Annotated in this window: 106 protein-coding genes, 1 tRNA gene and 1 rRNA gene (1 of these 108 running past the window's edge); 50 read left to right on the forward strand and 58 right to left on the reverse strand. The window is 70.6% G+C overall.

All coding sequences use genetic code 11. The features are described 5' to 3' along the window. The 3 genes in view from ACFYWS_RS08750 to ACFYWS_RS08760 are tightly spaced (at most 33 nt apart) and all read left to right on the forward strand, a layout consistent with a single transcriptional unit that may run on beyond the window. Positions 1-175: the 3' portion of a sensor histidine kinase gene (locus ACFYWS_RS08750; RefSeq protein ID WP_389271826.1), read on the forward strand. The gene continues 1079 nt to the left of window position 1, outside the view; 175 of the gene's 1254 nt are visible here — the last part of the coding sequence; its start codon lies beyond the left edge, outside the window; the stop codon is at positions 173-175. Then, positions 172-810 carry a response regulator gene (locus ACFYWS_RS08755; protein ID WP_389271390.1) on the forward strand — a complete coding sequence of 213 codons (639 nt, stop codon included), beginning with the start codon at positions 172-174 and terminating at the stop codon, positions 808-810. Before ACFYWS_RS08750 ends, ACFYWS_RS08755 begins: the two co-directional genes overlap by 4 nt. 33 nt (positions 811-843) lie before the next feature. After that, a complete protein-coding gene (locus ACFYWS_RS08760) occupies positions 844-1344 on the forward strand; it encodes a hypothetical protein (RefSeq protein WP_389271393.1) in 501 nt (166 codons plus the stop codon). A 29-nt stretch (positions 1345-1373) separates the two neighbouring features. Here the strand turns inward: ACFYWS_RS08760 and ACFYWS_RS08765 are convergent, their stop codons facing one another. After that, complete coding sequence (locus ACFYWS_RS08765) at positions 1374-2072, reverse strand: pentapeptide repeat-containing protein (RefSeq protein ID WP_389271396.1); 699 nt, start codon at positions 2070-2072, stop codon at positions 1374-1376. Positions 2073-2218: 146 nt separating this feature from the next. On the opposite strand from ACFYWS_RS08765, the gene ACFYWS_RS08770 reads away from it, so the two are divergent. Beyond that, the gene (locus ACFYWS_RS08770; RefSeq protein WP_389271399.1) at positions 2219-3403 is read left to right on the forward strand and encodes an NAD(P)-binding protein; all 1185 of its coding nucleotides are present in this window, start codon (positions 2219-2221) and stop codon (positions 3401-3403) included. A gap of 50 nt (positions 3404-3453) precedes the next feature. Further along, entirely contained in the window at positions 3454-4461 is a 1008-nt protein-coding gene (locus ACFYWS_RS08775; protein ID WP_389271402.1) for a zinc-binding dehydrogenase, read from the forward strand. 7 nt (positions 4462-4468) lie between these two features. Here ACFYWS_RS08775 and ACFYWS_RS08780 read toward each other — a convergent pair whose 3' ends face one another. Genes ACFYWS_RS08780 through ACFYWS_RS08795 form a run of 4 tightly spaced genes read right to left on the reverse strand, consistent with a single transcriptional unit; the run spans position 4469 to position 7638 of the window. Next, positions 4469-5395, reverse strand: a complete 927-nt coding sequence (locus ACFYWS_RS08780; protein ID WP_389271405.1) for a GNAT family N-acetyltransferase — start codon at positions 5393-5395, stop codon at positions 4469-4471. 38 nt (positions 5396-5433) lie between these two features. Beyond that, complete coding sequence (locus tag ACFYWS_RS08785) at positions 5434-5910, reverse strand: GNAT family N-acetyltransferase (protein ID WP_389271408.1); 477 nt, start codon at positions 5908-5910, stop codon at positions 5434-5436. A gap of 47 nt (positions 5911-5957) precedes the next feature. After that, the gene (locus ACFYWS_RS08790) at positions 5958-6845 is read right to left on the reverse strand and encodes an aminoglycoside phosphotransferase family protein (RefSeq protein ID WP_389271411.1); all 888 of its coding nucleotides are present in this window, start codon (positions 6843-6845) and stop codon (positions 5958-5960) included. A gap of 28 nt (positions 6846-6873) precedes the next feature. After that, positions 6874-7638: a DsbA family protein gene (locus ACFYWS_RS08795; RefSeq protein WP_389271414.1), complete on the reverse strand. Its 765-nt coding sequence runs from the start codon at positions 7636-7638 to the stop codon at positions 6874-6876. 117 nt (positions 7639-7755) lie between these two features. On the opposite strand from ACFYWS_RS08795, the gene ACFYWS_RS08800 reads away from it, so the two are divergent. Continuing rightward, positions 7756-9153, forward strand: coding sequence for an NAD(P)/FAD-dependent oxidoreductase (locus ACFYWS_RS08800; protein ID WP_389271417.1), 1398 nt, complete (start codon positions 7756-7758; stop codon positions 9151-9153). A 53-nt stretch (positions 9154-9206) separates the two neighbouring features. On the opposite strand, the gene ACFYWS_RS08805 is transcribed toward ACFYWS_RS08800, so the two are convergent. After that, positions 9207-9280: transfer RNA gene (locus ACFYWS_RS08805), tRNA-Thr, on the reverse strand. A 225-nt stretch (positions 9281-9505) separates the two neighbouring features. Between ACFYWS_RS08805 and ACFYWS_RS08810 the strand changes: the two genes are divergently transcribed. From ACFYWS_RS08810 to ACFYWS_RS08820, 3 genes are all read left to right on the forward strand, one after another. Beyond that, complete coding sequence (locus ACFYWS_RS08810) at positions 9506-10642, forward strand: ABC transporter ATP-binding protein (protein ID WP_389271420.1); 1137 nt, start codon at positions 9506-9508, stop codon at positions 10640-10642. 199 nt (positions 10643-10841) lie between these two features. After that, positions 10842-11300, forward strand: coding sequence for a hypothetical protein (locus ACFYWS_RS08815; RefSeq protein ID WP_389271423.1), 459 nt, complete (start codon positions 10842-10844; stop codon positions 11298-11300). A 98-nt stretch (positions 11301-11398) separates the two neighbouring features. Then, positions 11399-12154 (forward strand): NDP-sugar synthase, encoded by a 756-nt coding sequence (locus ACFYWS_RS08820; RefSeq protein WP_389271426.1) that lies wholly within the window; start codon positions 11399-11401, stop codon positions 12152-12154. Positions 12155-12235: 81 nt separating this feature from the next. On the opposite strand, the gene ACFYWS_RS08825 is transcribed toward ACFYWS_RS08820, so the two are convergent. The 11 genes from ACFYWS_RS08825 to ACFYWS_RS08875 form a co-directional block, all read right to left on the reverse strand. Then, complete coding sequence (locus tag ACFYWS_RS08825; protein ID WP_389271829.1) at positions 12236-13888, reverse strand: DoxX family protein; 1653 nt, start codon at positions 13886-13888, stop codon at positions 12236-12238. A 262-nt stretch (positions 13889-14150) separates the two neighbouring features. Continuing rightward, complete coding sequence (rlmB, locus tag ACFYWS_RS08830; RefSeq protein ID WP_389271429.1) at positions 14151-15101, reverse strand: 23S rRNA (guanosine(2251)-2'-O)-methyltransferase RlmB; 951 nt, start codon at positions 15099-15101, stop codon at positions 14151-14153. A gap of 95 nt (positions 15102-15196) precedes the next feature. After that, a complete protein-coding gene (gene cysS, locus ACFYWS_RS08835) occupies positions 15197-16594 on the reverse strand; it encodes a cysteine--tRNA ligase (RefSeq protein ID WP_389271432.1) in 1398 nt (465 codons plus the stop codon). Positions 16595-16749: 155 nt separating this feature from the next. Beyond that, positions 16750-17154, reverse strand: a complete 405-nt coding sequence (locus ACFYWS_RS08840) for a PPOX class F420-dependent oxidoreductase (protein WP_389271435.1) — start codon at positions 17152-17154, stop codon at positions 16750-16752. Between the two features lie 4 nt (positions 17155-17158). After that, positions 17159-18445 carry an MFS transporter gene (locus ACFYWS_RS08845; protein ID WP_389271438.1) on the reverse strand — a complete coding sequence of 429 codons (1287 nt, stop codon included), beginning with the start codon at positions 18443-18445 and terminating at the stop codon, positions 17159-17161. A 122-nt stretch (positions 18446-18567) separates the two neighbouring features. Further along, complete coding sequence (locus tag ACFYWS_RS08850) at positions 18568-20286, reverse strand: ABC transporter permease subunit (RefSeq protein ID WP_389271441.1); 1719 nt, start codon at positions 20284-20286, stop codon at positions 18568-18570. Further along, a complete protein-coding gene (locus tag ACFYWS_RS08855) occupies positions 20286-21749 on the reverse strand; it encodes an ABC transporter substrate-binding protein (protein WP_389271444.1) in 1464 nt (487 codons plus the stop codon). The genes ACFYWS_RS08850 and ACFYWS_RS08855 overlap by 1 nt, the downstream gene beginning before the upstream one ends. Next, positions 21749-22312, reverse strand: a complete 564-nt coding sequence (locus tag ACFYWS_RS08860; RefSeq protein ID WP_389271447.1) for a GNAT family N-acetyltransferase — start codon at positions 22310-22312, stop codon at positions 21749-21751. The genes ACFYWS_RS08855 and ACFYWS_RS08860 overlap by 1 nt, the downstream gene beginning before the upstream one ends. A gap of 146 nt (positions 22313-22458) precedes the next feature. Beyond that, positions 22459-22956 (reverse strand): 2-C-methyl-D-erythritol 2,4-cyclodiphosphate synthase, encoded by a 498-nt coding sequence (gene ispF, locus ACFYWS_RS08865; protein ID WP_389271450.1) that lies wholly within the window; start codon positions 22954-22956, stop codon positions 22459-22461. Further along, positions 22946-23707: a 2-C-methyl-D-erythritol 4-phosphate cytidylyltransferase gene (ispD, locus tag ACFYWS_RS08870; RefSeq protein WP_389271453.1), complete on the reverse strand. Its 762-nt coding sequence runs from the start codon at positions 23705-23707 to the stop codon at positions 22946-22948. Before ispD ends, ispF begins: the two co-directional genes overlap by 11 nt. Positions 23708-23998: 291 nt before the next feature. Further along, on the reverse strand, positions 23999-24481 hold the full coding sequence (locus tag ACFYWS_RS08875; RefSeq protein WP_266712542.1) for a CarD family transcriptional regulator: 483 nt from the start codon (positions 24479-24481) through the stop codon (positions 23999-24001). 619 nt (positions 24482-25100) lie between these two features. Here ACFYWS_RS08875 and ACFYWS_RS08880 point away from each other — a divergent pair. Beyond that, positions 25101-25748: a DUF461 domain-containing protein gene (locus tag ACFYWS_RS08880; RefSeq protein ID WP_389271457.1), complete on the forward strand. Its 648-nt coding sequence runs from the start codon at positions 25101-25103 to the stop codon at positions 25746-25748. 78 nt (positions 25749-25826) lie between these two features. Here the strand turns inward: ACFYWS_RS08880 and ACFYWS_RS08885 are convergent, their stop codons facing one another. Then, complete coding sequence (locus ACFYWS_RS08885; protein WP_306321454.1) at positions 25827-26507, reverse strand: response regulator transcription factor; 681 nt, start codon at positions 26505-26507, stop codon at positions 25827-25829. Then, on the reverse strand, positions 26504-27805 hold the full coding sequence (locus ACFYWS_RS08890; RefSeq protein ID WP_389271461.1) for a sensor histidine kinase: 1302 nt from the start codon (positions 27803-27805) through the stop codon (positions 26504-26506). Before ACFYWS_RS08890 ends, ACFYWS_RS08885 begins: the two co-directional genes overlap by 4 nt. 196 nt (positions 27806-28001) lie before the next feature. On the opposite strand from ACFYWS_RS08890, the gene phoU reads away from it, so the two are divergent. After that, the gene (gene phoU / locus ACFYWS_RS08895; RefSeq protein WP_389271464.1) at positions 28002-28682 is read left to right on the forward strand and encodes a phosphate signaling complex protein PhoU; all 681 of its coding nucleotides are present in this window, start codon (positions 28002-28004) and stop codon (positions 28680-28682) included. 93 nt (positions 28683-28775) lie between these two features. Here phoU and ACFYWS_RS08900 read toward each other — a convergent pair whose 3' ends face one another. The 3 genes from ACFYWS_RS08900 to ACFYWS_RS08910 all read right to left on the reverse strand — a co-directional run bounded on the left by ACFYWS_RS08900 (position 28776) and on the right by ACFYWS_RS08910 (position 30181). Then, a complete protein-coding gene (locus ACFYWS_RS08900) occupies positions 28776-28937 on the reverse strand; it encodes a hypothetical protein (RefSeq protein ID WP_389271467.1) in 162 nt (53 codons plus the stop codon). A 91-nt stretch (positions 28938-29028) separates the two neighbouring features. Beyond that, positions 29029-29334, reverse strand: coding sequence for a hypothetical protein (locus ACFYWS_RS08905; RefSeq protein ID WP_389271470.1), 306 nt, complete (start codon positions 29332-29334; stop codon positions 29029-29031). Between the two features lie 85 nt (positions 29335-29419). Further along, on the reverse strand, positions 29420-30181 hold the full coding sequence (locus tag ACFYWS_RS08910) for a phosphoglyceromutase (protein ID WP_389271473.1): 762 nt from the start codon (positions 30179-30181) through the stop codon (positions 29420-29422). Between the two features lie 135 nt (positions 30182-30316). Between ACFYWS_RS08910 and ACFYWS_RS08915 the strand changes: the two genes are divergently transcribed. The 3 genes from ACFYWS_RS08915 (at position 30317) to ACFYWS_RS08925 (ending at position 32148) form a co-directional block, all read left to right on the forward strand. Further along, complete coding sequence (locus tag ACFYWS_RS08915) at positions 30317-31579, forward strand: MDR family MFS transporter (protein WP_389271476.1); 1263 nt, start codon at positions 30317-30319, stop codon at positions 31577-31579. A 30-nt stretch (positions 31580-31609) separates the two neighbouring features. Beyond that, positions 31610-31888, forward strand: coding sequence for a hypothetical protein (locus ACFYWS_RS08920; RefSeq protein ID WP_389271479.1), 279 nt, complete (start codon positions 31610-31612; stop codon positions 31886-31888). Between the two features lie 68 nt (positions 31889-31956). After that, a complete protein-coding gene (locus ACFYWS_RS08925; RefSeq protein ID WP_351337851.1) occupies positions 31957-32148 on the forward strand; it encodes a hypothetical protein in 192 nt (63 codons plus the stop codon). A gap of 13 nt (positions 32149-32161) precedes the next feature. Here ACFYWS_RS08925 and ACFYWS_RS08930 read toward each other — a convergent pair whose 3' ends face one another. Together ACFYWS_RS08930 and mshA are read right to left on the reverse strand one after the other, a co-directional pair. Further along, the gene (locus ACFYWS_RS08930; protein ID WP_326019396.1) at positions 32162-32662 is read right to left on the reverse strand and encodes a YbjN domain-containing protein; all 501 of its coding nucleotides are present in this window, start codon (positions 32660-32662) and stop codon (positions 32162-32164) included. Continuing rightward, a complete protein-coding gene (gene mshA / locus ACFYWS_RS08935) occupies positions 32655-33998 on the reverse strand; it encodes a D-inositol-3-phosphate glycosyltransferase (RefSeq protein WP_389271483.1) in 1344 nt (447 codons plus the stop codon). The genes ACFYWS_RS08930 and mshA overlap by 8 nt, the downstream gene beginning before the upstream one ends. 168 nt (positions 33999-34166) lie before the next feature. On the opposite strand from mshA, the gene ACFYWS_RS08940 reads away from it, so the two are divergent. The 3 genes from ACFYWS_RS08940 to ACFYWS_RS08950 all read left to right on the forward strand — a co-directional run bounded on the left by ACFYWS_RS08940 (position 34167) and on the right by ACFYWS_RS08950 (position 37923). Then, a complete protein-coding gene (locus tag ACFYWS_RS08940; protein WP_389271486.1) occupies positions 34167-34976 on the forward strand; it encodes a class I SAM-dependent methyltransferase in 810 nt (269 codons plus the stop codon). Positions 34977-35148: 172 nt separating this feature from the next. Further along, positions 35149-36210: an NlpC/P60 family protein gene (locus ACFYWS_RS08945; protein WP_389271489.1), complete on the forward strand. Its 1062-nt coding sequence runs from the start codon at positions 35149-35151 to the stop codon at positions 36208-36210. Positions 36211-36522: 312 nt separating this feature from the next. Beyond that, positions 36523-37923: a PP2C family protein-serine/threonine phosphatase gene (locus tag ACFYWS_RS08950; protein ID WP_389271492.1), complete on the forward strand. Its 1401-nt coding sequence runs from the start codon at positions 36523-36525 to the stop codon at positions 37921-37923. An 18-nt stretch (positions 37924-37941) separates the two neighbouring features. Here ACFYWS_RS08950 and ACFYWS_RS08955 read toward each other — a convergent pair whose 3' ends face one another. From ACFYWS_RS08955 to ACFYWS_RS08995, 9 genes are all read right to left on the reverse strand, one after another. Further along, positions 37942-38286, reverse strand: coding sequence for a DUF2516 family protein (locus ACFYWS_RS08955; protein ID WP_389271495.1), 345 nt, complete (start codon positions 38284-38286; stop codon positions 37942-37944). 91 nt (positions 38287-38377) lie between these two features. Further along, positions 38378-38992 (reverse strand): hypothetical protein, encoded by a 615-nt coding sequence (locus tag ACFYWS_RS08960; RefSeq protein ID WP_389271498.1) that lies wholly within the window; start codon positions 38990-38992, stop codon positions 38378-38380. A gap of 22 nt (positions 38993-39014) precedes the next feature. Next, entirely contained in the window at positions 39015-39416 is a 402-nt protein-coding gene (locus ACFYWS_RS08965) for a helix-turn-helix domain-containing protein (protein WP_389271501.1), read from the reverse strand. Positions 39417-39501: 85 nt separating this feature from the next. After that, entirely contained in the window at positions 39502-40134 is a 633-nt protein-coding gene (locus tag ACFYWS_RS08970; protein WP_389271504.1) for a TetR/AcrR family transcriptional regulator, read from the reverse strand. Between the two features lie 24 nt (positions 40135-40158). After that, a complete protein-coding gene (locus ACFYWS_RS08975) occupies positions 40159-41097 on the reverse strand; it encodes an ATP/GTP-binding protein (protein WP_389271507.1) in 939 nt (312 codons plus the stop codon). A 57-nt stretch (positions 41098-41154) separates the two neighbouring features. Continuing rightward, positions 41155-42084 carry a phosphotransferase gene (locus tag ACFYWS_RS08980; protein WP_389271510.1) on the reverse strand — a complete coding sequence of 310 codons (930 nt, stop codon included), beginning with the start codon at positions 42082-42084 and terminating at the stop codon, positions 41155-41157. Between the two features lie 233 nt (positions 42085-42317). Continuing rightward, positions 42318-43196, reverse strand: coding sequence for a winged helix-turn-helix domain-containing protein (locus tag ACFYWS_RS08985; RefSeq protein WP_389271513.1), 879 nt, complete (start codon positions 43194-43196; stop codon positions 42318-42320). Between the two features lie 98 nt (positions 43197-43294). Then, complete coding sequence (locus ACFYWS_RS08990) at positions 43295-44140, reverse strand: HAD family hydrolase (RefSeq protein WP_389271517.1); 846 nt, start codon at positions 44138-44140, stop codon at positions 43295-43297. Next, positions 44089-44976, reverse strand: a complete 888-nt coding sequence (locus ACFYWS_RS08995) for a GntR family transcriptional regulator (protein WP_389271833.1) — start codon at positions 44974-44976, stop codon at positions 44089-44091. Before ACFYWS_RS08995 ends, ACFYWS_RS08990 begins: the two co-directional genes overlap by 52 nt. Positions 44977-45197: 221 nt before the next feature. On the opposite strand from ACFYWS_RS08995, the gene ACFYWS_RS09000 reads away from it, so the two are divergent. Continuing rightward, entirely contained in the window at positions 45198-45389 is a 192-nt protein-coding gene (locus ACFYWS_RS09000; RefSeq protein ID WP_389271520.1) for a hypothetical protein, read from the forward strand. 12 nt (positions 45390-45401) lie between these two features. On the opposite strand, the gene ACFYWS_RS09005 is transcribed toward ACFYWS_RS09000, so the two are convergent. Further along, positions 45402-46355: a winged helix-turn-helix domain-containing protein gene (locus ACFYWS_RS09005; RefSeq protein ID WP_389271523.1), complete on the reverse strand. Its 954-nt coding sequence runs from the start codon at positions 46353-46355 to the stop codon at positions 45402-45404. Between the two features lie 165 nt (positions 46356-46520). Between ACFYWS_RS09005 and ACFYWS_RS09010 the strand changes: the two genes are divergently transcribed. Continuing rightward, complete coding sequence (locus tag ACFYWS_RS09010; protein ID WP_389271526.1) at positions 46521-46706, forward strand: hypothetical protein; 186 nt, start codon at positions 46521-46523, stop codon at positions 46704-46706. A 69-nt stretch (positions 46707-46775) separates the two neighbouring features. On the opposite strand, the gene ACFYWS_RS09015 is transcribed toward ACFYWS_RS09010, so the two are convergent. Beyond that, positions 46776-48068: a GNAT family N-acetyltransferase gene (locus tag ACFYWS_RS09015; protein ID WP_389271529.1), complete on the reverse strand. Its 1293-nt coding sequence runs from the start codon at positions 48066-48068 to the stop codon at positions 46776-46778. A gap of 164 nt (positions 48069-48232) precedes the next feature. Beyond that, complete coding sequence (locus tag ACFYWS_RS09020; RefSeq protein WP_389271836.1) at positions 48233-48775, reverse strand: ABC transporter substrate-binding protein; 543 nt, start codon at positions 48773-48775, stop codon at positions 48233-48235. A gap of 262 nt (positions 48776-49037) precedes the next feature. On the opposite strand from ACFYWS_RS09020, the gene dtd reads away from it, so the two are divergent. Further along, complete coding sequence (dtd, locus tag ACFYWS_RS09025; protein WP_389271532.1) at positions 49038-49463, forward strand: D-aminoacyl-tRNA deacylase; 426 nt, start codon at positions 49038-49040, stop codon at positions 49461-49463. Positions 49464-49477: 14 nt separating this feature from the next. Here dtd and ACFYWS_RS09030 read toward each other — a convergent pair whose 3' ends face one another. The 11 genes from ACFYWS_RS09030 to ACFYWS_RS09080 form a co-directional block, all read right to left on the reverse strand. Then, positions 49478-50458: a YgfZ/GcvT domain-containing protein gene (locus ACFYWS_RS09030; protein ID WP_389271535.1), complete on the reverse strand. Its 981-nt coding sequence runs from the start codon at positions 50456-50458 to the stop codon at positions 49478-49480. Positions 50459-50492: 34 nt separating this feature from the next. Continuing rightward, positions 50493-50939: a Fur family transcriptional regulator gene (locus ACFYWS_RS09035; RefSeq protein WP_389271538.1), complete on the reverse strand. Its 447-nt coding sequence runs from the start codon at positions 50937-50939 to the stop codon at positions 50493-50495. Positions 50940-51001: 62 nt separating this feature from the next. Beyond that, a complete protein-coding gene (locus ACFYWS_RS09040) occupies positions 51002-51574 on the reverse strand; it encodes an FABP family protein (RefSeq protein WP_389271541.1) in 573 nt (190 codons plus the stop codon). A gap of 268 nt (positions 51575-51842) precedes the next feature. Beyond that, a complete protein-coding gene (locus tag ACFYWS_RS09045) occupies positions 51843-52103 on the reverse strand; it encodes a DUF3099 domain-containing protein (RefSeq protein ID WP_389271544.1) in 261 nt (86 codons plus the stop codon). A gap of 123 nt (positions 52104-52226) precedes the next feature. Further along, positions 52227-52514: a DUF1416 domain-containing protein gene (locus ACFYWS_RS09050; RefSeq protein ID WP_266712503.1), complete on the reverse strand. Its 288-nt coding sequence runs from the start codon at positions 52512-52514 to the stop codon at positions 52227-52229. A 44-nt stretch (positions 52515-52558) separates the two neighbouring features. After that, the gene (locus ACFYWS_RS09055) at positions 52559-53404 is read right to left on the reverse strand and encodes a sulfurtransferase (RefSeq protein ID WP_389271548.1); all 846 of its coding nucleotides are present in this window, start codon (positions 53402-53404) and stop codon (positions 52559-52561) included. 154 nt (positions 53405-53558) lie between these two features. After that, positions 53559-53639, reverse strand: coding sequence for a putative leader peptide (locus ACFYWS_RS09060; RefSeq protein WP_350962106.1), 81 nt, complete (start codon positions 53637-53639; stop codon positions 53559-53561). A gap of 212 nt (positions 53640-53851) precedes the next feature. Further along, positions 53852-54583 carry a DUF2993 domain-containing protein gene (locus ACFYWS_RS09065; protein WP_389271551.1) on the reverse strand — a complete coding sequence of 244 codons (732 nt, stop codon included), beginning with the start codon at positions 54581-54583 and terminating at the stop codon, positions 53852-53854. Positions 54584-54698: 115 nt separating this feature from the next. Next, positions 54699-55700, reverse strand: coding sequence for a hypothetical protein (locus ACFYWS_RS09070; RefSeq protein WP_389271554.1), 1002 nt, complete (start codon positions 55698-55700; stop codon positions 54699-54701). Then, a complete protein-coding gene (locus tag ACFYWS_RS09075; RefSeq protein WP_389271557.1) occupies positions 55636-55890 on the reverse strand; it encodes a MoaD/ThiS family protein in 255 nt (84 codons plus the stop codon). Before ACFYWS_RS09075 ends, ACFYWS_RS09070 begins: the two co-directional genes overlap by 65 nt. 49 nt (positions 55891-55939) lie before the next feature. Continuing rightward, a complete protein-coding gene (locus ACFYWS_RS09080; RefSeq protein ID WP_389271560.1) occupies positions 55940-56767 on the reverse strand; it encodes an alpha/beta hydrolase in 828 nt (275 codons plus the stop codon). A gap of 247 nt (positions 56768-57014) precedes the next feature. Here ACFYWS_RS09080 and ACFYWS_RS09085 point away from each other — a divergent pair, with 247 nt between their 5' ends. From ACFYWS_RS09085 to ACFYWS_RS09105, 5 genes are all read left to right on the forward strand, one after another. Continuing rightward, positions 57015-57872 (forward strand): response regulator transcription factor, encoded by an 858-nt coding sequence (locus ACFYWS_RS09085; protein ID WP_389271563.1) that lies wholly within the window; start codon positions 57015-57017, stop codon positions 57870-57872. A gap of 53 nt (positions 57873-57925) precedes the next feature. Then, positions 57926-58948 (forward strand): LacI family DNA-binding transcriptional regulator, encoded by a 1023-nt coding sequence (locus ACFYWS_RS09090; RefSeq protein ID WP_389271566.1) that lies wholly within the window; start codon positions 57926-57928, stop codon positions 58946-58948. Between the two features lie 136 nt (positions 58949-59084). Next, entirely contained in the window at positions 59085-60071 is a 987-nt protein-coding gene (locus ACFYWS_RS09095) for a S1C family serine protease (RefSeq protein WP_389271569.1), read from the forward strand. Positions 60072-60148: 77 nt separating this feature from the next. Then, the gene (locus ACFYWS_RS09100; protein ID WP_389271572.1) at positions 60149-60880 is read left to right on the forward strand and encodes a response regulator transcription factor; all 732 of its coding nucleotides are present in this window, start codon (positions 60149-60151) and stop codon (positions 60878-60880) included. Continuing rightward, on the forward strand, positions 60877-62301 hold the full coding sequence (locus ACFYWS_RS09105; RefSeq protein WP_389271575.1) for an ATP-binding protein: 1425 nt from the start codon (positions 60877-60879) through the stop codon (positions 62299-62301). The genes ACFYWS_RS09100 and ACFYWS_RS09105 overlap by 4 nt, the downstream gene beginning before the upstream one ends. Before the next feature lie 16 nt (positions 62302-62317). On the opposite strand, the gene ACFYWS_RS09110 is transcribed toward ACFYWS_RS09105, so the two are convergent. Together ACFYWS_RS09110 and ACFYWS_RS09115 are read right to left on the reverse strand one after the other, a co-directional pair. Further along, entirely contained in the window at positions 62318-63478 is a 1161-nt protein-coding gene (locus ACFYWS_RS09110) for a DUF2993 domain-containing protein (protein ID WP_389271579.1), read from the reverse strand. A gap of 105 nt (positions 63479-63583) precedes the next feature. Beyond that, positions 63584-65392 (reverse strand): bifunctional metallophosphatase/5'-nucleotidase, encoded by a 1809-nt coding sequence (locus ACFYWS_RS09115; protein WP_389271582.1) that lies wholly within the window; start codon positions 65390-65392, stop codon positions 63584-63586. A gap of 212 nt (positions 65393-65604) precedes the next feature. On the opposite strand from ACFYWS_RS09115, the gene mshD reads away from it, so the two are divergent. From mshD to pstB, 12 genes are all read left to right on the forward strand, one after another. After that, positions 65605-66546 carry a mycothiol synthase gene (gene mshD, locus ACFYWS_RS09120; protein ID WP_389271585.1) on the forward strand — a complete coding sequence of 314 codons (942 nt, stop codon included), beginning with the start codon at positions 65605-65607 and terminating at the stop codon, positions 66544-66546. Positions 66547-66652: 106 nt separating this feature from the next. After that, the gene (locus ACFYWS_RS09125) at positions 66653-67063 is read left to right on the forward strand and encodes a GntR family transcriptional regulator (protein WP_389271588.1); all 411 of its coding nucleotides are present in this window, start codon (positions 66653-66655) and stop codon (positions 67061-67063) included. Continuing rightward, positions 67060-67956 (forward strand): ABC transporter ATP-binding protein, encoded by an 897-nt coding sequence (locus tag ACFYWS_RS09130; protein ID WP_389271591.1) that lies wholly within the window; start codon positions 67060-67062, stop codon positions 67954-67956. Before ACFYWS_RS09125 ends, ACFYWS_RS09130 begins: the two co-directional genes overlap by 4 nt. Continuing rightward, entirely contained in the window at positions 67953-68951 is a 999-nt protein-coding gene (locus ACFYWS_RS09135) for a hypothetical protein (protein ID WP_389271594.1), read from the forward strand. The genes ACFYWS_RS09130 and ACFYWS_RS09135 overlap by 4 nt, the downstream gene beginning before the upstream one ends. Further along, positions 68948-69889: a hypothetical protein gene (locus ACFYWS_RS09140; RefSeq protein WP_389271597.1), complete on the forward strand. Its 942-nt coding sequence runs from the start codon at positions 68948-68950 to the stop codon at positions 69887-69889. The genes ACFYWS_RS09135 and ACFYWS_RS09140 overlap by 4 nt, the downstream gene beginning before the upstream one ends. A gap of 119 nt (positions 69890-70008) precedes the next feature. Continuing rightward, entirely contained in the window at positions 70009-72432 is a 2424-nt protein-coding gene (locus ACFYWS_RS09145; RefSeq protein ID WP_389271600.1) for an RNA degradosome polyphosphate kinase, read from the forward strand. Continuing rightward, positions 72413-73498 carry a CHAD domain-containing protein gene (locus tag ACFYWS_RS09150; RefSeq protein ID WP_389271603.1) on the forward strand — a complete coding sequence of 362 codons (1086 nt, stop codon included), beginning with the start codon at positions 72413-72415 and terminating at the stop codon, positions 73496-73498. The genes ACFYWS_RS09145 and ACFYWS_RS09150 overlap by 20 nt, the downstream gene beginning before the upstream one ends. Continuing rightward, a complete protein-coding gene (locus ACFYWS_RS09155) occupies positions 73495-73944 on the forward strand; it encodes an NUDIX hydrolase (RefSeq protein ID WP_389271606.1) in 450 nt (149 codons plus the stop codon). The genes ACFYWS_RS09150 and ACFYWS_RS09155 overlap by 4 nt, the downstream gene beginning before the upstream one ends. A 226-nt stretch (positions 73945-74170) precedes the next feature. Beyond that, the gene (pstS, locus tag ACFYWS_RS09160; protein WP_389271609.1) at positions 74171-75295 is read left to right on the forward strand and encodes a phosphate ABC transporter substrate-binding protein PstS; all 1125 of its coding nucleotides are present in this window, start codon (positions 74171-74173) and stop codon (positions 75293-75295) included. A gap of 127 nt (positions 75296-75422) precedes the next feature. Further along, positions 75423-76433 (forward strand): phosphate ABC transporter permease subunit PstC, encoded by a 1011-nt coding sequence (gene pstC, locus ACFYWS_RS09165; protein WP_389271612.1) that lies wholly within the window; start codon positions 75423-75425, stop codon positions 76431-76433. After that, positions 76430-77521 carry a phosphate ABC transporter permease PstA gene (gene pstA / locus ACFYWS_RS09170; protein WP_389271615.1) on the forward strand — a complete coding sequence of 364 codons (1092 nt, stop codon included), beginning with the start codon at positions 76430-76432 and terminating at the stop codon, positions 77519-77521. Before pstC ends, pstA begins: the two co-directional genes overlap by 4 nt. A 46-nt stretch (positions 77522-77567) precedes the next feature. Beyond that, a complete protein-coding gene (gene pstB / locus ACFYWS_RS09175) occupies positions 77568-78344 on the forward strand; it encodes a phosphate ABC transporter ATP-binding protein PstB (RefSeq protein ID WP_389271618.1) in 777 nt (258 codons plus the stop codon). 163 nt (positions 78345-78507) lie between these two features. Here pstB and ACFYWS_RS09180 read toward each other — a convergent pair whose 3' ends face one another. Further along, positions 78508-79506 (reverse strand): anion permease, encoded by a 999-nt coding sequence (locus ACFYWS_RS09180; RefSeq protein ID WP_389271621.1) that lies wholly within the window; start codon positions 79504-79506, stop codon positions 78508-78510. Positions 79507-79513: 7 nt separating this feature from the next. Next, positions 79514-80134 carry a DUF47 domain-containing protein gene (locus ACFYWS_RS09185; protein ID WP_389271624.1) on the reverse strand — a complete coding sequence of 207 codons (621 nt, stop codon included), beginning with the start codon at positions 80132-80134 and terminating at the stop codon, positions 79514-79516. 207 nt (positions 80135-80341) lie between these two features. Between ACFYWS_RS09185 and ACFYWS_RS09190 the strand changes: the two genes are divergently transcribed. Beyond that, entirely contained in the window at positions 80342-80701 is a 360-nt protein-coding gene (locus tag ACFYWS_RS09190) for a metal-sensitive transcriptional regulator (RefSeq protein ID WP_389271628.1), read from the forward strand. Between the two features lie 75 nt (positions 80702-80776). Here ACFYWS_RS09190 and ACFYWS_RS09195 read toward each other — a convergent pair whose 3' ends face one another. Together ACFYWS_RS09195 and ACFYWS_RS09200 are read right to left on the reverse strand one after the other, a co-directional pair. Beyond that, positions 80777-80965: a hypothetical protein gene (locus ACFYWS_RS09195; RefSeq protein WP_389271631.1), complete on the reverse strand. Its 189-nt coding sequence runs from the start codon at positions 80963-80965 to the stop codon at positions 80777-80779. 173 nt (positions 80966-81138) lie between these two features. Then, entirely contained in the window at positions 81139-81987 is an 849-nt protein-coding gene (locus tag ACFYWS_RS09200) for a hypothetical protein (protein ID WP_389271839.1), read from the reverse strand. 353 nt (positions 81988-82340) lie between these two features. Between ACFYWS_RS09200 and ACFYWS_RS09205 the strand changes: the two genes are divergently transcribed. Further along, positions 82341-83942, forward strand: coding sequence for an FAD-binding oxidoreductase (locus tag ACFYWS_RS09205; RefSeq protein WP_389271634.1), 1602 nt, complete (start codon positions 82341-82343; stop codon positions 83940-83942). 25 nt (positions 83943-83967) lie between these two features. On the opposite strand, the gene ACFYWS_RS09210 is transcribed toward ACFYWS_RS09205, so the two are convergent. Together ACFYWS_RS09210 and ACFYWS_RS09215 are read right to left on the reverse strand one after the other, a co-directional pair. Next, positions 83968-84693: a phosphatase PAP2 family protein gene (locus ACFYWS_RS09210; RefSeq protein ID WP_389271637.1), complete on the reverse strand. Its 726-nt coding sequence runs from the start codon at positions 84691-84693 to the stop codon at positions 83968-83970. Between the two features lie 206 nt (positions 84694-84899). After that, positions 84900-85910 carry an NlpC/P60 family protein gene (locus tag ACFYWS_RS09215; protein ID WP_389271842.1) on the reverse strand — a complete coding sequence of 337 codons (1011 nt, stop codon included), beginning with the start codon at positions 85908-85910 and terminating at the stop codon, positions 84900-84902. 345 nt (positions 85911-86255) lie between these two features. On the opposite strand from ACFYWS_RS09215, the gene ACFYWS_RS09220 reads away from it, so the two are divergent. The 6 genes from ACFYWS_RS09220 (at position 86256) to ACFYWS_RS09245 (ending at position 93504) form a co-directional block, all read left to right on the forward strand. Beyond that, positions 86256-86564: a hypothetical protein gene (locus ACFYWS_RS09220; protein WP_326019448.1), complete on the forward strand. Its 309-nt coding sequence runs from the start codon at positions 86256-86258 to the stop codon at positions 86562-86564. Positions 86565-86682: 118 nt separating this feature from the next. After that, positions 86683-87483 (forward strand): hypothetical protein, encoded by an 801-nt coding sequence (locus ACFYWS_RS09225; protein WP_389271640.1) that lies wholly within the window; start codon positions 86683-86685, stop codon positions 87481-87483. Further along, a complete protein-coding gene (locus ACFYWS_RS09230) occupies positions 87473-88852 on the forward strand; it encodes a hypothetical protein (RefSeq protein ID WP_389271643.1) in 1380 nt (459 codons plus the stop codon). Before ACFYWS_RS09225 ends, ACFYWS_RS09230 begins: the two co-directional genes overlap by 11 nt. Further along, on the forward strand, positions 88849-90408 hold the full coding sequence (locus ACFYWS_RS09235; RefSeq protein WP_389271646.1) for an SCO6880 family protein: 1560 nt from the start codon (positions 88849-88851) through the stop codon (positions 90406-90408). Before ACFYWS_RS09230 ends, ACFYWS_RS09235 begins: the two co-directional genes overlap by 4 nt. A 66-nt stretch (positions 90409-90474) precedes the next feature. After that, on the forward strand, positions 90475-91887 hold the full coding sequence (locus tag ACFYWS_RS09240; RefSeq protein WP_389271649.1) for an ATP-binding protein: 1413 nt from the start codon (positions 90475-90477) through the stop codon (positions 91885-91887). An 18-nt stretch (positions 91888-91905) separates the two neighbouring features. Continuing rightward, entirely contained in the window at positions 91906-93504 is a 1599-nt protein-coding gene (locus tag ACFYWS_RS09245; RefSeq protein ID WP_389271652.1) for a type IV secretory system conjugative DNA transfer family protein, read from the forward strand. Between the two features lie 22 nt (positions 93505-93526). On the opposite strand, the gene ACFYWS_RS09250 is transcribed toward ACFYWS_RS09245, so the two are convergent. Further along, positions 93527-94174: a TetR/AcrR family transcriptional regulator gene (locus tag ACFYWS_RS09250; RefSeq protein WP_389271655.1), complete on the reverse strand. Its 648-nt coding sequence runs from the start codon at positions 94172-94174 to the stop codon at positions 93527-93529. Between the two features lie 161 nt (positions 94175-94335). Here ACFYWS_RS09250 and ACFYWS_RS09255 point away from each other — a divergent pair, with 161 nt between their 5' ends. Beyond that, positions 94336-94932: an NADPH-dependent FMN reductase gene (locus tag ACFYWS_RS09255; RefSeq protein ID WP_389271658.1), complete on the forward strand. Its 597-nt coding sequence runs from the start codon at positions 94336-94338 to the stop codon at positions 94930-94932. Here ACFYWS_RS09255 and ACFYWS_RS09260 read toward each other — a convergent pair. Further along, on the reverse strand, positions 94929-95486 hold the full coding sequence (locus tag ACFYWS_RS09260) for a GNAT family N-acetyltransferase (RefSeq protein ID WP_389271661.1): 558 nt from the start codon (positions 95484-95486) through the stop codon (positions 94929-94931). The genes ACFYWS_RS09255 and ACFYWS_RS09260 overlap by 4 nt on opposite strands. A 105-nt stretch (positions 95487-95591) precedes the next feature. On the opposite strand from ACFYWS_RS09260, the gene ACFYWS_RS09265 reads away from it, so the two are divergent. Genes ACFYWS_RS09265 through ACFYWS_RS09280 form a run of 4 tightly spaced genes read left to right on the forward strand, consistent with a single transcriptional unit; the run spans position 95592 to position 99286 of the window. Further along, positions 95592-96545, forward strand: coding sequence for an ATP-binding cassette domain-containing protein (locus tag ACFYWS_RS09265; protein WP_389271664.1), 954 nt, complete (start codon positions 95592-95594; stop codon positions 96543-96545). Then, the gene (locus ACFYWS_RS09270; protein ID WP_389271667.1) at positions 96542-97339 is read left to right on the forward strand and encodes an ABC transporter permease; all 798 of its coding nucleotides are present in this window, start codon (positions 96542-96544) and stop codon (positions 97337-97339) included. Before ACFYWS_RS09265 ends, ACFYWS_RS09270 begins: the two co-directional genes overlap by 4 nt. A gap of 13 nt (positions 97340-97352) precedes the next feature. Next, on the forward strand, positions 97353-98606 hold the full coding sequence (locus tag ACFYWS_RS09275) for a sensor histidine kinase (protein WP_389271670.1): 1254 nt from the start codon (positions 97353-97355) through the stop codon (positions 98604-98606). Then, positions 98603-99286 carry a response regulator gene (locus ACFYWS_RS09280; RefSeq protein WP_389271673.1) on the forward strand — a complete coding sequence of 228 codons (684 nt, stop codon included), beginning with the start codon at positions 98603-98605 and terminating at the stop codon, positions 99284-99286. Before ACFYWS_RS09275 ends, ACFYWS_RS09280 begins: the two co-directional genes overlap by 4 nt. 60 nt (positions 99287-99346) lie before the next feature. Here the strand turns inward: ACFYWS_RS09280 and rrf are convergent. Further along, positions 99347-99463, reverse strand: a 5S ribosomal RNA gene (gene rrf / locus ACFYWS_RS09285). Positions 99464-99623 lie beyond the last annotated feature (160 nt).

A 99623-nucleotide genomic window follows, 5' to 3' on the forward strand; every position in this document is an offset into this window, starting at 1 on the left:
ATCGGCGCCGGGGGAGGGAGCGGTGGTCTCCGCCGCGATTCCGTTGACGCCTGCGACGGGGTCGACGTCACGGGGCTCCGCCCCGGACCCCGCTGCTCAATCGCCGCAGGGGCTTGATGTGGTCACCCGCCCCCAGGCCCACCGGCGCTTGAACGACGGAACGGAGTCGCCATGACCCAGCCCGTCCGCATCCTCCTCTGCGACGACCACGTCGTCGTTCGTGCCGGGTTGCTCGCGCTGCTCGACAGCACCGCGGACATCGAGGTCGTCGGTGAGGCCGGGACCGGGGAGGAGGCGATCGCGCTCGCCGCGAAGCTGCGGCCCGACGTCGTCCTCATGGACCTCCAGCTGGGCGAGGGCATGGACGGCGTGGAGACGACCCGCCGCCTCACCGCACCCCCGGAAGCCGGGCGGAGCCCCCACGTCCTCGTGCTGACCACGTACGACACCGACGCCGACATCACCCGCGCCATCGAGGCGGGCGCGACGGGCTATCTGCTCAAGGCGGAGCGGCCCGAGGAGCTGTTCGCCGCGATCCACGCGGCCGCCGAGGGCCGCACCGCCCTCTCCGCCCCGGTGGCCAGCCGCGTCATGGCCAATATGCGCAAGCCGCGGCCCACCCTCACCGACCGCGAGCGCGACATCCTCGCCCAGCTGGCGCACGGCCTCGGCAACCGGGAGATCGCCAAGGCCCTGTTCATCAGCGAGGCCACGGTCAAGACCCACCTGGGCCGGATCTACGACAAGCTCGGCGTGGACACCCGGTCCGGCGCCGTCGCGGTGGCGAAGGAGCAGCGGCTGCTCCCGTGAGGACCGGTCCCGCGCCCGTGACACCATCTCTACGTGCTCGACATCGGTTACGCCCTCTCCCGCCGCTTCCCGGACCCGCCGCAGATGGACTACCGGCGCGCGGACGTCCACGCGCTGCGCCACGACCTGTTCTGCGGCGACGTGTACCTGGCCGACACCAAGGCCGACCGGGAGCTGTCCACAGCCTGGGGATGGGTGCCGGTGCTCGACTTCGCGTGGGCGCTGTGCGACATCGTCGAGCAGCTGGACAAGGACCCGCGCGGCAGCCGCTCCGCCACTCCCCAGTACGCCGAGCTGGACTTCACCGAGTCGAGCGACTGCATGATCTTCGAGCGCCGCTTCGGCTGGGTCGACGTGGCGGCCGACTGGATGCCGACCGAGGAGCCTGCGCTGACCTTCTCCCACTCCGCGCTGCGCCGCGAGGCCCGGGACTTCCTGCACGATCTGCTCGCCGACCTCACGGACATGCACGAGGACCTGGCCGACAACCCGGCCCTGTGGGATCTTCAGGCCCGCTTCCCCCGCCTCCCGTAGTCGACCCGTAACCGGGCCCCCGCCCCCTCCTACTCCACCCGCACCCCCAGCTCCGCCGCGAACACCCCGGCCAGATCCATGAGTTGGGCCGGTGAGATCACCGCGCCGCCCAGCCGGTCCACACCCCGCGCGATCCCCAGCTCCGCCGCGCCCCGCAGGTCCACGTCCGTCAGGGTCGCCGCCGAGAAGTCGACGCCCTTCAGCACACAGCCCGCGAACTCCACCCGCTCAAGGCGCGCGCCCCCGAAGTCCGGCTCCACCAGCACACATCCGTCGAACACGACGTCCTTGAGGCGCGCCTTCCGCAGGTTCAGGTAGTCGATCTTCCCGCCCCTGATCACCACCCGCTCCAGCACTGCCCCGTGCAGCTGCACCCCGCCGAGCCGGGCGTCCACCACTTCCACGTCCCGCAGCGTCGCCTCCGCCAGGTTCGTGCCCACGCCCCGCACGTCGCTCAGCACGGAGTCGATGAATCTGGCCCGCGCGAGGCCCGCCTCGTCGAGCGCGCACGCCGCCAGCGCGCAGTCCATGAACCGCGCCCCGACCCCCTCCTGCCCGGCGAAGTCGACGCCACGGAACTCCACCCCGTCGTAGTCCCCGTCGGGTTCGAGGCCGCGCCCCTCCCACGGCTCCAACGGAGGCAGCCGCACCTGCGGCCGCTTCGCCTTCTTCACCTTCGCCGGGCCCTGTCCCGCGGCCCGCCCCGCACCACCACGCCTGTCGCTCATGACCCCATGCTGCCCGGCCCCACTGACAATCCCCGCCCACCCCCAAGTGACCTGCGCAAACGGCGCGATGTCACATCCGCGCCCGCCCCGCACGTCGTATCCGTGAAGGCCGTCCGTACGCCCGGATCACGCAGTCAGGAGCACCCATGCGTCACCCCACCCCCGCCCTCACCGTCATCGGCGGAGGTCTCGCCGGGCTGACCGCCGCGATCACCGCGGCGGAGGCGGGCGCCCGCGTCACCCTGCACGAAGCGCACCACACCCTCGGCGGCCGGGCCCGCACCGCCGAAGGCCCCCACCTCACCCACGAAGGCCCGCACGCCCTCTACAACGGCGGCCCGCACTGGACCTGGCTGCTCCGGCGCGAACTGCTCGGACCGCTCGCCCCGATCCCGCCGCTCGAAGGCGCCCGGCTGCGCTTCCACCGCGACGGCGCGCTGCGCCGCACCCCGCCCGCCGCCCTGCTCCGCCTCCTGCGCCACCGCCCCGAACGCGCCCCAGTGGACGAGGACTTCACCACCTGGGCCACCCGCGTCGCGGGCCCGGACGCCGCCCGCGCCGCCGCCCACTACACGGCCGTCGCCCTGTTCCACCACGACCCCGGATCGTTCTCGGCCCGCTTCGTCCAGGAGCGCCTGCGCCGCACCGCCAAGGTGCCGCCCGAGGCCCACTACCCGGTCGGCGGCTGGTCCTCGGTCATCGACCGGATGGCGTCCCGCGCGTGGAACCTCGGCGTACGCATGGAGACCCTGAGCCGGATCGACACCGTGCCCACCGACACCCCCGTCATCGTCGCCACCTCGCTCGACGCGGCCCGCCGACTCCTCAAGGACCCCTCCCTGACCTGGGACAGCGGCCGTACGACGCTGATCGACCTGGCCGTCAGGACCCGGCGCGGCGACGCCTTCGCGGTGTCGGGCCTCGACTTCCCGGCCTGGATCGAACGGTTCACCGCACAGGACAAGTCCCTCGCCCCGCACGGCGAGAGCCTGATCCAGGGCCAGGTCCCGGTCTCCCCCGACGAGTCCAAGGCGGACGGCTCCGCGCGCGCCGAAGGACTGCTCGACCTCGCGTTCCCCGGCTGGCGCGAGCGCACGACCTGGCGCCGCGACGCCCTCGCCCAGGGGCGCACAGGAGCGCTCGACCGCCCCGGCACGACCTGGCGCGACCGCCCCTCGATCGACCGCGGCGAGGGCGTCTACCTGGCGGGCGACATGGTGGCGGCGCCCGGCGTGCTCTCCGAGGTCTCCTTCACCAGCGCCATCGAGGCGACGACCCTGGCGCTGCGGCGGCCCGCCCTCACCCGCGGCCTTGACCTCAACAGCGCTTGAGGTCGAAGACTGGCGCGCAGGTCATCGCATACCGCCCACCAGGAGCTGTCATGCACGCCATCGGCCTGCACGCCTTCGGCCCCGCCGAGAACCTCACGTACGAGAAGACCGAGGACCCCGAGCCGGGTCCCGGGCAGGTGCGGATCGCGGTCGAGGCCGCGGGCGTGCACCTGCTGGACACCGCCATCCGCACCGGCGTACAGGGTCCGCTGCCCGCCCTCCCCGAGCTGCCCACCGTCCCCGGCCGCGAGGTCGCGGGCACCGTCGAGTCGCTCGGCCGGGACACCGACCCCGCCTGGCTCGGCAAGAAGGTCGTCGCCCACCTCGGCATGGTCCCCGGCGGCTACGCCGAGCTCGCCGTCACGGACGCGGACCGCCTCCACGAACTCCCGGCGACCCTGGACCCGGCGGGCGCCGTCGCCATGATCGGCACGGGCCGCACGGCGCTCGGCATCCTGAACTTCACCACCGTCACCCCCGACACCGTCGCCCTCGTCCCCGCCGCCGCTGGCGGCATCGGCACGCTCCTCGTGCAGTACGTGAAGCACGCGGGCGGCACCGTGATCGGCCTGGCGGGCGGCCCGGCGAAGACAGCCGCGGTCGAAAAGAACGGCGCCGATCTCGCCCTCGACTACAACGACCCCGACTGGCCCGACGCGGCACGCGCGTTCCTCGGCGGCCGGGACGCCACCGTCCTCTTCGACGGAGTCGGCGGCCCGACGACCGCGCGCGCCCTCGACCTCCTGGGCCCCGGCGGGCACCACCTCATCTTCGGCTGGTCCGCCCAGGGCATCGGTTCCGACGAGGGCCCGCACCTCCTCGACGACGCCGAACTCGCCCGCCGCGGCCTCACTCAGGAACAGGTCCTCGGCCCTCCGATGATGCGCAAGGCCGGCGGCGACAACCCCCTGCGCACCCTCGAACTCGCCGCGCTCGACCACGCGGCCCGCGGCGTCCTCACCCCCGCCGTCCACCGCTTCCCGCTCGCCGACGCGGCCGCCGCACACCATGCCCTGGAGACGCGCGGCACGACGGGCAAGGTGGTCCTGGAGCCGTGAGCCGGGCCTATGAGGTGGGGCGCAGCCGCTTCTCGAACCAATGGTGCGCGTACGGCTCGTCGTTGAAGGCCGCGACCTCCTCGAACCCGTACGCGCGATACAGCCCGATGGCCTCGCTCAGCGCCTTGTTGGTGTCCAGGCGCAGCAGTTCGGCGCCGTGCCGGGCGGCCCGCGCCTCCAGCTCCGCCAGGAAGCGGCGGGCGAGACCGAGGCCCCTGACCCGCGGCGCCACCCACATGCGCTTCACCTCGGCCGCGCCTCCCGGCGGAAGCTTGAGACCGGCACAGCCGACGGGCTCCCCGTGCAGTCGCGCCACGACGAACTGCCCATGCGGCGGCCGGAGTTCACCAGCGTCGGGCAGCAGGCTCCGCGCCGGATCGAAGCCCGTGTCGAACCGCTCCTGGAGCTCGGCGAAGTAGCCGCGCAGGCACAGCTCCGCGTCGGGGTGGTCCGGGGCGACCTCGTCCAGCGTGACCGTGCCGGCCGTGAGCAGCCGGTCCACCTCCGCCATGGCGGCGACCAGGCGCCCGCGCTGGGCCGGGCTCAGCGGGGCGAGCAGCGAGCCCGCGGCCTCGTCGCTGCGCCGGTCGAGCACGGCCCACTCGCCGCGCCCCCGCTCCGTGAGCCGCACGGTACGCACCCGCCGGTCCCGCTCCAGCGGCTCCACCACCACGAGCCCGTCCGCCTCCAGGGCGCGCAGCAACCGGCTGACGTACCCAGAGTCGAGCCCGAGCCGCTCCCGCAACTTCCGTACATCGAGCGGCGCTTCGGCCTCGCCGATCTCCCAGAGCAGCCGTGCCTGCCCGTAGGCCCGCTCGGTGCCGTGGAACCGCTCCTGGAGCACGCCGACGCGCTCGCTGACGACGCGATTGAACCGCCGTACCTGCGCGACGTCTCCGACGCCGCCGCCGTCCTCACCCTCACTCTCACGCATTCTCTGACCGTAGTCAGGTAATGCATCCTCGCGCCACCCTAGGAGGCACCCACCGCCTTCAGCGCCTCATCCGTCAGCCGGTACACCGTCCACTCGTCCTGCGGCCGCGCGCCCATCGCCTCGTAGAAATCGATCGACGGGGTGTTCCAGTTCAGCACCGACCACTCCAGGCGCTCGTAGCCCCGCTCCACACAGACCCGCGCCAGCTCCGTGAGCAGCGCCTTGCCGTGGCCACCACCGCGCGCCGATGGGCGTACGTACAGGTCCTCCAGGTAGATGCCGTGCACACCGCGCCACGTAGAGAAATTCAGGAACCACAGCGCGAAACCGACCGGCTCCCCGGTCTCCGCGTCCTCCGCGATGTGCGCGTACGCCGCCGGGCGCTCGCCGAACAGCGCCTCACGCAGTTGCTCCTCGCTCGCCCGCGCCTCGTGCAGCGCCTTCTCGTAGTCGGCGAGCTCGCGGACCATGGCGTGGATGACGGGGACGTCGGCGGAGGTGGCGGTACGAATCATGGCGGCAGACTAATGCGCGCCACTGACAGACAGCCGCCCCGGGCTTCCTAACTCCCCAGAGGCGCGCGCAGCCGGCGCGCGATCTCCAGGTCCACCGCGCCGAGTTCCCGCCCGTCCTCGATGTCCCACAGCGCGTTCTGCAGCACCCGGCCGAGCGTCCACGCCCGCGCCCGCTCCCGGTCGAGCCCGAGGGCCCCGCTCATCGCGTCGAACCGCCACATCGTCTCCTGCGGCTCGTAGCGGTTGTTCAGCGCGGGCCACAGGTCGAACCCGGGGTCGCCCGCCAGCGGCTTCGGGTCGATCGCGAGCCACGGTTCACGCCCGGCCGCGAGGACGTTGTCGAAGTGCAGGTCCCAGTGCAGCAGCCGGTCCCCGGCCTCGTCCGCGACCTCCCGCACCGCGGCCGCGCAGTCGGCGAGCAGCGCGCGCTCGGCGGGGTCCGCCACCCGGCGCAGCGCGTCCGGGGCGTCCGCGAGCATCCGCGCGGCGATGCCGGAGAGCCGCCGCATGCCCTCCGGGGCAGGCCCCGCCGTCAGTCGCGCGAGCAGCTCGGCGATCACCAGAACCGCCGTGCGCGAGTCCTCCACAGCGCTCAACATCCGGGCGGAGTCGAGCCGTTCGAGCAGCATCGTGCCCGTCCCGTCGTCGTACGCGAGCAGCCGCACGGCACCGTCGCCGTCCCACACCCGCAGCGCGACCGGCTCCCCCTCGGTCTCCTCGTCGAGCACCTGGAACTTGAGGGCCGCCGGCCGCCCGCCACCCACCACGGGCACGACGAGCGCGGCCACCCCGTGCATCAGCGGCCCGTCGACCGTCAACTCCCAGCGCTCCAGGAACTCCTCCACGCGCGCGGGCAGCGCCGCGACGAACGCGCGGCCCGCCTCCCCCGCGTACGCGCGCTGCGACTCCACCAGGCCTACGGGAACATCGATCACGCGGCCGACCCTAAAGCCGCGGCCAACGTCAGTCGACGGGAACGCCCGCGTCCTTGAGCACCTTCTCGAAGGCGTCCTCGTCGTACATCGCCTTCTCCGGTGTCACCTTGTCGCCGTCCACGTAGACCGTGGGCGTGCCCTCGATGCCGTCGGCGCGGAACTTCTTCATCGCCGCGTTCACGAAGTCCTGGTACTTCATGTCCTTCACGGCCCCGTCGAACGCGGAGGAGCGCAGCCCGTCGACCGTGTTGGCGATCTTCAGCAGAAAGTCGCTCGTGTACGCGTCCGTGGTCTCGTCGGCGGGCTGGTTCGCGAAGACGGCGGAGTGGTAGACGGGGAACTTCCCGGCCTCGACGGAGGCACGCAGCGCGTTGGCGCCCTTCACCGAGCCGCGGCCGCCCAGATTCTCGTCGAGGAACGAGGCGATGACGTACTCGACCTTCACGTCACCGTCGGCCACAGGGCCTGTCAGCGCCTCGGCGCCGCCCTGCTCGAACTTCTTGCAGTACGGGCAGCGCGGGTCCTCGTACACCTTGACCGTGTGCGGGGCCTTCGCGTCGCCCACGACGATCACGTCGTCGCCGTCCATGCGCGCGTCGAGGCGTGCCAGGTCGTCGGCGTCCTCGGCCGGCTTCACGGAGGGGGTGGCCGGGGCGGACACGGATGCCGAGGTGGTCTCGCCGCCGTCACCGCCGCCACCCTCACCACAGGCCGTCGCCGCCGCCCCGAGCAGGACGACCGCCACCGCCACGGCCCGCAGCCGCCGCCCCGAACCCTTCGCTCCCACGTTCACGATCCGGCTCCCACTCACCGTGCGCTCGTCCAGCGATCGCCCCACAGGCGACATATGCCACGAAACCATCACCTCCCCCCTCCCGCATTCCGTCGCCGCCCAGTAACGTCCCGCGCCATGAGCAATGGCACGATCAACGGCGGCATATCGTTCTGGTACGCGGACGACGGCATCCCCCTCACCCGCGACCCCCTGCCCGGCGACGCGAACACCGACGTCGTCATCGTCGGCGGCGGCTACACGGGCCTGTGGACGGCGTACTACCTGAAGAAGGCCGCCCCCTTCCTGCGGATCACGGTCCTGGAACAGAAGTTCTGCGGCTACGGAGCATCGGGCCGCAACGGCGGCTGGCTCTACAACGGCATCGCGGGCCGCGACCGCTATGCCGAACTCCACGGCCACGACGCCGCGGTCCGCCTCCAGCAGGCCATGAACGAGACCGTCACCGAGGTCATCGACGTGGCCCGCACCGAGTCCATCGACGCGGACATCCACCACGGCGGCGTACTCGAAGTCGCCTACACCCCCGCCCAGTTGGCGCGCCTCAAGTCCTTCCACGAAACAGAACTCACCTACGGTGAGAAGGACCGCACCCTGCACGGCGCCCGCGAGACCGCCGACCGCGTCCGCGTCGCGGGCGCCGTCGGCTCGACCTGGACCCCGCACGGCGCCCGCCTGCACCCGGTGAAGCTCCTCAAGGGCCTGGCAGCGGCGGTCGAAGCCCTCGGCGTCACGATCCACGAGTCGACCCCCGTCACGGAGATCAAGCCCAAGCACGCCATCACGCCCTACGGCACCGTCCGCGCCCCGTACATCCTGCGCTGCACGGAAGGCTTCACCGCCTCCCTCAAGGGCCAGCGCCGCACCTGGCTCCCCATGAACTCCTCCATGATCGCCACGGAGCCGTTGTCGGCGTCGCAATGGGAGTCGATCGGCTGGGAGGGCCGCGAAACCCTCGGCGACATGGCCCACGCCTACATGTACGCCCAGCGCACGGCGGACGACCGCATCGCACTCGGCGGCCGCGGCGTCCCCTACCGCTACGCCTCCCGCACCGACAACGACGGCCGCACCCAGCCCAAGACCATCGAGGCGCTGTACGAGATCCTGACCCGCTTCTTCCCCCAGCTCAGCGGCGTCCGGGTCGACCACGCCTGGTCCGGCGTCCTCGGCGTCCCCCGCGACTGGTGCGCCACCGTCACCCTGGACCGCTCGACGGGCCTCGGCTGGGCCGGCGGCTACGTAGGCTCCGGCGTGGCCACGACGAACCTGGCCGCCCGCACCCTCCGCGACCTCGTCCAACAGGACTCCGGCCAGTCGGGCCCCACCGACCTCACCACCCTCCCCTGGGCCAACCACAAGGTCCGCAAATGGGAGCCGGAACCCTTCCGCTGGCTCGGCGTCCACGGCATGTACGCCACGTACTACGCCGCGGACCGCCGCGAACTGACCACGCACGCGGCGGACTCGTCCCGCCTGGCGAAGTTCGCGGACCGCATCGCCGGCCGCCACTGACCGAACCACACAACAAAAAGCCCAGGTCACACACGGTGACCTGGGCCTTGCCGAGCCCCCTGTCGGATTCGAACCGACGACCTACGCATTACAAGTGCGTTGCTCTGGCCATCTGAGCTAAGGAGGCAGCCCGAGCAGTGTAACCAACCTCGGCCGTGCACCCATCGAAAATTTCCTCGAAGGTCACGTGCTCCCGGGTACTGACAAACCCACTGCCCGCCGCTTAAAGTCCGAGCAGTTCACTCGCGTGGACTACACCAGTGCTACACCGCCGTGGCACCGCCATGGCGGCTCACCTTCTTTACAACGGATCGTCCGGCACGTTCCTGCCGGTGAAGGGGGCTTCACAGCCATGGCTTCTGTCACGTTCGACAAGGCGACCCGTGTGTATCCCGGGTCCACCAAGCCCGCGGTCGACGGCCTGGACATCGAGATCGAGGACGGCGAGTTCCTCGTCCTCGTCGGCCCGTCCGGCTGCGGCAAGTCGACCTCCCTGCGGATGCTCGCGGGTCTCGAGGACGTCAACGGCGGTGCGATCCGCATCGGCGAGCGCGAGGTCACGCACCTGCCACCGAAGGACCGGGACATCGCCATGGTGTTCCAGAACTACGCGCTCTACCCGCACATGTCCGTCGCCGACAACATGGGCTTCGCCCTGAAGATCGCCGGTGTGAACAAGGCGGAGATCCGCACGAAGGTCGAAGAGGCCGCGAAGATCCTCGACCTCACCGAGTACCTGGACCGCAAGCCGAAGGCCCTCTCCGGTGGTCAGCGCCAGCGTGTGGCGATGGGCCGCGCGATCGTGCGTGAGCCGCAGGTGTTCCTCATGGACGAGCCGCTGTCGAACCTCGACGCCAAGCTCCGCGTCAGCACCCGTACGCAGATCGCGTCGCTCCAGCGCCGCCTCGGCATCACCACCGTCTACGTCACCCACGACCAGGTCGAGGCCATGACGATGGGCGACCGTGTGGCGGTCCTCAAGGACGGTCTGCTGCAGCAGGTCGACACCCCGCGCAACATGTACGACCGCCCGGCCAACCTCTTCGTCGCCGGCTTCATCGGCTCCCCGGCCATGAACCTGGTCGAGGTCCCGATCACCGACGGCGGCGTGAAGTTCGGCAACTCGGTCGTCCCGGTCAGCCGCGAGGCGCTGAAGGCCGCCTCCGACAAGGGTGACCGCACGGTCCACGTCGGCGTCCGCCCCGAGCACTTCGACATCGTCGAGACGAACGGCGAGGCCGTGAAGTCCCTCGCCAAGGACGTCTCGGACGCCCCGGCCGGCCTCGCCGTCTCCGTGAACGTGGTCGAGGAGCTCGGCGCCGACGGCTACGTCTACGGCTCCGCCGAGGTCGGCGGCGAGCACAAGGACCTGGTCGTCCGCGTGAACGGCCGCCAGGTTCCCGAGAAGGGCGCCCAGCTGCACGTCGTGCCGCGCGCCGGTGAGAGCCACGTGTTCTCGTCCTCCACGGGCGAGCGCCTCTCCGACTGACGCCGCACAACCGACCACGAGGGCCCCGCACTTCGGTGCGGGGCCCTCGCGCGTTCACTCACCATTGTCGACAAATACCCCGGCAACCCGGGCATTTGGCCCTGCTTCGTCAACACGTATGCAACAAAACCCCTTTGTTCGTCCCTCATCAGAGTGACCAAATGTCGCCAAATCATCACCGAGCGCTACGCTCACTCGCGTGACGCACTCTGCCAACTACACCCAGAAGTCGCGCCGAGCTCGGGGCCGGGGCCCCGCCCGCCGCGCCGCCCGTACGCTCGCCTTCGTCCTGCCGGTGATGCTGGTGCTCTCCGGGACGCTCGCGGTCACCCGAGTCGACTGGTCCGGGAACTCCTCGGATTCGGTTCTCACGGCCTCCTCACAGGACGTCTCCAAGCGCGCCAAGTCGCGCGCGCCCCAGGACGTGCTGCGCGACCGCCTCCTCCTCGAACTCCAGGAGGAGAACCCCGGTGTTGCACTCAGCCACCTTCAGCAGGAGATCGACAGCCGACCCTCGCTCGCCCGGCACTGCATGGCGATCGCGAAGGCCCTCGGTCGCGCCGCCGTGGAGACCTACGGGCCCGCACGCGCGCAGTCGTTCGCCCGCCCCGTCTGTGACACCTCGTTCGCCTCGGGTGTGGCCGGCTTCCGGGCCTGAGCACCGGACCGGCCCCGAGCCGCGAACCGGTCCCGAGCCGCGCTCGACCGCCGAGCCGCTGGCGTCCACGCGGGTCGTGCGCACGTACAGTTCCGGTCATGACGACCGCTGAACCGTCCGCGCACGGCCCGCATCTGTACCCCCACCGCCCCACCCAGGCCGTGATCCTGGCGGGCGGTCAGGGCTCGCGGCTGCGCCCGTACACCGACGACCGTCCCAAGCCGATGGTGGAGATCCCCGGCACGGGCACGCCGATCATCGGCCATCAGCTGAACTGGCTCGCCGAGGAGGGCGTCACCGACGCCGTCGTCTCCTGCGGTCATCTCGCCGAGGTGCTCCAGGAGTGGCTCGACCAGGCGGAGTTGCCGCTGCGGGTCACGACCGTCGTCGAGAAGGAGCCGCTCGGCCGCGGCGGCGGCCTGAAGTTCGCCGCCGCGCATCTGCCCCACCAGGAAAAGCCCTGGTACGCCACGAACGGCGACATCTGGACGCGGTTCTCGCTGCGCGAGATGGCCGACTTCCACCATGAGCGGGAGGCGACCGCGACCCTCGCGCTGGCCCGCCCGCGCATCCCGTGGGGCGCCGTGGAGACGGACGCGTTCGGCCACATCACCGACTTCATCGAGGCGCCGCCGTCCCCGTATCTGATCAACGCGGGCGTGTACGTCTTCTCCGCCGGGTTCGCCTCGCTGCTGCCGGACCTCGGGGACCACGAGCGCGCCACGTTCCCGCGCCTGGCGCGCGGCAAGCGGCTGGCCGGCTTCCAGCTCCCGCAGGGCGCGTACTGGCGGGCGATCGACACGGCGAAGGACCTCACGGAGGCTGCGAAGGAACTTGCCGCACAGGGCCGTTGAGCGACCTGTTCCTTCCCGTACGCCGATGGGCCCCGCACGTGGATCGTGCGGGGCCCATCGGCGTACGGGAAGAAGAGCGCGTCACTCGCCCAGCAGTCCGCCCACCAGGCCCGGCTTCTGGCTGTCCTGGCCGCCGGACGAGGTACCGCCCGAGCTCGGCGAGCCGCCCGTGCTCTCCGGCGGCTGCTGTTGCTGCGGCGCCGACTCCTGGGGCGGGGCCTGGCCCGCGGTGGTGCCCTGGGTCGGCGTCGTCGTGGTGCCGCTCGTGGCGCCCGTGTCCGTGCCCGCGGTCGCGCCGGCGGAGGTGGGAGACCCGGACGGGCTCGCCGTGGTGCCCTGCGTCGGGGCGTTCGATGACGAGGCCGAGGGGCTCCTGGTGTGCTGGCGCTGCGGGGCGCTGCTGCCGGGCTCGGAGGGGAGCGGGGAGCCGGGCACCTCGTTGCGGGGCGCGTCGCCGGGGCCCGGGGCGGTGACCCGGTCGGCGTCGCGGACGGCGCCGCCGAGCACCGAGCCGATGAGCAGCGTGCCACCGATGACGAAGGTCGCGACGACGACGCCGCGGCGCAGGACGTAGCTGCGCAGGTCCCACAGCGCGGCGCGCGGTCCGAGCCGCCGCCAGGCGCCGCCCGCGAGCCGCCCGTCGATGGAGTACACGGGGGCACCGGCGATGATCAGCGGGGACCAGGCCGCGAGGTAGATGATGTCGGGCGCGTCGTACGCGGGGACGGTCTTCCAGCTGACGGTGACGAGCAGCGCCGCGGAGAGCAGCGCGCCGACACTGGCGGCGATCCGCTGCCACAGGCCGAGGACCGTGAGCACGCCGACGATGACCTGGAGGAAGGCGATCACGAGGCCCGCGCCGACCGGGTGCTGGAGCGCCCAGTCGCGGAGCGGTTCGGCGAGGGCCCAGGGGTGCAGCGAGTGCAGCCACTTGACCATCGAGCCGCGCTCTCCGCCGTTGAAGTAGACGGGGTCGCAGAGCTTGCCCATGCCGGCGTAGATGGAGATGAAGCCCAGGAAGACGCGCAGCGGGAGCAGCACGACGCCGAGGTTCATCCGGCGGCCGGGATAGTAGGCGTGCCGGACGGGTCCGTAGCGGCGGGCGGCGGTGCTCTCGTCGGCACCGCCGTCCTGCGAACCGATCCGCACATCGAACTCGTCGTCCTCGTACGGGACTTGCTCGAGCTCGCCGGTCTCTTCGAAGGCGCTGCCGGACTGGCGCATGCGCGGCAGGATCCGCGTGGGCTGGTCCGTCCCGCCCGGCCAGGGGCCGACGGTGGGCGTCTGCTGGGTGGGCTCGCCCGTGGGCGAGTCGCGGTAGAGGCCGAGGTCGTCGGCGAAGTCGCGCTCGTCGACGCGCGGGATGACCTGCGTGGCGGCGCCCTCGTCCGGTTCGCCGGAGCGGCGCGCGCCCTGGAGGAGCCCGCTGGTGTCGAGGCCTCCCCCGTTCATGACGACGGGGCGGCGCCGCCTGGCGCCTGGCGTCCCTGCGGCGGTGATGACGGGAATGCGGGTGGTCGCCGCGTCGGCTCCGGCCACGCCCGTGGCGCTCAAGTGCCGTGAGATGCGCGGGAGTTGCGACTGCTGCGCCGTGGGGAGCTGCACGCGGAAACTCGCGTGGTTGACGATGACCTGCGCCGGATCGCACGGAACCTTCACCATGCTCAGCGCGGGACCTTCGTCGAATCCCGACGTGCGGTCACCCGAGGGTGTGCGGGGCGTTCTGGTGTCCACACTCATCTAACCGAGTGATGTGTGTTTAGGACACTGCCTCCGCCCCACCGAAATGTCCGGGCCCCGTCAAGGATCCAGGGCCTGTCGTGTGGATCAGGCCGGATCAGGGAGCGGGGCCAGGTGCGTGCGATCGCAAGGCGGAGGAGGGAGGCGACGCGGAGCGTCGTCGACCGACGACAACGCCGCGAGCGTGCGTGCCGGGCCCCGCGAGCCCGGCCTGATCCACACGACAGGCCCTAGGGGCCCGGACAGCGGGTGCGGATCAGGCGCGGCGGCGGGCCGCCTCGTACAGCACGACGCCCGCGGCGACGCCGGCGTTCAGCGACTCGGCGCCGCCCGGCATCGGGATCCGGACGCGGTAGTCGCAGGTCTCGCCGACGAGGCGGGACAGGCCCTTGCCCTCGCTGCCGACGACGATGACGACGGGGCCGCCGAGGGCCTTCAGGTCGCCCACGGTGTGCTCGCCGTCGGCGGCGAGGCCGACCACGGCGATGCCCGCCTTCTTGTACTGCTCCAGGGTGCGGGTCAGGTTCGTGGCGCGGGCGACCGGCGTGCGCGCCGCGGTACCGGCGGACGTCTTCCACGCGCCCGCCGTCATCCCGGCCGCGCGCCGCTCGGGCACGACGACGCCGTGGCCGCCGAAGGCGGAGACGGAGCGGACGACGGCGCCGAGGTTGCGCGGGTCGGTGACCCCGTCGAGCGCGACGATCAGCGGGTCCTGGCCCTCGTCGTACGCGGCGGCGGCGAGGTCCTCCGGGAACGCGTACTCGTACGGCGGGACCTGGAGGACGAGGCCCTGGTGGTTGAGCCCGTTCGTCATGCGGTCGAGCTCGGGGCGCGGGGCCTCCATGAGGTGGATCCCGCCGCGCTCACCGGCGACCTGAAGGGCCTCGCGCACCCGCTCGTCGTTGTCGATGAACTGCTGCACGTACAGCGTCGTGGCGGGCACGCCGCCGCGCAGCGCCTCGACGACCGGGTTGCGGCCGACGACCATCTCGGAGGTCGACTTGGAGCGCGGACCGCCGGTGCGGCTGGTCGGGCGGCCCTGGGAGCGCTTGGCCTTCGCGTTGGCGGCACGCTGCTTGGCGTGCCCCTTGCGGGCCTCTGCGGGCGGCGTGGGGCCCTTGCCCTCGAGGCCGCGGCGCCGATTGCCACCGCTGCCTACCTGCGCGCCCTTCTTGCCGGACATGCGGCGGTTGCTGTTGGCGGCCATGACCTACCTGTCTCTTACGTCTACGGGTGTGTGCGTACGTCTATGAAGTGTGCCGCCCGGAACGCCGGGTGGCACATTTGGCTGCTCAGCCGCTGTCAGCCGAGCGTCCAGCGCGGCCCCGAAGGGCTGTCCTCGATGGTCAGACCGGACTGCTTGAGGCGGTCACGGATGGCGTCGGCGGTGGCCCAGTCCTTGCGGGCGCGGGCCGCCTCGCGCTGCTCCAGCAGGAGCCGTACGAGGTGGTCGACGACGCCGTGCAGGTCCTCGCCGCCGGCGTCGCTCGCGGCGGCCCACTGCTCGTCGAGCGGGTCGAGGCCGAGGACGCCGAGCATCGCGCGCACCTCGGCGAGGCGGGCGACGGCGGCTTCCTTGTCGTCGGCGGCGAGGGCGGAGTTCCCCTGCCGCACCGCGGTGTGCACGATGGCGAGCGCCTGCGGGACGCCCAGGTCGTCGTCCATCGCCTCGGCGAAGGCGGGCGGCACCTCGGCCGAGGCCGCGACCGTGCCACCGGCCAGCTCGCTCGCCCGCTGCATGAAGCCCTCGATCCGGGCGAACGCCGACTCGGCCTCGCGCAGCGCGTCCTCGCTGTACTCGATGGTGGAGCGGTAGTGCGGGGTGCCCAGGTAGTAGCGGAGCACGATGGGCCGCCAGTGCTTGACCATCTCGGCGACCAGCACGCTGTTGCCCAGCGACTTCGACATCTTCTCGCCGGACATGGTGACCCACGAGTTGTGCACCCAGTACGTCGCGAAGTCGTCACCGAAGGCCTTGGCCTGCGCGATCTCGTTCTCGTGGTGCGGGAAGATCAGGTCGATCCCGCCCCCGTGGATGTCGAAGGCGGAGCCCAGGTACTTGTGGGCCATCGCCGAGCACTCCAGGTGCCAGCCGGGACGGCCCCGGCCCCACGGCGTCTCCCAGCTGGGCTCGCCGGGCTTGGCGGCCTTCCACATGGCGAAGTCGCGGGGGTCCCGCTTGCCGGTCTCGCCCTCGCCGGAGGGCTGCAGCAGATTGTCGAGCTCCTGGTTGGACAGCTCCAGGTAGCCGGGGAAGGACCTGACGTCGAAGTAGACGTTCCCGTCGGCCTCGTACGCGTGCCCGCGCTCGATGAGCCCGCGCATCATCTCGACCATCTCGGTCACGTGCCCGGTGGCACGCGGCTCGTAGGTCGGGGGCAGGCAACCGAGCGCGGTGTACGCGTCGTTGAACGCCCGCTCGTTCTCGTACCCGATCGACCACCAGGGCCGGTCCTGCTCCCCGGCCTTCTTGATGATCTTGTCGTCGATGTCCGTCACATTGCGCACGAACGTGACGTCGTAGCCGCGGTACGCGAACCAGCGGCGCATGATGTCGAAGTTGAGCCCCGACCGGATGTGCCCGATGTGCGGGGCCGCCTGCACCGTGGCGCCACAGAGGTAGATCGAGACACAGCCCGGGATGAGCGGGGCGAAGTCACGGATCTGCCGGGCGCTGGTGTCGTACAGGCGAATAGTCACCCCTCCAGGGTAGTAGGCCCGGAGGTGTGCCATGGCCTCCGGCGGTTTACCGGGTTGTCGGCCGGGGCCCGCGCCCCTGCGGGCCCCCACGGGGGTGCGGTCGCGGGGCGCTGCCCCGGGCCCCGCGCCTCAATCGCCGGCGGGGCTTGAATTGCTCAGACTCGGCCGACGACCTTGCGTGCCTGTACCCGGACGACCACTCGTTCGGCGTCCTGGCCGGACGTCGGGTTGAACTCCGCGTACTTCTTGCCCGTGTACTTCAGCGACAGCTCGTCGATGAGCTCCTGGCCGCCTTCCGTAGTGACCTCGGCGACGCCGCGGATCTCGGCGTACGCGTACGGGTTGTCGGCCGGCTGCACCAGAACCGTCACGCGCGGGTCGGCGTACAGGTTCTTCGTCTTGCGGCGGTCGACGGTCGTCGAGAACAGGACGTCGTCACCGTCGCGCTTCGCCCATACCGGGGAGACCTGCGGGCTCCCGTCGGGCTGGATCGTGGCGACAGCGATGAAGACCTTGCTGTCGAGCAGTGCCTTGAGCTCGTCGGACAGCTGGGCTGACATGGCCTCACTCCTTCTCGGGGGACGGTCGGCGCGTACCCGATCCTGCTGGAACGCACCCGAGCGGGCCGGTATTTCGGCGCTCTGTTCGCACGGGTGTCACGAAGCGGGCGAGCCCCGCCGCCACCAGCGGCACCACGGCGAGCGCCGACCACAGAACGGGCGCGGGCAGCGTGAGCAGCGCGCCCGTACCGGCGCTTCCGGCCAGCACCGCGAGCCCCGACACGGAGGACAGCGCCCCCGTCGCGAGGCCCAGATGCCGCTCGTCCACCAGGTCGGGGACGAGCCCGCGCGCCGCCGGGACGAGCAGCATCTGGCCGAGCGTGAGCAGCACGACCAGCGCGCACGCGGGCAGCAGGGCGTACGGGGTGCGGCTCGGGAGGTACGAGACCGTGGCCGCGACCGCCGCGAACCCCGCCGCCACGAGCAGCAGTCCCCCGGTCAGCGCGGCCCGCGGCGCGATCCTGGCCGCGGACCAGCGGGTGACAGGCAGCTGGGCGCCGACGACGAGCAGCGAGGACAGCGCGAAGAGGAGACCCACCGCGTCCTGCGAGCCGGTGGCGCGGGTGAGCTCGACGGGCAGCGCGAGATAGAGCTGGTTGTAGGAGATGAGGTAGCCGCTGTAGGCGAGGCAGAGCGCGAGGAAGCGGGGGTTCGCGAAGACGGCGCGCCCGCCCTTGACGCGGCGCGCGCCCGGAGCACGCTCCCGGCGCGGCATCAGGCGCGCGTGCCCCGCGAACACCCCCACGAAGACGAGCGCGCCCGCCAGGCACGCGGCCCGGAACCCGGCGTACAGCAGCGCGGTGCCGAGCAGCGGCCCGAGGAACGCGCCGGCCTGCCCCGCCGCCGAGAAGACGCCGAGCACCTGGGCGCGCGGGACGCCGGTGGCGCGCTCGTGGTGGACGGCCTCCCGGGCCGCCTCCGACTCGACGGCGGGCGAGAACAGCGCGGCGGCGAAGCCGACGAGCACGACCGCGGCGACGACGGTGACCGTGCTGCCCGCGAAGGCGAGCCACACGAACCCGGCGATCCGCAGCAGACACCCGACCAGCACGACCGGCCGCGGCCCGAACCGGTCGGTGAGCGCGCCCCCGACCACGAAGAGCCCCTGCTGACTAAACGTACGCAGCCCGAGCACAAACCCCACCGCCCAGCCCGCGAGCCCGATGGTGTCGGCGAGGTGGGTGGCGAGATAGGGCAGCACGGCATAGAAGCCGATGTTGAAGGCGAGCTGGGTGAGGGTGAGGAGCCGAAGGTACCCCGGCAGTCCCCACAGCACCGTCGTTGCGCCCACGGGGCTCTGCCCCGGACCCCGCGGGCTCTCGTACGAAAGGCGGGCTTGATGGATCCGGCGCAGCCAAATCAAGCCCCTGCGGCGATTGAGCAGCGGGGTCCGGGGCGGAGCCCCACGGCCAGTCACCGTCGCCGCCCGAGGCCACCGGCGGAGGCCAGCACCACAATCGCCCCCACGCCGGCGAGGCCCACCGCGGGGGCGAGGACCGACCACGCCGCCCGCTCCGCATACGGCAGGTTCTCCGTCAACAACCGCCCCCACTCGGGCGTGGGCGGCTGCGTACCGAGCCCGAGAAAACCAAGGGACGCCAGCGCCAGGGTCGTCGGCGCGAGACGCAACAACGCGTGCCGCCCCACCGTCGGCACCACCGCGCTCAACACGTGCCTGCGCAACACCTGCCACCGCCCCGCGCCGGAGGCCACCGCCGACTCGACATACCCGGCCCCCCGCTCCGCCTCGGCGACGGCCGCCGTGTGCGCGGCGAGGGGCGCCCAGCCGACCGCGGCGACGGCGACCGCCGCCCCCGTGACGCCCGCCCCGAAAAGACCGGTGACCAGGAGACCCGCCAGGATCGCGGGCATCGCGTTGGCGACCTCGGTGAGCCCCGCGGTCCACCGCATGAGGCCGAGCCCGACGCCCACCACGAAGCACACGGCGCAGACGGCCGCCGCCACGGCGAGCGTGCGCAGCGCCCCGTGACCGAGCCGGGCGAGGACGTCGCGGCCGAGCGCGTCGGTACCGAAGGGGTGGGCGCCGGAAGGACCCGACAGCCTGGCGGCCAGATCGACCTGGAGCGGATCGCGGGTCAGCCCCCACACGATGACGGCGAGCAGCAGAGCGGCCAGCGCCCCGGCGGCGTACATGCGTCCGCGCCCGCCCCCGGGCACCCGCGCGAGCCCCGGGAGCGCGCCCGCTTCGAGCGCGGGGCCGAGCAGCCGGCGCCGTACGAGCCCGACGAGCACCGCCGCCGCCACGCCCAGCGCGAGCAGCACCAGCAGGCAGCCCTGGAGCAGCGGCAGATCGAGGTCGAGCGCTGCCGCGACGGCCGTACCGCCGAGCCCCGGAATCGCGAAGACCGCCTCCACCGCGGCCGCGGCCCCGGTGAGCCCGACCATCGTGAGCCCCGCCTGCGGCAGCACCGCGGGCAGCGCGCGCCGCGCCACGTGCCGGGCGATCCGCGAGCGCGGCATGCCGTTCGCCCGCGCCGCACGCACCCACGGTTCGGCGAACGCGGCGGGCAGCGCGTCCTGGCCGAGCCGCCCGAGTACGGCGCCCGCCGGGATGCCGAGGGCGAGCGCGGGCAGCACGGCGGAGACGGGCGAGGCCCAGCCCTGTGCCGGGAACCAGCCGAGGTGCACGGCGAACAGCGTCGCGAGGACGGAAGCGAGGAGGAACTCGGGGAGCGCGGCGAGGATCCCCGCGCCCACCTCGTGCGCCGGTTCGGGCCGCGCACGCCGGAGCATCGGCACACACAGCGCCACCGCGAGGACGACGGCGACCACCATCGCGTACGCCATGAAGGACACGGACACCCAGAACGCGGAGCCCACGTCGGAGGCGACATCGGCACCGGTCACCCACGACGCGCCGAGGTCTCCGTGCGCGATCCCCCGTGCCCACTGCCCGAGGAACGTGAACGGGCCCTGGTCCAGGCCGAGTTGACCGCGCACCTCGGCCAGCTGCTTCGGCGTCGTGGGCGCGTCGCCGTACCGCGCGTGCAGCACGGTGAGCGCGGGATCGGTGCGGGTCAGCCAGGGCAGCAGCGCGGTGAGCACGAGCAGCCCGGCGGCGGCGCCGACCCGCCCGGCCAGCACGGACAGGTTCCTGCGGACACGGTTCATCAGGCGCGCGTCTCCAAGCCGACGAACTGTCGCTCATAGGGGTCGAGGACGACCCCGCGCACTCCCGCCCCGACGCCCTGCAAATGCTGTTCGTGGACGATCGGCACGGCCGCGTCGGTACCGAGGATCGCGGCCTCGGCGCGCAGCATGGCCCGGTGCCGCGCCGCCCCTTCGAGCCCGGCGGCCTCGCGCACGACGGAATCGACCCGGGCGTCCCTCAACTGCGAGATGTTGAAACTGCCCTCGCTGGTGAAGTCGGAGGCGAAGTACGAGACCGGGTCGCCGGTGTCGAGCGCGGTGGACCGGGACATCAGGAACGCGTCGTACTCCCCGTCCAGCGCGCCCGACTCAAGGCGCGCGTAGTCCTTCACGACGAGCCGCACCGCGAAGCCGGCCCGCCGCAGCTGCTGCTGGAGCGCGGCGGCGACCTCGGGCAGCTCCGCGCGGTTGGTGTACGTGGCAAGGGTGAGCTCCTGCCCGTGCGGCTTCGCCGCCTTCGCCCGGCCCGTGACGGGGAGCTGCTTCCCGTCGGCCCAGGCGAAACCGGGGCCGAGCAGGCCCGTGCCGCGCGTGGCGTACCCCTCGTACACGCTGCGCGCGAGGGCGCTCGTACCGATGGACTCCCGCACGGCGGCCCGCAGCCCGGCGTCCGCGAGCGGCCCGCTCCGCGTGTTCAGGTACAGGGTCGTGGTGCGCACGGTGGCGACCTCCCGCGCCCGACCGCCGAGAACGAGCGCCTGCGCGGCGGGCACGAACTCGGCGACCTCGATCTGACCCGAACGCAGCGCGTTGGCACGGGCGTTGTTGTCGGCGACGAAGGCCACGTCGAGGCCGCGCGCCGCCGCCTTCCCGCGCCAGTGCCCGTCGAACCGGTCGAGCGTCGCGGACACGGCCCCGTTCACCTCGGTCAGCGCGAAGGGCCCGGTGGCGGTCCCAACGGGATCGACGCCGCCGTCCTTCCCGTACGCGGCCGGGGAGAAGATCGCGAGCGACGGATTCGCGAGCCGCGCAGGCAGCAGCGGATCGGCGGTGCCGGTCGTGATCCGCACGGTCCGCTCCCCCGTGGCGCGCGCGGTGAGCCGTATGTCGCTGAGCACCCGCGGCTGCGTCTTCGCCCGCCCGGCCCGCGTCAGAGCCCCCTCGACGGCATCGGCGGTGACCCGCCCGCCGTCCTGGAACCGGGCGTCGCGCAGCGTGAACTCCCAGGTGGTGGCCGAGGTGCGGTCCCACTTCTCGGCGAGCGCGGGATGGACGACGCCCTCGGTATCCATCCGGGTGAGCCCGTCAACAACGGCGAGCCGACTGAGCAACAACCCGTCATCGCTGTACGGGGACAGTCCCTGGGTCGGCGCGAAGGCGAGGTCGACGGCGATCCGGCCACGCCGCGCGGTCCCGGTGAACGAGCCGCACGCGGACGTCAGCCCGATCCCGGCCGCCGCCAGCAGAAAGCCGCGGCGTCGCATCAGCCGACGGGCGCGTACGCGGGAACCGGCGCGGGCAGCGGCAACTCGAAGTGCACGATGCCCTGACCCCCGCCCGGCAACTCCCGCTCGTCGCACACCTCTTGGCCGATCGAGCGCCAGAAGGGCTCGGCGCCCGGGACGGCGGGATCGGTGTGCAGGTACACGGCTTCGTACCCATCGACCCCGGCCACGAAGTCGACGAGCTCCCGCACGAGATGCCGCGCGAGTCCGTTCCTACGATGCTCGGGGCGTACGTAGATCCGGCACAGCTGCGCGGTGGACCCGGAGGGGAAGCGGTCGGCGACCCACTGCGGGTTGGGCGGGGCGGCGGGCCCACGGTCACGGACGGCGCCGGTCGCGACGATCTCGCCGCTCTCCCGGTGCTCGGCGACGAGCAGGGTGCAGCGCTCGGGGCGCAGATAGTGGGCGGCCGGGTCGACGATGTCGGCGTGCCAGCGCGGCACGTACCCGGAGCGCAGGTCGCGGTACACGGTGTCCAGCATGACGGCACGGGCCTCGTCCACGTCGCCGTCCCCGGCCACGCGGATCACGTATTCACCCATCGCCTGCCTTCACCACGAACGGACCACTGCCCACCCATGCTAACTGCGACCGATTCGCAATAAGGCGCGGGGCTGCCGAGCCCATCAAGCCCCTGCGGCGATTGAGCAGCGGGGTCCGGGGCAGGGCCCCGGGTGTGACCGGCGGATTACACCCGCGCCACCAACGCCGTCGCCACCGCCATCAACCCCTCACCCCGCCCGGGAAACCCCAGCCCATCCGTCGTCGCACCCGACACGGACACCGGCGCACCAACCGCCCCGGACAACACCTTCTGCGCCTCGTCCCGCCGCTTCCCGATCTTGGGCCTCGGCCCGACGACCTGCACGGCCACGTTCCCGATCACGAACCCGGCCTCACGCACGACGCGCGCCGCCTCCGTCAGCAGCGCGACCCCGCTCGCCCCGGCCCACTCGGGCCGCCCCGTACCGAAGTGCTGCCCGAGATCACCGAGACCGGCAGCAGAGAACAACGCGTTGCAGGCCGCGTGCGCCACGACATCCGCATCGGAGTGCCCCGCGAGCCCGGCCCCGGAGTCCTCCCACTTCAGCCCCGCACACCACAGCTCGCGCCCGTCCTCGAACGCATGGATGTCCGTCCCGATACCGACCTGCGGCAGCACGAAGCCCGCGCCTTCAGAACTCATCGTTCGCCCTCCTCCGGGCAAGCACTGCCTCGGCGAGGACGAGGTCGAGCGGCCGCGTCACCTTGAACGCCTCCTCGTGCCCGGGCACGAGCACCACCTGGTGGCCGAGCTGCTCGACCATCCCGGCGTCGTCCGTCACCTCTGCGGTCACGGCCTCGTGCGCGCGCACGAGCGTCTCCCGGTCGAACCCCTGCGGCGTCTGCACGGCCCGCAGCCTGGCCCGCGAGGGCGTCGCGACGACCGGCTCCGGCGATCCGTCGGCGCTCGGCACGACCTCCTTGACCGTGTCCGCGAGCGGCAGCGCGGGAACGACGGCCGGAGCCCCGTCCCGTACGGCCTCGATGACCGAGTCGACCGTGTCGACCGGCACGAGGGGGCGGGCCGCGTCGTGCACGAGCACGATGTCGATGCCGGCAGGCAAGGCCTCGATCCCGAGCCGCACCGACTCCTGCCGGCTCTCCCCACCGGGCACGACGACGAAGTCGGTGCGCTCGGGCAGGGCGTGATCGGCGAGCAAGGACTTCACTTCGGCGGCGCCGTCGGGCGGCGCGACAACCACGACGAGGGACACGGCGCGGGACGCCGCCATCGCTCGGACGGCATGGATCAGCATCGGAGTACCGCTCAGCGCGCGCAGCGCCTTGGGGGCGCCTGGACCGAGGCGCACGCCCCGGCCGGCGGCCGGAATCACGGCCGCAGTGCGTACTGCGCTGCCTGCTGCGTTGTCCAATGGACGCGTTTCGTCAGACATCGGTTCCGTTCAGGTTTGTGCGCTCGGGAGAGGTGGGTATGGCCACAGCGTGCCGGGCGCGACGCCTTGACCGGACCCTTCCGTGACACTGGTCGAGCCAGCTGTCCGGGCCCGGCACACCAATGGGGATCACGCGAAGCGTGTGTGGGTACGAACATGCCGCAGCGCCCGGCGACACCATCAGGGTCATCGGGCACCACGGCATTGTTCTTTACGCGCCAGCAATCGTTACGTGCATGGCCGCTACGTACAGGGCGTCGCGGCAGCGCGTATTCAGGCGGCAGCGCGTATTCAGGACGCGAGAACCTCGTCGAGCAGGGCCTCGGCCTTGTCCTCGTTCGTGTTCTCCGCGAGTGCGAGCTCGCTCACCAGAATCTGGCGAGCCTTGGCGAGCATGCGCTTCTCACCCGCGGACAATCCGCGCTCACGCTCCCGACGCCACAGGTCACGGACTACTTCCGCGACCTTGATGACATCACCGGAGGCGAGCTTCTCCAGGTTTGCCTTGTAACGGCGCGACCAGTTCGTGGGCTCCTCGGCGTACGACGCGCGCAGCACCTCGAAGACCCGGTCGAGCCCGTCCTGACCGACCACATCACGCACGCCGACGAACTCCGCATTGTCCGCTGGCACACGTACCGTCAGGTCGCCCTGGGCGACCTTCAGCACCAAGTAGGTCTTGTCCACGCCTTTGATCTGGCGAGTTTCGATAGCCTCGATCAGCGCGGCCCCGTGATGGGGATAGACCACGGTGTCGCCAACCTTGAACGTCATGTGACAGGTACCCCTTCCGTGGCTATCCAGGGTAACACGGAAACGGCGGGTTCTGAATGGCGTTTTCGCAGGTCAGGGCGTATCTCGGGGCTTGACAACTCCATCAGGAACGTGCTGCGGAGGGGCGACGGAAGGGGGTATTCGCAGGTCGGAGCCGTTCTTCGAGGAAGCCGAAACGGGTACGCTACGGCCGCCACAGCGGGCCCCACAGGGGCCGAAAGTCCCGGTTTGCGTGCTTCGAAGCGATGAACTTTCGCTACTCCGTTCAGGGACCCGTAGGTACGTTCGATACGAATCCAGAATTGATCTTCGCGAATCAGCGCTCCACGTGATCGTTTTTCCGAACCCCCGCGCATTCCTTACCGGATATCCCTCCCGGGACCTGGACAGGCCTTATGTGAATGGTGAACAAGAGGCCTGGGCGGCCCAATGGTGACCGTGGGGAACGTGGGGTGATCGGGGTCCGGGCGCAGGAGCCGAAGACGGCGTCCGGGCCCGAGGGGCGGGTCGGGTGCGGCGGCGTGGGAACGGCTCGGTAACCTAAGGCGCCTGACACACCCTTAGGGCGGCTTTACACCCGGCCGCCTTGCCCGCCCACGTTTAAGGAGTTGCCGCCGCCGTGAGCAGCAGCCTTCGACGCGGCGCCCTCGCCGCCGCCGCCATCGCGTTCTCGATCGCCTCGCTCGCTGCGTGCGGCGCCGGCAACAACGCGCAGACACTTGAGGTCAAGCCCGACAACGCAGCGACCTCGGTCGGTGACATCAAGATCCAGAACGCCACCGTCATCACCCAGCCGGACCCGAAGTCCAAGGGCCCGGCCGTCGTCACGGGCACGATCTTCAACAACGGGAGCTCCGCCCAGACGCTCGACGCGATCACCGTCGACGGCGTCGGCAAGACCGCGAAGCTCTCGGACGCCAAGGGCGGCTCGAAGATCACCGTCCCGGCCGGCGGCTCCGTCATCCTCGGCGGCAAGGGCAACGCCTCCGCCGAGCTGCCCAACAGCCGCACCGCCGTCCTCGACGGCAACGCGCAGCCGATCACGTTCTCCCTCAGCAAGGCCGGAGACGTGCAGCTGAAGGCGTTCGTGGTGCCGGCCGACAGCTACTTCCAGAAGTGGGGTCCGAGCGAGGTTCCGGCCGCGCCGGGCGCCTCCGCGAACCCGTCCACGTCGGCCTCCACGTCCACGGTGCCGGGTGCCGAGGCCTCGGCCTCCACGACGGCCCCGGAGTCGGCCACGGCCTCGCACAGCGCCGCTGGTCACTGATCCGGAACCAGACATGGCGGAGGGGCGGAACCCGATGGGTTCCGCCCCTCCGCCATGTCCGCTCCGCGTCGCGGCGGTTTACGGCTCGAACTTGTAACCGAGGCCACGCACCGTAACGAGATACCTCGGCGCCCCCGGATCCGGCTCGATCTTGGCGCGCAGGCGCTTCACGTGGACGTCGAGCGTCTTGGTGTCGCCCACGTAGTCGGCGCCCCAGACCCGGTCGATGAGCTGCATACGGGTCAGGACCCGCCCCGCGTTGCGCAGCAGCATCTCCAGGAGGTCGAACTCCTTGAGCGGGAGGTCGACCTTGCCGCCTCCCACCGTCACGACGTGACGGTCGACGTCCATGCGGACGGGCCCGGCCTCCAGTGCCTGCGGCGCGACCTCCTCCGGCTCCCCGTGGCGGCGCAGGACCGCCCGGATCCGGGCGACCAGCTCACGCGAGGAGAACGGCTTGGTGACGTAGTCATCGGCTCCTATTTCGAGACCGACGACCTTGTCGATCTCGCTGTCCTTGGCGGTCACCATGATGACCGGGACATTGGAACGGCCGCGCAGCTGGCGACAGACCTCGGTGCCGGGCAGGCCGGGAAGCATCAGGTCGAGCAGGACGAGGTCGGCGCCGTTGCGCTCGAACTCGTCGAGACCGTCGGGCCCCGTGGCCGCGATGGCGACCTCGAAACCCTCCTTGCGAAGCATGTAGGACAAGGCGTCGGAGAAGGACTCCTCGTCCTCTACGACAAGCACTCGGGTCACGGAAGGACCTCCGGGGCGGCAGGAGTGGCAGGAATGGATTCGTATGCGGTTGTGTCGTCGGGCCCGTGTGCGTCGTCTTCGTCGCGTACGTCTCCGGGGCCACTGGTGCGGGACGGCTGTGTGGTCTGTGTGGATCGTGAGGTGCGGGTCGCGGCCGCCTCGGGCAGCCGCAGCGTGAAGGTGGAGCCCTGTCCCTCGGAGCTCCACACGGTCACCTCCCCGCCGTGCGAGGCCGCCACGTGCTTGACGATGGCGAGGCCGAGGCCCGTGCCGCCGGTCGCGCGGGAGCGGGCCGGGTCGACGCGGTAGAAGCGCTCGAAGACGCGCTCCTTGTCCTTCTCGGAGATGCCGATGCCCTGGTCGGTGACGGCTATCTCGATGCGGTCGCCGCCGCCCGCCGAGACGCGGCGGGCGGCTATGCCCACGCGCGTACGGGCCGGCGAGTAGTTGACGGCGTTCTCGACGAGGTTGCCGAGGGCGGCCGCGAGCTGCCCCCGGTTGCCCCAGACCCGCAGGTCGGCGGTGCCTCCGGCCGCCATGTTGATCTGCTTCGTGGCGGCGGGCTGGCGGCAGCGGTCGATGGCCTCGGCGACGAGTTCGTCGACGCGCACCGGCTCGGCGTCCTCCAGCGGGTCGTCGTTCTGCACCCTTGAGAGGTCGATGAGTTCCTGTACGAGGCTGGTGAGCCGGGTCGCCTCGTTCTGCATGCGCCCGGCGAACCGCTCCACGGCCTCCGGGTCGTCGGAGGCGTCCATGACGGCCTCGGAGAGCAGGGAGAGCGCGCCGACGGGCGTCTTGAGCTCGTGACTGACATTCGCCACGAAGTCACGCCGTACGGCCTCGATGCGCCGGGCCTCCGTGAGGTCCTCGACGAGCAGCAGCACGAGCCGGGAGCCGAGCGGGGCGACGCGGGCGGACACGGCGAGCGCGTCGCCGCGCCCCGTGCCGCGCCGGGGCAGGTCCAGCTCGACCTGGCGTATCTCCCCGTCCCTGCGTGTGTCGCGGGCCATCTGCAGCATCGGCTCGACCGCGAGCTTCCCGCCGCGTACGAGACCGAGGGCGTACGCCGCCGAGCTGGCCTTGACCACGCTGTCCGCCTCGTCGAGGACGACGGCGGAGGAGCGGAGCACGGAGAGCACGGTGTCGACGCCAGGCGGAAGGACCGGGTCCGTGTGCAGTGAGGTGCGCGTGGGGCGTTTCTGGTCGCGCTCGCTCCAGCGAAACGCCAGCATGGCGATGACACCGGTGCACACTCCGGCGATCGCTGCCGCTGCGGCGACCGCCGCGTTCACGTCCATGTCTTCAGGTTATGCGGCACCGGCCACTCCTCCACAGCCATCCGAGTGGCAGCTCGAACACTCGTCGCCCAGAGTTCACCTTGGGTACGGGGTCGATTCACTTGTGGTGCCGGATTCGGACGCGTACAGGACGGAACGTGGGAGCGTGGGGCCGTCCGGGTTCCATACGTAGCCAGGCACAGAGAGGGAACGCCGTATGCGTGACGCGTACCACGAGGAACTTGACTCGATCGGCGAGGGTCTGGTCGAGATGGCCCGCCTTGTCGGGTCGGCGATCGGGCGCGCCACCACGGCCATGCTCGACGCCGATCTGAAGCTCGCCGAGACCGTGATCGCCGCCGACCAGAAGGTGGACGATCTGCAGCACGAGCTGGAGGCGCGGGCCATAGCCCTGCTGGCACGCCAGCAGCCGGTGGCCACCGACCTCCGGATCGTCGTCACCTCGCTCCGTATGAGCGCGGACCTGGAGCGCAGTGGCGACCTGGCGCAGCACGTGGCGAAGCTGGCCCGCCTCCGCTTCCCGGAGCGCGCGGTCCCGCACGACCTGCACGCCACGATCCTGGAGATGGGCCAGCTCGCGCAGCGCCTGATGGCGAAGGCGGCGGAGGTCATCATCACCAAGGACGTCGACCTGGCGATGCAGCTCGAACAGGACGACGACGAGATGGACCAGCTGCATCGCACGCTCTTCCAGCACCTGATGGACGAGAAGTGGAAGCACGGCATCGAGACGGCGGTCGACGTGACGCTGCTCGGCCGCTACTACGAGCGCTTCGCGGACCACGCGGTGTCGGTGGCGAAGCGGGTCGTCTACCTGGTGACGGGCGAGCACGCGGACGAGGTGCAGACGCAGCCCCAGCCGGTCGAGAGCGCCTGACGGCACACGTCGCACGAGGAGGGCCCCGCGCAGCTGATCGCGCGGGGCCCTCCCGTGTACTGGTCCCTACTGGTCCCTACTGATCCCTGTCGGTCAGCAGGAGCCCCCGCACTGGCACGGCGCGCCCGACTGGCAGCCGCAGCCGCAGCCCGAGCCGCATCCACAGGCTCCGAGCAGCACCAACTTCGGTACGGTGCTGCCCACTTCGACCGGCACTTCGGGGGTCGGGTTCGGCTTCGGGGAGTCGGCGGCCATGGTGTTCCCTCCTCGACGGGGCTCCACGATGGAACCCTTCCCCCATTGCATGCCCACCGGGACGGGCGCATCAACGGCGCACGCGCGCGCGTCAGTTGCCGCGCACGCTGCCACCACCCCCCGAGCGCCCGACACTCAACCGCATCCGGCACTCGTCGTCCGCCGCCACCCGCACCGGCATCCCCCAGTGCACACTCAACCGCCGCCCCACCTCGACGAGTCGGCGGCGGTCCTGCGGGCTGTACGCGGGATACGTCGTCGTCCCGTGGTCGGCGAGCTGGTTGCCCAGGTCGCTGAACAGGATGTTCCGATAGCGCCGCTCCTCTTCGTCGGTGAGCGGGGCGGGGCCGTCGTCGCCGGGGAGCACGCGCACGTTGTAGAGGTCACGGGTCGTCATGGCGGGGAGGGTACCGCGTCAAAAAAAGCCCCTGGGGCGTGCCGTGTTCGGCACGCCCCAGGGGCGAAGGCGGAGAGGGAGGCTCTTACTTCTTCTTGCCCTGGTTCTTGACCGCCTCGATGGCCGCCTTCGCCGCGTCGGGGTCCAGGTACGTGCCGCCCGGCTTGACCGGCTTGAAGTCCGCGTCCAGCTCGTAGGCGAGCGGGATGCCGGTCGGGATGTTCAGGCCCGCGATGTCCGCGTCGGAGATGCCGTCGAGGTGCTTGACCAGGGCGCGCAGCGAGTTGCCGTGGGCCGCGACCAGGACCGTCCTGCCGGTCAGTAGGTCGGGGACGATGCCGTCGAACCAGTACGGGAGCATGCGGACGACGACGTCCTTGAGGCACTCCGTCTGCGGGCGCAGCTCGGGCGGGAGCGTCGCGTAGCGCGGGTCGTCGAACTGGGAGTACTCCACGTCGCGGTCGAGCGCCGGCGGCGGGGTGTCGTACGAGCGGCGCCAGAGCATGAACTGCTCCTCGCCGAACTCGGCGAGGGTCTGCGCCTTGTCCTTGCCCTGGAGGGCGCCGTAGTGGCGCTCGTTCAGGCGCCAGCTGCGGTGGACGGGGATCCAGTGGCGGTCCGCGGACTCCAGCGCGAGCTGGGCCGTGCGGATCGCGCGCTTCTGGAGCGACGTGTGGACCACGTCGGGGAGCAGGCCGGCGTCCTTGAGCAGCTCACCGCCGCGGACCGCCTCCTTCTCGCCCTTCTCGTTCAGGTTGACGTCCACCCATCCGGTGAACAGGTTCTTCGCGTTCCACTCGCTCTCGCCGTGACGGAGGAGGATCAGCTTGTACGGTGCGTCGGCCATGGGGCCGAGCCTAATCGACCCGTCCGGCGCCTGCCGATTGACGGTCCCCGTCAATTGAGTGGCCCCTACCAATACCCGGCAAGTAAGTTATGTAAACCTTCTGCACTGCTTACATCGGCCCCGGGGGATGCACCCATGTCAGTCGCCTCGCTCAGACGTGCCGTCACGGAGTCCGTCTCCGGGCTGCCGCGCGAATTCTGGTGGCTGTGGACCAGCACTCTGATCAACCGGCTCGGCAACTTCGTCTTCACCTTCCTCGCCCTGTACCTGACCGCTTCGCGTGGGTTCTCGGCCGCGTACGCCGGTCTGGTCGCCTCGCTGATCGGGCTCGGCGGGGTCATCGCGTCCATGCTCGGCGGGGTGCTCGCCGACCGGCTCGGGCGGCGGCCGACTCTGCTCGGCGCGCAGCTCGCCACCTCGGCGACGGTCGCCGCGCTCGCCTTCGTGCGCGACCCCGTGTGGATCGCGGTCACCGGCTTCGCGCTCGGCCTGGCGTCGAACGCCTCGCGGCCCGCGATCCAGGCGATGATGGCCGACATCGTGCCGCCCGAGGACCGGGTGCGGGCGTTCTCGCTCAACTACTGGGCGATCAACCTGGGGTTCGCGATCTCGTCCGTGTACGCGGGGTTCCTCGTCTCGCAGAGCTACACGCTGGGCTTCCTCGCCGAGGCGGTGATGACGCTGGCCTGCGCCTGCGTCGTCTTCGTGAAGGTGAAGGAGTCGCGGCCGACGCGCACGGTGGTGCCCGGCGCGCCGTCGAGCCCGGTGGTCACCATGGGGACCGTGCTGCGCGACGGCCGCTTCATGCTGATGGTGGGGCTGTCGTTCCTGGTCGCCGTCGTGTTCACGCAGAGTTCGGTGGGCCTGCCGATCGTCATGGGCGAGAACGGGCTGAGCAGTTCGGATGTCGGGCTCGTCGCCGCCGTCAACGGTGTGGTGATCGTCGCGTTGCAGATTCCACTGACCCGGTTCATCGAACGGCGTGATCCCGGGCGCCTGTTGACCGTCTCCTCGCTTCTCATCGGGTACGGCTTCGCGCTCACCGCCCTCGCCGGATCCCTCGCCGCGTACGCGCTCACGGTCGTGGTGTGGACGCTCGGCGAGATGATCAACGCGCCTACGCAGTCGGGGCTCGTGGCCCGGCTCTCACCCGCCGAGGGCCGCGGTCGCTACCAGGGCGTCTACACCATGTCGTGGTCGGCGGCGGCCCTCGTCGCCCCGCTCGCGGGCGGCTGGGTGATCGACTCGGCGGGCGCCGGATGGCTGTGGGCGGGGTGCGCGGCGCTCGGCACGGTGACGGCGGTCGGGTACTGGGTGCTGATGCGGGGACTGTCGGACGAGGAGCCCTCAAGGCCCGTTGTCGCGGCGCCCGTGGAGGCGGAGAACAGCCCGGCGTGACGGGGCAGTTCGGTGGGTACGGGACCGTACATGGCCGAACCCCCAAGGACCTCCTCCAGAACTGACGAACCGCCCAGAACGCTGGTGGGCGGCGTCGAGGTCGACGTCCCCAACAGCATCCCGGCGATCCGCGCCGCGCTGGACGTGACGCGCCGCGTCGAGTTCGACAAGGCGATCAACGCGGCGGGGGTCGGCGAGATCCACGCCGTCATGCGGCACTGGATGCTGGAGGCGGTACCGGACCCGGAGGCCGACGCGATCCTGGCCCGGCTCGCCCGCGACGAGGCGGAGAGGCGGGGCCCGGCTTGAGCCGCCGACGCAGGCGCGGCGCCTGCCGCGTCGCCTTCGCACCGCCCGCCGACGACACGCTCGCCAAGATGGCGAACCCGGACGCCTTCCGCGACGAAATGGCCCGCACCCTCTCCCACGACCCCTACGGCCACGGCTCCACCACGGTCTCCGGAGAACGCGACCGCCGCGAGGCGACGGTCGGCGGGGCGATAGTCCTCTACTACGTATCCGGGTCGGTGCTGACCGTGACGGTGGTGCGGATGGTGGCGCTCAACTAAGGCACAGAAGGGGCTACTTGGCGGGGCGCTGGGTCAGATGCGTGAACGCGTCCAGGTTGCGCGTCGACTCGCCGCGCGCCACCCGCCACTCGTACTCCTTGCGGATCGCGCTCGCGAAGCCCAGTTCGAGGAGGGTGTTGAAGGAGCCGTCCGCCGCCTCAAGGACCGAGCCGAGGAGGCGGTCCAGTTCGTCGGGGGTGACGGCGGCGAGCGGGAGCTTTCCGGTGAGGTAGACGTCGCCGAGCTGGTCGACCGCGTAACTGACGCCGTACAGGCGCAGATTCCGCTCCAGGAGCCAGCGGTGCACCCCGGCCTCGTTCTCGTCGGGGTGGCGGATCACGAAGGCGTTGAGCGAGAGGCTGTGCCGGCCCACACGCAGGGACAGCGTCGTCGAGAGCTTGCGGGTGCCGGGGAGCTTCACGACGTACGAGCCCGGCTCCGGGCTCTCCCACTCCAGCTCGGCGTCCTTCAGCGTGGACTCGATGACGTCGTGTGCCGGTCGCTGGTCAGCCATGGTGCGAGGGTACGTGACGGCGCCTCGCCTGCATCGCCGCCGTGTAGACGTCCGCCGTGGCGGAGGCCGCCGTGTCCCAGCCGAAGGAGAGGGCGTGGCGGGCCGCGGCGTCGCCCATGGTGCCGACCAGGTCGGGGTGGTCGGCGAATTCGCGCAGCACGCGCGCGTAGCGGGCAGGTTCGTGGCCGTCGACAAGGAAGCCGGTCTTTTCGTCGCGCACGGCTACGGGGAGGCCGCCCACGGACGCCGCGATCACCGGCGTACCGGCGGCCTGGGCCTCTATGGCGACGAGTCCGAAGGACTCGTTGTAGGAGGGCATGACGAGTACGGAGGCGGCTCGGAACCAGTCCGCCAGCGCCTCCTGGCCGACCGGTGGCTGGAAGCGGACCACGTCCGCGATGCCGAGCCGCGCGGCGAGCTTCTGGAGCGCCGCGGGCTTGGCGAGGCCGCTGCCGCTGGGGCCGCCGACCACGGGGACGACGATGCGGGAGCGGAGCTCCGGGCGCTCGTCCAGGAGGACCGCGACGGCCTTCAGGAGGATGTCCGGCGCCTTGAGGGGCTGGATGCGGCCCGCGAAGAGCGGGACGAGCGCGTCCTGCGGCAGGCCGAGGCGGGCGCGGGCGGCGGCCCTGCCGTCGGCGGGGCGGAAGCGGTCCAGGTTCACGCCGGGGTGCACGACCGCGACGTTCCCGGGGTCCGCCTCGTAGTGGCGGACCAGCTCGTCGGCCTCCTCCGCCGTGTTCGCGATGAGGCGGTCGGCGGCGCGCACGATCTGGGTCTCGCCGATGACGCGGGCGGCCGGCTCGGGGGTGTCGCCCTCGGCGAGCGCCGCGTTCTTGACCTTGGCCATGGTGTGCATGGCGTGCACGAGGGGCGCGCCCCAGCGCTCCGCGGCCAGCCAGCCGACCTGCCCGGACAGCCAGTAGTGCGAGTGGACCAGGTCGTAATAGCCGGGGCGGTGGCCCGCCCACGCCTGCATGACTCCGTGTGTGAAGGCACAGAGCTGGGCGGGCAGCTCCTCCTTGGCGAGGCCTTCGTAGGGGCCCGCGTCCACGTGCCGTACGAGGACGCCCGGCGCGAGCTCGACCTCCGGCGGCAGGCCTCCGGCGGTGGCGCGGGTGAAGATCTCGACCTCGATGTTGATCGCCGCGAGCCGCTTGGCGAGCTCCACTATGTAGACGTTCATGCCGCCCGCGTCGCCCGTACCGGGCTGATGGAGGGGCGAGGTGTGCACGCTGAGCATCGCGATGCGGCGGGGGCGCCGCTGCGCACCGGGGAACCGCAGCAGGGCGGGAGCAGCCCCGGAGCGGCGGAACCTGGTCACGTACTGGCTCACGTGGCGGGCCCTCCTTGGTGGGCTACTGCGGGCACGACGACCGGAGGGCACAGGCCCTCTCCAAGGGGGGCAACGCCGGATTCGGCTGCTCCATTTCCACTTTGCCGAATCATTACCCTACGGGTCTCAACCAAAGCCGCGTCCGGCGCAGCGCATACCCTCTTACCCATGAGCCCGCGCCCCTCCTCCCGCCCCGTGGGGACTGTGACGCGAGGCACCACCAACCCCAATCGGCTGCGCCGCATGGACCGCTGGATCGCGGCCGTGCACGGTGCCGCGCTGCGCCGTGCCGACGACCCGGTGGCGGTCGACCTCGGCTACGGGGCGGCGCCCTGGACCGCGGTGGAACTGCTGACCCGGCTGCGCGGGGCGGCGCCGCACGCGCGCGTGGTCGGCATCGAGATCGAACCTGCGCGGGTCGCCGCCGCGAAGCCCTACGAGCGGGACGGTCTTGAATTCCGGCACGGCGGCTTCGAGCTGCCCCTGGAGAGCGCGCCCCTCCTGATCCGCGCCGCGAACGTGCTGCGCCAGTACGACGAGGAGCAGGTCGCCGCGGTGTGGGAGCGGCTGTGCGCGCGGCTCGCGCCGGACGGCCTCCTCGTGGAGGGCACCTGCGACGAGATCGGGCGCCGGCACGTGTGGGTGGCGCTCGGCCCCGAAGGCCCGCGGACCGTGACGTTCGCGACCCGGCTCGGCTCCCTGGACACCCCGTCCGACCTGGCCGAACGACTCCCCAAGGCGCTGATTCACCGCAATGTCCCCGGCGAGCCTGTGCACGCCTTCCTGCGCGACTTCGACCGGGCGTGGGCGTCGGCCGCGCCCTACGCCTCGTACGGCGCGCGGCAGCGCTGGATCCGGGCGGTGCGGGAGCTCTCGGCGGACTGGCCGGTGGTGGACGGGCCGGGGCGCTGGCGGCAGGGTGAAGTGACCGTGACGTGGGGGGCGTTGGCGCCGCGGCGGGTTTCGGCGGGCGGCTGAGACGCGGCGGGATCCGAGGGAACGATCTCGGCACTTCGTTCGTCGAACGGTGCGGGGCAGTTGCCATACCGCGTCGGGGTCTGTCGGATTCGAGGCGCGCATGGCACCATCCCCGGAGCATTCGACTTACTGACGGTCCATCAGGTTTGTGTCGGCTGTGGGGGCGGAGCAGATGAGCAAGCGGAGCACGACGACGGTGGCGGCCCTGGCGCTCGTGTGCGCCGTGACCGTACCGACGCCGACGGGACTGGCGTACGCGAAGCCGTCCCCCTCTCCATCGCCGTCAAGTTCGCCCGGCGTCAAGGACCTTGAGTCGATCCGCAAGAAGATCGACAAGCTGTACCACGAGGCCTCGGTCGCCACCGACGCGTACAACGCGGCGGAGGAGAAGGCCGCCGACCAGTCCGACCAGATCGTGAAGCTGGCCCGGAAGATCGCCGCGGGCCAGCAGGAGCTCGACAGCCTCAAGGGCCGGGCAGGCGCGGCGGCCCGCGAGCAGTACCGCACCGGCGGGATCTCCCAGGAGACCCAGTTCATGCTCGCCGGCGACCCGGGCCGCTTCCTCGACAACGCGGGGCGGGCCTACCAGGGGCAGAAGGCCACGCGGAATTTGATGTCACGCCTCGTCCGGACGCAGGACGCCCTGGAGGGGTACGCGGACGCCGCCTCCGCCAAGTGGAAGGCGCTGGACGAGGGGCGCGAGAAGAAGGCCGCCGCGAAGCAGCGGATCGAGAAGCAGATCAAGGCGGCGCAGAAGATCGAGGACAAGCTCGCCAAGAAGGAGCGCGAGCAGCTGCGGCAGCTGGAGGAGGCGGCCGAGCAGAAGGCACAGACGGAATGGCTCTCCTCGGGCGTCCTGAAGGAGATCGACTCCAAGGCCTCGGCGGCCGGCAAGAAGGCCGTGCGCTATGCCTCCGAGCAGTTGGGCAAGCCGTACGTGTGGGGCGCCGAGGGCCCGAAGTCGTTCGACTGCTCGGGGCTGACCTCGCAGGCGTGGGCCTCGGCGAAGCAGCCGATACCGCGCACGTCGCAGGAGCAGTGGAAGCAGCTGAAGCGCATCGACATCAAGGACATGCGCCCCGGCGACCTGATCATTTACCACGACGACGCCAGCCATGTCGGGATGTACATAGGCAAGGGGGCGATCATCCACGCGCCGCGTCCTGGGCGGGATGTGACGGTCGCGGGCGCGGGCTCCATGGCGATGCTCGGGGTGGTCAGGCCCGACGCGTGAGGGCCGGGTGACCGGATGACTGAGGGTCGGACGACCGGATGCCGGACATGGGTCCAGATGGGTGACGTGCCCCACGTGACGCACAGCACCCGCGGCGCTGCGGTTCCGGCGCCCCGGCGTGACGTTCGTCATTCCCGACCCGCCCGACCAGGGACGGAACCCACTCAATTCCGGTGCGGGGAGCGGCATATGACGCCGGCCCTTTGCCACTCACCATTCCGTTCGAGCGTCGGCTACCGCTAAGGTCCCGGTCGGTGGGCCGAGGACCTTCGCCCCACCGTGCCCTCGGGGGGAGGGAAGGAAACCGAAGCGATGCCCGTACCCGTACCGCGGCAGAGAGCCATCCCGGCCGTGGAAAGTGGTCAGGCTCTGGACGCGCACACCACGACCGACACGCACGACCGGCAGGACGAACGTCAGGACGAGCGGCCGACCACCGACCGCCCTGACGCCAACGACATACAGAACGCCGAGCGCCGCCAGGAGCCGACGACCGACGACAGCGCTCACGAGCCGGCACGCGCCGACCGTGACGCCACCGGTCTGACGATCCTGGTCATAGAGGACGACCCGGCGGGCTCCCTCAGCATCCCCGAGGTGCCCGACGCCGCGGGCAAGCCGATCCGCGTGCGCACCGCGCGCAACCTCACCGAGGCCGAGCGGCTGCTCACCGACGACGTCAGCTGCGTCCTGCTGGACCTCGCGCTGCCCGGCGCGAAGCCGGACAGGGCGGAGCCGGAGCACCACGACGAGCTGCGGACCCTGCGGCACCTGCTGCGCCTGGCCCCGCGCCGGGCCGTGCTCGCCCTGACCACGTCGGGCGACGCCGAGCGCGGCGCGGAGGCGGTCCGCGTGGGCGCACAGGACTACCTGTTCCGCGACGAGCTGGACTCCCGGCTGCTCGGCCGGGCCATCCGTTACGCGGTCGAGCGCAAGCGCGCCGACATCGCGCAGCAGGGGCTCACCGAGTCCCGGATCCGCGCGCAGGAGAACGCCCGCCTGGAGCGCGGCCTGCTGCCGAAGCCGCTGCTCGACGGTTCGACGCTGCGCTTCGCCTCCCGCTACCGTCCGGGCCGCTCACGCGCGCTGCTCGGCGGCGACTTCTACGACACGGTGCGCACGCCCGACGGCACGGTCCACGCGATGATCGGCGACGTCTGCGGGCACGGCCCCGACGAGGCGGCGCTCGGCGTCGAACTGCGCATCGCCTGGCGGGCATTGACATTCGCGGGACTGTGCGGCGACGAGCTGCTGTCCACGCTCCAGCAGGTCCTGGAGCACGAGCGCCCGGACGACGAGATCTTCGCGACGCTGTGCACGGTCGACATCTCGCCGGACGGCCGCCGTGCCGGCCTGTGCCTGGCGGGCCACCCGGCGCCCCTGATAGCGACGCCCGGACGCCCCGCGGTCCTGCTCCCGTACGAGAACAACGGCCCGGCCCTCGGGCTGCTGCCGAAGGCCCGATGGCCGCGCATGCAGGTCGAGTTGGGTCCCTCGTGGAGCCTGATGCTCTACACGGACGGCCTGATCGAGGGCCGGATCGGCCAGGGCAGGCAGCGGCTCGGCCAAGAGGGGATGGTGGAGATGATCCGCCGCCAGCGGGCGCAGGGCCTGACCGGCGAGGGGCTGCTGGAGGCCGCGATGAACGAGGTGCGCGATCTCAACGGGGGCGATCTGACGGACGACGTGGCGGTCCTGCTGCTCGACCGGTGAACCCGGCCGACCCGTGCTTCAGCGGCCGCCGTTGTACGGACCGTACGGCCCGTCGCTGCTGGAGCCACGACCCTTGCCGCCCCCGCCGCCACCGCTGATCTGCTTGACGGCGGGCCGCACGTCCACCATGTACACGATGGTCGCGATGAGCCCGATGATCGGCAGGAACGACATGATGCCGAAGATCCAGTTCACGATGAACGCGAGCCCGAGGATGATCAGCCAGAACGGCTTGGTCTTCTTGTCGGCCGCGCGGTAGGCGTCCTCGCGCCGGATGGCGGCGTCGACGAGCGCGAAGCCACTGAAGACGATCAACGCCAGATTCAGCAGCGACAAGAAACTGTTGAAACCCTGCATCAGCACAACGCCACCACCCGAATCGACTGCCGTCCGGTCACCGTACCCGTACAACGGGCCGGGCACGCGGCACGTGCCCGACCCGTCGACGTACGCCCTACTTGGCGGGCGGCGTGGAAGAGGAGCCCGGCTTCTTCTCGGGAGCGGTCTTCTTCGCCGTCGCCTTCTTGGCGGGAGCGGTCTTCTTCGCGGGAGCGGGAGCAGGCGCGGCCGCGGACGCCTCCTTGGCCTCCGGCTTCGGCTCGGCGGCCGGCTCGGGGTCGGGCTCGACCGCCTCGGCGAGCTCGACGATCTCCTCGGCGGCCTCGCCGCGCCACACCTTCACGGCCTCCTCGCCGTGCTCGGCGACCTTCTCGTACGTCTCACGCGCCTTGACGGCGGCCTCGGCCGCGTAGCCGACGCCGCGCAGCGCGAACTCCTGGGCGCTCTCGCCGAACTTCTTCAGGTCGGTGTCGAGCCCCGCGACCAGCTCGTTCACCTTCGCGGTGAGGGTGGCCTGCGCCTCCTTGGCGCGGGTGGTCGCCTTCTCCTGCACATCCTTGGGGTCGGTCTGCCGCACGGAGTCGAAGCGGGCGGGCGCCTCGCTCCGCAGCTGCTCGACGATCCCCGGCACCTTCTTGGCCTGCTGGTACGCCAGCTCGGCGGTGCCGGCGGCGAAGTAGAGCGGGGTCGGGTCGGTGAGGGTCTTGCGCAGGTCGTCCTTGATGGCCATGGCGTGGTCCTCCCGGATCACATCAACTGCTGCTTGAGGGCTCGGCATCGCTGTCGCCGGCTCCGTCGTCGGTTCCGTCGCCGTTCTCGTGCCGGAAGGCGTCGTAGATCTGCAACAGCACCTGCTTCTGACGCTCGTTGAGCGAAGGGTCGGCGAGGATGACGGCGCGCGTCTCCACCTCGGTCCGCTCCCGCTCGGCATCGAGAATGCCGGCGTGCACGTACAACGTCTCCGCGGAGATCCGCAGCGCCTTGGCGACCTGCTGCAGAACTTCCGCGCTCGGCTTGCGCAGCCCGCGCTCGATCTGACTCAGGTACGGGTTGGACACTCCGGCGGCGTCGGCGAGCTGACGGAGCGACAACTGCGCGTTGCGACGCTGCTCGCGCAGGTATTCGCCGAGGCTTCCGACGTTGAGCGATGCCATGCCCCGATGGTGCCGCACCCGCGCTAACTTTTGCAAGCGCCTGCTTGCAAAAGTGTTCCAGCCGACAGCGGGGACACCGGGCCCCTCACCCGTACAGCCCGCCGATCCCCTCCCCCAGCTGCCGGAACCCCAGCTCGGCGGTGCGCAGGGCCGCGGCCTCCAGCTCGTCGGCGGACTCGCCGGCCACGATCCGCCGTACGTTCTCCTCGGCGAGGATCCGCTGCGCGGCCACGATCTGCCCCGCGGCGATCCGGGCCCGCACCTCGGGTCCCCCGAGCGCCTGGGCGAGTGCCCGCTCGGACCGCTCCTGATACCCGTACAGCCGCGCCACGAGTTGCGGAGTCCCGTACAGCAGCCGCTGGTACGCGAGCACCGCCGGGTGATCGCACAGCCCGGTCACCGGATCCCGCCGCCGCAGCCCCTCCATAAAGTGCCGCCGCAACGCGCCGAGCGGCGCCTCCCCCTCACCGCGCCCCGCGACGACCCGCGCCGCCTCGTCCTCGTGATCCGCGAACCGGTGCAGCACCAGGTCCTCTTTGGCCGCGAAGTACCGGAACAGCGTCGGCTTCGACACCTCGGCGGCGGCCGCGATCTCGGCGACGGACACGTTGTCGTACCCCTTCTCCATGAAGAGGCGGACGGCGGTCTCGGAGAGGGTCTGCCGGGTGCGCTGCTTCTTGAGTTCGCGGAGGCCGAGGGGCGGATCGGGAGTGCGCATGACCGCGAGCGTACGGGCCCGGGATCAGGCCCAGGACCCGTCGCCGGGACCGGGCACGGTCAGCGGGGTGGCCACGCTCCAGAGTTGTTCGAAGTACGCGTTCCGGGCGTCCACCAGTTGCCGGGCGTGGGCACCGTCGCCGCTGCGCCAGAGTGTCAGCTTCGACTCGTACCCGAGCAGGTCGAGGAGGCTCCCCTCCCGCGCCCTCTCGGCGTTCCCGACACCTCCGAACTTGAACCGGTCGTAGACTCCCTCGCACACCTGATCCGAATTCACCAGATAGAGCTTCAAAAAGGGCGACATGTGCAGGGCACGGAACTCGATCGTGACCGTGCTGCCCCGTACGTCCTGCGCGACCCGGATCAGCTCTCGCTGGTTGCGCGCCACGCGGCTCGCCAGCTGGGCGCGAAAGCCCGGCGAATCCTGCGCCTTGCCTTCGTGCACCTGCCCAGGCAGTTGGATCGGCTTGTCGAAGTCCGGTACGAGCACCTGAACGGTGATCCGGCGCCGCAGGTCCTGCGGCAGCGTGTCCAGCAGGGGTCTCAGCTTCTCCACGAAGACCTCACCGGTGAACGCCAGGGCGGACAGCGTGGCCTCCCGCTGCGTCAGCGCCTCTCGGAAGATCCCGGAGAGTTCGTCCACCGCCACCGGCCGGCCGAACTCCCGCTGCGTTCGCGCTTGCAGGTCCCGCACCTCGGCACGTAGCTCCCGGGTCAGCTCCAGCTGCGCGGAGTTCGCCGAGGCCAGTCGCAGCACCTGTGCGTACAGCAGATATCCGATGAGGCTGAGCAGCGCTCCGCCGAGATACACCTTGCCTTCGAGCGCGTCGCCGATCGGCTTGACGAACTGGGCCACGAGACCGAACAGGAAGACCCCCAGGAGCAGCACCCGCGCCCCGACGGCCTCGACCCGCTCCCACCGCTCCGCCACACCGCTGCGTACCGCCGCCCCCGCCCCAGCCACCGAGCCCCCCTGACCCCACGTGAGTTCGAGCCGAACCCCCGTAGGATGCCCGGTCGATCACATTTCAGGAAGTGGCAGTCCGCGCGCGTCACTCACGTCCGAGACCCACCACCGCAAAGCGTCCTCGATCTCCGGGTCCTGTGGCAACTTCCGTAACATCAATGGTTCTTGAGCGACCGTCAGCGCATGACGGACGCGCGACCCGGCGGCGTCGACATCGATCCGCCCGTCACGCAGGTCGAGCGCCGCGCGCATCACATCGGGGTAGATCGACTGGGCGTGTTCAAAGTCCCGGTACACCCACAGATCGCGCTCGTAGCCGGTGACGAGTTCCTCCTGGCCACGCTCCGTCATCGTGGAAGCCCAGATGTCGGCCATCGTGGACTGCTGCGCGGCGTCGTACCCCATCCGCACCATGTGCGTGGCCAACTCGTGCAACGGGTCGCCGTACAGGGCCAGTTCCCAGTCGATCACCGAGATCTCGCCGTCTTCGGTGAGTACGACATTGGCCTGATGGACGTCGGTGTGCAGAAGCCGGAACGGCCGCCGGGCGAGCCGCTCGCGCTGGCCCTTGAAGTCCTTCATGGCGGTGTCGGGGACCAGCAGCGCGTCGAAGAGCGGGCCGAACAGCTCTTGATGCGGACCGGCCCGTACGTCGGTGTCCACGAAGTCGACGAGCCAGTCCAGGAAGCCGTCGCTGTCCCCGTCGGCCGGCCAGCCGGTGGGACGGGCCGGGAGGGCGTCCGCGGGCACGTCCCCCAAGTCCGCGAAGAAATGGGCGAACTTGACCATCATCTCCTTCTCGCCCGGGAGTACAGCCAACTCCGGCAGAGAGTTCAGTGCCCATCCCTCCACGAACTCGTGGACCGAACCGGAGCCCCGCCGTCGCAGGAACCTCGGTACACCGTCCAAATGCTCCGCGACGACGTCGAGGACCTGGGCCTCCGACCAGATGCGCGGCACGACCTTCACCGCTTCCCTGGGCACCCTGAACTTGACCCGCCCCGACCGGAGGACCCCGAGAAGCAAGGCAGCGCCGAGAGGCAGGATGTAATTCACATTGTGCTGGCCGTGCACCACGTCACGGGCGACGCAGCGGGCGAACCGCGTCAGCAGTGCCCCAGTTCGTTTCGGGGGCAGAGGGAGGAGCATGGTGCCACAGAGTAGCCCTCGCTCGGTGAGGTCCGGGACCATTCATCCGAGGCCATTCAGGTGTTCTCCTACCGCCTCGCCACATGCTCCCAGAGCCCGTCGAACATCGCCTGTTCCCCTTTTACAAAGGCCGACTGGTCCGGCCCGTTCGAGCGCTCGAAGATGAACATCCCGGTCTCGAAGCCCTCCACGTCCACGAGTTCCACCGTGTCCGCGCCCTCGTAGTCGTCGATCTCCCGCTCGACCCGCCCCGGAACGTAGTGCCCGACCAGCACCTCCTGCCGGTTCAGGAGATACACCTTCCGGGTCGGTGTGCCGGAGACGAAGCGGTACTCGAAGCGAACATCGATGCCGTTGTCGCGCAGCCTATTGAAGGCGCCGGCCAGCACCATGCGCTGTGAGTCCCACTGGACGCTGTTGCGGTGCCTGACCGCCTTGTCGAGCTTCTCGTCGTGGCCCCAGCCCCCCGCGGGCGCCGGGTAGTCGACGTTCTCGTCCAGCCTCGGTACCACCATCCGCACCCGCACCGACTCCGGCCGCAACACCCCTTCGTACACCTTCCGCAGCGGCTCACCGAGGGCTGTCACCAGCGTCTCCCCGGTCAGGCTCGCCACGTCCACGTAGACGTGCGGCGCCTCGAACGCTGCCACCAGGCGTGGTCCCAGGATGCTTCTGGCCGTCTGTGCGCCGGGGGGCGACTGGCGCTCGGGGCGGGACACCGTGGGTGGGCTGCCCTTGCCCAGGTTGGTCAGGAAGCCGTCTTTGCCCAGCAGCTGCAGGGCGTTGCGGACCGTGCCCCGTTCCACGCCGAACTCCCGGGCGAGCGCGGCCTGCGTCGGGAGGCGTTCGCCGGGCCTGAGGTCGCCGCCGAGGATCCGCTTGCGCAGGGCGTCGGCGATGTCTTCGGCGGTGGGTCTGGGGGCGTTGTCCGTATTCGCGTTCGCCACGACGATCTCCCCTCACCCCCCGACCAAGTCCGTACAACTCTACGGCAGTTGGCTGCCAACTCCACCCGGCTTGCAGCAGTCGGCGAGGGATGCGCAGGTCAGCCGTTGCCCCGCAGAATGTCGATGATCGGCTCCAGGGTCGAGGTCACCTGCCGCGCTCCCGCCTCCCGCAGTTCGCGCTCCTTGCCGGCGTGACGCGCGTAGCCCAGGAACGCGACGCCCGCCTCACGCGCCGCCAGCAGGTCCGTCGCGGCGTCGCCGATCATCAGCGTGGCCCCGGGCGCCGCCCCCATCGCCGACATGGCACGCTGGAGGCAGTACGGGTCGGGCTTGAGGCGGGAAAGGTCCTTGGTGCGGCCGTAGATGTGCGGTTCGAAGCAGCCGGACAGGCCGCGGCCCGCGATGTAGCGGCGGGCCGCTTCGGCGGAGTTGTTGGTGGTGATGGCGAGGTGGACGCCCGCCGCGGTCCAGGTGCGGATCAGCGGGTCCACGTATTCCGTGGGCCAGGCCGTACCGACGGCGCGCAGCTCCTGCTCGGTGAGCCGGCTCTCCATCTCCAGGACCAGGTCGCTGTCCGGCCGCGCCCGGCCGAGGCGGCGCAGGGCGGCGTGCGGATCCACGTCGGCCCGTTCCTCCTCCGTCAGTACGTCGCCGAGCCCCTGCGCGTCCAGCCAGTCCACCTGCTGCCGCGCGATCCCCGCCGCGGGGCGGCCCGCGAACAGTCGGCAGATCGGCCCGTCGAAGTCGAAGAGGACATGGCGGGCGCCCGTGATCAGCTCGGCGAGGGTGCCCGACTCACGTACGTCACCCTGTTCGCCCTGTTCGGTCGTTTCCCGACTCGGTTCGGTCTCTTCTGCCACCGGAACAGTCTGCTTCGTCGTCTCTGAAGTCACTAGGAGAGTGTCAGGTCGGAGGTGATGGTTTCCCAGAGGGCGTCGAACCACTTCTGCGACTCCTCCACGAACGTCCGGTCGCGGTGGCCCGCCCGCTCCTCGAAGGAGAAGAGCAGGGACTGCGTGCCGGTGGCCGAGAACATCTCCAGCTTGGTGTCGTTGTCGATCTCCTCCTCGCGCCGCGTGACCATGTAGTACGAGAGCAGGGCCTCGGACTGGTTCAGCAGGTAGAGCTTGACCGGCGGGGTGAAGGGGAGGGCGCGGAAGGTCACCCGCACGTCGATGTCGTGCGAGGAGCGCAGGGAACGCAGGTTGTGGCGCAGCACCTGGCCCTGCGCGTTGCGCTGCGCCAGCCAGCGGTTGTGTACCGCGACGCCCTCGTCGTGGTCGGTCCCGTCGCTGCCGTCGGGGACCGGCACCGGGAAGGCGAGGTTGATGTCGCGGCCGGGCAGCAGGATGCGTACGTCGAGGGATTCGGGGCGGATGCGGCCCTCGTGGATGTGGCGCAGCGGCTCGCCGAGGGCCAGCATCAGGGTCTCCGAGGTCAGGCAGACCGCGTCGATCCGGACGTGGGAGGCGCGGAAGGCCTCCACCAGGCGGGGGGCCAGGGCGACCATGGAGGGCTGCGGCTCGTCGCGGGCGGCGGTGCCCGGGGCGATGCGCGGCGGGCTGCCCTTGCTGCGCTTGCTCAGCAGACCGTCCGTCTCCAGGAGTTGCAGGGCCTGACGGACCGTGCCGCGCTCGACGCCGAACTCATCGGCGAGCGTGGCCTGCGTGGGCAGTTGGTCGCCCGGCCTCAGGGCGCCCTCCCTGATCCGCTCGCGGAGCTGGTCGGCGATCTCCTGGGCCGTGAGCCTTCTCCTGCCGTTCAGTGTCGCGTCTGCCATGTCCGCCACGCCCTGCTCCCCTGGGTCCCTGGTCCCGACCAAACGACACAACTCACCGTGATTTGGCGAGAGTTGTCGCCCTCCCGTTTATATACCACGACCAAGTGGGGACAACTCCAGTGCAGTTGGTCGCCAACTTGGAAGAAGGTGGCCGATGGTGGCAACGAAGGAGACCAAGTAAGGCCCCTCAGCGAAGCAACGCCGAAGCAGGAGGAACCACCATGACCGTTCTGAGCCTCCTCTCCGCGGTGGTCGTGATCACCTTCGAACAGCTCGCACAGTGGCACTACGGCCCGGCAGGACTCGCGGGCCTGCTCCTGCTCGCCATCGGCGCCAAGGCCAGGAACGCCACTTGCAGTTCACTGGGCGGCGTCCTGCTCGCGCTCACGGTGGCCGGCCCCGCGCTGCACTGACCGGCCCCGCCGTCACGAGCTCAGCGTCAGGTCCTGGCTGATCGTGTTCCACAGGCCGTTGAACCACAGGTGCGACTGCTCCACGAACGTCGTGTCGCGAAGCCCCGCCCCGTGTTCGAACGCGAAGAGCATCTGCCGCACGCCCTGCGCGTCGTACACGTCCACCCGCTCATGGTCGATCTGCGCGTCGCGCCTGGCCAGCGTGTAGTACGCGAACAGCGCCTCGCTGCTGTTGAGCAGGTAGAGCTTGACCGGGGGCGTGAACGGCAGCGCGCGGAACTCCACCGTGACGTCCATGCTGTGCGTGGCCCGCAGAGCCAGCAGATTGTGGCGCAGCACCTGCCCCTGCGCGTTGCGCTGCGCCAGCCAGTCGCGCCGCAGCCTGCCGCCCATCGCCGCCTCCGCCTCCACCTCCGCCCGCGACACGGGCTCGGCGGCGGCCGGCGGCGCGGGCGCGGGGAACGCGAGGTCGATGTCCCGGCTCGGCAGCAGCACCCGGACCCGGACACTGGCCGGTTTCTTACGCCCCTCGTGGATGAGGCGCAGCGGCTCGCCCATCGCGAGTGTCAGCGAGACCGCCGTCAGGCACAGGGCGTCGATCTCCACGTCGGCCTGCTCGAAGGCCTCGGCGATGCGCGGCGCGAGCGTCACCATGGTCGGCTGCGGCGGCACCTCGGGGCCGTGCAGCGCGGGCCGCGGGTGCTGCGCGACCGTGGCCGGACTGCCCTTCGAGGCGTTCACCAACAGGTTCTCGGACTGCAGAATGCGCAGCGCCTGACGTACGGCGGAGCGCTCCACACCGAATTCGCCCGCCAACTGCGCCTGTGTAGGCATCCGTTGGCCGGGGCTCAGGCGCCCGGACGTGATCCGGTCGCGCAGCGCGTCGGCCACTTCGCGGTACGTGTGTCGCGCCCGCTGTGACCTGGGCCGTCCGTTGACGGCGGCATGCTCCCCACTCACAACCAAACCCTACAACTTCCCGCCATCTTTGGGGAGTTGACGTGAAGGTGGTTATGAGTCGCCCTTCAACGGAGATAACTAACCTTGAGTTGGTGACCAACTTCCCGTACATGGTCGGGGGACCTGAAGTTGGTCACCACGAGGACCACAGGTCCTGAAGGAGGTAGGACAATGCCGCTCTTCGCCATCGTCGTCGCCGCGCTCGCTATCGGTTTCGAGCAGCTCATCCAGTGGAAGTACGGCCCGATGGGCATCATCGCCTTCATCGCACTCTCCGTCGGCCTCAAGGCCAAGAACACCGTGCTCAGCGGCATCGGGGCCGTCATCCTCGTGATGCTGCTCGCCCAGAGCGGCTGACCGGGCTCCCTTCCGGAGGGGAGCCGGGAGCCCGGTCGGTCAGAACGTCGTACGTGAACGGGTCGTGGCTCAGAACACGTCGGGGCACCACGGCCGCCGCGAGGTCCGCAGCAGGGCCCCGAGCCCGGCGGCCGCACCCTCCTCGTGCTCCACGATCCGCCCCAGGGCAGCGAGCCGCACCGCGGACTCGTCGCCCAGCCACAACGCCCCCAACTCACGTACGTCGACCGTGAGTTGAGGGGAGGCGGCGCCCGGCGAACAGACCGCCCCGCCGGGCGTCGCCGTCAACGTGAACCGCCCGCCCGCGAGCCCCGCGGGGTCCAGCACCTCGAACGCGATCTCCCCACTGGCCTCGTACGAGCGCGCCTCCATGGCCCGTACGACGTCCAGGATCCGCACCCACAGGAAGTCCGCCTGCGTCACGATGCGGGCGGCGCGCGGGTCGGGCAGCAGATGAGGCAGCAGGTCGTCCGGGGCGCGCAGCCCGGAACGCACCGTGGTGATCCAGTCGACGGAGCAGACATACGTCCACAGGGCGCGCTCGGCGGCCGGAGTGACGGCGATCAACTCCCGTACCCGCGCCGCGTTCAGCGGCTGCTTGGCATCGCCCCAGCGGTCGTCGGCCTCGTAGCCGAGCAGACCCTCCACCTCACCGCGCGCGTTGCGGTACACCGCGTAGAACGGCTCCGCCCACGGGTCCTCCGGGGTCGGCCACAGGCCGGTGTTGTACTGCCACCACTGCTCGTCCCGCGACACCACACCGGCGACGCTGGCGCGCAGCCGCTCGTGCAGCTCCGGGCCGACCTTGCGCACCTCCTCCGGGTCCGCCAGGTCCACGCGGCCGCCGTCGTCCGGGCCCGACCAGCGCGGGTCGAGTCCGGCCCGCGGCACGTCGACCTCCCACACGGTGGCGGTGGCCGCGGGACCGAAGCCGAACCGGCCGTAGATCGGGTACTCCGCCGCGATCAGCGTCGCCGCGACGTCGCCGCGCTCCTTCGCCTCGGCGAGGTCGGCCGCCATCATGCGGCTGAGCAGCCCGCGGCGACGGTGTGTGGGGCTGACCGTGACGTTGGTGATCGCGTCCGTGGGGACGGTGGCGCCGCCCGGCACGGTGAGCTCCTGCGCGAACGAGCGGAAGGTGGCGACCTGCCGGGTACCTCCGCCTCCGGCGGGGGCGAAGGCGGCGCGGGTGCGGGTGAGGTCGAAGTGCGCGCGGCGCTTGGCGACCGTCTGCGGCGAGACGGTCGGCGGGCGGAGGAATCCGGTGTTGAGGGCGCGGGACCAGTCGGACAGCTCGTCCTCGGTGACGGCCCGTACGGTTGGCGCTTCGCTGGCATCGGGGGTGGCGGCACGGCTGCTCATACGCTCACGCTAGGCCGGGCGGACGCACGTGTCGCCCGGATTTCCCCCACGCCGCGGGGCTCCGCCCCGGACCCCGCGCCTCAATCGCCGGCGGGGCTTGAGATGCCCAGTCCCCCGCCCCCCGGACCCCGCGCCTCAAACGCCGGCGGGGCTCTATTTGCCCTTTAGGTGCGCAGCAGGTCGTCCACCTGGGCCTCGCCTGCGCGGTAGCGGCGGGCGATTTCTGAGCTGCAGTCGTCCGCCGTGCGCTGCAGCTGGTGGCGGCGGCGCGAGACCTGCTGCTCGTAGCGGACGAGGCGGCCCATCGCCGCGAGCAGCTCGTCGTCCGTGCGGGCGGCCAGGTCGGAGAGCTCGACCTCGGCGAGCATCTCCTGGGCGAGGCGCCGGGACTCCTCGCTGTGCGGGATACCGACCGTGACGTGCCGGGCGGAGGAGCGCTGCCGCGTCGGCTGGTCCCGCAGGATCTCGGAGAGCCGGTCCACGACCGGCGACTCGGGGTCCTTCCGCCGGCCCGATTCGGCCCGCAGGATGTCGATCCGGCCCTGGAGCAGGCGTCGTACGTAGCTCAGGTCCGCCTCGTTCTGCTGGGAGTCGCGGCGCAGCGTGCGCAGCTCCGGCAGGCGCAGGGACGACAGGTCCGGGGCGGGCACGGCGGGCAGCTCCGGGCTGTCGGTCCGCTGCGCCGGCGGGCGGGTCAGCGGAGCCATCCGTTCCCTGTGCGTCAGCGATACGGGCTGCCCGGGCAGCCCCGTACTCGTTGTGTGGCTCATGGCATGGGTATCCATGGTGCTTACCGTCCCCTCGACCGGACCGCGCCGCACGCCACCGACGCACCGCGTGTCAGCATGGTGCCACTCCCAGTGCCCACTTCGGGCACGAGTGCCCCAGATCCGCCCCGGATGGGGGGTTGGGAAGCATCCTCAAACCCCTTGTGGGGCACGAAAATCGGCGCACGGCATGATGGGCCGTATGCGAGCAGTGGTACAGCGGGTGGACGGCGCGAGCGTCGTCGTGGACGACGAGACGGTCGGCGAGATCAAGGGCGAGGGCCTGTGCGTCCTGGTCGGGGTCACGCACGAGGACACCAAGGAGAAAGCGGCCCAACTGGCCCGCAAACTCTGGTCGGTGCGGATGCTGGCCGACGAGAAGTCGTGCAGCGACATCGACGCGCCGCTCCTCGTGATCAGCCAGTTCACGCTCTACGGAGACGCCCGCAAGGGCCGCCGCCCCACCTGGAACGCCGCCGCGCCAGGACCCGTCGCCGAGCCGCTGGTCGACGAGGTCGTGGCGCAGCTGCGGGCGCTCGGCGCGACCGTGGCGACGGGCCGGTTCGGGGCCAAGATGCGGGTGGGCCTGACGAACGACGGCCCGTTCACCGTGCTGCTGGAGATGTGACTCCCCCACCGGGTTTACGGCTCCACGACGAGTTCCTGCGCCGCGGCCGTGGTCTCCACGAGAAGCGCCGCGTCGGCCGACACGTTCCGCTTGATGACCGCGAGCGCGATCGGGCCCAGCTCGTGGTGGCGTACGGCCGTCGTCACGACACCGATCTTGCGGCCCTCCGGGCCGTCCGCGGCGAGCCGCACCTCGGCGCCGTGCGGCGGCAGGTGCACCTCGCTGCCGTCCAGGTGCAGGAAGACGAGCCGCCGCGGCGGCTTGCCCAGGTTCTGCACGCGGGCGACGGTCTCCTGCCCCCGGTAGCAGCCCTTCTGCAGATGCACGGCCGAGCCGATCCAGCCCAGCTCGTGCGGGATGGTGCGGTGGTCCGTCTCGAAGCCGAAGCGCGGCCGGTGCTGCTCGACGCGCAGCGCCTCGTAGGCCAGCAGTCCGACTGCCGGGCCGTTCTCGCTCGCGTACGACTCCAGGTCGGCGCGCGGCAGGAACAGATCGCGGCCGTGCGGCGTCTCGCGCACGGCCACGCCGTCCGGCACCGGCGCGATCGAACCGGCCGGCAGATGCACCACCGCGAACTCGTCCGTCCGGTCGGCGGTCTCGACCCGGTAGAAGAACTTCATGGACTCCAGGTACGCGAGGAGGGACTCCTGCGTGCCCGGTTCGACGTGCGCCCACGTCGTCGTGCCGTCGTCGACGAGGTACAGGGCGTGCTCGATGTGTCCGTTGGCGGAGAGGATCAGCGCCTCGGTGGCCCGGCCCGGCTCCAGCTGCTCCACGTGCTGGGTGATCAGCAGGTGCAGCCAGCTCAGCCGGTCCGCACCGGTGACCGTGATCACCCCGCGGTGCGACAGGTCGACGACGCCCGAACCGTCGGCGAGGGAACGCTGTTCTCGGAACAGGTCGCCGTAGTGCGCGGCGACGCCTTCGTCCACGCCCTCGGCGGGGACGGCGCCGGGCAGGGCCAGCAGGGGGCTGCTCGTTGAATGTCGCTGCATGTTCACACACACTACGACGAGTGGGCGGACGCGCTTATTCCTGCGTCCGGCCCTTGTCCGCGGCGCAGTTCTTGCAGCGCCCGAAGATCGCGAAGTGCTTGAGGTCGGTGTCGAAGCCGAACTCCTCGCGCAGCTTGGCGGTGAACTCCGCCGCCACGTCCACATCCGCCTCGATCACGTTCGTACAGTCGCGACACACCATGTGGATGTGGTGGTGCCGGTCGGCGAGGTGGTACGTGGGCGAGCCGTGCCCGAGATGGGCGTGCGAGACGAGCCCGAGCTCCTCCAGGAGCTCAAGGGTCCGGTAGACCGTCGAAATGTTGACCCCCGACGCCGTCTTGCGCACTTCGCACAAGATGTCGTCGGGGGTCGCGTGCTCCAGGGCGTCCACGGCTTCCAGGACAAGCTGGCGCTGCGGCGTCAGCCGGTAGCCGCGCTGCCGCAGATCGCTCTTCCAGTCGATGCCTTCGGTGCTCACCACACCGACGAGTCTAGAACGACTTGGAGAAAGCGATTCGGCCTGCTTCAAGAAGGCGATGCGGCCTACTTGAAAAACGCAATACCGTCGTCCGGCATGTCCGGGAGGTTGCGCGCCATGTCGGCGACGTCCTCCGGGGAGACGACCTTCTTGAGCTGGGCCGACATGTAGGGGCGCAGCGGGATCTCGGGGGTCTGCTTCTCGCCGACCCACATCAGGTCGCTCTTCACGTAGCCGTAGAGGCGCTTGCCGCCGCTGTACGGGCCGGAGGCGGCGGTGCGGGCGACCGCGTCGGTGGCCAGGTCGATCTGCGGCTTCTGGTCGGCGAGCTCGCCGTACCAGACCTCGACGACGCCGTCGTCGCGGACCATGACGACCTCGACCTTGCGGTCCTTGCCGATCCGCCAGAAGCCGGACTCGGACTCGAGGGGCTTCACCTTGTTGCCCTCGGAGTCCAGGACCCAGGTGTGCGAGCGGTACTCCAGGAAGTCCCGCCCGTCGTGGGTGAAGGAGACCTCCTGCCCGAAGTTGGCCTTCTCGGCACCCGGGAAGTCGGTGACGCCGGCGCCCGCCCAGTCGCCCAGGAGGAACGCGAGGGGGACGAGGTCGGGGTGCAGGTCGGACGGGATCTGGATCATGAGCGGTTCAGACGTCTCTCAGTGGGGGGTCAGCGCTGGCCCTGGTACAGCTTCTTCACGGTCAGCCCCGCGAAGGCGACGACGCCGACGCAGACCAGGACGAGAAGGGTGGAGAAGAAGGCCTCAAGCACGGGATTGCTCCTCGGTGAGCGGAACGTATGCGGATAACAGAGCCGGTCCCCACTGTAGTCGTCCGGGCACGGGCGCTCTCGGCGAGGTCGGTCACAGCGGGTGTCGCCGGAATGCCGGCAGGGTGCCGGCGGGGTGCTCACTGGTGGCGCTTCTTGCCGTCCAGTTCGTCCCACCACTCGTCGGACTTCGGGTCGCCCGAGGGATCGTCCCACCAGTGGTCGTCGGGCCCGCGCCGGTTGGCGACGACGGCGGCGACCGGCGGGATGACCATGGCGACGACGCACATGGCGACGGCGGCCGGCACGGACCAGAGCCGCACGACGCCCCAGGCCAGCACGAACAGGCCGATGCAGACGCCCATCATGACGAAGTAAGCGTGCTTGCGCCGCGCGAACATACCTTCAGCGTAAGCCCGCGGGGACGGCCCGGCTCGGGTTCACGCATGCCGAAGGACCGCACCCCGGCCCCATGGCGTCCAACCCAGGCGGGATGCGGCCCTTCAGCCGTCGTGTGTGACCGCTCAGACGGCGATCGCGACCTCCGCGAGCCCGCCGGTCTGGGCGACGACCGTACGGTCGGCCTGGCCGCCGGGGACCAGGGCGCGCAGGGTCCACGTGCCCTCGGCCGCGTAGAAGCGGAACTGGCCCGTGGCCGAGGTGGGGACCTCGGCGGTGAACTCGCCGGTCGAGTCCAGCAGGCGCACGTAACCGGTGACGGGCTCGCCGTCCTTGGTCACCTGGCCCTGGATGGTGGTCTCACCGGGCTTGATCGTCGAGGCGTCGGGGCCGCCGGCCTTCGCTCCGCACATGTTGCTCTCCTAGGAAGTCAGGAAGGGAAGTAAAGGTCGCTGGGTTACTTGTTGGCGCCGAGCTCGATCGGCACGCCGACGAGGGAGCCGTACTCGGTCCACGAGCCGTCGTAGTTCTTGACGTTCGGAACGCCGAGCAGCTCGTGCAGCACGAACCAGGTGAGCGCGGAGCGCTCACCGATGCGGCAGTACGCGACGGTGTCCTTGGCCAGGTCGACCTGCTCGTCCTCGTAGAGGGCCTTGAGCTCGGCGTCCGACTTGAACGTGCCGTCGTCGTTGGCGTTCTTCGACCACGGGATGTTGCGCGCGGACGGGACGTGGCCCGGACGCTGCGACTGCTCCTGCGGGAGGTGGGCCGGGGCGAGCAGCTTGCCGGAGAACTCGTCGGGCGAGCGGACGTCGACCAGGTTCTGCTTGCCGATCGCGTTCACGGCGTCGTCGCGGAAGGCGCGGATCGACGTGTCCTGCGGCTTGGCCTTGTACTGCGTGGCCGGACGGTTCGGGACCTGCGCGCCGTCGACCAGGTCGCGGGAGTCGAGCTCCCACTTCTTGCGGCCGCCGTCGAGGAGCTTGACGTCCTGGTGGCCGTAGAGCTTGAAGTACCAGTACGCGTAGGAGGCGAACCAGTTGTTGTTGCCGCCGTAGAGGACGACGGTCGTGTCGTTGCCGATGCCCTTCTTCGACAGCAGCTCCTCGAAGCCGGCCTGGTCGATGAAGTCACGGCGGACCGGGTCCTGGAGGTCCTTGGTCCAGTCGATCCGGATCGCGTTCTTGATGTGGTTCTTGTCGTACGCGGACGTGTCTTCGTCCACCTCGACGAGCGCCACGTTGTCGTTGTCGAGGTTGGCCTCGACCCAGTCGGCGTCTACCAGGACGTCGCTGCGGCTCATGTTGAATCCTCCGGGGCAGTTGCGGGGGTATGCGAAAGGGGTGTGCGTAGCTGCACGGGGACCCCGAGTCGAGTGCCTCAAGGGGTCCGGGAGAAGCGGGAGTTGATCCGCCCCCAAGCTCTCGGATTCGCTCGAGCAGGGGGTGCCCCCGCGCTCAGACGGCGCGACAGAGCATGGCGGCGACGCGGCACAGGTCTACTGCCCGCCGCTTCGTGAGATCCGCCTGTCGCTTCATGGGTCCGATCGTAAGGACGTACCGGCGGCCGTGTCACCGGCGTGTCGGATGATGAGACGAGATCGTCCGGGATATGAGAACGATCGCGCCCCGGGGCGGCATCCGCCCCGCCGCCGCACCGCCTGGCACCCCCCGACATCTACTCTGCGGACGCCGTTGTCTCGCAGTTCGGACCGACGGTGTCCGCGGGCCGTTTCGGGATCCCTCCCGGCCTACCCGACCAGGTCGAGGCCCGAACCCTTCACCGTGATCTCGATGCCCTGATCGACGGCCTGCACCCGGTCGAGCTCGATGCCCGCGGGCAGGTCGTCGAGCGCCTGCTGGAAGTCGGTGACGCCCCGGATCGGGCCCTCCGCCAGCTCGAACGCGCTGACGTCCGGCAGGCTGTCGGCGCGCGCGGAGAGCTTGCCGCCGCTGACGTCGACCGTGCTGCGCACCGTGGGCCGCACCGTGCCGAGCGGGGTCTTGATCGCGACCGTGACCTTCACCTTGTGGTCGCCGCCGTACGCGAGCCCGTCGATCCACGCGGAGACGCCGGGGGCGACCTCGGCCGGACCCTGCTTCTTCACGGCCTTGAGGAGCTCGGTGTAGTCGATACGGGCGGTGCCGGTGGCCGAGTCGGCGGTGGCCGAGCTGTAGCTGCTGTCGAACTTCACGCCGTGCATCTCGGCCTTGAGGTCGGCGATGCGGATGCCGTCGCCCTTGCCGCTCTTCGCGTCGAAGTCCTGGATGCCGAGCTCGACGTCGTCCAGGGTGCCGCCGGCGACCTGGGTCAGGAACGGGAAGCCGTTGATCGACACGTCGGGGGTCTGCCCGAGCCCCTCGCTCGTACGGATCTTGTCGGCGGCCTTGCCCTCGGCGAAGTGGACCGCGACGCGGTCGGCCGCCACAAAGAGGCCGCCGACGACGACGACAAATATCAGCAGTATTCGCAGTGCGCGCATGGCGGGGAGGGTACGCGAACGGCGGGCCGATCAAGCCCCTCCGGCGATTGAGCAGCGGGGTACGGGGCAGAGCCCCGAGACCGCAACGCCGGACGACCGCAGAGGCTCAATGGCCCTAGCCGAGGGCGCGGCCCAGCAGCCACACCGCGGGCGCCGCCGCGGCCAGTGGCAGCGCCACTCCTGCCGTCATGTGGACGAAGCGGGACGGGAAGTCGTACGACGCGACGCGATGGCCGATGACGGCGCAGGCACCCGCGCCGAGGCCGAGGAGGGCGCCGCCGGTACCGAAGTCGGTGATGGCGCCGGCCGCGATGCCCGCACCGGTGGCCGCGAGCAGCGACACGACGACGGACGCGATGGTCGGCATCGGCAGCGCGCGGGCCACGATCGCGACCGCCACGGCCACCCCGCCGACCGTCACCGCGTCGGGCTCGGCCGCCAGGTGCCCGGCCGCCACGACCGCGAGCGCGGAGGAGGCGACCGTCGCCATCAGGCCGTACATCCGCTCGTCCGGGTCGGCGTGCGAACGCAGTTGGAGGACCAGGGTGAGCAGCACCCACACGCCGAGCGTGCCGAGGATCGCGGCGGGCCCGTTGTCCCGGCCGGCCACGAGCAGCGCGATGTCCGCGACGACGCCGCCCATGAAGGCGAGCGCGATGCCCTGCCGCGCGGGCCACATCCCGTTGAGCCGGAACCAGCCCGCGGCCGTGACCGCCTGCAGCACCAGCAGCGGGACGAGCAGCGCGTACGAGCCGATGGCGGCGCCGCCCGCGAGCAGCAGCCCGAGCACGGCGGTGATCGCGGCGGGCTGGAGACCGGGCTCGATGATGGGAGAGCGGGCTGCGTTGAGCCCCGCCGGCGATTGAGGCGCCGGGTCCGGGGCGGAGCCCCGTGAGCCCCACCCCTCCGACGCCGAGGGCGCGGCCTCGTACGACCACTGCTGCTGCGGCACCGCCGACGGCTGCGGCTGCGGCTGCCCGTACGGGTCGTAATGCGGGTCGTACTGCGAGTCGTACTGGTACGGGTACTGCTGGTTGTTGCTCATCGGGGTGTCATCCTCCTGCGAACGGCGGGAGCACCTCGACCGTGCCGCCCTCGGCAAGCCGTACCGTCTCATGGCCACGGGTCCCGACCGGATCCCCGTCGACCAGGAACGAGGAGCGCTGGAGGACCCGGACGAGATCGCCGGGGTGCCGCGTGCGCACCGCTTCCAGCGCCACGGCCAGCGTCTCGGCCTCGTACGGCTCCTCGGCGACGCCGGCGGCGGCCTTGGCCGCGGCCCAGAAGCGGATCGTGCCCTGCGCCATTCCCGACTCCTCTCGGTCCAGCTCTCGGTCCCGCTCTACGTACGGCGTCCTATTGTGCGGCAAGCGTCTGCGCGACCCACGCCCCGATCCGCTCGATCAGCTCGTCGCTCGCCGCGTTCTCGGCGTGGCCCATCCCCGGTTCGAGCCACAGCTCCGCGCCTCCGTCGGCCGCCGCGCCGAGCAGCATCCGGGGGTGGTCGACGGGAAAGTACGGGTCGCGGTCGCCGTGCACCACGAGCAGCGGCGTCGGCGCGAGCAGCGGGACCGATTCGACAGGGGAGAGCGGCACCGGGTCCCAGTCGTACGGGTGGATCCGCGTGCGCAGCCCGAAGCGGCTGACCAGGCGCCCGGCGGGCCGGGTCACCGCCCAGTGCACCCTCCGCATCGGCGCCGTGCCGCGGTAGAACCACCGCGCGGGGGCGCTCACCGCGACGACCGCGTCAACGTGCGCTTCCGTGCGCCCCCTGTGCAGCGCGGCCTGTCGCAGCACTACGGAGCCGCCCATGGAGAAGCCGACCGTCGCCACGCGCGCGTGGCCGAGCGAGCGCGCCCATTCGACCACCGCCGCGAGATCGAGCACCTCCTTGTCGCCGACCGTGGACCGCCCGCCGGAGCGCCCGTGTCCCCGGAACGAGAACGTGACCACGGCCGCACGCTGCGCGAACACCGCCGCCGCGCGGCGCACATGGGGCCGCTCCAGATCGCCGGTGAAGCCGTGCGCGAGCACGACCGCCGGGCCTTCGGTGCCGCTGGGGCCGGGCTCGTAGGAGGCCTCGATGGCGACTCCGTCGCGTGTCCGGAGCATCACGCGCCGTCTCCGTTCCGTGATCGGCCACACAGAAGATCCACGCTCGTCACCTGCCGGACCCCAACTCATGTGGGCTATTCTGCTGGGAAGAGGACTCGGGCAATGCAGCCCCCGGGTCCTTTTGTGCTTTCAGGGGCGTTGTATACGACGCCCCGAAAACACTCGCATAACAGCAGGTCAAAGCCCCGGGGCGCGGGGCCTCCTGCCAGTACGAAGCAGTGCCGCAAACGTCCTCGTAGGGACCCGAGGAGGAACCAGACGTTATGGGCGAGCGAACCGTGCACGAACGTATGACGACCCAGGCAGGTGGGCGGCGATGAGTTCTCTGCTGCTCCTTACGAATGCCCTTCAGCCGTCGACGGAGGTGCTTCCCGCTCTCGGCCTGCTCCTGCACAACGTGCGAGTGGCTCCGGCGGAGGGCCCCGCACTCGTCGACACCCCCGGTGCCGATGTCATCCTCATCGACGGCCGCCGGGACCTCCCGCAAGTCCGCAGCCTCTGTCAGCTGCTCCGCTCCACGGGGCCCGGCTGTCCGCTGGTGCTCGTCGTGACGGAGGGCGGCCTCGCCGCCGTCACCGCGGACTGGGGCATCGACGACGTGCTCCTGGACACCGCGGGACCCGCGGAGGTCGAGGCACGCCTCCGGCTCGCCATGGGCCGGCAGCAGATCGTCACCGACGACTCCCCCATGGAGATCCGCAACGGTGATCTGTCGGTGGACGAGGCGACGTACAGCGCGAAGCTCAAGGGCCGGGTCCTCGACCTGACCTTCAAGGAGTTCGAGCTCCTGAAGTACCTGGCGCAGCACCCCGGCCGCGTGTTCACGCGCGCGCAGTTGCTCCAGGAGGTCTGGGGCTACGACTACTTCGGCGGCACCCGGACCGTGGACGTGCACGTGCGAAGGCTGCGCGCCAAGCTCGGGCCCGAGCACGAGTCGCTGATCGGCACCGTGCGCAACGTGGGCTACCGCTTCGTCACCCCGGAGAAGCCGGAGAGGAAGGCGGAGAAGAACGCCGAGGCGCGGGCCGAGAAGCGGGCGGAGCAGGAGGCCGAGCAGCGGGCCGCGGCCGCGGGCAAGGCGGACAAGGCGGGAAACACGGAAACCAGGGAAAACATGGACAAGGTTCCGTCCCCCCTGGACGGAGTGGGCCGCCCGGCCCCCGTGCGCCGGTAACGGTGCTGCTCACGCCCTGCCCAGAGGGTGGTCCATCCGCGTAGACTCCGCGCGTGGCCAAGGTGACTCGGGACGATGTGGCGCGGCTGGCGGGTACCTCGACCGCCGTCGTGTCCTACGTGATCAACAACGGACCCCGGCCGGTCGCCCCGGCCACGCGCGAGCGGGTGCTCGCCGCGATCAAGGAGCTGGGGTACCGGCCCGACCGGGTCGCCCAGGCCATGGCCTCGCGGCGTACCGACCTCATAGGCATGATCGTGCCGGACGCGCGCCAGCCGTTCTTCGCGGAGATGACGCACGCCGTCGAACAGGCGGCGTCCGAGCGCGGAAAAATGGTCCTGGTCGGCAACTCGGACTACACGCCCGACCGTGAGGTCCACTATGTGCGCGCCTTCCTCGGCATGCGGGTCTCCGGGCTGATCCTCGTCTCGCACGGTTTCAACGACCTCGCGGGGAACGAGATCGAGGCCTGGGACGCCCGCGTCGTGCTGCTGCACGAGCGGCCCGAGGCGATCGACGACGTCGCGGTCGTGACCGACGACGTGGGCGGCGCCCAGCTCGCCACCCGCCACCTCCTGGAGCACGGCCACGACTACGTCGCCTGCCTGGGCGGCACCGCGGACACCCCCTCCGTCGGCGACCCGGTCTCCGACCACGTCGAGGGCTGGCGGCGCGCCATGAAGGAGGCGGGGCGGTCCATCGACGGCCGGCTCTTCGAGGCGCCGTACAACCGGTACGACGCCTACAAGGTGGCGCTCGGGCTGCTGGCCGGGCCCGACCGGCCGCCCGCGATCTTTTGCTCCACGGACGACCAGGCCATCGGTGTACTGCGGGCCGCGCGCGAGCTGCGCATCGACGTGCCGGGCGAGCTGGCCGTGGCCGGGTTCGACGACGTGAAGGAGGCGGGGCTCACCGATCCGCCGCTGACCACCGTCGCATCGGACCGTCCCGCGATGGCGCGGGCCGCCGTGGACCTCGTGCTTGACGACTCGCTGCGGGTGGCCGGGTCGCGGCGCGAGCGGCTGAAGCTGTTCCCCTCGCGGCTGGTGCTCCGGCAGTCCTGCGGCTGCGCGTAGCCGCTCCGCGGGCCACCGGGGTTATGGGGCGGGGCCCATGGCCGGGGCCCACCTTTATTTCGGGCAAACGGGGTTCTGTTGGGACTCTCAGGGCTCACTCAGGCAGCTCTCATGAACGCGCCACAGGCTTGGTGCCATGACCGAGACCTACCGCCGAAGCGGCGATGACTCCCAGCCCTGTCCTCACCCTCCGCAGCCCCCGTACCTGCCGGACGCGGCGCTCCCGGACCCGAAGAAGAAGCGGCTGCGCGGACCGGCCGGGCTGATCGCGGCGGTGGCGGTCGCGGCGGCGGCCGTCGGTGGCGGCACCGCGTACGCCTTCCAGGAGTTCACCGGTTCCGCCACGGCCTCGTCCTCCACCAGCACCACGGTGGTGCCCAGCAGCAAGAAGGGCACCGTGTCCGGTGTCGCGGAGGCGGTCAGCCCCTCGATAGTCGAGGTCAACGCGACGCTCGGCTCCGGTTCCTCGACCGGCTCCGGCGTGATCATCACCGGCGACGGCGAGATCGTCACCAACAACCACGTCGTGTCCGGCGCCTCCTCCGTCAAGGTCTCGACGAGCGACGGCAAGACGTACACGGCGGAGGTCGTCGGCACCGACGCGAAGAAGGACCTCGCGCTCATCAAGCTGAAGAACGCCTCCGGCCTCAAGGCAGCGACGCTCGGCGACTCCGAGGGCGTCAAGGTCGGCGACGACGTCGTCGCGATCGGCTCCCCCGAGGGCCTGACCGGCACCGTGACCAGCGGCATCGTCTCCGCGCTCGCCCGTGACGTCACCGTCTCCACCGACGAGGACCAGCAGCAGCAACAGCAGGGAAGCGGTGGCAGCGGCGAGTGGCCGTTCGAGTTCGGCGGCCAGGAGTTCAACGGAGACACCGGCTCGTCCAAGACGACGTACAAGGCGATCCAGACCGACGCGTCCCTCAACCCCGGCAACTCCGGCGGCGCCCTCATCGACATGAACGGCAACATCATCGGCATCAACTCGGCGATGTACTCCAGCAGTTCGCAGTCCTCCACGTCCTCGTCGGGCAACGGCAGCGTGGGCCTCGGCTTCGCCATCCCGATCAACACGGTCAAGGCGGACCTGGACACGCTGCGAGCGGGCGGCACCAGCACCTGACGCCACACCCCGGGTGGCCGTGCGAGGCTGAGAAGCGCCGGCCACCCACCCGTACCCACCGACAGGAAACGCTGACCATGAGCCCCGCCGAAGGCGAACCGCACCGCATCCTCATCGTCGACGACGAGCCCGCGGTACTGGAGGCGCTCCAGCGTTCCCTCGCCTTCGAGGGCTACGACACCGAGGTCGCGGTCGACGGCGCCGACGCCCTGGAGAAGGTCGCCTCGTACCGCCCCGACCTGGTCGTCCTCGACATCCAGATGCCCCGCATGGACGGCCTGACCGCCGCCCGCCGGATGCGCGCCACCGGCTCCACCACCCCGATCCTCATGCTCACCGCCCGCGACACCGTCGGCGACCGGGTCACAGGACTCGACGCGGGCGCCGACGACTACCTGGTCAAGCCGTTCGAGCTCGACGAACTGTTCGCCCGGGTGCGGGCCCTGCTGCGCCGCAGCTCGTACGCGTCGGCGGCCGAAGGCGACGCGGCCGACTCCGACGCCCTCTCCTTCGCCGACCTGCGCATGGACCTGACGACCCGCGAGGTCACACGCGGCGGACGCGCGGTCGAGCTGACCCGCACCGAGTACACGCTCCTGGAGATGTTCCTGGCCCACCCGCGCCAGGTCCTCACCCGCGAGCAGATCCTCAAGGCGGTCTGGGGCTTCGACTTCGAGCCGTCCTCCAACTCCCTGGACGTCTACGTGATGTACCTGCGGCGCAAGACCGAGGCGGGCGGCGAACCGCGCCTCGTGCACACCGTGCGGGGCGTGGGGTACGTGCTGCGGTCCGGCGGAGCGGCCGAGTGAGCAAGCCCGTCCGGCGGCTGCGGACGCTGCCGCTGCGGTCCCGGATCGCGCTCCTCGTGGCCGTGGCGGTGGCAGCGGCGGTCGCCGCGGTGGCGCTGACGTGCTGGTTCATCACGGAGAAGCAGCTCTACGCGCAGCTGGACAACGACCTGGTGCAGCAGGCCCACTCGGTCAAGCAGGAGCAGATGGACTACGTCCTCGCGGGCTGCCGGTCCGGCAACTCCTCCAACCAGCACGACTTCCCGGGCCCCACGATCCAGATCATCGAGTCCGACGGCACCGCGTGCACCTCGCAGGGCGACCCCAGGATTCCCGTACAGGCCGCGGACCTGGCCGTCGCGGCGGGCACCTCCGACCACTCGGTGCACACCACGGACGACGTGAAGGGCCGGGCGATGCGAGTGCTCACCGTCCCGATCAGCACCCAGAGCGACGCCCGGATCCCCGGCATCGCCGCGACCGTCGCCACCCCGCTCGACGAGATCACGAATCCGCTGACCACTCTCGCCTGGGTCCTCCTCCTCGTCGGCGGCGTCGGCGTCCTCGGCTCCACGGCCGCCGGCCTGTGGATCGCCCGCACCGCGCTGCGCCCCGTCGACCAGCTCACCGAGACCGTCGAGCACGTGGCCAGGACCGAGGACCTCACGGTCCGGATCCCGGTCGAGGGCGACGACGAGATCGCGCGGCTCTCGGAGTCCTTCAACTCGATGACCGCCTCGCTCGCCTCCTCCCGCGAGCTCCAGCAGCAGCTCATCGCCGACGCGGGTCATGAGCTGCGGACGCCGCTGACCTCGATGCGTACCAACATCGAGCTGCTCACCCGCAGCGAGGCGACGGGCCGCGCCATCCCGCCCGACGACCGCAAGGCCCTGCTCGCGTCGGTGAAGGCCCAGATGACGGAGCTGGCCGCGCTCATCGGCGACCTTCAGGAACTGTCGCGTACGGGACTGACCGGGGCCGAAGGTCCGTTGAAGGTGGTCTCGCTGCACGACACCGTGCGCAGCGCCATCGAGCGCGCCCGGCTGCGCGGCCCCGAGCTGACCTTCGACGCGGAGCTGGCCCCCTGGTACGTACGGTCCGAGCCGGCGGCGCTTGAGCGGGCGGTCGTGAACCTGCTGGACAACGCCGTGAAGTTCAGCCCGGAGAGGGGCCGCGTCGAGGTACGCCTGATGCGCGGCACGCTCACCGTGCGGGACCACGGACCGGGCATCACGGACGATGAACTCCCGCACGTCTTCGACCGGTTCTGGCGCTCGCCGACCGCGCGCGCCCTGCCGGGTTCGGGCCTCGGCCTGTCGATCGTGGCGCGCACGGTCGAGGCCAGCGGCGGCCACATCGCGCTCTCGGCGGCGGACGGCGGCGGAACGATCGCCACGCTGGTCCTGCCGGGCGCTCCGACACCGCCGCCGGAGATCCCCTAGGGACGGTCCCTGCCGGTCACTTGCCGACGGAGAGCCCGCCGCCGGAGAGATCCACCCGGATGCCCTCCTTCTCCACGGTCACGTCCTGAAGCCGCACGTATCCGTCGTCGCCCGGCAGCTTCGGCAGATGGAAGGCGAGGGAGAGGCGGTCGGCGAGCTCGGGCCGGGTGAGGCGGGTGAGGCCGTCGAGCAGCGCCGGGTCGAGGCCGAACTTCTTCAGAAGCGCGGGGTGGGCGAGCGCGATGTCGATCAGGTTCGTGCCCATCAGCTGCTTCACGAAGCGCGGCGTCCCGGTCAGCTCGCGCAGCTTCGCGTCGCTGTTCAGCGCCTGCCGCACCGCGCTGTCCGGCACCCCGAGACGCTTGACCACGGCAGGGACGGCGAGCAGCTGCCGCGCCTTGTCGGCCTGCTTGGTGAGTTTGTCCACGGACGCGCGCGTGAGGTGCAGTCCCTCGGAGGAGCGGGTGCCGGGGCGGTAGGTGGCGAGGTCGCCGACGGCCAGGCTCATGTTGTCGATGTCGGTGGAGATCCCGGACGCGCCGAGCCGCTGGATGTTCGCGTCCGCCCGCACCTTCACGTCGTGCCCGGCGACGGGCAGGGTGCCGCGCGCGAGGACCTTGTTCTTCCCGTGCCCGCTGAACGTGACCTGGGACGCGCCCAGTTCCCTGTTCATGTCGGCGAAGCTGAGCAGCACCTCGCCGTGCATCGCGTCGGCGTAGGCGCCGCTGATGTCGGTGCCCGAGCCGTTGATGCGTACGTTGTGCGCGGTCGCGGAGACCTTGGCGAGGGTGACGCGGTCGGCGGCGACGTCGGGGACGGTCACCTTCAGTTCGCCGATGCGGCGGTCGGCGAGCTGGGTGAGGAACGGGAAGCCGCTGATCTCCACCTCGGGGGCGGCGTTCAACTTCATTTGCTTCTTGATCTGTTGCGCCGCCTCGTTCTCGGCGTAGAGCACCGCCCAGCGGTCGCCCATCGCCAGAAAACCGCACAGGACGAGAATCGCGATCAGGCCCTTCAGCGCGAAGGAGAGCCCGCCGAAGCGGCTTCGGCGCCTGCGCCGGCCGGCTCGCCTGTGGTCGGGCGGAACCAAATCCTCCGCCCCGCCATCAAACCAATCGTCAAACGCTGTGTGGTCGTCGGTTATGTGGTCGTCGGCCATGCGGTGGGGGGTGCGCATCGGCCGATTCCATCACCACTCCCACCCATTACACAAACATCCTTCACAAGAGTGGGGTGGCCCACTGTTCAACCGTAGACCACCCCAATGCAAGCTCTGTTTCAGCTATTTGACGATCGTGATGCGGTCCGCCTTCGGCGGCGCGATCGGGTCCGAGGCCGAGGAGTTGGCGGTCAGGTAGTCATTGAGCGCCTTCAGGTCATCGCTCCCGACCAGCGGGTTCTTGCCCGCTCCGAGCGCCGCGAAGCCGTCGCCGCCGCCCGCGAGGAAGGAGTTCATCGCGACGCGGTAGGTGGCGGCCGGGTCGACGGCCGCCCCGTTCAGCCTGATCGAGTCGGCGACGACCCGGTCGGCCCCCGACTTGGTCATGTCGAGCGTGTACGTAAGTCCCGCCGAGGGCTGAAGGATCTTCGGCGAGGCCGTGTTCGCCCCGCTGACCTGCTGCTTGAGCGCGGTGACGAGCTGCTCACCGGTCAGGTCGACCAGATTGACGGTGTTGCTGAACGGCTGCACAGCGAAGCCCTCGCCGTACGTCACCACACCGTCGCCCTCGCCGCCGCTCGCCTTGAACACCAGGTCGGAGCGGATCCCGCCCGGATTCATCAGGGCCAGGACCGCCTTGGGGTCGAGGGACTTGGCGTGCGCCAGCTGGGCGTCCGCGATGAGATCGCCGAGCGGGGACTCGGGCGAGGCGGCACCCCGGCCGGGCAGGTCCGCGGAGATGTAGCCGACGGGCCGGCTCGCGATCGGCGCGGCCAGCTTGTTCCACTGCCCGATCAGCGCCGTCATGTCGGCGGCCTTCTCCTGCGTGCGCGTGACGACATGGTTGGCCGAGGAGGGCGACTTCACCGACGTACGCACGACATCCTTGGTGGCGCGGTCGTACGTCAGCGTCGTGTCCGTGTAGAGCTTCCCGTACGAGGACGCCGACGTGACCATGCGCGGCTTGCCCGCCGGGTCCGGGATCGTGCACGCGTACGCGTTGTGGGTGTGGCCGGTGACCAGGGCGTCGACCTTGGACGTGACGCCCTTGGCGATGTCGACGATCGGCCCCGAGACGCCGCTGCCCGCGCCGCCCGTGTCGCAGTCGTAGTTGTACGAGGCCGAGGCCGGGGCGCCGCCCTCGTGGACCAGCGCGACGATCGACTTCACGCCCTGCTTGTCGAGGATCTTCGCGTACTTGTCGACCGTCTCGATCTCGTCGTGGAACTTCAGTCCCTTGACGCCGTCGGCCGACACGATGTCCGGGGTGCCTTCGAGGGTGACGCCGATGAAGCCGACCTTCACGCCCTTGTGCTTCCACACCCAGTAGGGGGCGAGGACCGGTTTGCCGGTCTTCTCGTCGGTGACGTTCGCGGCCAGGTAGGGGTAGTCGGCGCCTTCGAAGGTGCGACCGTCCTCGTAACAGCCGTCCTTCGGATGACAGCCGCCGTTCCGCAGCCGCGCCAACTCCGCCGGGCCTTCGTCGAATTCATGGTTGCCGACCGACGTCACGTCCAGGTCCAGCTTGTTCATGGCCTCGACGGTCGGCTCGTCGTGGAACAGTCCGGACAGCAGCGGGCTCGCGCCGACCAGGTCGCCCGCGGCGGCCGTGACGCTGTACGGGTGACCCTGGCGGGCCTTGCGCAGGGAGCTCGCCAAGTACTCGACCCCACCCGCGTCGATCTTCTTCGTGGTGCCGTCGGCCTGGTCCTCGGTGACCTGGCCGGAAGAACCGGCCGGCGGCTCCAGGTTCCCGTGAAAGTCATTGAAGGACAGCAGCTGTACGTCCTGGTACCGGCCACCCGCCGCGCCCTTCTGCGGCGCCGCGCCGGCGGGGAGCGCGGCCATCAGGGCGCCCGCGACGGCGAGGGTGGCGGCGCCCGCGAGCGCCGCACGCAGGCGCCGCCGGGGTCTCTTGGTCTGTCCGTACATGTGGTACCCCCTGGGGTGCGGTGCGACGACCGTTGACGTGGAGGCAGCCTAGAGTCAACGCGCGTAGCGCGACAGGGGGTTGGGCGATGCGCCAATCAAGCCTGCCTTTCGTACGAGAGCCCGCGGGGTCCGGGGCGGAGCCCCGAGGCGTCAACCCCGGTACCGCGCAACAGCCCCCGCCCCGGCCGGAGCCCAGCCGTACCCTCGTAGCCATGACCACCGACCCCACCCCCGCCAGCGCCGGCGACCCCGCCCTCCCGGGCCGCCGGATCGACACCCTGACCGCCCTGTCCGCCGGGCAGTCCGCCGCCGTGCTCGACCTGCTCACCGAGGCCGCCCGCACGGACGGCCAGCAAGCCGTGTCCGAGCAGGGCCGGCTACAGCTGCGGAGAGGGGAGCGGGAGGGAGTGCGGCACCTGCTGCTCAGCGTCGGCGACGAGCTGGTCGGCTACGCGCAGCTGGAGGACACCGACCCCGTAGAGGCCCCGGCCGCCGAGCTGGTCGTGCACCCGGCGTACCGGGGGCACGGGCACGGGCGGGCGCTCGGCAGCGCGCTGCTCGCCGCCTCCGGGAAGCGGCTGCGGGTGTGGGCGCACGGCGGGCACAGCGCGGCGCGCCATCTCGCGCAGGTGCTCGGACTGACGCTGTTCCGTGAACTGCGGCAGATGCGGCGGCCGTTGGAGAACCTGGAGCTCGCGGAGCCGGTGCTGCCCGAGGGCGTCAGGATCCGTACGTTCGTGCCCGGCCAGGACGACAAGGCGTGGCTCGCGGTGAACGCGGCGGCGTTCGCCCACCACCCCGAGCAGGGCTCCCTCACCCAGCGCGACCTGGACGACCGCAAGGCCGAGCCGTGGTTCGACCCGGCGGGCTTCTTCCTGGCGTTCCGCGGCGACGAGCTGGTCGGATTCCACTGGACGAAGGTGCACGCGCAGGAGCGCCTCGGCGAGGTGTACGTCGTCGGGGTGGCGCCCGCGGGCCAGGGCGGCGGCCTCGGCAAGGCGCTGACGGCGACGGGCCTGCGGCACCTGGCGGCTGCCGGACTTCCGACCGCGATGCTCTACGTCGACGCCGACAACAAGGCGGCGGTGAGCGTGTACGAGCGGCTCGGTTTCACGACGTACGAGACGGACCTGATGTACCGAACCGAGTCCTGACCTGGGGTTTTCCAGAATATTCGAGGTAGAGGGGGCGGCGTCACTTGACGCCGCCCCCTCTCTTGCATCACCCTTTCACTACTTGATTAGTGAAAGGGGGTACGCCGTGGCACAGGAACCGGTCATCGAATTCCGCATCGACCGCCACACGGGCGTCGCCACCTACCTCCAGATCGTCCACCAGACCGAGCACGCACTGCGGCTCGGAATGCTCGAGCCGGGGGACAAGCTGCCCACGGCCCGCGAGGTCGTAGCGGCGACAGCGATCAATCCGAACACCGTGCTGAAGGCATACCGCGAGCTGGAGCGCTCCGGACTCGTCGAGGCCCGGCGAGGGCTCGGCACGTTCGTCCGCGCGACGCTCGGCTCCGGCTCCGCCGACTCACCGCTGAGAGCGGAGCTCGACGACTGGACGGGCAGGGCGAAGGAGGCGGGCCTCGACCGCGAGGACGTCGAAGCCCTGTTCGGCAGCGCCCTGGAGGCGCACTTCGGCACCAATCCCAAGGGGACTTCATGAGCACGGCCATCGAGGCGAACGGCCTCGTCAAGCGCTACGGACGGCGCGCTGCGGCGGCCCTGGACGACTGCTCGTTCCGGCTGCCCGCGGGCCGGATCAGCGCACTCGTCGGGCCGAACGGAGCGGGCAAGTCGACACTGCTGACCATCGCGGCCGGCCTGTCGCGTCCCACCGCGGGGAGCATCGCCGTGCTCGGCGCCGCCCCCGGTGTGCACCGCTCGAAGGTCTCCTACCTCGCCCAGAGCAAGCCCCTGTACCCCCAGCTGTCCGTCGCGGACACCCTTCAGGTGGGCGCCGCGCTCAACCCGGAGCGCTGGGACGCCGCGTACGCGTCGAAGATCGTCGAACAGGGCGAGCTCGACCCGAAGGCGAAGATCCGCTCGCTCTCCGGCGGCCAGCGCACCCGCGTCGCGCTCGCCCTGGCCCTCGGCAAGCGCCCCGAGCTGATGCTGCTCGACGAGCCGATGGCCGACCTCGACCCGCTGGCGCGGCACGAGATGATGGGCACGCTGATGGCGGACGCGGCCGAGCACGGCACGACCGTCCTGATGTCCTCGCACATCGTGACCGAACTGGCCGACGCCTGCGACCACCTGCTGCTGCTCGGCGGCGGCCGGATCCGGCTCGGCGGCGGCATCGACGATCTGATCGGCGCACACAGCCTGGTCACGGGACGCGGCGACCTCGCTCCGCACACGGTGGTCGAGTCCCGCGCCTCCGGCCGCGGCGTCACCGCCCTGATCCGCAGGGACGGGCCGGTCGGCGAGGGCTGGCAGGTCCAGGAGCCCTCCCTGGAGGAGCTGCTCCTGTCCCACCTCCGCTCCCCCGACGCCCCGCCCATGCTCACGCCGGGCACCACGGCGGGCCCGCGCCGGACGGCGGTGACCGCGTGAGCGCCCCGGCCCTCGACAAGCCCTCCGCCGTGCGCCGCACGAAGCCCGGACCCGACGGCCTGGTGTGGACGGTCCTGCGGCTGCACCGCAGGGCGATGTGGGTGTGGGTCGGCTACGTGGTGGTCAGCCTCGGCCTGCTCCTGTGGCTGTGGGGCCCCGGCTCCTCGGAGTCCCAGGCGGCGTTCGACAAGCTGGGCTACAGCGGAGCACAGGACAACGCGTGGCAGGGCGCGATCTCCGCCTTCCTGCCGTTCATCGGCAACAGCTTCGACGCCCTCTTCTACGACCCCCTGACCCTGGCCCGGATCGCCGCGTGCGTCATCGCCGTCTTCGCGGCGGGCCCGCTGATCGCCCGCGAACTGGAGCAGGGCACCGCCCAGTTGGCGTGGACCCAGTCCGTCTCCCCTGCCCGCTGGCTGGCCGCGAAGCTGGCCGTACCCGCGCTGCTCGTCACCGTCGGCACGACGCTCGTCGTGATCCTCCACCGACTGGTGTGGGACGGCCGGAACCATCTGCTCGTCGCCGGCATCGGCCCGCGCGACTTCGCCTTCTCCGTGGGTCCCGCGACGGTGGCGAACGCCCTGTTCGGCCTGGCCGTCGGGGTGCTGGCCGCGCTGGTACTGCGGCGCACGCTGCCGGCCGCCGCCCTGGCCGGGATCGTGACGTACCTGGTGGGCGCGTTCCGCGCCAACTCCTGGCCGCTCCAAGGCAGTTACCAGCAGCCGGAGCTCCCCGTGCACAGCAAGGCGATCACGTCGACGGGGGCGGAGATCCGCGACCCCGGCTGCATGACGCAGCACTGCCTCGACCGGCACGACATCACCGGATTCACCCGCCACTACCTCCCCTCCCCCGACTTCTGGCCGCGTCAGCTCGCCGAGACCGGCGTCCTGCTCGGGCTCGCCGCGCTGGCCGTCGTCGCCGCGTTCCTCGTGCTGCGCCGGTTCCAGCCGGAGCCGCCCGTCGCCCCGCTCACCAAGGAGGGCGCCGCATGAGCGCCACCACGATTCCCCTGGGCCTGCCCCGGACGGTCCTGCGACTGCACCGCGTCGCCGCCTGGCTGTGGATCGCCTTCGTCGCCGTCACGGGCGCCCTGCTGCTGTGGCTGTGGGGCCCCGGCACGGCCGGGCTCGACATCACGGGACACTGCAACCCGGCCACCGCGAACGGCTGCACCGCGAAGGGCGCGACCGCGGACGCGTACCACTACGTCCTCACTCTCACGGACACCCTGGTCACGCTGGTGCCGGTGGCGGCCTCGGTGTTCGCCGGCGGCCTGCTCATCGGGCGCGAACTGGGCAGCGGTACAGCCCAGTTGGCGTGGACGCAGTCCGTGTCCCCGGTGCGCTGGCTGGCCGCGAAGCTGGCGCTGCCCGCGGCCTTCCTCGTCGTCGGCACCACGATCCTGATGCTGCTGCGCCGCCTCGTCGCTTCCGAGGCCCCGGGGCTCTCGGACCACCGCTGGTACGGGTCGACGCAGCTCTACAACGTCCTCGGCCCGACGACCGTGGCGCTGCCGCTGCTCGGCCTGGCCATCGGCGCGATGGTGGCGCTCCTGACGCGCCGCACGCTGCCTGCGGCGGGCTACTCCCTGATCGCCACGGCCGTGGTGGTCGGCGCGCTCGACGCGGTCCGCGACCGGCTGTGGCCCACGGTGACGGTGACCGGGGACGTGAACGAGAGCTACCAGTACTTCGCCGGGTCCCTGGTCTCCGAGGGCGCGGTGACCGCCTCCGGGGCCCGTGTCTCCGACCCCCTGTGCGTGGACGACCGCGCGTGCCTCACGGCGCACAACGTCACGGGCTTCTACCGCGAGGGCCACCCGCCGTCCCACTTCTGGCCCCTCCAGCTCGTCGAGACCACCCTGGTCCTCGCCCTCACCGCCGCCGCCACCGCCACCGCCTTCTGGCTGCTGCGCCGCCGCGCCCGCTGACCCCGAGCGGGGGCCCCGGCCCCGGATTCCCGGGCCCCGCCCCCGCGGGCCGCCCGCCCATAGCCCGTACGTCATGTCGCCGTAACCGTCGATTCAGACGGCCTTGCGACGCTCACGGAATGCAGCCCCCCGCCCCCGAACCCGCCGAGCCCGCCCGCCGCGGCAGCCTCACGCTGGCGCCCGCGTACTCCGACGCGGTCGGCGCGCCCCGGACGGCGTCCGCGCGGAAGAATGGGGCCATGAGCCAGCCGAACGCCGCACAGGACCAGACGGACCACGCCGACACGGCTCCGGCCCCGGCGGCCGCGCAGCCCCAGCCGTCCGTGGGGTCGCTCGCCGCGCACCGGCCACACCCCGTGGCGGGCGGCGAGTACGACCTGGCCGCCGCGAAGCTCGCCGGCATCGTCGCCGATATCGACGCCGACCCGGACGACTACGAGGAGGACTACGCGAACCAGGAGGGCGCGGAGCTCCCGCAGGGCCGCTTCCTGGACCGCGAGCGCAGCTGGCTCGCGTTCAACGAGCGGGTCCTGGAGCTGGCCGAGGACCCGAACACCCCCCTCCTGGAACGGGCCAACTTCCTGGCGATCTTCGCCTCGAACCTGGACGAGTTCTTCATGGTCCGGGTGGCGGGCCTGAAGCGCCGCATCGCGACCGGCGTCGCCACCCGTTCGGCCTCCGGCCTGCAGCCCCGCGAGGTCCTGGAGCTGATCTGGAACCGCTCCCGCGAGCTCATGGCCCGGCACGCCGCCTGCTACCAGGACGAGATCGCCCCGTCCCTCGCCGACGAGGGCGTCCACGTCGTGCGCTGGAACGAGCTCACGGAGAAGGAGCAGGCCCGGCTCTACACGCTGTTCATGCAGCAGATCTTCCCGGTGCTCACCCCGCTGGCCGTCGACCCCGCGCACCCCTTCCCGTACATCTCGGGGCTCTCCCTCAACCTCGCCGTCGTCGTCTCGAACCCCGTGTCCGGCCACCGCCACTTCGCCCGGGTAAAGGTTCCTCCCCTGCTCGCCCGCTTCCTGGAGGCCTCGCCCCAGCGCTACGTCCCCATCGAGGACGTCATCGCCGCGCCCCGGCACCTGGGCGAGCTGTTCCCCGGCATGAAGGTCGAGGAACACCACATGTTCCGCCTGACCCGCAACGAGGACCTCGAAGTGGAGGAGGACGACGCAGAGAACCTGCTCCAGGCCCTGGAGAAGGAGCTGATGCGGCGCCGCTTCGGACCGCCGGTGCGCCTTGAGGTCGAGGAGACCATCGACCCGGAGATACTCAGCCTCCTCGTGAAGGAGCTGAAGATCAGCGAGGCCGAGGTGTACCCGCTGCCGGGCCCCCTCGACCTCACAGGACTCTTCTCCATCGCGGGCATCGACCGCCCCGAGCTGAAGTACCCCAAGTTCGTGGCGGGCACCCACCGCGACCTCGCCGAGGTGGAATCGGCCTCGGCCCCCGACGTCTTCGCCGCGCTGCGCAGCCACGACGTGCTGCTCCACCACCCCTACGACTCGTTCTCCACCTCCGTACAGGCCTTCCTGGAGCAGGCCGCGGCGGACCCGGACGTGCTCGCCATCAAGCAGACGCTGTACCGGACCTCGGGCGACTCACCGATCGTGGACGCGCTGATAGAGGCCGCGGAGGCCGGCAAGCAGGTGCTCGTCCTGGTCGAGATCAAGGCCCGCTTCGACGAGCAGGCCAACATCAAGTGGGCCCGCAAGCTGGAGGAGTCCGGCTGCCATGTCGTCTACGGTCTCGTCGGCCTGAAGACGCACTGCAAGCTGTCGCTCGTCGTACGCCAGGAGGGCGACCAGCTGGTCAGGTACAGCCACGTCGGCACCGGCAACTACCACCCCAAGACGGCCCGACTGTACGAGGACCTGGGCCTGCTGACGGCCGATCAGGAAGTCGGGGCCGACCTCTCCGACCTCTTCAACCGGCTGTCCGGCTACTCGCGCCGCGAGACCTACCGCCGTCTCCTCGTCGCCCCCAAGTCCCTTCGTACGGGCCTGATCACGCGGATCGAGAAGGAGGTCCAGCACCACCGTGCGGGCCGCCCCGCCCACGTCCGCGTCAAGGTCAACTCGATGGTCGACGAGGCCGTCGTCGACGCGCTGTACCGGGCCTCGCAGGCGGGTGTCCCCGTCGACATCTGGGTGCGCGGCATCTGCGCCGTCCGCCCCGGCGTCGCGGGCCTGTCCGAGAACATCCGGGTCCGCTCGATCCTCGGCCGCTTCCTGGAGCACTCCCGCGTCTTCGCCTTCGGCAACGGCGGCGAACCGGAGGTCTGGATCGGCAGCGCCGACATGATGCACCGCAACCTCGACCGCCGCATCGAGGCCCTGGTCCGCGTGGAGGACCCGGCCCATCGCGCGGCGCTCAGCCGACTGCTCGAAACGGGGATGTCCGACACCACCGCCTCCTGGCACCTGGGCCCGGACGGCAACTGGACCCGGCACGCGCTGGACGCGGACGGGCTGCCCCTGCGCAACGTACAGGAGATGCTCATAGACGCCCGGAGGCGCCGGCGTGGCACAGCGACACCTTGAGTCCAGCGAGCCGCTGAGCGGGAGCGAAGTCGATGCCCTGGGGTGCTATCTCCGCTCCCAGGCAACCGAGTTCCTGCGCTCGCTGCGGCAGCACCGTGAGAGCGGCGCGGCAGGCGACACGGCGGACGCGGCGCGCGCGTTGCGGCGGGCCGCGCGGCGTATCAGCGGCACGTTGCACACGTTCCGGCCGCTCCTCGACACGGACTGGTCGGACGCGTTGCGGCCCGAACTGGCGTGGTTGTCGGGGACGTTGGCCCGCGAACACGCGTATGCGTCCCGCTTGGACCGGTTGACCTCGGCCCTGCACGCCTTGTCGACGCCGCCCGCTCCCACGCCACGGGGCTCCGCCCCGGACCCCGCTGGCTCTCGTCCAAGTGCGGGGCTTGATAGTGCCCCAGCCTTGGGCAATCTGCCGCCTGGGGCGGCAGGGTGGGCAAGGCGGCCCCCGGCGCCGCGCGCCGACACATCGGCCCCGACCCCGACTCCCGCCCCGGAGCCGCGGGAGACCCTCACCCTCGGCGCCGCAAAGGCATCCGCCCTGCTGGAGCGCCAGCTCACGCTCGCCCGCACAAGGGCCCACAGCACCGCCCTCCAGGCCCTCGGCTCCGCCCGCTTCCACGCGGTCGCGGACAACGTCGCCGTGCTGGCCAGCGACGTCCCGCTCGCCACCGCCGACACCGCGCTGGAGAAGCTCGCCGCGGAGGCCGAATCCCGCCTCACCGAGGCCGCCACCACCCTCCACCACACCAGCCACCCCTACAACGCGGACGCCGACGCCTCCTGGCACCACGTACGCCTCCTGCTGCGCCTGCACCGCTACGCGCGCGAAGTGGTGCGGGGCGCCCCCATGGACGTACGACTCCTCGAAGCGGCCGACGCCCTGAACGCCCACAGGGACGCCGCCGAGGCCGCCGCCGCGGCGGCCCACGCGGCCCGTACCCCTCGCATCGCGCCCACGACCGCGTACGCCCTCGGCGTGCTCCACGCCGACCAGCGTCACGAGGTCGCGGCCGCCAGGATCGCGTTCGGACAGGCATGGCAACGACAAAGGGTGGGCACCCCATGACCGTGCATCAGGACGACCCCCGCACCGTCCTCGCGGCAGGCTGCGTCCTGTGGCGCCGCCAGGCGACCCCCGGGACAACTCCCCACAGTGGTCAGGGAGTTGAGATCTGCCTGGTCCACCGGCCCAAGTACGGCGACTGGTCGCACCCCAAGGGAAAGCTCAAGCGCGGCGAGGACGCCCTCGCCGGCGCCCTGCGCGAGGTACGCGAGGAAACCGGCCACGACTGCGAACCCGGCCCCGCGCTCCCCACGGCCCGCTACCTCGCGAACGGCCGCCCCAAGCAGGTCAGCTACTGGGCCGCGGAAGCGACCACCGGCACATTCACACCGAACCGCGAAGTCGACCGCATCGTCTGGCTCACACCGCCCGAGGCCCGCGCCCGCCTCACCCAGCCCAGGGACCGCCCCCTCGTCGACGCCCTGCTCGACGCCCTCCACACCACCTGACGGTCACACCCTGTATCCGTACCGTGACCTAACCACGCCGCCCGCTTAGGTTCACCCTGCGTTCACTCACGCCCATCGGCCGCTTCACCTGATCTGCCTAATTTCAGCCTTACACGGTGAGTCCCCGGCCCCCGGGAACGATCCGCGGCTCGACTGAAACCAACCGCAGACCGCATGCCGCCACAGAGACAGAGAAGGCCGGCGGCTCCTGGAAGGAACACCGAAAGTGAAGCTTCAGCGCAAGAACCGGCTCCGCGCCCTCTCCTTCGGCGCTCTCGCCGTCTCCGGCGCCCTGGCCCTCACGGCGTGCGGCTCCGACGACACCAGCACGGGCACCTCCGCTCCCGGGTCCGCCAAGGCGGGCAACATCAAGTGCGACGACGCCAAGGGCCAGCTCCTCGGCATCGGCTCGTCCGCCCAGGCCAACGCCATAGACGCCTGGCGCCAGGCCTACGCGCAGGCCTGCTCCGACGTGCAGCTCAACTACAAGCCCGACGGTTCCGGCGCCGGCGTCACCGCCTTCAACCAGGGCCAGGTCGCCTTCGCCGGCTCCGACTCGGCGCTCAAGCCCGAGGAGATCGCCGCCTCGAAGAAGGTCTGCAAGGGCGGCCAGGGCATCGACCTGCCGATGGTCGGCGGCCCGATCGCCGTCGCGTTCAACGTCCAGGGCGTCGACAACCTGACGCTGGACGCCAAGACGCTGGCCCAGATCTTCGACTCGAAGATCACCAAGTGGAACGACGCGGCGATCAAGAAGCTGAACCCGGACGCCAAGCTGCCGTCCACCAAGATCCAGGCGTTCCACCGCTCCGACGAGTCCGGCACCACGGACAACTTCACCAAGTACCTCAAGTCCGCCGCCCCGGCCGACTGGAAGTACGAGGGCGGCAAGGCCTGGCAGGCCAAGGGCGGCCAGTCCGCGCAGGGCTCCTCCGGCCTCGCCCAGCAGGTCAAGCAGACCGACGGCGCCATCACGTACGTCGAGCTGTCCTACGCCAAGGACGGCGTGAAGACCGTCGACATCGACACCCGCGCCGGCGAGCCCGTCAAGGCCACCACGGAGAACGCCTCGAAGGCGATCGCCGACGCCAAGGTCGTGGGCACCGGCAAGGACCTCGCCCTCGAACTGAACTACGCGACCAAGGCCGCGGGCGCCTACCCGATCACCCTGGTCACGTACGAGATCGTCTGCGACAAGGGCAACAAGGCGGAGACCCTGGCCGCCACCAAGTCCTTCCTGAACTACACCTCGTCCGACGAGGGCCAGGCGGTCCTCGCCGACCTGGGCTACGCCCCGATCCCCACCGAGATCAACAAGAAGGTCCGCGAGACCGTCGCGAGCATCAGCTGACTCAAGGCGTGCGGGCCACCCACCGGTTGAACCCGGGTGGCCCGCACCGTCCGGTGCACCGCCGCCAGAAGCCCCGTAGCTCTCAACTCCCCCACCGGGGACGGGACTTCGCAGACCGGAGAACCCCATGGACATAACCACGCAATCACCGGCGCCACCACCGGCGCCCACCGATCGCCCCTCACCTTCCGAGCAGAAGCGCGCCGCCCGCGGTGCCACCCGCCCCGGAGACCGGGTCTTCCTCGGCCTCTCGCGCGGCTCGGGCATCCTTCTCCTGGTGATCATGGCCGCGATCGCGGTCTTCCTGAGCTACCGCGCCTCGCTGGTCCTCTCGAAGAACGAGGGCAACTTCCTCACCACCTTCGAGTGGAACGCGACCGCGAGCCCGCCGGTCTTCGGCATCGCCGTCCTCGTCTTCGGCACGGTCGTCACCTCGATCATCGCCATGGTGATCGCCGTGCCCGTCGCCGTCGGCATCGCGCTCTTCCTGACGCACTACGCGCCGAAGAAGCTGAGCGGCATCATCGCCTACGTCATCGACCTGCTGGCCGCCGTGCCGTCCATCGTCTACGGCCTGTGGGGCGCGCTCTTCCTCGTGCCGCACATGACCGGCGTGTTCCACTGGCTCGACGACTACTTCGGCTGGACCGGCATCTTCCAGTACCAGGGCGGCGCCCCGCGCACCCTGCTCACCGTCGGCATCCTGCTGGCGATCATGATCCTGCCGATCATCACCAACGTCTCCCGTGAGGTCTTCCGGCAGGCGCCCCAGATGCACCAGGAAGCGGCGCTCGCGCTCGGCGCGACCCGCTGGGAGGTCATCCGGATGTCGGTGATCCCCTTCGGCCGCTCCGGCGTCATCTCCGCCTCGATGCTGGGCCTCGGCCGCGCGCTCGGCGAGACGATGGCCGTCGCCACGGTGCTCTCCCCCGACTTCCTGATCCACACCAGCCTGCTCGACCCGGGCGGCGGCACCTTCGCGCAGAACATCGCCGCGAAGTTCTCCGAGGCCAACGACCAGGGCCGCGACGCCCTCATCGCCTCGGGCCTCGTCCTGTTCGTCATCACGCTCCTCGTGAACGGCGCGGCCCGCCTGATCATCGCCCGCCGCAAGGAGTACTCGGGGGCCAACGCATGAGCAACGCAACCGTTCCCGCCAAGACGCCGGGCACGCCGGACGCCCCGAAGCCGCCGAGCACGCTGAGCGCCGCGCGCCTGCCCCGCTGGGCCCCCTGGGCCATCGCCGTCGGCTCGATCGCCGCGGGCTGCGCCATCGGCCTCGGCGCCGGACTCTCCAGTCGCATCCAGTGGGGCCTGCTCGCGGCCCTCCTGTTCGTCCTCGTCTCGTACGCCCTCGCCGCCAAGGTCGAGGGCGGCCGCCAGGCCAAGGACCGCCTCGCGACCAGCATCGTCTGGGTCGCCTTCATCCTCGCCGTGGTCCCCCTCGCGTCCCTCGTCTACGAGACGATCGCGCGCGGCATCAAGGTCCTCGACCCGTACTTCCTGAGCCACTCGATGGGCTTCGTCACCTCGTACCAGGAGGGCGGCGGTATCTACCACGCCATCCTCGGCACGCTGGAACAGGTCGGCATCGCCACCGTGATCTCGGTGCCGATCGGCATCCTCACGGCGATCTACCTGGTCGAGTACGGGCGCGGGAAGCTCGCGAAGGCGGTGACGTTCTTCGTCGACGTGATGACGGGCATCCCGTCGATCGTCGCGGGCCTGTTCATCCTGTCCTTCTGGATCCTGATCCTCGGCTTCGGCTTCTCCGGCTTCGCCGGCTCGATGGCCCTGGCCATCCTGATGATCCCGGTCGTGGTCCGCTCCACCGAGGAGATGCTCAAGCTCGTCCCGAACGAGCTGCGCGAGGCCTCCCTGGCCCTCGGCATCCCGAAGTGGCGCACGATCCTCAAGGTCGTCCTGCCGACGTCGATCGGCGGCATCACGACCGGCGTCATGCTGGCCGTCGCCCGCATCGCAGGCGAGACGGCCCCCGTGCTGCTCCTCGTCTTCGGCAACCCGCTGATCAACGGCAACCCGTTCGAAGGCCCGCAGGCCTCGCTGCCGCTGTACATCTACCAGCAGTACGCGAGCAGCGGCGGCAGCCAGGCGGCGTACGACCGTGCCTGGGCGGCGGCCCTGGTGCTCATCGCCTTCATCATGATCCTCAACCTCGCGGCCCGCGGCGTAGCCCGCTGGAAGGCCCCGAAGGCCGGCCGCTGACGCGGCAACCCCAACTCAGCGACGTACCGGAAGTAGAGAACCCATCATGGCCAAGCGAATCGACGTAAGCGGACTCACCGCCTACTACAGCGCCCACAAGGCGATCGAAGACATCTCGATGACCGTCGAGCCCCGTTCCGTGACGGCCTTCATCGGCCCGTCCGGCTGCGGCAAGTCGACGTTCCTGCGCACCCTCAACCGGATGCACGAGGTCACCCCCGGCGGCCGCGTCGAGGGCAAGGTGCTCCTGGACGACGAGGACCTGTACGGGTCCCACATCGACCCGGTCGCCGTGCGCCGCACCGTCGGCATGGTGTTCCAGCGCCCCAACCCCTTCCCCACGATGTCGATCTTCGACAACGTGGCGGCGGGTCTGAAGCTCAACGGCAAGTACAAGAAGTCGGAGCTCTCCGAGGTCGTCGAGAAGTCCCTGAAGGGCGCCAACCTCTGGAACGAGGTCAAGGACCGCCTGAACAAGCCCGGCTCGGGTCTGTCCGGCGGTCAGCAGCAGCGCCTGTGCATCGCCCGCGCGATCGCGGTCGAGCCGGACGTCCTCCTCATGGACGAGCCCTGCTCGGCGCTCGACCCGATCTCCACGCTCGCGATCGAGGACCTGATCGGCGAGCTGAAGGAGCAGTTCACGATCGTCATCGTGACGCACAACATGCAGCAGGCGGCCCGTGTCTCGGACCGCACCGCCTTCTTCAACCTCGCGGCGGTCGGCCAGCCCGGCAAGCTCGTCGAGATCGACGAGACGGAACGCATCTTCTCCAACCCGTCCGTCCAGGCCACCGAGGACTACATCTCGGGCCGCTTCGGCTGACATCCGATCTCCTCGTGGCGCTGCATGGCGGTGCCGCCACGAGGACCAGAAAAGGCCCGCCCCGAAAGGGGCGGGCCTTTTCACACGATCAAGCCCCTGCGGCGTTTGAGCAGCGGGGCCCGGGGCGGAGCCCCGCGACCTCAGCCACGGCGCGGGCCACGACTTACCCGAAGGCCAGCCAAACAACCCCGTACGCCGCCGCAGCGACAAGCGCTGCCGCCGGCATCGTGATGAACCACCCCAGGATGATGTTCTTGGCGACACCCCACCGCACCGCGTTCACACGCTTCGTGGCGCCCACACCCATGATCGCCGAGGTGATCACATGCGTCGTGGAGATCGGCGCGTGGAACAGGAACGCCGAACCGAACATGATCGACGCACCCGTGGTCTCGGCCGCGAAGCCCTGCGGCGGGTCCAGCTCGATGATCTTGCGCCCGAGCGTGCGCATGATCCGCCAGCCACCCGCGTACGTACCGAGCGACAGCATCACCGCACACACGATCTTGACCCAGACCGGAATCGGGTCCTCGAAGGACTCGTGGCCGCCGATGACGAGCGCCATGACCACGATGCCCATCGTCTTCTGCGCGTCCTGGAGACCGTGCCCGAGCGCCATGCCGGCGGCGGAGACGGTCTGCGCGATACGGAAGCCGCGCTTGGCCTTGTGCGGGTTGGAGCGCCGGAAGAGCCACATGATGAGGGTCATCACCAGGTAGCCGACGACGAGCCCGATCACGGGCGAGGTGAACATCGGGATGACGATCTTCTCCCACACCCCGGCCCAGTAGACCGTGGTCCCGCCCGCGAGGGCGGCACCCACCATTCCACCGAACAGGGCGTGCGAGGAGGACGAGGGAAGCCCGAAGTACCAGGTGATGAGGTTCCAGACGATCGCGCCCGCGAGCGCGGCGAAGAGGATCCCCATCCCCTTGTCGCCCACCGGGGTCGCGATGATCCCCTCACTCACCGTCTTGGCGACGCCGCTGCCGAGGAAGGCACCGGCGAGGTTCATCACCGCGGCCATGGCGAGCGCCGCACGGGGCGTCAGCGCACGCGTGGATACGGAAGTGGCGATGGCGTTGGCGGAGTCGTGGAATCCGTTCGTGTACGTGAATCCCAGGGCGACGCCGATCGTCACGATCAGAGCAAAGGTGTCCATGAGCCGGTCAGGACTCCTTCACGGCGATGGTCTCCACCGTGTTGGCCACGTGCTCGAAGGCGTCGGCCGCCTCTTCCAGCACATCGACGATCTGCTTCAGCTTCAGGACTTCCATGGCGTCGTACTTGCCGTTGAAGAGCTGGGCGAGCAGCTTGCGGTGGATCTGGTCGGCCTGGTTCTCCAGCCGGTTGACCTCGATCCAGTACTCGGTCAGGTTGTCCATGGTGCGCAGATTCGGCATGGCCTCCGCGGTGAGCTCGGCGGCTCGGCTGAGGACCTCGATCTGCTGCTCCACACCCTTCGGAAGCTCCTCGACCTGGTACAGGACGACCAGGTCGACGGCCTCCTCCATGAAGTCCATGATGTCGTCGAGGGACGACGCGAGGTTGTAGATGTCCTCGCGGTCGAACGGCGTGATGAACGAGGAGTTGAGCTGGTGGAAGATCGCGTGGGTGGCGTCGTCACCGGCGTGTTCGGCTGCCCGCATCCGCTCCGCGATCTCGGCCCGGGCGGAGGAATCCGCCCCGAGCAGTTCCATCAGGAGCCTCGAGCCCGTGACGATGTTGTCCGCGGACGCGGCGAACATGTCGTAGAAGCTCGTCTCCCTGGGGGTCAGACGAAAGCGCACGTGGGGTCCTCGGGATGCTTTGGATTCGGTCAGGCTGATGCTAGGCGCATCATCCGGCCACGGCTAACCGGCGTTCCAACAGTGTCGCCCATCGGGCACAGTGATCAGCACTGGGCCCGGCCGAGACGGGACGAACCGGCAGGATCCTTGGGAAATCCGGTATCATATACCCGCAGGGGGTATAGCGACCACGGGAGGACGGACGCGATGACGACTGACGCGACGCAGACGGAACAGCAGACTGTGCCGGACGAGGCCGAGATCGTGACCGACCACGACCGCGGCATCCACGGGTACCACCATCAGAAGGAAGAGCACCTCAAGCGGCTGCGCCGGATCGAGGGCCAGATCCGCGGCCTGCAGCGGATGGTGGACGAGGACGTCTACTGCATCGACATACTCACGCAGGTGTCGGCCTCCACGAAGGGGCTTCAGTCCTTCGCGCTCCAGCTCCTGGAGGAGCATCTGCGGCACTGCGTCGCCGACGCCGCGCTCAAGGGCGGGACCGAGATCGACGAGAAGGTCGAAGAGGCCACCAAGGCGATCGCCCGCCTGCTGCGCACCTGAGCACCCGCGGCACTCGTGGTCGTACGAAAGGTGGGGGCGCCGGATCCGGCGCCCCCACCTTTCGTACTTCCCGGTTCAGTACCGGTCGCCTTCAGGACCGCCGGGCAACGCCTCGGCGACCCGCAGCACCTCGTCGATCCGGTCCACGCCGAGCCGCCCCTCGGAGACGGCGGACGCCGCGATGATCAACTCACCGCACAGCTCGATCTCGGCGAGGGCGACGTGGTCCTGAACCGCCGTACCACCCACGGGAGCCACGTCCATCACCTCTTCCTGCCGCGTGACCAACAGCCGATGGCCGCGATGGCCGACTTCCTAGAGTAGGGACCGGCTTACGCCCCGCGCATGGCACGGAAGAACCATTTCCGGCCCCCGACAGGCCTACGGACGACCGACGAAACGGGCGACTGTTCGGACGGGCGGGACCCGGGCAGGGCCTACTGCCCGAGCTCGGCGACCTTCCCCGCGAAGATGTCCCCCTTGGCCGGAAGCCGCACCTTCACCGGCTTCCCGAATCCCCGGTACAGGGTCGTCGACGTCACGGCCACGTCCTTCTCCGGCTGCCCGTTGGCGAAGCTGAACCGGTGCACGACCTTGCGGACGAGCCCCTCTTCGTCGACGTAGACGTCGAACGGCACCCGCCCCTTGCGGAACCCTTTTGCCGCCGCCACGAGCGCCCCCTTCCGCCCCAGGGAAGCGGCCTTCGCGGCGGCGCTCAGCTCCACGTCCCCTTTGTAGTGCCGGGTACGCACGCCCGCGATGTCGGCCTCGCCCCGCTCCGTCACATTCCGTGCGCCGCGCAGCAGTTCGGCCGCCGTGAGCGGATCGGTGGCGCCGCCGGTGACGAGGTTTCCGTCCGTCAGCATCGTGATGTCGACGCGCACCCATTTGTCCGCGGGGACACCGGCGCCCCGGTTCTTCATGTAAAGGGCGTCTGGCGCGAGCAGTTCGGTGATCGGCTGGTGTTCCTCGTCGCCCGCCGCGTCCTGCGGAAGCCGCACCCGCAGCTTGCCGAGGCCCTTGCGGTAGTCGTAGACGCCCTCGCCGTGGATGGTGACGCGGGTCCCGCCGCTGGCCATCTCCATCGACGTACGCGCCTGTGAACTGCCCTCGCGGACCAGCCGCTCGGCCGCCCCGCGCACGGTCTGTGTCGGATCCGCGTTCCGCTCCGCGTCCTCGGCGCCGGCGCCGCAGCCGCCGACGCCCACGACCACCGACGCCACCGCGACAGCCGCCACCGCCACCCGTGCCGAAGCGGCCGCGCTCCCGTGCTGCTGCACCACCATCGCTGGTCCGACCCCCATGCCTGTCCGTGCGTGTGCGGCCACCGCTGTCGTCGGGTTAACGACGAGTAGGGTCGACCGTCACGCGAACGGGGGGTTTACATGGAGTCGCTACCGTGGCCGCGTGGCACAACAGCAGCATTCGCATACGACCACCGTCGTGGAACAGGGACGTTTCTGCCTGGCCCGCTGCAGCTGCGGCTGGCGAGGCCCTGCCAGAAGGGCGCGGAGCAAGGCCCGTTCGGACGCGGAGGACCATCTCGACTCGGCGGGCACGGCCGCCTGACGGAACCCACGGCCCCCTGACGACGTCTCGTATCTCGGGAAGCGAACAGGTGGCCGAGGGAGACAACCGCATGGAACGCCGCACGTTCATCACGGCATCGGCCGCGGCACTCACGGCCGGCGGCGCGGTGAGCGCCTGCTCCGGATCGGGCGCCGGCTCCGGTTCGGGCTCCACGGGCGGGCACTCCGCGTCCTCGTCCTCCGCCTCCTCCGCCCCGGTCCGCTCCACCAGCGCGAGCGCGTCGAGCACCGTGCGGGCCGCGGCGAACCTCGCCGGACTCGCCAAGGATCTCGACGGCTCCCTCATACGCCCCGGAGAGTCCTCCTGGGCCGCGGCCCGCCAGCTCTACAACACCCGCTTCGACGCACTGAAACCGCGCGCCGTCGCGTACGCCGCGGGGCCCGACGACATCCGCACCACCCTCGCGTACGCCCGCGCGCACAAGGTCCCGCTCTCCATACGCAACGGCGGCCACTCGTACGCGGGTTGGTCCTCCGGCGACGGCCACCTGATACTCGACGTCTCCCGGATGAAGTCCGTCCGCGCTTCGGGCGGCGAGGCGGTGGTCGGCGCGGGCGCGAAGCTCATCGACGTCTACCGGGCGCTGGCCGCCAAGGGCGTCACGATCCCGGCGGGCTCCTGCCCCACGGTCGGCGTCTCGGGCCTCACCCTCGGCGGCGGCCACGGCGTCGTGTCGCGCGCCTACGGCCTCACCTGCGACAGCCTGACGCAGGCCACGGTCATCACGGCCGACGGCAAGGAGCTGACCGCGAACGCGACATCGGAGAAGGACCTCTTCTGGGCGCTACGAGGCGCGGGCAACGGCCAGTTCGGTGTGGTGACGGAACTCCGCTTCAAGACCCACCCGGCGCCGCAGGGCGTCTCCGCCTACATGAGCTGGCCCTGGTCGAAGGCGGCGACGGTGCTCAAGGCCTGGCAGAAGTGGGGCCCCGACCAGGCCGACGAGATCTGGTCCTCGCTGCACATCGCGGGCGCGCCCGGCGGCAACCCGACGGTCTCGGTCGCGGCGTTCTCCCTCGGCACGTACACCGAGCTGCAGAACGCGGTCGACCGCCTCGCCGACGGCCCCGGCGGCCCCGGCCCTGCCACCTCGGTCTCCCTCAAGCGCCGCTCGTACGAGGAGTCGATGGAGGTGTACGCGGGCTGCTCGGCCTTCGCGGAGGACGCCCAGTGCCACCTCCCCGGCGCGACGCCCGGCCGCGACACGGCGGGCGCGCTCCAGCGCGAGACGTACGCGGCCGCCTCCGACTTCTTCGACCACGACCTCTCGGACGCGGGCGCGCGCACGCTCCTGAAGCAGCTGGAGAACGTGACGTCCGGGGCGGGCTCCGTGGCGCTCACGGCGCTCGGCGGCGCGATCAACCGCGTGGACCCGACAGCGACGGCGTTCGTGCACCGCCGCGCGCGGATGCTCGCGCAGTACATCGTGTCGTGGCAGCCGAACGGGTCCGGCTCCGCCGCGCGCGACTGGCTTTCCTCGGCCCACAAGTCGATGCGGCCGTACGCCTCCGGGGCGGCGTACCAGAACTACGCGGACCCGACGCTGAAGAACTGGAAGCAGGCGTATTACGGGCCTGCGGCGGCGCGGCTGACCAAGGTGAAGCGCCGTTACGACCCGTCGGGCTTCTTCACCTTCCCGCAGGCGCTGTAACCCGCAAGCCTTGTAAGCGGTGCGCCTACGCCGCCAGGTCCCGCTCCTCCGCCGGCTCCGCCGAATCGCTGGGCTCGGGGAGTTCCACCGCGGACGCCACCGCGCCGGGGGCCCACACGAGTCGCGAAACCCACCCGGACGTCCGCCCGATGGCCCGCGTCAGCGGAGTGAGCAGCGCCGAGGCGAGCGGCGAGAGCAGCAGGGCCACGGCCGTGCCGAGCGCGAACCCGCCGACGACGTCCGTCGGGTAGTGCACGCCCATGAAGACCCGGCAGAACCCTTCGAGCACCGCGAGCCCTATGGCGGCGAGCCCGAGCTTGCGGTGGGCGATGAAGAGCCCCGCCCCGATGGCCATCGCGAGCGTGGCGTGATCGCTGACGAACGAGAAGTCGGTCTTCCCCTTGATCAGGACCTCGAGCCCGTCGTGGTCCACGAAGGGCCGCGGCCGCTCGACGAAGGACCGGATCGGCACGTTCACGAGGACGGCGACACCGGCGGCGAGCGGCGCCCACACCACGGCGGCCACGGAGGACGCGGCCTCGTCGAGCGACCCGCGCTTGCGCGCACCCCACCAGCACCACAGCACGACGAGCACGAGCGCGATCAGGATCCCGTACTCCCCGACGAACTCCATCGTCCGGTCGAACCAGTGCGGAGCGTCATCGGCCAGGCCGTTGATGTCGTAGAGCAGCGTGACGTCGGGGTTGGATCCGCTTGTCGCGGGCGCTTCGAGCGCCCCGGGTCCAGCCATAGCAGCCATAGTTCAGCGGCCCCTTCGTCTTCAGCCACCCCCGTGGTTGTTTTCGATTCAGGTAGAGGAACGCACGATCCCACCCTCTACGTTCCACAATCCATCGAACGATCACCCAGACGTTATCGAAGAGAGACACAAACCCGCAGCTCAGGGCCATGACCTAACAGAGAGTTCCAGCCAACCCACAGCCCGCAGCGCCGGACTCAGACCTCCGGCGACGCGCTCGGCAGCGCCTTCGCACCGTCCTCCGTCACGCGGGTCGCGCCGAAGTAGTCAGGGGTGTCGATGGGGTCGAAGCGGATGACGGCACCGGTGCGCGGCGCGTTGATCATGTAGCCGCCTCCCACGTAAAGGCCCACGTGGCGGATGGCCCGGCTGTTCTGCAGGTCGTCGGAGAAGAACACGAGGTCCCCGGGAAGCAGCTCTTCCCGCTTCGGATGCGGACCGGCGTTGTACTGGTCGTTGGCCACGCGCGGCAGCTCGATGTCCACCGACTCGTACGCGGCCTTGGTCAGCCCCGAGCAATCAAATCGGCCATCTTGGTCCGCCGTGCCGTTGCCGCCCCACAAGTAAGGGGTGCCGAGCTTCTTCTGCGCGTAGTAGATGGCGGCCGCGGCCTGCTGCGAGGGCTGCACGCGCCCGACCGGCTTCGCGAAGGACTTCTCCAGGGTCGTGATGACCTTCACGTAGTTCTGCGTCTCGCGGTACGGCGGCACTCCCCCGTACTTGATGACCGCGTAGGAGCCCGCGTTGTAGGCGGCGAGCATGTTCTTCGTCTTGTCGCCGGGAGCGTCCTTCACGTACGAGGCGAGCTTGCAGTCGTACGAAGCGGCGGACGGGATCGCGTCGTTGGGGTCCCAGATGTCGCGGTCCCCGTCCCCGTCCCCGTCGACCCCGTGCGCTGCCCAGGTCCCGCCGATGAACTGCGCGATGCCGTACGCCTTGGCCGGCGACGTCGCCTTCGGGTTGAAGCCGCTCTCCTGGTAGAGCTGCGCTGCCAGCAGCGCCGGATTGATGGCGGGACAGAGATTGCCCCACTTCTGTACGAGTGGCTGATACGCGGCGGGCACGGCCCCCTTCGCGAGCCCCACGGCCCCCTGGCCGGCCCCACTGCTCAGGCTCCCCGCCGCCATGTACGTCCCGAAGACGAGCAGCGCCACGAACGCCGTCCCCCCGGCGACGGCCGAGCCCGCGAGCATCCACGCCTTACGCACCGTCAACCGCCCTTCGCCACGGGGGAGTCCGGGCACGACCCACGGCCGGACACACGAGCGCTCAGTTTACGGGCGGGCACGCCACCCTGTCGGCGACTGTGCCGAACTATCCGCGACCAGCCTTCATTGCCCGGCGTGACCAGGCATGATACACAGAGTAACCGTACGTTCCTTCGCATCCGGAACCGTCCCTCCGGGCGGTCCCTCAGCCATGGGACCGTAGGAACTCGGCCAAGGAATGGCGCCAAGTGTGCAGGCACGGGAGCCAATCTGGGCAAGAATGGGTCTGACCTCTGCGCTGCGTCAGAGGCGACAGAACTACCCACATGGGGCGGTGAGTTACACATGCTGCTGGCAGCCGAAAAGGGCGACATCTCCACCATCATCGGCGGGATCGCCCCGGACTGGGGCCCGTTCGGGACCCTGGGCAACGAGGCGCGCGTGATGATCGAGGTGGTGATGGCGGTCGCCATCCTGCTCTGCCTCGGCATCGCCATCTGGGGCGCGGCCAAGCAACGGATCGGGGCGACCGCCCTGCGCGACACCTTCAGCGCCGAACAGGGCAAGGGCCTGATCATCGCGGGCCTGACCGGGGTGTTCATCATCGGCTCACTAGGCACGCTGTTCACCATCGTGTACGGCATGGCCGTCTAGCTCCCGGCTGAGGTTGCGTCTCCCTGATGTCGAGTCACCACACCGCGCCCGCGCGGAAACCAGCACGGCTACCGTCATATGCGGTGGTTCGGCGAAAGGTTGAGGGGGCGTGCGCGCAATGAGTCCTGACGGTCCACAGGACGACGAGCTCTACGGGGGCTCTGGGCAGACCCGGACGCGGCTCCCGGAGAGCCCCGGCGCCGCCCGCAGACCGGGGCGGTCACCGTCCCGGTCGCTGGTGACCGTGGTCGGCGTGGTGGTGCTGCTCATCGCGGCGATCGCGTTCGCGAACCGCGGCGGTGACGCCTCTGGCGGTTCCGGTTCCGAATCCGCCGGCAAGCCGGCGGCGGCCCCCACGGCTCCCTCCGGGACGAAACCGGTGGCCTCCGGCTTCGGGCATGACGAACAGGGGGCGCAGTCGGCTGCCGCCAATTATGCGGTTCAGCTCGGTTCGGCCGACATGTTCGACAAGGCGAAACGAGACGGCATCGTCGACGACGTCTATACGCCGTCGGCCGCCGACGCCCGGAGGGGCGACCTCGACAAGGTGTACTCCAGCGAGGGCTTCCTGACAGGCATCGGCCTCAACAAGGACGGCTCCGCACCGAAGGGGAGCACGTTCGTCTCCCGGACCATTCCGGTCGGCACCAAGATGACTGCCTACAAGGGCGACACGGCGACCGTGTCGATCTGGTACTCGTCGCTGTTCGGCCTCGCCGGCGAAGGCACGCAGAACCCGGTGTCCGAGAGCTGGTACACGAACAGCTACAAGCTGCGCTGGGTGGACGGTGACTGGAAGGTGGAGGACTTCTCGCAGAAGGACGGCCCCGTCCCAGTCGGCCGCGACCAGCGCGCCTCCACGGCCGACGACATGGCGAAGGCCGTGGAAGAGTACGGAGGGTTCAGCTATGCCCGCTAACCGGCGACGCCGCGCCCTCTCCCTCACCGCCGTGTTCACCGGCGTGCAGGCCACGGCGGTCCTCCTGGCCACCCGGGCCTGGGCCGCCCCGGACCCCGACCCCGACCCGTCCGAAGATCCCTGCGACCTCATCCGCGGCGCCGCGAGGAAGTACTGCGAACGCGGCAACGAAGCCACCGGCGGCAGCACCGGAGGTGGTGGTGGCGGGGGGACGCCCGACGTCTCCAACCCCCTCGACCCCCTCTCCAGCCTCGCCAAGGGCTGCGCCGAAGCCGCCTCCTGGACCGTGGATCAGCTGAGCGACGCCGTGCAGAAGACGGCCGACGTCGACTTCACCAACCAGAAGTTCTTGCAGCAGTACGCCGTGGTGTTCGCCGCGTCGACGATCCTCACGCTCGTGCTGTGGCTGCTCGCCGTGGCCAAGCGCGCCGTACGCGGCGTACCGCTGATGACCGCGATCACGGAAGCCGTGGGCTTCCTCTGGCTCACCGTGCTCGCGTCGGCCTTCACCCCGCTGATCCTCTATACGGTCGTGTCCGCGGCCGACGGAGTCAGCGACGTACTGGCGAAGGCGACGGGTAATCAGACGGACGCGTTCTTCGGGACGTTCTCCGAGGCGCTGAAGCAGGGCGACGACATCGGCGGCGGGCCGATCATGCTGATCGTCGTGTCACTCGTGTCGATCGTCGCGGCGGGCGTGCTCTACCTGGAGCTGTATCTGCGCGCGGTCCTGCTCTACGTAGGCGCGCTGCTCGGCGTCGTGGTCTACGCGGGGCTCGTCGACAAGAACCTGTGGGGCCACGTCCGCCGCTGGGTCGGCGTCATGATCGCGGTCATCCTCGTGAAGCCGGTCATCGTGATCGTGCTGGGCCTCGCGGGCGCGCTGTCCGGCGGCGACAAGGGCTCCGGCTCCCTCGCCGCGGTCGTCTCGGGCCTCGCCATCGTGCTGCTCGCCATCTTCGCGAGCGGCATGATCTACCGCTTCGTGCCCGGCTTCGGCGACGAGATGGCCAACGTAAGGAAGAACCGGCTCATGCAGGGCGCCGAGGGCAAGGCCGCCGCCGTGATGAGTTCCCCCGCGGCGCTCGTCTCGCAGGGCATCAAGACCCACAGCAGCCGCCAGGACGGCGGGGGTTCAGGAGGCGGTGGCGGAGCATCCCAGGCCCGTCCCGCCAACCCCGCGTCCGGCGGTGTGGCCGCGCACAGTTCACGCCCGGCCACTTCAGGGGGAGGCGGCGGAACTGTCCCCTCCGCCGCATCCCCGCCCCGTACGAACCCGACGAAGACCCCGCACGCGAGCAACGACCGCGGGGGCGGCAGCGGTAACACCGGCAAGAACGGCAACTGGCAAGGAGGTGCAGGGCGTTGACGACCCAGTCCCATGTGTCCCCTCCGGTCACGCCCCGCCGCACATATCTGATCGGCCGCGCCCGGCCGAACGCGATTGTCGGCAAGAATCGTGAGTCCGGCGAGATCGCGATGATCGTCGTGGGCGCGTTCCTCGGCATGATGTGCGGACTGCTCGTCCCCGTGCTGTCGCTGCGCATCGTGCTGCTCACCGGCTTCCCGATGCTCGCGCTGGCCGCGGTCTACGTCCCGTACAAGAACCGCACGTTCTACAAATGGTTTGAGATCAACCGCAGTTACAAGCGTTCCCTCCGGCGCGGCACCGCCTACCGCTCGCGCCCCATGGAGGCCGGCACCCGGCTCGACGGGCGCGAGGTCGAGGTCGGCCCGCCCCCCGGCATCGGCAGGCTCACGTGGCTGGCCGCGCCGTTCGGGCCCGACGAGATCGCGGTGCTGCTGCACGCCGACCGGCGCACCGTCACCGCCGCCATCGAGATCGAGGGCCCCGGCGTCGGGCTGCGTGACTCGGAGGACCAGGAGGCGCTCGTCGACCGGTTCGGGACGCTGCTCAAGCACGTCGCCAACGGGGACGGGTTCGTGAGCCGGCTCCAGATGCTGGCCCGCACCCTCCCCGCCGACCCCGACGCGCACAACAAGGACGTCGCCGTGCGCGGCGACGACCGCTCGCTGGGCTGGCTGCAGAAGTCGTACGACCAGTTGCAGTCCATGGTGTCGACGAGCAGCGAGCAGCACCGCGCGTACCTCGTGGCCTGCATGCACTTCAACCGCGACCTGGCCGCCGAGGCCAACGCGATGGCCCGCGCCACCCGCCCGAAGGGCGGCAAGAAGGTCGACAGGGACGCCGGGCTCGCCGTCGTCATGGCGCGCGAACTGACCGATATCTGCTCGCGGTTGCAGGAGGCGGACATCCGCGTGCGGCAGCCGCTCGGGCAGGGCCGGCTCGCCTCCCTGATCCACTCCATGTACGACCCCGACCACCCCATCGACCACATCCAGGCCATGTCGAAGCGCAACGCCTGGCCGGCCGAGCTCGACGCCATGGAGCCGACGTTCTTGCAGGCCAAGACGCGGGAGTCGACGACCCGCGCGCCCTGGTGCCACGCCACGGCGTGGGTCAAGGAGTGGCCGATGACGCCGGTGGGCGTGAACTTCCTGGCACCTCTCCTGGTCCACACCCCGGACGTCATCCGGACCGTCGCCGTCACCATGGACCTCGAACCCACCGAGGTCGCCATCGAGCGGATGCTGACCGAGAAGACCAACGACGAGGCGGACGCCTCCCGCGCCGCCAAGATGAACCGGACCGTCGACCCCCGCGACATCGCCGCCCACGGCCGCCTCGACCAGCGCGGCGAGGACCTGGCGAGCGGGGCGGCGGGCGTCAACCTCGTCGGCTACATCACGGTCTCCTCCCGCAATCCGGACGCGCTCGCCCGCGACAAGCGCACCATCCGCGCCTCGGCCGGCAAGTCGTATCTGAAGCTGGAGTGGTGCGACCGCGAGCACCACCGGGCGTTCGTGAACACCCTGCCGTTCGCCACCGGCATCCGACGGTGATCCCGATGCTCCTGACGTACGCGTTCCTGATGTACGCCGACACGGCCGGAAGGTAGGCGCTGCACTATGCGGGATCCGCTGTCCGCTCTCACCGAAGCCTTCACCGCGTTCCTGTTCGGGAAGGTGGAGACGACCCGGCTTCCGGTGCGTACGTCGACGGGGCAGGCGCAGGCCGTCTATCTGCCGACGGCAGCGCCCGGCCTCGGCGACTCCGGCGTGATCATCGGCCGCGAGGTGTACTCCGGCAAGGGCTACATCTACGACCCCTTCCAGCTCTACGGTCAGCAGCTCCCGGCCCCCCACTGGCTGGTCCTCGGCGAGTCCGGCAACGGCAAGTCGGCGCTGGAGAAGACGTACGTGCTGCGGCAGTTGAGGTTCAAGGACCGCCAGGTCGTCGTCCTCGACGCGCAGGGCGAGGACGGCGTCGGCGAATGGAACCTCATCGCCGAAGAGCTGGGCATAACTCCCATCAGGCTCGACCCGACGGCCGCCCTGGACATGGGGATCCGGCTGAACCCGCTGGACCCGGCGATCACCACGACGGGCCAGCTGGCGCTGCTGCGCACCATCATCGAGGTGGCGCTCGGCCACGGCCTCGACGAGCGCTCCGGCTTCGCGCTGAAGGTCGCGCACGCGTACGTGAACGAGACGATCGTCGAGCGGCAGCCCGTCCTGACCGACATCGTCGAGCAGCTCCGCCACCCGGAACCGGAGTCGGCGGAGGCCATGAACGTGGCGCTCGACGACGTCCGGGCCTGGGGCCTCGACGTGGCGCTCGTCATCGACCGGCTCGTCGACGGCGACCTGCGCGGCATGTTCGACGGCCCGACGACGGTCGGCATCGACCTCGACGCGCCCCTGATCGTCTTCGACCTGTCGCACATCGACCGGAACTCGATCGCGATGCCAATCCTGATGGCGATCGTCGGCGTGTGGCTGGAGCACACCTGGATCCGCCCCGACCGGAAGAAGCGCATCTTCCTGGTCGAGGAGGCCTGGCACATCATCAACAGCCCCTTCGTGGCCCAACTCTTCCAGCGGCTGCTGAAGTTCGGCCGCCGTCTCGGCCTGTCCTTCGTGGCGGTCGTCCACCACCTGAGCGACGTGGTCGACGGCGCGGCCGCCAAGGAAGCGGCGGCGATCCTGAAAATGGCGTCCACGAGGACGATCTACGCCCAGAAGGCGGACGAGGCGAGAGCCACGGGCCGGGTGCTCGGACTGCCCCGCTGGGCCGTCGAGATCATCCCCACGCTCTCCCCAGGCATCGCCGTCTGGGACGTCAACGGCAACGTGCAGGTGGTCAAACACCTGGTCACGGAGACCGAACGCCCACTGGTCTTCACCGACCGCGCCATGACCGAGACCTCCGCCGAGCAGATCATGGACGAGGCCATGCACGCGGCCGAGATCGAGGCGGAGGAGCGGGCGGCCGCGTTCGTGGAGCAGCGTCTGGGCGGCTCCGAGTCCACGGTGGCGTGAACGGTGGGTGTGACAGGTATGCGGGACGAGCGGGGTTACCGGGACGACCGGGAAAGGCGTGGCCGGGGCGGTGTGCCCGACGGGCTGCTCATCGGTGGCCTCGCGTTTCTGCTGGGCATGACCGTGCTGGTGTGGACGGCGACGGGCCTGGCGGGCCTCTTCACGAAGGGCGCGTGGCCGTCGGGCGTGACGTTCGGCCATACGCCGCTCGCCCTGCGCTCGTTGATCACGCGCCCGCACGACATCCCCGGCGCCTGGCCGAGCACCCCCGCCACGGAACTGTCCGGCTACGGCCTCGTCTGGGGCCTGGTCATCGGCCAGCTGATGATCCTGGTCGTCCTGACGGTCTTCGTGGCGGGAACGTTCACCCGGTGGCGCGCACTCCGTAAGCAGCGGGGCGACTCGCCGGACCTGGTTGTTCCGACCCGGGACCCGAAGCCCACGCCACGGGGCTCCGCCCCGGACCCCACGCCTCAATCGCCGGCGGGGCTTGAAAAAACAGCCCCTCTTGCCGCCGAGCAGCCATATCAAGCCCCTGCGCCTCAACCGCCGACGGGGCTCGAGAAAACAGCCCCTCCCGCCACGGAGCAGCCGCATCAAGCCCCGCTCTTGGACGAGAGCCAGCGGGGTCCGGGGCAGAGCCCCGAGACCGCAACCCCGGCTCCCGCCACCACACCCGTTCCAGCCCAACGCGGACCCCTCCACCTCGGCCCCCCGGCCGCCCGCCACCCCCTCGCCATAGAGGCGATCCAGGACGCCGAGGGCCCCGCCCTCGTGGTCACGTCATCACCGGAGGTGTGGTCGCAGACCAAGGACGCCCGCGCCAAGCTCGGCCCGGTCCTCCTCTACGACCCCACCCACCTTTGCGACACCCCGGCCCGCATGCACTGGAACCCGGCCTCCGGCTGCACCGACAAGGAAACCGCCGCGGCCCGCGCCGCCGCCCTGCTCGCCCCGATAAGGCCCACGGCCAAACTGGACTCGGCGCTCGCCGAGGCCGCGGACACCCTGCTGCGCAGCTATCTGCACGCGGCGGCCGTCGACGGCAAACCGTTTCGCCACGTCCACCGCTGGGCCCAGGGCACGCAGGTCCAGGAGGCCGTACGCATCCTCCGTACGAACCCGAAGGCGGCCGCGGGCACCGCGGGCGAACTCGAAGCGGCACTCACCTCGCACCCCGAGCGCCGCGACATGGCACAGGAGTTGACCGCTCGCGCCCTGTCCGCACTGTTCTCGGTGCACATCCGTGAGGCCTGCACGCCCAACCGAACGGATGCGCTCACTCTGGATTCCTTTGTGAACGAAGGGGGCACGCTTTATGTGGTCGGTGAACCCATCGAGGACCCGAAGGGGCAGCCCGGTGCGATGCCCCTGCTCACGGCCCTCGCCTCGAGCGTGGTCGAGCACGGCCGCCGCGTGGCCGCACGGTCACCTGCCGGCCGGCTCGACCCACCAATGACGCTCGTCCTCGACGACGTCGCGGCGGTGGCTCCGCTTCCCCAACTGCCGGAGCTGCTGGCCAGCGGAGCGGACCGGGGTCTGGTCACCCTGGCCCTGCTCCGGTCCAGAGAGCAGGGCCGCACACGCTGGCCGGACGCGGAACTCCCGCTGAGCTAGGGCCTGCCGTTTCGATCAGGGCCTAACGGGCGTACAGCTTCAGGAACACCGCGAGCCCGCTGCGCACCCGGGCGTCGACCTCGTCGGCGGACATCGGCACCACCCCGAAGAACGTATCCACCGTCACGGACCCGGGGATCAGCAGCAGAAAGTGCCGCGCGGCCTCCGCCGAGTTGTCCTCGTCGACCGCCAGGTGCCCCTGCTCGCCGAGCCGGAGCAACGCCGTGCGCACCGCTCCCGCCGTCCCCCGGGGACCGATCCGCTGCCACTCCTCGATGACGTCGGCGGGCAGATGCGAGCCCTCCGAGATGATGTGCCGTACGAGCAGCATGTGCGGCTCGTGGTCACCACGCCGCCCCATCCACTCCCGGGCGAGCGCGAGCAGATCCGCCTCCACGTCCGTGACTTTGCCCAAGTGCCGTTCGATGAGCACGACATGAGCGTCCGTCACTTTCACCGCACTGTCGATGAGGACCTCACGGAAGAGGTTCTCCTTGCCACCGAAGTGGTTGTAGAGCGTGCGCGTGGAGACCCCCGCCTCGGCGGCGATCTCGTCGATGCCCGCGCGCGCGTACCCCTCGCGGCCAAAAACCGTCCGCGCCCCGCGCAGCAGCGCCTGCCGCTTCTCGACCGTGCCCTTGCGCGGGGTACGCCCCGACTCCTGTGCCATGCCGCTCCGCCCTCCGCCGTCCCCGTCCAGACTAGGCACAGAGACCTAGGTACAACGACGGTTGTACTGCTTACAACTGCAGTTGTACTTTAACGACTCCCACGCCCACCGAGTCGACCTGATCACCCCAACGGATCGCCCCAACCACGGAGGACCGCGCCATGACCACCACCGCAACCACCACCCCGCTCCGAGTCGGCGTCATCGTCGGGTCCACCCGAGACGGCCGCCTCGCCCCCACCGTCAGCACCTGGTTCACGGCCCAGGCCGAACGCCACGCCCCCGAGTCCCATTACGACGTCATCGACCTGACCGACCTTGACCTCCCCGAGACGCAGCCCGGCTGGGGCCACGAACCGACCTCAATCCAGGTCGAGTTGGCGGCCCGCGTGGACGCCGCCGACGCCTACGTGGTGATCACCCCCGAGTACAACCACAGCTTCCCGGCCCACCTGAAGCACTTCATCGACCTGCACCGCGACGAGTGGAAGGCCAAGCCCGTCGGCTTCGTCTCGTACGGCGGCGTGGGCGGCGGCCTCCGTGCCGTGGAGCAACTCCGTCTCGTCTTCGCCGAGTTGCACTGCGCGACGATCCGCGACGGCGTCAGCTTCCACATGGCCCACGGCGGCCTCTTCGCCGAGGAAGGGCCGGCCCACGACGAGCAGGGCGCGGCCGGCGCCGCCAAGGTCATGCTCGACCAGCTGACCTGGTGGGCCCGCGCCCTGCGCACTGCCAGGCAGGAACACCCGTACGGCTAAGGCAGCCAAGGCCTCGTGAGCTCCATCTCGCGGTCCACCTTGGAGGGGTCGCCCGGATTCGGGACGGCCCCTCCCGTGCGGACGAAGCCGAACTTCCGGTAGAACCCCTCGGCCCGCCGGTTGTCCTCATGGACGTACAACCGCACCCGCGTCACACCTTCGAGCCCGAAGGCCCACTCCACAGCGGCGGAGAACAGGGCCCCCGCCAGCCCGCTCCCTCGCGCCTCCGGCCGTACGAAGACCGCGACGAGCTGCACCTGCCGCCGCTCGACGGGCCGCCCGAAGAAGTCCAGGGCACCCGCCTCCTCCACGAGCACCACCACGTTGCCGTCCCAGCGCCCGCCCTCGGCGCTCTCCGCCACGAACTGCAAGGCCGTCGCCCCGTGCGCGGCCCGCTCGACCCGCCCCCGCCAGAACTCGTCCGGCTGCGCCGCCGCGTCCTCGTACGTCTCCAGAAACGCGAGCGGCGCCGCCGGATCCCGCAGCGCCGCGAGCCGCAGCTCCTTCGCGGCGCGCCACTCATCGGCTCGCACGGGTCTGATCACGTAGTCCATGCGTCCGCACCCTAAGGTGCCGTAGTACCCCGGTACTACCGCATTCCCGCAGCTCGATGCCCCGGTCCGACGCCCGCGGGGCCCCGCCCACGGCACCGTACTCACATGACGATCCGAGCGCACGGCCTCACAAAACGCTACGGCGGCAAGACCGGCAAGACAGTCGTCGAGGACCTCACCTTCACGGTCGAGCCCGGCACGGTCACCGGCTTCCTCGGCCCCAACGGCGCAGGCAAGTCCACGACCATGCGCATGCTGCTCGGCCTGGACACCCCGACCGCAGGACGCGCCACGATCGGCGGCCGCGCCTACGCCGACCACCCGGCCCCACTCACCGAGGTCGGCGCGCTCCTGGAGGCGAAGGCCGTCCACCCGGGCCGCACCGCCTTCCACCACCTCACGACGCTCGCCCTCACCCACGGCATCCCGCGCACCCGCGTCGAGCACGTCCTCGACCTCGCGGGCCTCACCGAGGTGGCCGACAAGCGGGTCAAGGGCTTCTCCCTCGGCATGGGCCAGCGCCTCGGCATCGCGGCGGCGCTCCTCGGCGACCCCGCCACGATCATCCTCGACGAGCCGGTCAACGGCCTCGACCCCGAGGGCGTCCTGTGGATCCGCACCCTCCTCAAGTCCCTCGCCCAGCAGGGCCGCACGGTCCTGGTCTCCTCCCACCTCATGTCCGAGATGGCACTGACCGCCGAGCACCTGGTCGTGATCGGCCGCGGCCGCCTCCTCGCGGACACGACGGTCACCGACCTCGTACGCGAATCAGGCGCGGCCTACGTGAAGGTCGTGACGCCAGAGGCGGACCGCCTGCACGCCCTCCTGACCTGCGCCGACATCGACATCGACCGCCGCCCGGACGGCGAGGCACCCGACACCCTCCACGTGCGCGGCCTCGACGCCCCCGGCATCGGCAGGCTCGCCGCCGCGAACGGCCTCCCCCTCTTCGAACTCACCCCGCGGACCGCCTCGTTGGAGCAGGCCTTCATGGACCTCACCCACGACTCCGTCGAATACCAGGCGGCCACGAAGACCTCGGCAGGAGTAGCAGCATGACCACGACCACGCCGACCGCACCTCTTTCGGCCACGCCCTACGCCGTGACCCCCACCCGCGTCCTGCACGCCGAATGGCACAAGCTCCGTACGCTGCGCGGCACTTGGTGGACGCTGGGGCTGTCCGTCGTACTCGTCGTCTCCGTCGGCCTGATGATGGGTTCCACGTACGACGGCGACGACGCGAACATCGACACGGTCGTCTTCACGCTCTTCGGCAGCCAGATGTCCCAGATCTGCGTCGCCGTCCTCGGCATCCTGATCACCGCGGGCGAGTACTCGACGGGCCTGGTCCGCGCCACGATGGCGGCGGTCCCGCGCCGGCTGCCGGTCCTGTGGGCCAAGGCCGGCGTCTTCACGGCCCTCGCCTTCACGGTCACCTTCGCCACGAACCTCGTCACGTTCCTGCTCGCCCAGATCTGGCTCTCCGACAGCGACAAGGCCCTCTCCCTCATGGACTCCGGCGTCCTGCGCGCCCTCGCGGGCAACGCCGCCGGGATCACGCTGCTCAGCCTCATCGCTCTCGGCCTCGGCGCGCTGTGCCGCTCCGTACCGGCCGCGATCGGCGCGTTCGTCGGCGGCGTCGTGATCCTGCCCGAGGTGCTCCAGATGATCAGCAACGACGCCGTCCAGAGCGCCGTGAAGTACCTTCCGTCCAAGTCGGCGGAGTCCCTCGGCTCGATCCTTCCGGTGGCCGGCCACAACGCCCCCGGCACCGGACTGCTCTCCCTCGCCGTGTGGGCCGCCGTCGTCCTCACCGCTGCCGGGCTGCTTCTCAAGCGCCGCGACGTGTGACCAGGATGTCCACGTGACACCGACACAGCCCCGTACGAGCCAGTTCCTGCACCGCACCACACAGCGGGTGCGCGCCTACGACCGGCGCCACCCGCTGTCGTGGGATCTGCTCTTCACGGGCTTCTGCGTCTTCGCCGCCGTCATCGACTACGCGGGCGACGGCTGGAAGAACATCGCCCACAACACCGACGTCCCGAGCTGGCTCGTCCTCACCTTGAGCCTCGCCCTGACGGTGCCGCTGCTGTGGCGCCGCACCCACCCGATGGCCGCGCTGACGGTGACGGTGGCGGCGGGCACGGTGAACAGCGCCACGGGCGCCGTCCTTCAAGCGGCCCTGCTCCAGCTCTTCATCGTCTTCAATGTGGCGCTGCGCTCCCGCATCCGCACCCTGGTGCTGTCCTGCGCGATGACGATGATCCCGGTCGTGGTCGCCGTCGTCCGCTTCCCGAAGGGGAGTTGGGACCAGCAGGTCGTCCCGCAGTTCTGGGCACTGGCCATGGTCGCCGCGTTCGGCCTCGCCATCCGCAGCCGCCAGGACTACACGAACTCCCTCGTGGAACGGGCCCGCCGACTGGAGGTCGAACGCGACCAGCAGGCCCAGCTGTCGGCCGCCGCCGAACGCGCCCGCATCGCCCGCGAGATGCACGACATCATCGGCCACAACCTCTCCGTCATCACCGGCCTCGCCGACGGCGGCTCCTACGCGGCCGCCCGCAACCCGGAACGCGCGGGCCAGGCCCTTACCGCCATCGCCACCACCAGCCGCAACGCCCTCACGGAACTCCGCCGCCTCCTGGACGTCCTGGGCGAGGAATCCCCGTCGCCTGCGGCCGAGTTGACCCCGGCGCCCGCGCTCGACGACCTCGACTCCCTGATCAAAGGCGTACGTTCGGCAGGACTCCCCGTGCTCAGGAAGGTCGAGGGCGAACCGGCGCCGCTGCCCGCGGGACTGGAGCTCACGGTGTACCGCGTGGTCCAGGAAGCCCTCACCAACACGCTGAAGCACGGCGGCCCGTCGGCCACCTCCGAACTCCTCGTCTCGTACGCGCCCGACGCGGTGACCGTGACCATCACGGACACGGGCCGCGGCGCCCGCACCGACAGCCACGGGACCGATCGCGAGACCGGTCACGGAACCGGTCGCGGCATCGCCGGTATGAGAGAGCGAACGGCCCTTTACCGAGGCACACTTGAGGCCGGACCACGACCGGCCGGCGGCTGGCGGGTACGCCTGCGCATCCCGATCCCCGAAGGGCCCACTCCGTGACGACCGTCCTCATCGTCGACGACCAGCCCATGCAGCGCTTCGGCTTCCGCATGCTCCTGGAGAGCCAGGACGACCTACGGGTCGCGGGCGAGGCCGGCACGGGCACGGAGGCGGTCCGTCTCGCGGCCGAACTCTCCCCCGACGTCGTCCTGATGGACATCCGCATGCCCGGCATGGACGGCATCGAGGCCACGCGCCGCATCATCGCGAGCACGGCGGGGACCGGCCCGACGGACGGCCCGCGCATCCTCATCCTCACGACATTCGACATGGACGAGTACGCGTACGCGGGCCTGCGCGCGGGCGCCTCCGGCTTCCTCATCAAGGACGCTCTCCCGGAGGAACTCCTCGCCGGGATCCGAGCGGTGGCGGCCGGCGACGCGATCGTCGCCCCCAGCCTCACCCGCCGCCTCCTCGACGCGTACGTCCACCATCTCCCGGCCGCCGCGGGAACTCCCCCGGCCGCCGATCCGCGCATCGCCTCCCTGACGGACCGCGAACGCGAGATCCTCACGGTCATCGCCCAGGGCTGGAGCAACGTCGAGGTCGCCGAACGCCTGCACCTCGCGGAATCGACGGTGAAGACGCATGTCTCCCGCATCCTGGCGAAAACCGGGGCGCGGGACAGAGTCCAGGCGGTGATCGTGGCGTACGACGCGAAACTCGTGGAGCCCGCTTGAGAACTGTCTTAAACGCAGAAAAGCCCCGTGCCATTGGCACGGGGCTTTTCTATAAAATTAGTTCGGCGGCGTCCTACTCTCCCACAGGGTCCCCCCTGCAGTACCATCGGCGCTATGAGGCTTAGCTTCCGGGTTCGGAATGTAACCGGGCGTTTCCCTCATGCTATGACCACCGAAACACTATGAAACTGTCAACCGGAGCCGTGGCACATGGCTACGACGGTTGTTCGTGGTTTCAGAACCAACACAGTGGACGCGAGCAACTGAGGACAAGCCCTCGGCCTATTAGTACCAGTCACCTCCACACCTTGCGGTGCTTCCAGATCTGGCCTATCAA

It is taken from the genome of Streptomyces sp. NPDC002795 (assembly GCF_042888725.1).
GTDB lineage: Bacteria > Actinomycetota > Actinomycetes > Streptomycetales > Streptomycetaceae > Streptomyces.

Excerpts from the sequence above, each read along its gene's own strand:
- ACFYWS_RS09085 (WP_389271563.1), top strand. The coding sequence starts at position 57,015 with ATGAGTTCTCTGCTGCTCCTTACGAATGCCCTTCAGCCGTCGACGGAG.
- ispD (WP_389271453.1), bottom strand. The coding sequence starts at position 23,707 with ATGTCTGACGAAACGCGTCCATTGGACAACGCAGCAGGCAGCGCAGTA.
- ACFYWS_RS09200 (WP_389271839.1), bottom strand. The coding sequence starts at position 81,987 with ATGGTGGTGCAGCAGCACGGGAGCGCGGCCGCTTCGGCACGGGTGGCG.
- ACFYWS_RS09190 (WP_389271628.1), top strand. The coding sequence starts at position 80,342 with ATGACGACTGACGCGACGCAGACGGAACAGCAGACTGTGCCGGACGAG.
- ACFYWS_RS09100 (WP_389271572.1), top strand. The coding sequence starts at position 60,149 with ATGAGCCCCGCCGAAGGCGAACCGCACCGCATCCTCATCGTCGACGAC.
- ACFYWS_RS09155 (WP_389271606.1), top strand. The coding sequence starts at position 73,495 with ATGACCGTGCATCAGGACGACCCCCGCACCGTCCTCGCGGCAGGCTGC.
- ACFYWS_RS08765 (WP_389271396.1), bottom strand. The coding sequence starts at position 2,072 with ATGAGCGACAGGCGTGGTGGTGCGGGGCGGGCCGCGGGACAGGGCCCG.
- ACFYWS_RS08970 (WP_389271504.1), bottom strand. The coding sequence starts at position 40,134 with ATGCGCACTCCCGATCCGCCCCTCGGCCTCCGCGAACTCAAGAAGCAG.
- ACFYWS_RS09055 (WP_389271548.1), bottom strand. The coding sequence starts at position 53,404 with ATGAGCCGCAGCGACGTCCTGGTAGACGCCGACTGGGTCGAGGCCAAC.
- ACFYWS_RS09250 (WP_389271655.1), bottom strand. The coding sequence starts at position 94,174 with ATGGCACAGGAGTCGGGGCGTACCCCGCGCAAGGGCACGGTCGAGAAG.
- ACFYWS_RS09240 (WP_389271649.1), top strand. The coding sequence starts at position 90,475 with ATGCGGGATCCGCTGTCCGCTCTCACCGAAGCCTTCACCGCGTTCCTG.
- ACFYWS_RS08785 (WP_389271408.1), bottom strand. The coding sequence starts at position 5,910 with ATGATTCGTACCGCCACCTCCGCCGACGTCCCCGTCATCCACGCCATG.
- ACFYWS_RS09205 (WP_389271634.1), top strand. The coding sequence starts at position 82,341 with ATGGAACGCCGCACGTTCATCACGGCATCGGCCGCGGCACTCACGGCC.
- ACFYWS_RS08890 (WP_389271461.1), bottom strand. The coding sequence starts at position 27,805 with ATGGACGTGAACGCGGCGGTCGCCGCAGCGGCAGCGATCGCCGGAGTG.
- ACFYWS_RS08855 (WP_389271444.1), bottom strand. The coding sequence starts at position 21,749 with ATGCGACGCCGCGGCTTTCTGCTGGCGGCGGCCGGGATCGGGCTGACG.
- ACFYWS_RS09015 (WP_389271529.1), bottom strand. The coding sequence starts at position 48,068 with ATGAGCAGCCGTGCCGCCACCCCCGATGCCAGCGAAGCGCCAACCGTA.
- ACFYWS_RS09255 (WP_389271658.1), top strand. The coding sequence starts at position 94,336 with ATGACCACCACCGCAACCACCACCCCGCTCCGAGTCGGCGTCATCGTC.
- ACFYWS_RS08920 (WP_389271479.1), top strand. The coding sequence starts at position 31,610 with ATGGCCGAACCCCCAAGGACCTCCTCCAGAACTGACGAACCGCCCAGA.
- pstC (WP_389271612.1), top strand. The coding sequence starts at position 75,423 with ATGGACATAACCACGCAATCACCGGCGCCACCACCGGCGCCCACCGAT.
- ACFYWS_RS09080 (WP_389271560.1), bottom strand. The coding sequence starts at position 56,767 with ATGAGTTGGGGTCCGGCAGGTGACGAGCGTGGATCTTCTGTGTGGCCG.
- ACFYWS_RS08755 (WP_389271390.1), top strand. The coding sequence starts at position 172 with ATGACCCAGCCCGTCCGCATCCTCCTCTGCGACGACCACGTCGTCGTT.
- ACFYWS_RS08915 (WP_389271476.1), top strand. The coding sequence starts at position 30,317 with ATGTCAGTCGCCTCGCTCAGACGTGCCGTCACGGAGTCCGTCTCCGGG.
- ACFYWS_RS09195 (WP_389271631.1), bottom strand. The coding sequence starts at position 80,965 with ATGGACGTGGCTCCCGTGGGTGGTACGGCGGTTCAGGACCACGTCGCC.
- ACFYWS_RS09000 (WP_389271520.1), top strand. The coding sequence starts at position 45,198 with ATGACCGTTCTGAGCCTCCTCTCCGCGGTGGTCGTGATCACCTTCGAA.
- ACFYWS_RS09040 (WP_389271541.1), bottom strand. The coding sequence starts at position 51,574 with ATGATCCAGATCCCGTCCGACCTGCACCCCGACCTCGTCCCCCTCGCG.
- dtd (WP_389271532.1), top strand. The coding sequence starts at position 49,038 with ATGCGAGCAGTGGTACAGCGGGTGGACGGCGCGAGCGTCGTCGTGGAC.
- ACFYWS_RS08950 (WP_389271492.1), top strand. The coding sequence starts at position 36,523 with ATGCCCGTACCCGTACCGCGGCAGAGAGCCATCCCGGCCGTGGAAAGT.
- ACFYWS_RS09050 (WP_266712503.1), bottom strand. The coding sequence starts at position 52,514 with ATGTGCGGAGCGAAGGCCGGCGGCCCCGACGCCTCGACGATCAAGCCC.
- ACFYWS_RS09220 (WP_326019448.1), top strand. The coding sequence starts at position 86,256 with ATGCTGCTGGCAGCCGAAAAGGGCGACATCTCCACCATCATCGGCGGG.
- ACFYWS_RS08930 (WP_326019396.1), bottom strand. The coding sequence starts at position 32,662 with ATGGCTGACCAGCGACCGGCACACGACGTCATCGAGTCCACGCTGAAG.
- ACFYWS_RS09070 (WP_389271554.1), bottom strand. The coding sequence starts at position 55,700 with ATGAGACGGTACGGCTTGCCGAGGGCGGCACGGTCGAGGTGCTCCCGC.
- ACFYWS_RS09260 (WP_389271661.1), bottom strand. The coding sequence starts at position 95,486 with ATGGACTACGTGATCAGACCCGTGCGAGCCGATGAGTGGCGCGCCGCG.
- ACFYWS_RS08820 (WP_389271426.1), top strand. The coding sequence starts at position 11,399 with ATGACGACCGCTGAACCGTCCGCGCACGGCCCGCATCTGTACCCCCAC.
- ACFYWS_RS09115 (WP_389271582.1), bottom strand. The coding sequence starts at position 65,392 with ATGTACGGACAGACCAAGAGACCCCGGCGGCGCCTGCGTGCGGCGCTC.
- ACFYWS_RS08960 (WP_389271498.1), bottom strand. The coding sequence starts at position 38,992 with ATGGCCATCAAGGACGACCTGCGCAAGACCCTCACCGACCCGACCCCG.
- ACFYWS_RS09045 (WP_389271544.1), bottom strand. The coding sequence starts at position 52,103 with ATGTTCGCGCGGCGCAAGCACGCTTACTTCGTCATGATGGGCGTCTGC.
- ACFYWS_RS08905 (WP_389271470.1), bottom strand. The coding sequence starts at position 29,334 with ATGACGACCCGTGACCTCTACAACGTGCGCGTGCTCCCCGGCGACGAC.
- ispF (WP_389271450.1), bottom strand. The coding sequence starts at position 22,956 with ATGAGTTCTGAAGGCGCGGGCTTCGTGCTGCCGCAGGTCGGTATCGGG.
- ACFYWS_RS08995 (WP_389271833.1), bottom strand. The coding sequence starts at position 44,976 with ATGGCAGACGCGACACTGAACGGCAGGAGAAGGCTCACGGCCCAGGAG.
- pstB (WP_389271618.1), top strand. The coding sequence starts at position 77,568 with ATGGCCAAGCGAATCGACGTAAGCGGACTCACCGCCTACTACAGCGCC.
- ACFYWS_RS09030 (WP_389271535.1), bottom strand. The coding sequence starts at position 50,458 with ATGCAGCGACATTCAACGAGCAGCCCCCTGCTGGCCCTGCCCGGCGCC.
- pstA (WP_389271615.1), top strand. The coding sequence starts at position 76,430 with ATGAGCAACGCAACCGTTCCCGCCAAGACGCCGGGCACGCCGGACGCC.
- ACFYWS_RS08860 (WP_389271447.1), bottom strand. The coding sequence starts at position 22,312 with ATGGGTGAATACGTGATCCGCGTGGCCGGGGACGGCGACGTGGACGAG.
- ACFYWS_RS09095 (WP_389271569.1), top strand. The coding sequence starts at position 59,085 with ATGACCGAGACCTACCGCCGAAGCGGCGATGACTCCCAGCCCTGTCCT.
- ACFYWS_RS08780 (WP_389271405.1), bottom strand. The coding sequence starts at position 5,395 with ATGCGTGAGAGTGAGGGTGAGGACGGCGGCGGCGTCGGAGACGTCGCG.
- ACFYWS_RS08800 (WP_389271417.1), top strand. The coding sequence starts at position 7,756 with ATGAGCAATGGCACGATCAACGGCGGCATATCGTTCTGGTACGCGGAC.
- ACFYWS_RS09110 (WP_389271579.1), bottom strand. The coding sequence starts at position 63,478 with ATGCGCACCCCCCACCGCATGGCCGACGACCACATAACCGACGACCAC.
- ACFYWS_RS08875 (WP_266712542.1), bottom strand. The coding sequence starts at position 24,481 with ATGACGTTCAAGGTTGGCGACACCGTGGTCTATCCCCATCACGGGGCC.
- ACFYWS_RS09130 (WP_389271591.1), top strand. The coding sequence starts at position 67,060 with ATGAGCACGGCCATCGAGGCGAACGGCCTCGTCAAGCGCTACGGACGG.
- ACFYWS_RS08900 (WP_389271467.1), bottom strand. The coding sequence starts at position 28,937 with ATGGCCGCCGACTCCCCGAAGCCGAACCCGACCCCCGAAGTGCCGGTC.
- ACFYWS_RS09145 (WP_389271600.1), top strand. The coding sequence starts at position 70,009 with ATGCAGCCCCCCGCCCCCGAACCCGCCGAGCCCGCCCGCCGCGGCAGC.
- ACFYWS_RS09060 (WP_350962106.1), bottom strand. The coding sequence starts at position 53,639 with ATGAAGCGACAGGCGGATCTCACGAAGCGGCGGGCAGTAGACCTGTGC.
- ACFYWS_RS09270 (WP_389271667.1), top strand. The coding sequence starts at position 96,542 with ATGACCACGACCACGCCGACCGCACCTCTTTCGGCCACGCCCTACGCC.
- ACFYWS_RS08770 (WP_389271399.1), top strand. The coding sequence starts at position 2,219 with ATGCGTCACCCCACCCCCGCCCTCACCGTCATCGGCGGAGGTCTCGCC.
- ACFYWS_RS08940 (WP_389271486.1), top strand. The coding sequence starts at position 34,167 with ATGAGCCCGCGCCCCTCCTCCCGCCCCGTGGGGACTGTGACGCGAGGC.
- ACFYWS_RS09180 (WP_389271621.1), bottom strand. The coding sequence starts at position 79,506 with ATGGACACCTTTGCTCTGATCGTGACGATCGGCGTCGCCCTGGGATTC.
- ACFYWS_RS09210 (WP_389271637.1), bottom strand. The coding sequence starts at position 84,693 with ATGGCTGGACCCGGGGCGCTCGAAGCGCCCGCGACAAGCGGATCCAAC.
- ACFYWS_RS08850 (WP_389271441.1), bottom strand. The coding sequence starts at position 20,286 with ATGAACCGTGTCCGCAGGAACCTGTCCGTGCTGGCCGGGCGGGTCGGC.
- ACFYWS_RS09230 (WP_389271643.1), top strand. The coding sequence starts at position 87,473 with ATGCCCGCTAACCGGCGACGCCGCGCCCTCTCCCTCACCGCCGTGTTC.
- ACFYWS_RS09265 (WP_389271664.1), top strand. The coding sequence starts at position 95,592 with ATGACGATCCGAGCGCACGGCCTCACAAAACGCTACGGCGGCAAGACC.
- ACFYWS_RS08775 (WP_389271402.1), top strand. The coding sequence starts at position 3,454 with ATGCACGCCATCGGCCTGCACGCCTTCGGCCCCGCCGAGAACCTCACG.
- ACFYWS_RS09245 (WP_389271652.1), top strand. The coding sequence starts at position 91,906 with ATGCGGGACGAGCGGGGTTACCGGGACGACCGGGAAAGGCGTGGCCGG.
- rlmB (WP_389271429.1), bottom strand. The coding sequence starts at position 15,101 with ATGGCCGCCAACAGCAACCGCCGCATGTCCGGCAAGAAGGGCGCGCAG.
- ACFYWS_RS08965 (WP_389271501.1), bottom strand. The coding sequence starts at position 39,416 with ATGGCATCGCTCAACGTCGGAAGCCTCGGCGAATACCTGCGCGAGCAG.
- ACFYWS_RS08945 (WP_389271489.1), top strand. The coding sequence starts at position 35,149 with ATGAGCAAGCGGAGCACGACGACGGTGGCGGCCCTGGCGCTCGTGTGC.
- ACFYWS_RS09140 (WP_389271597.1), top strand. The coding sequence starts at position 68,948 with ATGAGCGCCACCACGATTCCCCTGGGCCTGCCCCGGACGGTCCTGCGA.
- ACFYWS_RS09065 (WP_389271551.1), bottom strand. The coding sequence starts at position 54,583 with ATGCGCGCACTGCGAATACTGCTGATATTTGTCGTCGTCGTCGGCGGC.
- ACFYWS_RS09225 (WP_389271640.1), top strand. The coding sequence starts at position 86,683 with ATGAGTCCTGACGGTCCACAGGACGACGAGCTCTACGGGGGCTCTGGG.
- ACFYWS_RS09010 (WP_389271526.1), top strand. The coding sequence starts at position 46,521 with ATGCCGCTCTTCGCCATCGTCGTCGCCGCGCTCGCTATCGGTTTCGAG.
- ACFYWS_RS08925 (WP_351337851.1), top strand. The coding sequence starts at position 31,957 with ATGGCGAACCCGGACGCCTTCCGCGACGAAATGGCCCGCACCCTCTCC.
- mshD (WP_389271585.1), top strand. The coding sequence starts at position 65,605 with ATGACCACCGACCCCACCCCCGCCAGCGCCGGCGACCCCGCCCTCCCG.
- ACFYWS_RS08910 (WP_389271473.1), bottom strand. The coding sequence starts at position 30,181 with ATGGCCGACGCACCGTACAAGCTGATCCTCCTCCGTCACGGCGAGAGC.
- phoU (WP_389271464.1), top strand. The coding sequence starts at position 28,002 with ATGCGTGACGCGTACCACGAGGAACTTGACTCGATCGGCGAGGGTCTG.
- ACFYWS_RS09075 (WP_389271557.1), bottom strand. The coding sequence starts at position 55,890 with ATGGCGCAGGGCACGATCCGCTTCTGGGCCGCGGCCAAGGCCGCCGCC.
- ACFYWS_RS09020 (WP_389271836.1), bottom strand. The coding sequence starts at position 48,775 with ATGGCTCCGCTGACCCGCCCGCCGGCGCAGCGGACCGACAGCCCGGAG.
- ACFYWS_RS08840 (WP_389271435.1), bottom strand. The coding sequence starts at position 17,154 with ATGTCAGCCCAGCTGTCCGACGAGCTCAAGGCACTGCTCGACAGCAAG.
- ACFYWS_RS08810 (WP_389271420.1), top strand. The coding sequence starts at position 9,506 with ATGGCTTCTGTCACGTTCGACAAGGCGACCCGTGTGTATCCCGGGTCC.